Here is a 112,056-nt window from a genome sequence, read left to right on the forward strand (position 1 = left end):
TTCGAAGAAGGGTGTCAGTACACGCTCCGAATGGATCGGCCACGATCGCTGGGTGCGCACCTCTTCCGGCACGAAGTTGAGAATCTTGCTCTTCTTGATGTGCGGCCACTGGTGCGAGCCGGGCACGAACTGGAAGGGACCGCTGTCGGCGGTGATCGTGTCGAGCGCGAACCAGCAGGCGACATAGCGCCCGCGCACCTCGTCCGGATTGAGATAGTCGTCCTGGTGCCAGTCGCGCTGCGTCGTCTTCCAGCCGGTGAGGTTGAGATTCATCACCATCGGCTCGCCGATCAGCTTTTCCAGCTTCTCCATCAGCGCGCCATGGAGGCAGAGATCGCGGATTTCCTTGATCTCCATATAGGGCGTCTCGTCGTCCCAGCCGCCGGTCGACTTCACCTTCTCGCGGACCCGGCAATAGCGGTCGATCACCTCCTCGGGGATGAAGTTCCGGAGGATCAGATAACCGTTCTCGCGCCAGAAGCGCTGGTCCTCATTGAGGGTCGAGACATCGACCGACTTGCGGTCGAGCGGCGGCAGCATGTTGTCGCTGTGCTCGTCCTCGGCGATGTCGGTCCAGCTGATCGCGGTTTTGAACGGGTTCTGCGCGAAGAGGATCAGTTCCTGGTCGTGGTCCGGCCCGCCGGCGAGCAATACGCGCGACGCGCCGAAACCGGCCTTGCGGCAGGCTTCTTCAAGGCTTTTCGGCGAGAAGAACCAGCGCCGGACATTCGCCCCGAGCGGCGGCCAGTCGACGCCCTCGGCCTTGCGGCCTTCCGCGTCGAAATTCGTCGTCGAGATCATCACCATGCCGCCGGGCTTCAGGCGCGCGCGGCAGGCCTTCAGAAAGGCGACCGGGTCTTCGGTGAAGGTGATCACGTCGAAGGCGGTGACGACCTCAAACTCATTCTCCGGCGTTGCGCTGTCTTCGATCTTCTTGGGTTCGATCTCGACCTTCAGGTGTTTCTGACCCCAGGCCGCGATCTCGCGCCAGTTGTCGACACCCTGGGCGCGCCAGCCATTGGCCCGGGCGTGCATGCAGAAATAGCCGGGGCCGCAACCCACATCGAGCAGGGCCCTTCCCCACGGCCCGTCCTTGACGACCCACGGGGCGAGGTCGCGGGCGGCCTCGCTCATCCGCTCGTACTTGAAACGGAGACCGGAGAGGTCGAGCGCCTCCCAGTCGTCCATGTAGGCGTGGGCCGGCAGATTGGTGAAATCGAACGCCGTGCCGGGCTGGCGCTCGGCCAGACCGCAGGCCTGGCACTGCTCGACCGTGATGGTCTGGTTGATGGGAACGGTGACCGGTCCGTAGATCGTCTCGCGGCTGCCGCCGCACACCGGGCACGTCTCCACCTGGGCGATCATCTCAGGCCGCTTCCTTCAGCGCACTCACGAACCTGTCGAAGACGGCGAAGCTGTCCTGCGGGCCGGGGCTGGCTTCCGGGTGGTGCTGCACGGCCCAGACCGGGCGGTCCTTCAGCTTGAAGCCGCAATTCGTACCGTCGAACAGCGAGACATGGGTCTGGACCGCGTCGGCGGGCAGCGTTGCCGCATCGACCGCGAAGCCGTGATTCATCGACACGATTTCCACCTGGCCCGTCTCCAGATTCTTCACAGGATGGTTCGCCCCGTGGTGGCCCTGGACCATCTTCAGCGTTTTTCCGCCGAGCGCCAAGGCCAGCATCTGGTGCCCCAGGCAGATGCCGAGCGTCGGCACGCCGGCATCGATCACACCGCGAATGGTTTCCAGCGAATACTGACCGGTCGCGGCCGGGTCGCCCGGACCGTTGGACACCAGCACGCCGGCCGGCTTCAGCGCCAGCACGTCGGCCGCGCTGGCCGAGCCCGGCACCACGTGAACCCGGGCGCCGGCGGAGACGAGGCGGCGGAGGATGTTGGCCTTCACCCCGTAGTCGAGCACGACGACGAGCGGACCGTCCTTCGGCCCGGCGGTGAAGCCTTGCGACCAGGCCCAGTCGCCCTTGTCCCAGTCGGCCGCGCCGGTCGACGAGACGGCCTTCGCCAGTTCGCGGCCTTCCATCGTCGGCGCGGCGGCGGCCTGCGCCTTCAGCGCGTCGAGGTCGAAATGGCCCTCCGGGTCATGCGCAATCACGCCCATCGGCATGCCTTCGTCGCGAATGCGGCGGGTCAGGGCGCGCGTGTCGACCCCGGTGACCGCGACGATGCCGCGATCGGCCAGCCAGTCGCTGAAACTCTGCTCGGCGCGCCAGTTCGCCGGCGGGGTGATCGGCGCGCGAGAGATCATGCCCACGGCGGCCTTTCGCCCCCGATCGCACGAGGCTTCCTCGTCCTCGATATTCGCGCCGACATTTCCGATATGCGGGAATGTGAAACAGACGATCTGACCGGCATAGGACGGGTCGGCCAGGATTTCCTGGTGGCCCGTCATTGCCGTGTTGAAGCAGACTTCGCCGATGGCCGAACCGGTCTTGCCGGCACCGAAGCCCTGCAGGACCGTGCCGTCGGCAAGAACGATCACCCCGGTCGGACGACCTGCCGGGGCTTGATTTTCTCTGGGGGCCGTCATATCAGCGCGCTCCTTGGAAATCGGACGGGGAGTGACTACATCACCGGTCCGAATTTTGCCGCGACGATAGGCAGGCAAACGGCAGGCGTCAAGAAATGGAACGCGCCGATTATCGCTGGAAAAACAAAGTGTTGATCTGGTGATCTGCTGAACGTCCACACAGGTATCAAAACACATGTCCATTCGTGAACGAATCCAGTCCGAACTGAAGGCCGCCATGAAGGCGAAGGACCCGGTGCGTCTGTCGACGCTCCGCCTCATCGCCGCGGCCATCAAGGACCGGGACATTGCCGCCCGCGCGGAAGATCGCTGCGGTGGCTGCGACCACACCGAGATGATGGCGATCCTGCAGAAGCTCGCCAAACAGCGTGACGAGAGCGCCGACACCTACGAGAAGGCCGGCCGCCTCGACCTCGCCGAGCGCGAGCGGACGGAAGCCGAGATCGTCCGCGAATTCCTGCCCAAACCGATGGACGAAAGCGAAATCGACCAGGCCGCCCGCGGCGTCGTCGACGAGCTGAACGCCTCCGGCCTGAAGGACATGGGCAAGTGCATGGGTGCCCTGAAGGAGCGCTATGCCGGCCGCATGGACTTCGCCAAGGCGGGCGCCAAGGTGAAATCCTTGCTGCAGGAAGTTGCCTGACCGATGGCGCCTTGCCGCGCCGCGGTCTAGTCTGTCCGCATGCGCCTTACTGACGACTTCAAGGATGAAATTCGCGCGCGTATCCGCCTGTCCGACCTGATCGGGCGGACCGTACCGCTGAAGCGTCAGGGCCGCGAATTTGCCGGTCTGTCTCCCTTCAAGAAGGAGAGAACGCCGTCCTTCTTCGTCAACGACGAGAAGCGTTTCTACCATTGCTTCGCCTCCGGCGAGCATGGCGACGCCTTCGACTGGCTGATGAAGATGGAGGGCCTCAACTTCATGGAGGCCGCCGAGCGCCTGGCCGGCGAGGCGGGCATGTCGCTGCCGGCACCCGATCCCATGGCCGCGCAGAAGGCCGAGGAACGCAAATCCCTCATCGAGTGGATGGAGGCCGCGCAGCGCTTCTTCGAAAACGCGCTGCGCTCCCGTGCCGGAACCAATGCGCGCCGCTATCTCGAAGGCCGCGGCATCGGCCCGGACGACTGGAAGCGCTTCGGCATCGGCTATGCCCCCGACAGCCGCTCCGCGCTGAAGGACGAGCTGATCCAGGCCGGCGCCCATGCGCGCGACCTGATCGAGTGCGGCCTGCTGATCAATCCCGAGGATTCCACTCCGGCCTATGACCGCTTCCGCGACCGGGTGATGTTCCCGATCCGCGATCCGCGCGGGCGGCTGGTGGCGTTCGGCGGACGGGCGCTGTCGAAACAGGCGCGGGCGAAATACCTGAACTCGCCCGAGACGCCGATCTTCCACAAGGGCTCGACCCTCTACCGCTATCCCGAAGCCCGCCGCGCGGCCTCCGACCCGACCTCGGGCGCAAAGGGACTGATCGTGGCGGAAGGCTATCTCGATGCGATCGCCTTTGCCCGCGCCGGGATCGAGTATGCCGTCGCACCGCTGGGCACGGCCCTGACCGAGGACCAGCTGACCCTGCTCTGGCGCGCGGGCGGCGAACCGGTGCTCTGCTTTGACGGCGACAGCGCGGGTCGCCGTGCCGCGGCCAACGCCGCCGACCGGGCCCTGCCGATGATCGAGCCGGGCCGTACGCTGCGCTTCGTCTTCCTGCCCGACGGCAAGGACCCGGACGACCTGTTGCGCGAGGAAGGCGCCGCTGCCCTGCGCGCGGCCGCGACCCAGACCCGCTCGCTGGCGCAACTCTTGTGGGACCGCGAGGCCGAACTCGAACCGCTCGACGATCCCGACCGCCGCGCCGCCTTCCGCCGCCGTATTCGCGGGTTGCTGCAGAAAATCGCCAACCCGGATATCCGCGAGGAATACCGGACCGAATTCGACAACCGGATGCAGACCCTGTTCGGCAGTCAGCGCCGCGACCGCCGCGCCGGGGAGTGGCGCCGGAACGGCCCCACGCCCGGCCCGACAGGCGAGTTGAAGCGCAAGATCTCGGGCGACCGCGCGACGCCGACGCTGAAACACCTGTTGCTGGCCGCGATCGAATACCCGGAAATCGCCGAGAACAATGCCGAAACCCTGGCCGCGCTCGAATGCGGTTCGCTTGACTCCTTGCGCAACGCCGTTCTAGACGCCTGCGCTTCCGGAAAACTGTCCGGCGACGGCGGTTTGCGGGCGGCACTGGAGGCAGAAGGGTTCTCGGACATCTTGCGTCGGTTGGAGAGCGACCGGATTCCCATGCGCGCGGCGCTGGGGGGATCCGAGGCGCCTTTGGCACAGCGCGAGACCGCTTGGAATAAGCTGGCGGCTTCCTATATGGATCGGCTGGACAAGAGAACCAAGCGCGAGGAAATCCGTAATCGCCTGGACGAGGAGATCGGCCGGGGCGATTCGGACAATTTGCGCCGACTCGTGGAAGCCTTCCGGAGGACGGGTGAAGGCGACGGGCCGGTTTGAATAACGGGCGGGGGCCGGTTATCGGCATCACATCTGGCGTAGACGCCAAGTGGGATTTGAAGGGCGAATGAGCAAAACCACCGAAGAGGCCACCACGCAGGAGCCGCAGGACGGCCCGATCCTCGATCTCAACGATCAGGGCGTGAAGACCTTCATCAAGACCGCCAAGAAGCGCGGCTACGTGACCCATGAGGAACTCGTCCAGGTCCTGCCGGAGGATGAATTCACCTCCGAGCAGATCGAGGACGTGCTCGCGAAGCTGTCGGAAATGGGCGTGAACGTCATCGATGCCGAAGAGCAGGATGATGACGGCGAGCCGAAGGACGACGCGCCGGCCGGCAAGGGCAAGGCGCGCGCTTCGTCTTCCGATGACGAAGATGAGGAAGAAGAGGACGACGAGGAGGGCGGTTCGCGCTCCCGCGCCGTCTCCGGCAAGGCGTCGACCGCCGTCGCTGGCCAGAATACTCCGGCCTCCGCCGACCGCACCGACGACCCTGTGCGCATGTATCTGCGCGAGATGGGCTCGGTCGAGCTTCTGTCGCGCGAGGGCGAAATCGCCATCGCCAAGCGCATCGAGGCCGGCCGCAACGCGATGATCCGCGGCCTGTGCGAAAGCCCGCTGACCTTCGAAGCCATCATGGTCTGGCGCGACGAGCTGGCCGAGGGCCAGGTCCTGCTGCGCGACATCATCGACCTCGAAGCGACCTTCTCGGGCAAGAACCCGCAGCCGGACTATTCCGAAGGCGGACGCCCGGATCAGCAGCCGGGTGCCCAGAACAAGAAGCCGGGCCAGCGCGCCGCATCGTCCGATGACGACGAAGACGGCGAAGACACCGAGAACGACGAGAACAAGCCGGACGACGAGGACGACGAGGACGAGGGCCAGAACCTCTCCCTGTCGGCCATGGAAGCCGAGCTGCGTGACGGCGTCATGGAAATCCTCGACGCGGTCGCCCGCGACTTCGCGGCCTTCCGCAAGCTGCAGGACAAGCTGGTCGAGGCCCGCCTCGCCGGCAAGGACCTGTCCAAGAAGGACCGGGAGAAGATCGAGGAGCTGCAGTCCGGCATCGTCAACGAGCTGAACTCGCTGCACCTCAACAACGCCCGTATCGAAGCGCTGGTCGACCAGCTTTACGCGATCAACCGCGAACTGATGGCGCTGGAAGGCAAGCTCTTGCGCATGGCCGACGCCCATGGCGTGCCGCGCTCAGGCTTCATGACTGCTTATTTCGGAAACGAAACAAATCCGGACTGGATTGCCGCCCAGAAGGGCAGCTCGAAAGCCTGGGACCGCTTCATCGAACGCGAAGCCAAGGATGCCGAGGCGATCCGCCTGCAGATTGCCGACCTGGCGCAACGCTCCGGCGTGCCGGTCGACGACTTCCGACGTATCGTGAAGACCGTCCAGAAGGGCGAACGCGAGGCGCGCATCGCCAAGAAGGAAATGGTCGAGGCCAATCTCCGCCTCGTTATTTCGATTGCGAAGAAATACACCAATCGCGGCCTGCAATTCCTCGACCTGATCCAGGAAGGCAATATCGGCCTGATGAAGGCGGTCGATAAGTTCGAATATCGCCGCGGCTACAAATTCTCGACCTATGCGACCTGGTGGATCCGCCAGGCCATCACCCGCTCGATCGCCGACCAGGCGCGGACCATCCGCATCCCGGTCCACATGATCGAGACGATCAACAAGATCGTGCGCACCTCCCGCCAGGTCCTCCACGAGATCGGCCGCGAGCCGACCCCGGAGGAGCTCGCCGAAAAGCTCGGCATGCCGCTGGAGAAGGTCCGCAAGGTGATGAAGATCGCCAAGGAACCGATCTCGCTCGAAACCCCGATCGGCGACGAGGAAGACAGCCATCTGGGTGACTTCATCGAGGACAAGAATGCCGTCCTGCCGATCGACGCGGCCATTCACGCCAATCTGCGCGAAACGACGACCCGCGTCCTCGCCTCGCTCACCCCGCGCGAAGAACGTGTGCTGCGCATGCGCTTCGGCATCGGCATGAACACCGACCACACGCTCGAGGAAGTCGGCCAGCAATTCTCGGTGACCCGCGAACGCATCCGCCAGATCGAGGCGAAGGCGCTGCGCAAGCTGAAACACCCGAGCCGGAGCCGGAAGCTGCGGAGCTTCCTGGATAACTGACGTTATGGAATCGAACCGGATTGTAATCTGTTTCGATCCAAATCCGGACGCTGCCTTCGCACTCGATGACCGAGTAAGCGAGGTTTGGCTGGTCTCGTCGGATGCTAACAAAGCTCTGGCTGGAACGCTGCGTGGGCGCGGAGCAAATGTCACGCTGTTTCACCTGGACGAGCCAAGTGTGCGCTCAATAGCTGAAGTGCTTGAGGAGGTGCGCGTTCACCATCCAACGATAGGTGAACGCACTTTCGTTTTCCCGAACGAGAACAAGCATGTTTTTGAAGCTGCCATAGCTTCCTGGAATCTGGAGTAACCCATGACCGACCTGACCATTCGCGCCGCGCGTTCGAAGGATGCAGCGGCGATCGCGCGGCTGTCGAAGGAGCTCAACGAGGTCGTCAACGACTCCACTGAGCACTGCACGCCGGAGAACATCAAGGCGACGCTCTTCTACCACGACACCAGCTTCCACGTGCTCGTCGCCGAGAAGGCAGACGGCGAAGTCATCGGCTATGCCGTCTGGCACGCCTTCTATGACAGCGGTCATGGCGGGGCCGGGGCCTGGCTGGCGGAAGTCTGTGTCGGCAGGCACGGCCGCGGCGCGGGCGCGGGCCGCGCCCTGTTCGAGGCCGTCGTGGAGGACGTGAAGGACAGCCCCGCCACCTTCATGATGTGGACGTCCTCAGAAACCGACGCGGCCGAAGGCCTCTATGAAAGCTCTGGCGGCTATTCCAAGGGCGTGAAGCGCTGGGAACTGAACGGGCTATAAAATTTCCGGGATTCACTTGTCTCGGCTGAAGTGATAGTTTCCTCGCATGGCGAAGAGTTCGAAAATTGGAAGGTCGGCGAGCACGGGTCAGTTCGTTCTCGGACGTGCCGCATTCGCAAAAATCAGCGCGGTTGAAGGCCTGCGTGCGTCCAAGACAATGAATTCCGATTTCAAGAAACTGGATGCCGAGAACGCCACGCCGGAACAACGCCGGAAATATTTGGCCAGCAAGTACGGCAACTAGGCTGAGCCGCGATGTATGACGTCGCGGATACCATCTACTGCTATCCCGGATCCAACGTTCTAAGGAACAAAGCCGGGATTCGCGATGCACGGACCCTCGAAGCGTTCGAATTCGTCATGTCTGCGCAGCGGGCCGAGGAGCCGCTTCCGGCCGGACGGCTTTCCCCGACCCATTACCGCGCCGTTCATGCCCACCTTTTTCAGGACGTATTTGACTGGGCGGGCCAATATCGAACCACACGAATATCGAAGGGCGGAAACGCATTCTGCTTTCCGGAGAATATCCAAGCCGCAATGACCGAATTGTTCGACTTGCTTCGGCGGGAGCGCTATCTGCGATCTTGAACCGGACCAGTTTGCGGTCGCGGGTGCTCATTTTCTCGCGGAGCTCAACGCCATTCACCCCTTTCGCGAGCGGAACGGCCGGGCGCAGAACGCCTTTTTTGCGATGCTTTGCGCGCGTGCCGGACATCCCCTTCACTTGGACCGGCTCGACGAACACGCCTTTCTCGACGCCATGATCCGCAGCTTTCACGGCGACGAACAATCTCTTGCGAGCCAGATCCGGGAAATGATCGACTGACGCCATGCCCCAGACCGTCATCACTGTCGAAACCACCGGCCCCGGCCTTTACGACTTCACCCGCGCCGCAGACGCCTTCGTGCGCGGGGCTGGCGCGGGGGAGGGGCTGCTGACCGTCTTCGTGCGCCACACTTCCTGCTCGCTGGTGATCCAGGAGAATGCCGATCCGGACGTGCGCCGCGATCTCGATGACTTCTTCCGCCGGCTGGTGCCGCCCGCGAACGATCCGTCCATGCGCTGGCTGCGCCACACCACAGAGGGTCCCGACGACATGCCCGCCCACATCAGGGCGGCGCTGACCCAGACCTCGATCGGGATTCCGGTCTCCGGTGGCCGTCTCGCGCTGGGCACCTGGCAGGGCCTCTACCTGTTCGAGCATCGCGACCGGCCCCACACGCGGCAGGTGGTGCTGCATCTCTCCGCATAGAGAAAGAGCGCGGCAGGTTTCCCCGCCGCGCCCCGTCCAGTCCCTCGCGCCTTCGCGGGATCAGTAGCGTTCACAGCCCTCGACCTCGTCGGCGGCGACATTGATGGCGCGTTCGCGCAGCGAATTGCCATCTCCATTGCCTTGCGAACGGATCAGCATGCCGAGCGCGGCACGGCCCAGCCGCTCGCCGGCCCCTTGTTCCTCGCGAACGACGCAGGGCCGGTCTTCCTCATAGGCCGGCTGCACCGCCGGGACGATCAGCGCCGCGGCCATATCCACGGCATCGAAACCGCCCTGCGGGTCTTGCGGCTGGCCGGCATAACCGTCGCCGTTGACGTCGCCGGACGCGACGCGGACGCCGCCCTGGTATTCCGCACGCGCCGGCGTGGCCGCACGGGCAGGCGGACGCGTATCCGCGCCATTCGTCCGGGTCACGCCGCGGGCCCGCGGCGGCGTCTGTGCCGCGATCGTGCCCGACCCGCCATACTGGGTGACCACGTCCTGGATGTCGGGATCGCCGTGATAGAAGATGTGCACCGGCACCTCGATCGCGCGCAGGCCGGCATATTCGCCGGAGATGTTCTGGCTCTCATAGCTGCACCAGCCGACGAGGTTGAGCGCGACCGTCGTCACGAAGACGTCGTCGACACGCAGGAAGTCGGCTTCGCTGCCGGCATTCTGCGCCAGGAAGTGCTCGAGACGGCCTTCAACGAATTCGACCGGATTGAAGCCCCCCAGATTCACGCCGCCATTCCAGCTGTCCGGCAGATTCATCGTCGAACTGATCGAGACGTTTTCCAGCGTGTGCGTGCCGGAAAAGTTCTGGACGGCCGACGGGCTCCACGGCCCGACGGGCAGGATGTCGGCACCGTTCTGGGCGGCCACGACATTGGCGTTGCCGTACATCACGCGGGCGCGCAGCGCGGCGGTGTCGGCGGTGTTGAACGACTTGCACCACACCTGGCCATTCACCTGGATGACCGGGTCGACGGACACCATGCGCAGATCGCGCTGGGCCGGGTCGGTCGAGGCCGACATGTTCCGCACCGAGATATTCACCGCCGGGATGTTATTGGTGATGAGGATGTCGTGGACCGCAAAGGACAGGTCCGTCTGGTCGGCCAGGGCCGGGGTCGAGGCGAGCGCCATCGCGCCCACGAGAAGCAGGTTTCTCATTTTCAGTCTCCGTAAGATTGCGTGTGAGATCAGTCGCGGCGGCGCGGATTGGGCCGGGTGGCGCGGGGGGCTGCGCCTGCCGGGGCGGCCGCGGCGGCGTTCGTGGACTCGCCGTCGATATCGTCGATCTCGATGAAGACAGGGGTTCGCGGCTGCGGGCCATTGCCCTGGGCGCGGACATTCTGGACCGCGGGCAGAAGCAGGCCGGCCTGTGCGTCGTCGTCGGTCGCCCGCATATCCTCCACGACGACCGCGCCGCGACGGCGGGATTGAGCAGTGGTGGCCTGCGCATCACTCGCACGATTGTCGATTTCGTCCGGCTCAACACCCTCATAGGTCTGTTCGACCTCGGTGTAGTTGAGCGAGAGCGTCTCTGACTGGCCGAGCGACGGGGCGGATACGAGCAGAGCCAGCGCTCCGGCGGTGAGAAGGATGGGGTTTGTCGTTTTCATTTCAGTCTCCAGGTTGATGGACCGCGCTGTCCCTCAACATGGCGCGGCGTTGACGCGGCGCCTTCTGACCGTCTTCGCCATTCACGGGGAGATGCACCGACGCACACCGCCGCGCATGCGCAGTTGCGCGCGCCATGCAACTTGGTTGCATTGGGTTGCACGCCGTGACAAAGAATTGTCATGCGGCCCGGTGATTTTGCAGAAAAGCTGAAACTCGTGCTCAAGACACTGGTCCTGAGCCGGACCGGTCTTGCCTCCGCGATCAATGTCGACAAGTCGCTGGTTGGCCGCTGGGCGTCCGGCGCCGTCATCCCCTCGGAGCATAATCTCGCGCACCTGACCCGCTTCGTCGCCGAGCGCATCGACGGCTTCACCATGCTTGACTGGGATCGCGACCTGCCGGAATTCACCTCGGCGCTCGGCGTCTCGGCCGTGGCACAGCCGGCGTCAGCGGCGCCATCGCAATGGATGCCCACTTCCTTGCTCGAGGAAGCAATGCGCGGCGGGCAACGCCGCGGGTCGAGCTATGAGGGCTTCTGGCGAACGACGAGATTCTCCAGCGATCTGCCCGGCCGCTTCCTGCGCGACATCACCATGATCCGCTGCGACGATCAGGGGATCATCCGCTTCCGCGCAGGCGTGGAGCGTGTCCGATATGAGGGCTGGGCCCTGCTGCTGCAGCACCAGCTCTTCTCTGTTGGCTGGGACATCGCGGGCAGCTCGATGATCTTCGGCCTCTATAACGGTGTTGCGCGGAACCGGGCCGAAATCCTCGACGGGATCAGTATCGGGACGCTTCAGGATGCGGGCGGATCACCGGCGGCTTCGGCCTGCGTTCTGGAACGCATCGGCGAACTTTCCGGCGACCGCGATGCCGACTTCGAACGGTTCGAAGCCGAAGTCGATGCGCTGGAGCCCGTCGCCCCCGACGGCGAAGTGTCCGACCGTCTGCGTCTCCACCTCACCAAGACCGTCTCGCCCGATGTGCCTGGCCTGATGCGCATGCTGTTCTCATCGTCGATGGCGCGCGGTCCGCTCGCCGACGGCAGCGGACCCGTCTGATCCTGGCCGCATTCCGGCACTGTTCCATCGGGGCCGGCACGCTACACTGGGGCAACACCGATTCCCGCTTGCCCCGGAGAGGACGCCATGGCTGCACCCGTCGGCTCGAAAGCCAACCCGTCAAAATACGATTGCTATCCCGACCTCGCCGATGACGAGCCCTATTTCGTGATCCGCGCGGACGATCCGCTGGCCAGCGCGCTGGTGGAGTTGCACGCCTATATCGGCGCGGGCCAGGCCGGCGCGGCGCACAACAAGCTGGCGGAGATCATGGAACTGACGCGCGGCAAGGCCCCGCGCCCGTCCGACAGCCCGAAATACCGCGAGACCTTCGCGATCTCCTCGGCGATGGAGCATTGGCGCGCCGCCAAGCGGTAGACGACGCGCTCGGTAATCGGGGGCGGGCTCCCGCTTCGGATTGGCGTCAGCCGTATTTCAGGAGCAGCGACAGCGTCCAGCCGCTGGCGGACGAGACATCGTCGAGCCTCCAGCTGCCCGCCGTTCGTTCCCAGTAGAAGAACAGCGTCTGCTCTTCTCCGAAATTCCGGAACTGCGCCACCACGACGCGGCGATCGCCCGTGCCGGTGACGGGCCGGGTCGTGACCGAGATGTCGCTGATGTCCCAGTCCTGTCCTTCGACCCAGAATCCGAAGTCGAGCCGGCCCATGCCGTCATTGTTCATCATGACCTGCTCGTTCTCGGCGAACAGGGCGATCATACGGTCGGTATAGAAGGGCGCGCCCCATTGCGGCGGTTCGCCATCGGCTTCCATGATGCGGTAGCTGTCGCGGATGAAGGCTTCCGGGTCGCTCACCGTCTGGGCAAAGGAGGCAGGCAACAGGACGAGCCATGCGGCGGCAATGGCAAGAAGACGTGTCATGACGGATCTCACTTCGCTTTCTCGGCGGCCTTGCGGCGGTTGACGCTGCGGCGCCAGCGCGCCAGCAGCCAGATTGCGGGTATCACCAGGATCAGCCAGGGCAGGACGCCCGCGATCAGGCGGATCATCACGGCCAGACCGCCGAGGACGATACCCGCGAAATCGCGAACGGCTTCGCCCACGGGATTGACCGTCGACTGGCTGATCGGCCGGATTTCCGACTGATAGGTCAGGTCCGCGATCGACATCGACACGCGTGCGCGCATCGCGCGCAGCTGCGCGGTCGCGCTTTCGATATCGCCATTGACCCGCGCCAGTTCGCGTTCGACCCGGATCAGCTCCTCGATATTCGCGCCTTGCCGGTCGAGCAGACCGGTGAGCCGCTCGCGCAGCTGGATCTGGGCGTCGAGCCGGGCCTGCGTGTCGAGGATGGGGCGGGTCAGGTCTTCCGCGCTCTGGCTCGACGAGGTGACTTCACCCCCTGCATTCTCCGCGTCGGCTTCCAGCCCGTCCCGGAACGTGGCCAGCCAGCCCGGCTCCGCGCGGATCACCAGACGGGCACTCACCCGGTCGGACCCGGCCTCGGTAACGTTGGAATTGACGATCTGGCACAGCGACGGCCCGGCCGCCTCGCAGGTCTGCTGGTGTTGCTGGACAAGCGGACGTACCGCCTCGGCGGGCGCGCGCAGCCCGTAGGCATAGCGGTAGGCAAGGTAGGTTTCGGGAGCGCTCTGTTCACCGTTGCCAGGATCACCAATCCCCGCCTCGGTCTGGGCCTCCGCATCAATATCCTGAAGCGGTGCCTCAGCGGCGAAACTCGCTCGGTCGACGCGCGATCCGGTAACGACGATTGAATCCTCAGCCGAGAAATAACCGTTATTGCCCCCGTCGTGTTCGGACCCGTCCTCGCAGGCCGAAAGCGCCAGAACGGCCACCGCCGCCAGCATCCAGTTGCGCATGCAAGTCTCCCTGTCCATTTCCCCGCACTTCGACGCTGGCGGGTAATCCCGTCAAGATTGCGGCAGGCGGTCAGGCCCCTTCGCCGCCGTCGTCTCCGGCGGCGAGCCGGGCATAGGCATCGACGAGCGTCGCATAGGGCGGCACCGGCACGGCGATCAGCCCGGCATCACCCGCAAGGAAGGCCGCGCGGATCTCGAAATGCAGGTGCACGGTTGCCGGCGTCCCGCCATGAGCGTTGGAGATACGTCCGAGCCGTTGGCCACGGCTGACCGTATCGCCGGTTTCTACGGTCACCGAGGCCGGGTCGAGATGCAGATAGGTGAAGCGCAGCCCGTCCTCGCTCATCAGGCGGACGGAATAGGTGCCAATCGACGTAACCACGCCGTCCGCCGCCGCGACCGCCCAGTAGGTGTTGCCCTGACAGATTGGCGGGCGCAGGTCCTGGCCCATATGGCTGCCGCCAGCAGGGCAGATCGGCGCACCGGGCCCGCCGTCCTCGCAAAAGGTGTCGCGCCAGGGATAGGTGTAATTCTCCGGCGCGCACTGGTTGCCGCCGGGTCCGTAGAAACCTCCCGCGCTCCAGGCCTGCGAATTGGCGAAGGCCTGCGCTGTCTCGACCGGGAAACGCATTCCGGGCGCGAAATTCGCCGTGTTCCAGAGACCCGTGCCAGAGCCGTCGGCGAGTGTGCCGGGGGCCTCGAAATCCGCGTCGGTTCCCGACGCATCGAGGACGTCCGGGACAAGGAAATAGTGGGATGTGGGGACCGGCACGATTTCGGGCAGGCGATCGGACGGCTGGACCGGAACCGCAAGCTCGGGCTCTGTCGTCTGGACAGGCTCGACCGGTGCAGTCGTTTCAGGCGCTTGCGCGATCTCCAGCACCGGCGGCCAGGGCCCGTTCGGATCCGGCCACCAGATCATCGCAGCGATCCCGGACACAGCAATGACCGCCGCGGTCGAAAGCTCGGCGACCCGGCTCATCAATTCCCGCCCGGCTGTCCGCCCGCGATCAGCAGGCTGCGCGCGAGTTCGCGGGCATAGTTCGCATCGGCGCAGCGCGACGCGCCGGGGTCACCGCACTCGACCGTCACCGAATAGGCGGCACCGTAGCGATTGAAGGCGACGTCCCAGCTGCCTTCGCCCGGGGTGATGATGAAGCCGTCCGCGTCCCGCGCCTCGGCCAGCCGGTCGGCGATCCTGGGATCGGACGGTCCGGCGACGCGCTGGCGCGAGCCGAAGACCTCGATCACGACGCCATCACCCTCGATCGAGGCCGTGTAGAAACCCTGCCGGCCGAAGAGGCGCGCCGTGGCATCCTCGAAATCGACGACGTCGCGATCCGGCAGAAGAATCGGCAGGCTGACCGCGTCGAGCTGTTCCCGCGTGGCATTGACGGGGCGGACCGGGACCGGCCGGGCAACCGGCTCCATCGGGTCTCCGGTCTGCGCGGTCAGATCCGCGCGCGCCGCGTCCCAGTCGATCGGCATCTGCTGGGAAGAGACTTCCAGCATGGTACCTTCACCGGTGCGCATCGCCGCTTCGGACAGGAGGGTGGAGCGGAACCCCGGATCGATGGCTGTCGTGGAGGGGGAGAACAGAGGAGCGGGCGGCGTGGCCGCTTGCGTAACGGCGCTGCACACGCAAGCCAGAACGGCTCCGATGGTCATGGTCGAACGCATGACTCCCCTCCCTGACGCCATCATGCCCGATAATTTGGCGCGGTGTGAGTCACAGTCTCCTGTCAGGGGAATTAAGTCTGCGACAGGGCTGGCCCGCGCAAGGCGGCCTTCTGGAAGCGGACTGGCCCGGCCCCTATATCTGCGCTGCGGTATCCTCTATATCGCAGCGCAGCAAAGACGCGCCGGAGCTCGCCAATGCGACTGACGATGATGAAAGCCAAGCTGCACCGCGCCGCGGTGACCCAGGCGGACCTTCATTACGAAGGGTCGATCTCGATCGACCGCGACCTGCTCGATGCCGTCGGCATCCTGCCGCACGAACAGGTCGATGTGCTGAACATCAACACCGGCGCGCGCTTCACGACCTATGCGATCGAGGCCCCGCGCGGCTCGCGCACCTTCGGCATCAACGGCGCCGCCGCGCGCCTGGCGCAGGTCGGCGACCGGATCATCGTCGTTGCTTATGCCGGGATGGAAGCCGCCGAGGCCGAACGCTGGGTGCCGGATGTGCTGGTGCTCGACGAGCACAATCACCCGGTCGAGGTCGCCGACGCGGCTTGATCCTCGGAAATCTTCGGAAATCCTTGACCTTGCCGAGATAGGCCTATGTCCTGCCGGCACGGGAGAGGTCTTTGCCAGATACGGCTTTTTCAGTTGAACGGTTTGTCTTCACCGAACCGGGCGTTTTCATCGCCCGGCTGCACGGACCGAACCGCTTTGACGTCAGTGCCGCGAACGCGCGAAAGCTATGCGAGCGCTTCGCCGCGGGCGGGCTGAACGCGCTGATCATCGATTATCTTGATTGCACGCTGGGCCACCAGCCGCATGAATACCGCCAGATCGCGGACGTCTTCGCCGCTGGAATGCCGGCGGGCATGACATTCGCCTATGTCTACCGGCCCGAACAGACCGCGCACATCATGGTGATGACGCGGATCCTGAACGCCGCAGGGCTGAAGGTCCGCGGGTTCAACGAGGCGCTGGATGCGGAAAACTGGGTGTTCGCGCAATTGGGGGCAGACCGGTCGACCGCCGGAACCCCGCGCGCGCTTGATCCGCCGCAGGAGGGTTAGCCGGGCCCGGACGGACCCGGCCAGCTCCCGTTTTTCAGTCCTCGATCGCGTAGACGCCGGTGACCGTCACCGACACTTCGATTTGTCCACCTGCGATCGGCGTGGAGGAATCCATCGCCTCGCTCCGGGCAAACATCATCGGCTGCGGCGGCGAATAGTTGCTGCCTTCCGAGAACTCGACCAGCCGGCCGATCTCGACACCGAGCGCATCGGCGTAGAGTGAACGCAGATCGCCAAGTTCGCGCACCGCGCGGCGGCGGGCTTCGGTCATGGCGGCATCGCGATCCTCAAGACCGAAATTCACGCCCTGAAGCTGGTTGGCGCCGGACGAGACCAGCACATCGACCGTCTGACCCAGATTGTCGAGCTCGCTGACCCGCGCGGTGACCGTATTGGTCGCCTGATATCCGGTGATGCGGCGTTCGCTCTCGCGGCCGTTGGAAGAATATCCGCCGGACCAGACCGGGCTGATCTGCAGGCTCGAGGTCTGGATGTCGTCCTCGGCGATGCCGGCCCGGCGCAGCGCGGCGAACACCTGGTTCATCGCGCGGCTGTTGGCCGACAGGGCCTCCGCGGCGGTTTCCGCCTCGGTCACCACGCCGGCGGACACGGTGGCCATGTCCGGCGCCATGCGTACGCTGCCCGTCGCATTCAGGGTCAGGCGGCCTTCCTGCATCCCATGGTGCATGGCGTGCGGGTCCTGCTGCGCGAAGGCCGGCGCGCCGGCAGCGGCGGGAACGAGGAGGGCGGTAGAAAGTAGAAGCGCTCGAAGCATGACGGGTCTCCAGATTTCTGATGGGACAAGTTTGCACCTGATCGCGGTGGCGCGGGAAGGGCAGGGAAAAGCCCTTGCCGTGGCAGAACGGTTCATCCGCGTGTCAGGTTGCGTGGGCAGCGCCGCACACCGCTCTTGGCGAGCCGAGGCGTCGCCTGTATCCATCGCACTTCCTGAAGGGTGGGGCCTGTAGCTCAATTGGTTAGAGCCGGCGGCTCATAACCGCTTGGTTGCAGGTTCGAGTCCTGCCGGGCCCACCATTTTTCGATCCTCACGCTTACAAGGTCACGGTCCTGAAAGTCAGTGACACGCGGCGGGCGCGGTGCTCCCGCGCACCGTTGACGACGTCGGACTGGCGCGGCGGGATTTCGTGCGTCCAGTCATATCGCGCTTCGCGCGCAAGAATCAGCAGCATTAGAGGCTCGAGAATCAACGCCCGGCGCTCGCCTGATTTACGATGCCGGAAAACCATCTCGGCTCGGCCGCCTAGGCTCAACGAGGCGATCGCCGGCCCAAAGCACGGCTCGCAATCGACATGCGCGGAGATGCCTTGCCCGGGAAGATACTCGTTCACGATCACCTGATCCGGTCGCCGATCGAACTCCGCAAGCCCGCCGACCGCTTCCGCAACAGGACCTAGCCAGTCAGGTAGCGGACCGAGCCGCATGTCCGCCGTCACCCGGCGCTCGCGATAGTCATATCGCCAGCCGTAATGCTGGACGCGCCGCTTCAGATCGACCCGCCAGTCCGATGCGTCTGTCTCCGCGAGCAGCCGGTTGGCTTCTTGTTCCGAAACGAAATTGCCTATGATGCGTGCGCCGGGCGGCGAGATCAGACAATCCGACATTCTATCGCCTAACTGGCCTAAATACCCAAGTGCTGCATGACCGGTACTTCGACAAAGCGCTCTCGCTCACGTCGTTGGTGTTGACATGACCATAACCCGCCCAAGCGGACCGATAAAACGGAAGCACGTCCACGGCTTCGCAGCCTGCCCAATCCGCCGCAGCAGGCGGGTCAAACGCTCCGAGATGATGCGGGCTATTTACCAGCGTGACCGCAATCCTCCCCGTCGCCGTCAATCGCGAGGTAGCCGCCCGGAGAAACCGGCGCAACAAAACATGATTGTCCGTACGTCCATGCACTGACCTCCGCGTTCCCGTATTGGGAAACTGAAAGGCGATCAGATCCGCCATTGCTGGCAAGCGACGATCATCCAGGTTTCGGGCGTCGACGCCGTGCAGCACTTTCGCGCCTAGACCGATCAATAACCGGGCATTTGCCCTCCCTGCCGGACAAATACTGCGCTCCGTTTCAAAGGTTGTCGCTACAATATTTGCAGGGCGGCTCTTCGGCGCTCGGGCTAACGCATGCGCAAAGCTGAGATCGCCTTCACCGACAAGGATACACATTCCCTTTCGGCTCATCCCCGCGAAATCGAAGGTGCGCCGCTTTTGTTCGATAAGGACGACAAGGCGCTCGAAGGTGACCGCTGCGTGCTCCGCCGCCTTACTTACGCAATGACCGTCAATGAGTAGCACCGCCATATTCGACCTCGTGTGAGTGCAAACGAAGTCGGCATTTTCAAGTGCAAAGCAGGGGCGGGGATTTCTTTGCTGCAGAGGCGCTCTCTGCGTTTTTGTCACTTGAGATGAGGCTCTTGGTTGAATTTGATTGGGCCGCCTCCTTTTAGTATCGTCTGGAGTGGTGAATACCGATCTCCGCGAACGCCTCATTCAGCGTTTCAGAATTCGAAAATTACCCCCTTAGGCCCACCATTTCCCCGCTCAGCGGAACAGCATCACCGGGATGTGGCAGTCGCGGATCATGGCGGTCGTCGTGCTGCCGATGATCAGGTTGCGGATGCGGGAATGGCCGTAGGCGCCCATCACCAATAGCGAGATCGACTGCTCCGTCACGTATGCGGAGATCGCGGTTTCCGGCTCGCCGGACAGGACCGCCTCGGTCACCTCCTGCCCGCCTGCGCGCAACTCGGCGGCGGCGGTCGCCAGCGCGGAAATGCGGCGCGCATCGCCTGCACCGACCGTGACGAGATGCAGGGGAATACCTTGGAACAGCTGGCCGGCGGCGATGTGGCGGACCGCCTTCATCGCGCTTTCGCCGCCATCGAAGGCGATCAGCGCGCGTTCGACCGGGCGGAAGCTGCGCGACGCGACCATGACCGGCTTGCGGGCGGCGCGCACGATGCGTTCGAGGTTCGAGCCGAGATGCTCGCTCGCGAAATCGGCCGCCTCGCCGCGCTTGCCGATCACGATCAGGTCTGCCTCGGCCTCGACCTGCTGGACGGCGTCCAGAAGATCGCCATTGCGCAGACGCCCCGCGGCCGTCACGCCGCGTTCCGACAGGTGCGCCGCTGCCGCGTCCAGAATGGCACGGCCACGCTCCTTGGCCAGATGCGCGCGTTTGCGGTCGTGCGCGGCCAGTTCTTCGAGCAGGTGCGACTTCGCGCCGAGCCCGAGCGCACCTGACAGATTGGCGGGTGCGATTCCGGTGTCCCGCCGCCCGAGGACGTGAAGCAGTTCGACCCGGCCGCCGACGGCCTGAGCCACCCAGGCGGCGTGGTCGCAGACGCTTTCGCCATAGGCCGAACCGTCGAGAAGGGCGATGATGGTCTTGGTCATGGCAATCCCTCCTAGTGGCCCATCAGGCGTTCGAGCGCGCCCGGCTTGTCGTGAATGCCCAGCCGGTCGACCAGCGTCCGGCTCGCCTCATTCATGCCGATCAGTTTCACCTCGGCATCTTCGCGCCGGAATTTCAGAACCGCCATGTCCACCGCGGCGACGCTCGACAGATCCCAGACATGCGCATCGCTGAGGTCGATCACGACGGTATCGACCGCCTCGCGGAAATCGAAGGCGCGCATGAAGTCCTCGCACGAGGCATAGAAGAGCTGACCTTCAACGCGGTAGGTGCGCATCCGGCCATCGTCCGACAGAGCGCTCGTCACGGTGAAGGCACGCGAGATCCGCCAGGCGAAGAAGAGCCCGCTGAGGAGAACGCCGACCCCGACACCGATCGCCAGATTGTGAGTGAACACGACGCCGATCACGGTCGCGATCATCACCACGCTGGAGCTTTTGGGATGATGGCGCAGATTGCGGATCGAACTCCAGGAGAAGGTCCCGACCGAGACCATGATCATGATCGCAACGAGCGCCGGCATCGGGATCTGCGCGACGAGATCGCCGAGGACGAGGATCATGAAGAGAAGCAGCACGCCCGCCGTCAGACAGGACAGGCGCCCGCGCCCGCCCGATTTCACATTGATCACCGACTGGCCGATCATCGCGCACCCCGCCATGCCGCCAAAGAAGCCGCTGACCGTATTGGCGACGCCCTGGCCGACGCATTCCCGGTTCCGGTCGCTCTTCGTGTCGGTCAGGTCGTCGACGATCTGCGCCGTCATCAGCGATTCCAGGAGACCCACAGCCGCGACCGCCGCCGAATAGGGCAGGATGATCAGGAGCGTGTCGAAATTGAGCGGAATGTCCGGCAGCAGGAACATCGGCAGCGTATCGGGCAGGTCGCCCATGTCGCCGACGGTGCGGATATTGTCCCAACCGAAGCCGATCGCCAGCGCTGTCAGCACGATGATGCAGACGAGCGGTGAGGGGATCGCCTTCGTGATGAAGGGAAAGCCGTAAATGATTGCGAGGCCCGCCGCGACGAGGACATAGGTGAACCAGCTGACATTGGTCAGTTCCGGCAGTTGCGCCAGGAAGATCAGGATCGCCAGCGCATTGACGAAACCGGTGATCACCGAGCGCGAGACGAAGCGCATCAGATCGCCCAGCTTGAGGAAACCGGCAACGATCTGGATCAGCCCGGCCAGCACCGAGGCGGCGAGCAGGTATTGCAGTCCGTGCTCGCGCACCAGCGTGACCATCAGAACCGCCGTCGCCGCCGTCGCCGCGCTGATCATGCCCGGCCGGCCTCCGGCGAAGCTGATCACCACCGCGATGCAAAAGCTGGCATAGAGGCCCACCCGCGGATCGACCCCGGCGATGATCGAAAAGGCGATGGCCTCCGGGATCAATGCCAGCGCGACGACAAGGCCGGCGAGCACGTCGCCGCGCAGATTGCCGAACCATTCGCGGCGGGTGCGGTCGATCAGGGCGGCATCGAGTGTGGGCAGGCGCATGGCAATATCCATCGGGTGCGCTGGTGCGCCACTTTCGGGCGGTCACGGGCGCTTGAGGGCTGACAGGATCAGCGGAGAAAGAGGGCGATTAGCACATATCTCGGACCGGGCAAGGCGCGCAGGCGCGACGGGAAGCTGCTATGCGCGAGCAGGGGTGCGTGGACGGAAGCCGACTTGCTCTTGCCGCCACACGCACTAGCCTTCCCGGCAATCAGATGTCCGGGGAGACCTCCATGAAGACCGTATTCGCTGCTTCCGCCCTTGCCCTGTTCGCGGGTGCCGCTTTCTCTCAGGACGTGCCGCCGTCCGAGGTGCCCGTGATCCGCGACATCGTTGCGGACGTGTCCGCCGACCGGATCGAGGCCGATATCCGCCGGCTCGCCGATTTCGGTACCCGCCACACCCTGTCGGAAACCGAGAGCGACACGCGCGGCATCGGCGCGGCGCGGCGCTGGATCTTCGAGGAGTTCGAACGCATCTCGGCGGACTGCGGCGGCTGTCTTGAAGTCATGTACATCTCCGACACGATTTCCGGCCAGACCCGCATCCCCGAGCCGACCGAGGTCGTGTCCGTCGTCGCGATCCAGCGCGGTACGACGGATCCCGGCCGCTATGTCGCCATGTCCGGCGACATCGACAGCCGCGTCACCGACCCGCTCGACGGCACGTCCGACAGCCCCGGTGCCAATGACAACGCCTCGGGCATGGCCGGCGTGATCGAGGCCGCGCGCGTCCTGTCGCAGCACGAATTCGCGGGTTCGATCATCTATATGGGCCTGTCGGGCGAGGAACAGGGCCTTTTCGGCGGCCAGATCGTCGCAGCGCACGCGATCGAGAATGACTGGCGCATCAAGGCCGTCCTCAACAACGACATGATCGGCAATATCGCCGGGATCGACGGCGTCATCGACAACTCCACCGCCCGCGTCTTCTCCGAAGGCACGCGCGCCGTGGAGACGCCGGAGGAAGCGCGCATCCGCCGCTTCACCGGCGGCGAGGTCGACAGCCCGTCGCGCAATCTCGCCCGCTATATCGACCGCGTCGCGGACGAATACATTCCCAATCTCGATATCATGATGGTCTACCGGCTCGACCGCTTCGGGCGCGGCGGGCATCACCGCCCGTTCAACGATGCGGGCTTCCCGGGCGTGCGCATCATGGAGACGCACGAACACTATGACCGCCAGCACCAGGACCTCCGCAACGAGGGCGGGCGGCACTATGGCGACACGATCGAATACGTCGATTTCGACTATGCCGCGCGCCTCACGGCGCTCAATGCCGCGACGCTCGCCCTGCTGGCCAGCGCGCCGCCCTTCCCGGCGGACGTGACGATCGAGGGCGCGGTCAGCCCGGACACGACCCTGTCCTGGTCTGCCCCCGACGCGGCCCAGGCGGGCAATCTGGCCGGCTACCGCATCTACTGGCGGCTGACCGACGAAAACCAGTGGACGCATTCGCGCTGGGTCGGGAATGTCACCAGCTACACGCTCGAGAATGTCGTCATCGACAACTACTATTTCGGGGTCGCCTCGGTAGCGGAAAACGGCGCGGAAAGCCCCGTCGTCTTCCCGGGGCCGGCCGGCAGTTTCGGCGGCTAGAGCGACCCGAACGCCAGCCAGCCCGTATAGGCGGCGTAGAGGAGGAGGAGGGTAAGGCCCTCCATCCGCCCGATGCGCCGCCCGGTCGCTGCGACAAGAACAAGCAGGGCCGCGGCGCCGAGCATGATCCAGACGTCCGAGCCGAGAATGCTCGCCGGAACCTCGATCGGGCGGATGATCGCGGTCGCGCCGAGAATGCCGAGCGCGTTGAAGATGTTCGACCCGATCACATTGCCAAGTGCGATATCGCCTTGGCGTTTCATCGCGGCGGCCACCGAGGCTGCGAGCTCGGGCAGGGACGTGCCCACGGCAACCACGGTCAGACCAATCACCGCGTCGGAGATGCCGAACCCTTCCGCAATCGAGATCGCGCCATCGACGAGGAGTTTTGCCCCGATCACGACGCCGGCAATACCGCCCGCCAGGAGAAGCAGCGAGACCAGCAACCCGCCCTTCGGCGGGCTCACGCTCTCCGCCTCGGCGGAGTGCAACGCGGCGGCACCATTCTTGGAGCGCCGGTCGAGCCAGTAGCTGAGCCCGATATAGGCAATCAGCCCCGCGAAAAGCAGGCCCCCGGACGTCCGCCCGACCGGCGTCAGAAAGAGGGCGGCGGCCAGCGCGATCTGCGACAGGACGAGGAAGCTTCCATCGCGCGACAGTACGCCCTTTGCGACGACGATAGGCGAGAGCAGGGCGGCCGCGCCAAGAATGAGGAGGATGTTTGCGATGTTCGATCCGACGACATTGCCGACGGCGATGCCAGGGGAGCCGGACAGGGCGGCCTGAACGCTGGTGGTCAGCTCCGGCATGGATGTGCCGAAGCCGACGAGGACGAGTCCGATCAGGAGCGGAGACACGCCCAACCTCGACGCGGTTCCCACCGCGCCACGTACCAGCACGTCACCGCCAATGGCGAGCAGAACCAGCCCGCCGGCGATCAGAAGAAATTCGCTCACGCCGTTTTACCCTTGTCCGATTTCTGGTTGTCGCCCCGGTAGAGGCTCGACTGCTTGTAGTGGCGAAGCCCGTGCTTCGCGAAAACGCTGATCGCGGCGGTCGCCGGAAGGGCCAGAAGAGCGCCGAGGAAGCCGAACAGCGAGCCGCCGATCAGAAGGCCGGCCATGATCCACAAGGGATGCAGCTTCAGCTGGTCGCCGACGAGCCGCGGAGCGAGGAAAACCGTCTCGATCACCTGCGAACTGCCGAAGATGGCAACCACGCCCAGGATCGGCCAGATCGAGTCGAACTGATTGATCGCAACGAGCAGCGCCAGCACGAAGAAGATCAGATTGCCGATCACCGGGATGATCGAAGACAGCCCGGTCAACACGCCGATCGCAATCGAGTAGTTCAGGCCGAGCAGGAACAGGCCCGCGGCGTGGTAGATCATCTGCGACAGGATGACGAGGCTCTGCCCGCGCACCCACCGCGCCAGCTGAAGATTTGTATCCTTGGCAATGTGCCGGACTTCCTGCGCATAAGGGCGCGGCGGCAATTCGGAGAGCGTCTTCGTGACTTCCGGCCAGTCCTTCAGGAAGAAGAACAGGGCCACCGGCGTCAGCAGCACGAGAAGCGCGCCCGACAGGACGCTGCCGATCGACCCGGCGGCCTGCACGCCGAGCGAGCGGAGCGGTCCGCCCTCGGCGGCAAGCGACTGGGCGGAGAATTCAGGCAGGACGATCCCCGTGCCTTCCAGCATGCGCCCCGCAATGGCTGCGACATTGTCGATCAGGGTGGGCAGCCGGTTGAACAACTCGCCGCCCTCGATCAGCAGAATGGGAGTGATCGCAACCAGCGGCGCGAAGATCACGATCAGCGCCAGTAATGTCGAGATCAGCGCAGCCGCCCACCGCGGCACGCTGCGCTGACACATCCATTTCGTCGTCGGCTCGAGGATCACGGCCAGGAGTGCCGCGATCAGAAAGGGCAGCACGACCGCGCCGGCCGCGTTCAGCAGCCAGACGAGGAAGATCACGCCGAGCACGGCGAGGAAGAAGCGGAGATCGAGGGTAAGGCGCATCGATTCTCGCCGGGAAAAGCTGGGGTGTGACCATTGCATTTCTCCCTGATTACGCCAAATGGGACGCCGCAGTTCCGGAGTCCCTCTTGATGAACACCCACGAAAAGGCATCGCGCTACGAAGAGGTCCGCAAGGAGATCGCTTCGGTAATCGCCGGCGAGACCAGCCGGACCGCCCGCTATGCGACGGCGTCCTGCCTGCTGGCGCAGGCGTTTGGCCCGCGCTTCTTCTGGACCGGTTTCTACGAGGTCGATCCGGGCAAGCCCGGCGAGCTTGTTGTTGGCCCTTATCAGGGTACGCTCGGCTGCCTGCGCATTCCTTTCGGCAAGGGCGTCTGCGGCGCTGCGGCGGCGTCCGGGGAGACCCAGCTGGTCGAGGACGTGCATGCCTTTCCCGGTCATATCGCCTGCGACAGCCGCTCGAATTCGGAGATCGTCGTGCCTGTATTCGATGCCGACGGTCAGCTGGCGGCTGTCCTCGACGTCGACTCGACTGAATATGCCGCCTTCGACGAAACCGACCGCGCGGGACTGGAAGCGATTTGCGCCGAGCTTCTGAAGAACTGAAGACGCTGAAGATCGGCGGGCAACCGGTCGAGTACCGGCTCGTCCGCTCACCGCGCCGCCGCACGCTCGCCCTGTCGATCGACGAAACCGGACTGCGCGTACTCGCTCCGGTTTCGGCGCGGGCGGGCTGGATCGACCGCGTGCTCGACGAAAAGTCCGACTGGATCGCGGTAAAGCTCGCCAAGTGGTCGGCGCGCCCGGTCCGGGAATTCGATTTCCGGAACGGCGGAACGCTCCCCTTCCTCGGGCAGGACCTGACCGTGACGGTCGCGCCGCTTCAGCGCGGCGTGCGGACCCGCGTGACGCTGGACGATCGCCAGTTGATTGTGGGGGTCGATCCCGAGGCGCACGGCGTCATCCGGGAGAATGCTGTGCGCAGCGGCTTGAAGCGCTTCTACAAGACGGAGGCCGAACGGCACTTTACGCCTCTGGTTGCGTACCACGCCGAAGCGCTGGGTCGCCCCACCCCGAAAATCGTCGTGCGCGACCAGAAACGCCGCTGGGGCAGTTGCGATACCAAGGGCGTGATCCGCCTCAGCTGGCGGCTGGCCGCCGCGCCGCCCGACCTCATCGACTATGTCTGCGCACACGAAGTCGCGCACCTGGTCGAGATGAACCACTCCCCGGCTTTCTGGGCCGTGGTCGAGGGGCTCATGCCGGACTGGAAGAACCGGCGGAAGGGGATGAAGTCCGTCCCTTCCCTTCCGCTCTGACTCTTACTCCTCGGCGAGCATCCGGTCGAAATAATCCAGGATCAGCTGTGTTCGGTGCGTCTGGCGTTCCGGTGTGCGGATTCCGTGGCGCTGGCCGGGATAGGTCATCAGCTCGAATTGCAGGCTCCGCGACTGCAGCGCATCGATCATCCGCGTCGTATTCGCGAAGATGACGTTGTCGTCGGCCATCCCGTGAATGATCAGCAGCGGCGTCTCGTAATTGTCGATATGGGCAAAGGCCGAGCCCTGCTCATAGCCGTCCGGATTGTCCTCCGGCGTGCCCATGTAGCGCTCGGTGTAATGGGTGTCGTAGAGCGACCAGTCGGTCACCGGCGCACCGGCCACGCCTGCCGCGAACCGCCCCGGCGCCTGCAGCGTCGTCATCAGCGTCATGTAGCCGCCATAGGACCAGCCCCAGATCCCGACCCGATCGGCGTCGACGAAATCGAGTGACTGCAGATAGTCGAGCCCGGCCAGCTGGTCGCGCACTTCGACCTGACCCATCGCGCGGTGGAGCGGCGTCTCGAAGGCATGGCCGCGATTCCAGGAGCCGCGATTGTCGAGGATGAAATAGACATAGCCGGCCTGGGCGAAGATCTGCGGCGTCCCGCCCGCCCAATTGCGGCGAACCTGTTGGACGTGCGGACCGCCATAGACATAGACGATCGCCGGATAGGTCTCGTCCGGATCGAAGCCGGCGGGCAGATACATCATCCAGTGCAGGTCCGTGCCGTCCTCCGCTTCGATCGTGCCGAACTCGGGCGCAATGTGATCGTCAAAATAGGGGAAGTAGGGATGCCCCTCGGCGAGCGCATTCTCCTCCAGCCAGCGGATGCGTTCGCCCGACATGTCGTAGAGCGCGGTCTGCGTCGGCGTGACCGGATCGGAATAACTGCCGATGAAGGCGGAGCCGCCTGAATTCACGGTCGCCGACCACCAGCCTTCGCCCGATGTGATCTGCGTGGGCTCGCCGCCCGACAGCGGCACGGAATAAAGATGACGCTGGGTCGGGTCCTCGGTCCAGCCTTCGAACAAGACCGTACCGGCTTCGAGATCGACCCCGGCAATCTGCTCCACCACCCAGTCGCCCGACGTGACCTGTGCGATCAGTTCGCCGTCATGGCTGAATTGATAGATGTGCCGGAAGCCCGACCGCTCCGAGGTCCAGATCATGTTGCCGTCATCCAGCGGCCGGAGGTCGTTGTTGAGGTTGATCCAGGCGTCGTCCGTCTCGGTCAGGAGCGTCCGCGTTTCGCCTGTCGCCGGATCGGCGGCGAGAAGGTCGAGCACGGTCTGCTGCCGGTTCTGCCGCTGGACGAGGGCTTCGGAGCTGTCGCGCCGCCAGTTGACGCGCGCGAGATAGATGTCGGTGTTTTCGCCGAGGTCGATCTCGGTGGTCTCGCCGCTGTCGAGCGCGATCGTGTGCAGCGTCACGAGCGCATTCGCATCGCCGGCGCGCGGATAGCGCTGTTCGACGACGGTCGCGCCCTCCGCCCCGATTTCCAGACGGGGGATGATTTCCACCGGCGTCTCGTCGACGCGCGCTGCGGCAATGTATTGCTCGTCCGGCGACCACCAGTATCCGGTGTCGCGGTCCATTTCCTCCTGGGCGACGAATTCGGCCATGCCCCACGAGATGACGCCGCCGCCCTCGGTGGTCAGCGCGCGTTCCTCGCCGCTGGCGAGGTCGATCACGTAGAGATTCTGGTCGCGGATGAAGGAAACGAAATTCCCGTTCGGCGAGATCCGGGCATCGGTCTCGAACGCCTCCGTCTCGGTCAGGCGGCGCGCCTCGCCCGATTCCACATCGACGTAGAAAATATCGCCGCCGAGCGGGACGAGGATGGCGTCTCCGGTGGTGTCCCAGTCGTATTCGACGATGCCCGACGCGCTGATCCGCTGGCGTTCGCGGCGCTGGCGCTCGGCTTCGGAAAGCTCGACCTCCTCGGGAACCAGCACATCGCTGTCGACCAGCAGATAGGGATCGCCGCCCGCGACATCGATGGCCCACAGATCGAGGACATTGGCGTCCTCCTCCTTGGCGCGCAGGAAGGTGATGCGCTCGCCGTCGGGTGAAAACCGCAGCGCGCGCGGCGCCGGGCCGTTAAGGCTGGGGCTGCCATAGAGCCGCTCGATCGTCAGCTGTTCCGCCTCCTGCGCAAGCGCGGACGGGGCGAAAAGAAAGGGCAGGGCGATCAGGGCAGCGCGGCGCATCGGCATCTCCGTTTGGCAATTCGGGACGCAAGCTAGGACTCCCGGCGTTGCCAGCCAAGGGCGCACTCCGCTATAGCGCGCGGCAAAGGAATTTCCCGCTGATTTGAAGGACGCCGCCCCATGGCCGCCTACCAGTATGTCTACCACATGGATCGCCTGTCGAAGACCTATCCGGGCGCGTCCAAGCCGGTGTTCGAGAACATTTCCCTGCACTTCCTGCCCGACGCCAAGATCGGCGTCGTCGGCGTGAACGGCGCGGGCAAGTCGACCCTCCTGAAGATCATGGCCGGCATCGACACCGAATTCACCGGCGAGGCCTGGGCGGAGAAGGGCGTGCGCGTCGGCTATTTGCCGCAGGAACCGAAGCTGGATCAGTCCAAGTCCGTCTGGGAAAACGTGATCGAGGGCTCGGCCGACAAGAAGCTGGTCGACGATTTCAACGCCGTCTCGATGAAGCTCGCCGAAGACTATACCGACGAGCTGATGGCGGAGATGACCGAGCTTCAGGAGAAGATCGACGCCCGCGACGCCTGGGACATCGATTCGAAGATCGAAATGGCGATGGACGCGCTGCGCTGCCCGCCGGGTGACGCCGATGTGACCAAGCTGTCGGGCGGTGAAGTCCGCCGCGTGGCGCTGTGCCGCCTGCTTCTGTCGGAGCCGCACATGCTGCTGCTCGACGAGCCGACCAACCACCTCGACGCGGAATCGGTGGAGTGGCTGCAGCACTATCTGGAAGGCTTCCCCGGCGCGATCCTGGTCGTGACCCACGACCGTTACTTCCTCGACTCGATCACCACCTGGACGCTCGAGCTCGATCGAGGCCGCGGCATCCCCTATGAGGGCAATTACTCCTCCTGGCTGGAGCAGAAGCAGAAGCGCCTCGCGCAGGAATCCCGCGAGGAGGGCGCGAAGTCCCGCGCTCTGGCCCGCGAACTCGAATGGATCCGCTCAAGCCCGAAGGCCCGCCAGGCCAAGTCCAAGGCGCGTATCAAGGCCTATGAGGAAATGCGCGACGCCGCCGAGCGTCAGGACATCACCACCGCCGTCATCCGTATTCCGCCGGGCCCGCGCCTCGGCGGCAATGTGGTCAATTTCGAGCATGTGAAGAAGGGCTTCGGCGATCGCCTCCTGATCGACGATCTCGACTTCAAGCTGCCGCCCGGCGGCGTGGTCGGCGTGATCGGTCCGAACGGTGCGGGCAAGACCACGCTGTTCAAGATGATCATTGGCGAGGAGCAGCCCGACGAGGGCAAGATCGAGATCGGCGAGACGGTGAAGCTCGGCTACGTCAACCAGTCGCGCGATGCCCTCGATCCGAAAAAGAACGTCTGGGAGGAAATCTCCGGCGGTCATGACATGATCACGCTGGGTGGCAAGGAAGTCCCGAGCCGGGCCTATGTCGGCGCGTTCAACTTCAAGGGCGGCGACCAGCAGAAGAAAGTCGGCCTGCTTTCCGGCGGTGAGCGCAACCGCGTCCACCTCGCCAAAATGCTGAAGGAGGGCGGCAATCTGCTCCTCCTCGACGAACCGACCAACGACCTCGACGTGGAAACCCTGTCGGCGCTCGAAGCCGCGCTCGAAGACTTCCCCGGCTGCGCGGTGATCATCACCCACGACCGCTTCTTCCTCGATCGGATCGCCACGCACATCCTCGCCTTCGAGGGGGACAGCCATGTCGAATGGTTCGAAGGCAATTTCCACGACTATCTGGAAGACAAGAAGCGCCGCCTCGGTGAGGACTCCATCGTCCCCACCCGCGTGAAATTCCAGAAGTTCAGCCGCTAGACCGGTGGCCCGGACCGGCATCGAACGCGCGCGCCTCGCCAGCTACCGGCGGGGCCGCGCGATCGCGGCGGTCCTCGTCCTGGCTTCACTCCTTCTGACTGGCGTGATCGGCGCACTGGCCCTGGCGAACCCGGATGCGGTGTTCCGCAGCCCGGTCATCGTTTTCGTCTTCCCCGCGCTCATCTGGATCACGCTCAATCCGCGTGCCCACCGTCAATGGTGGGCGGCCCGCCGCGATACGCAGGAGGACGGGGTCGATACGATCACCGGACCAGCGCGGCTGCGCCAGCAGGACCGTCCGGGAATCTTCGCCGGGCCGCGCGACCGCCTCCTAGTCGGTGACCGAGTCTTCGAGATCGACTCCGCCTTCGCCGACTCCCTCGTGCCCGGCCAGACCGTGACCGTGCGCTTTGCCCCGCATTCCGGTGCGCTCCTGTCGATCGTCCAGGATGCCGATGCGGCCGGCGCGCAGTCCGCTATCGTGGCTGCAGATCTGACCCGTCGCGAGCAGGAGCTCCTCGCCCTGATCGCGGAAGGACTGACCGACAAGGAAATCGCCCGGCGGCTGAACCTCTCGCCGTCGACCGTGCGAACCTACAACAGTGCGCTCTACCAGAAGCTTGGCGTGACCAGCCGCACACAGGCGATCCGCATGGCGAAATCCGGCAGCTGACACCTGTCGACTGACACATCGTCAACATCTGTCGATGGCCGGGCCGCCCATCGCCCGCCAGCGTCCTTCCATCGAAACGGAGGGATACATGACCGCAACCGCCACCAAACCCGCCCGCCTCTGGAGCTTCCGCGACGGCATCGTCGTGCTCGCCGCGGCGATGCTCGCCTACACGCTGATGAGTTGGGGCCACATGGCCATCGTCGCCCGCACGGTCGGAATGGAAGCCTATCTCGGGGCGGGCGACCGCCTGCCGGCCTCCATCCTCGTCATCAGCCAGGCGTCCAAGGCCGCCGCACTGCTCGGCGCGCTCTGGCTGTTGGGACTTCTCCCCAAACGCCTCGACTGGTCGGCGGTGGGGCTGAAGCCGGTCAAGCGCGGCTGGCTGATCCTGGGCGGCGTCGCGGGGCTGGGCTTCGTCGTGTCTGGCCTGCTTCTGGTGAAGGCGATGATCGCGCTCGTGCCCGATTGGGCAGGGATGACCCGCTCGCCCTTCGCCTTCGGTGAGGCAAACGGCTGGGCCATGTCCGTCGCCTTCCTCGCACTCACCTTCGCCATCACGCCCTTCGCGGAGGAGGTCTTCTTCCGCGGCTTTCTCTACAAGTGGATGAAGGGCCACCGGCCGGTCTGGCTCGCCGCGCTCGTTTCCTCGGCGATCTTCGGCGCGTCGCACATCATTCCCCCGCAGGCGATCAACGCCTTCGTGCTGTCACTGGTCCTCATCTGGATCTACGAGAAATCCGGCTCGATCTGGCCCGCAGTCCTCGCCCATGCGATCAACAACATCGCCGGAACCCTGCTCTCGGCCCTCGCCGCGCAGGGGTATCTGCCCGCCTTACTCACCGCGCCGGGGTAATGCGAAGGGACCTGATTTTTCCGCACCTGCGAAGGATTACACGTTGAATCGTCTCGCAATTACGATATAAAGATATCTTTATAGGTTTTGCGACACGAGACGCATGGAAGAACTGGTTCGACAGCTGAAGGCCCTGGCCGATCCGTCACGCTTGCGCGTGGCGCACCTCCTGTCGCGCGGCGAGCTGACCGTGTCCGAACTGGTTCACATTCTCGGGCAGAGCCAGCCGCGCGTGTCGCGCCATCTGAAGCTTCTGACCGATGCCAATCTCGCAGAACGCATGCCGGAGGGCGCCTTCGTCTTCTACCGGCTGACCGGGCAGGGGGCGGGCAAGCGTCTCGCCGCCCTCATCAGTGAATTCGTGCCGGACAGCGACCCGTCCTTCCGCCGTGACCTGGAGCGTCTCGAAGCCGTGAAGGCCGCCCGCGCCGCCGAGGCGCAGGCCTATTTCGACCGGGCCTCGTCGGATTGGGAGACGATCCGCTCGCTGCACCTGTCCGAGGACGAGGTCGAGGCAGCCATTCTCGCCGCGGCGGGCCAGGGCCCGTTCGACCTGATCGTCGATGTCGGCGTCGGCACCGGCCGCATGCTCGAAGTCTTCGCCGACCGCGCTGCGCGCGGTGTCGGCGTGGATGTGAACCACGCCATGCTCAATCTCGCCCGGCTCAATCTCGAGAAGGCGGGGATCAAGCATTTCTTCGTGCGCGAAGCCAATGTCACGGCGCTGCCCTTCGCGGACCGCAGCGCCGATCTCGTGACCGTGCACCAGGTGCTGCACTATCTCGATGATCCGGCCAGCGCGATCACCGAATGCGCCCGCGTGCTTAAGCCCGGCGGCATTCTTCTGATCGCCGACTTCGCGCCGCACCAGCTGGAATATCTCCGCAGCGAACATGCCCATCGCCGCCTCGGATTCTCCGACGCGGAAATGGGCGACTGGGTCGACGCCGCCGGACTCGACCTGACGCGGCGTATCGCCCTGCATCCGGAAGAGCCCGCCGGCCGCCTGACGGTGAAGATCTGGGCCGCAACCAAATCCGAGCGCGCTGCCGAACCGGGCACGCGCACCAAGCAACAAAAACAGGAAGAAAACCCGTGAGCGCGAGTTTGAAAACGAATGGGGGGCCGTCCGTTTCTTTCGAGTTCTTCCCGCCGAAGACCGATGAAATGGCCGAGCGCCTGTGGGATTCCGTATCGAAGCTGGAGGCATTCCAGCCCGGCTTCGTTTCCGTGACCTATGGTGCAGGCGGTTCGACCCGCGAGCGAACGCACGCCACCGTCAAGCGCATCGTCGACGAGACGAGCCTGAAGCCGGCCGCGCACCTGACCTGCGTGTGCGCGACGAAGGACGAGATCAACGAGGTGATCCGCGAATACCGCGACGCCGGTGTGAAGCACATCGTCGCACTGCGCGGCGATCCGCCTGAAGGCATCGGTGAGAAGTACGAGCCGCATCCGGGCGGCTATGTGAATGCGGCCGATCTCGCCGCCGGCATTTCGGAAATCGGCGGGTTCGAGATTTCTGTCGGCTGCTATCCGGAAAAGCACCCGGAAAGCCGCGACTTCGCTTACGACATCGACCTGCTGAAGCGTAAGGTCGACCATGGCGCGACCCGGGCCATCACCCAGTTCTTCTTCGAGCCGGACGTCTATTTCCGCTATCTCGACAAGGTCCGCGCCGCCGGGATCGATATCCCGATCGTGCCGGGCATCATGCTGCAGTCGAACTTCAAGGGCCTGTCGCGGATGGCGGGCCTGTGCGGCGCATCCATCCCGGACTGGCTGGCGCATCGCTATGACGGCCTCGACGACGACGCCGAGACCCGTGAACTGCTGACCGCCCAGACCGCCGCGGAACTGGTGCAGAAGCTCTCCGACGGCGGCTGCGAGCATTTCCACTTCTACACGCTGAACCGGGCGAGCCTGACGATGGCGACCTGCCGTCTTCTGGGCCTGAAGCCTGCCATTGCCGAGCCTGCCTGAGGAGGCCCCGATGTCCCGCAAAGACCGTATCGCCGCCATCGAAGCGGCCGCCAAGCAGCGCATCCTGGTCCTCGACGGGGCCATGGGTACGCAGATCCAGAATCTGAAGCCGTCCGAGGAAGACTATCGCGGCGAGCGTTTCGCCGACTGGTCGTCGCCGGTGAAGGGCAATAACGACCTTCTGAACCTGTCCAAGCCCGACGCGATCCGCGAAATCCACGAGCATTATTTCGAGGCCGGCGCGGACATCGTGGAGACGAACACCTTCTCCGCGACGACGATCGCCCAGGCCGACTACAAGATGGAATCCATCGCCTCCGAAATCGCCCGCGAAGGCGCGCGCATCGCACGCGAGGCCGCCGACAACGTGACCGAGGCGACGGGCATCCAGCGTTGCGTTGCCGGCGCGATCGGGCCGACGAACAAGACGCTGTCGCTGTCGCCGGACGTCAACGACCCGGGTTTCCGCGAAGTCGATTTCGACCAGGTCTATGCCGCCTATTACGAGCAGGCCGAGGCGATGGCGCCCTTCGTCGACTTCATGCTGGTCGAGACGATTTTCGACACGCTGAACGCCAAGGCCGCGATCAAGGCGCTGCTCGACCTCGCCGACCGCACCGGAGAGGAAATCCCGATCCTGCTGTCTGGCACGATCACTGACGCATCCGGCCGGACGCTTTCCGGGCAGACCACCGAAGCCTTCTGGAACTCCGTGCGCCATGCCCGGCCGTGGGCGGTGGGTCTCAATTGCGCGCTCGGCGCCGATCAGCTCCGCCGCTATGTCGCGGAAATGTCCCGCGTCGCGGGCACGCGCGTGCTGGCCTATCCCAATGCCGGTCTGCCGAATGCCTTCGGCGAGTACGACGAGACTCCGTCGGAAACCGCCGAACACATCGCGGAATGGGCGGAAAGCGGTCTTCTCAATGTCGTGGGTGGCTGTTGCGGGACGACCCCGAGCCACATCGCCGCCATCGCGAAAGCCGTGAAGGGCAAGGCGCCGCGCGAATACGGCCCGCGCCCGCCCGCCATGCGCCTGTCCGGCCTTGAACCCTTTGCCCTGTCCGCCTGAGGAATACCGTACTGATGTCCGAACAATCCCAAGCCATCTTCGTCAATGTCGGCGAGCGGACGAACGTCACAGGTTCGGCCGTCTTCCGGCGCCTGATCACCGACGGCAATTACAACGAGGCGCTGTCCGTCGCCCGTCAGCAGGTCGAGAACGGCGCGCAGATCATCGACGTCAACATGGACGAGGGCCTTCTGGACTCGAAGGCGGCCATGCGCACCTTCCTGCGCCTGATCGCCGCCGAACCGGATATTGCCCGCGTGCCGATCATGATCGACTCCTCCAAGTGGGAAGTGATCGAGGAAGGTCTGAAGAACGTCCAGGGCAAGGCGATCGTCAACTCGATCAGCCTGAAGGAGGGCGAAGAGCCCTTCCTGGAACAGGCGCGGCTGGTCAGGTCCTATGGCGCCGCCGTCGTCGTCATGGCGTTCGACGAGACCGGTCAGGCCGAGACCGCCGACCGCAAGTTCGACATCTGCAAGCGGGCCTATGACCTGCTGGTCGACACCGTCGGCATCGACCCGAACGACATCATCTTCGACCCGAACATCTTCGCGGTCGCGACCGGCATCGCCGAGCACGACGATTACGGCGTCGCCTTCATCGAGGCGACCCGCCGCATCCGCAAGGAACTCAAGGGCGCGCACGTGTCCGGCGGTGTCTCCAACCTCTCATTCTCCTTCCGGGGAAATGAGGTCGTTCGCCAGGCGATGCACTCCGTCTTCCTCTACCACGCCATCAAGGCGGGGATGGACATGGGCATCGTCAATGCCGGCCAGCTCGACATCTATGACGACATCGAGCCGGAATTGCGCGAGGCCTGCGAGGACGTGATCCTCAACCGCCGCTCCGACGCCGGTGAGCGCCTGCTGGAACTGGCCGAGCGCTATCGCGGCGAAGAAGGCAAGCAGGCGAAGAAGAAGAACACCGAGTGGCGCGAATGGCCGGTGGCCAAGCGCCTCGAGCACTCGCTCGTCCACGGCATCGACGATTATATCGAAGAGGACACCGAGGAAGCGCGCCAGAATTTCGACAAGCCGCTCGAAGTGATCGAAGGCCCGCTGATGGACGGCATGAATGTCGTCGGCGACCTGTTCGGCGACGGCAAGATGTTCCTGCCGCAGGTCGTGAAATCGGCCCGCGTGATGAAGAAGGCCGTCGCCTATCTCCTGCCCTATCTGGAAGAGGAGAAACGCCGCACGGGCATGGAAGGCAAGTCGAACGGAAAGATCGTCATGGCGACGGTCAAGGGCGACGTCCACGACATCGGCAAGAACATTGTTGGCGTCGTGCTGCAGTGTAACGGCTATGACGTGATCGATCTCGGCGTCATGGTTCCCGCCGAGACCATTCTGGACACGGCGAAGAAGGAAGGGGCCGATATCATCGGACTGTCGGGACTGATCACGCCGAGCCTCGACGAGATGGTCACGGTCGCGGCGGAAATGCAGCGTCAGGGATACGATATTCCGCTGCTGATCGGCGGGGCGACGACCAGCCCGGCGCACACCGCGGTGAAGATCGAACCGGCCTACAAGAACAACGCGGCGATCCACGTCAACGACGCCAGCCGCGCCGTCGGCGTGGTCTCGAAACTTCTCTCTGGAACCGCCCGCGACGGCTATGTTGCCGACATCCGCGAGGAATATCAGAAGATCCGCGAACGCCGCGCCAACGCCCAGGCGGCGAAAAACCGCGTCCCGCTCGAGGGTGCGCGCAAGAATGCGATGAAGATCGACTGGGCCGGCTACGAGCCGCCGCAACCGAAGACGCCGGGCGTCACGAAGATCGACGACGTCACGGTGAAGGACCTGATCCCCTATATCGACTGGACGCCCTTCTTCGCGGCCTGGGAGATCAAGGGGCGTTTCCCGCAAATCCTCGATGATCCGAACCGCGGTGAGGCGGCGCGCAGCCTGTTCGAGGATGCGCAGCGCATGCTCGACACGATGGTGCAGGAAGGCTGGCTTCAGCCGCGCGGCGTGGTCGGACTGTGGCCCGCCAATTCCGACGGCGATGACATCACGGTCTGGACGGATGAAAGCCGCACGGAGAAACGCGCGACCTTCTTCGGCCTGCGCCAGCAGGCGGCAAAGGACAATGACCGGCCGCACCTGTCGCAATCGGACTTCGTATCTCCCGAGGGCGCGGACTGGGTCGGCGGTTTTGCCGTCACGGCCGGCGAGAACCTGGACAAGATGAAGGAATTCAAGGCGGACAATGACGACTATTCGGGCATCCTGTTCGCCGCCCTGTCTGACCGTATCGCCGAGGCATTCGCGGAATACCTGCACGAGCGCGTGCGCAGGCAGTATTGGGGCTACTCGCCCGACGAAAGCTTCAAGAGCGAGGAACTGATCGCCGAGGCCTATCGCGGCATCCGACCGGCACCTGGCTACCCCTCCCAGCCCGACCACACCGAGAAGCTGACCCTGTTCGATCTGTTGAATGCGCCGGAAAATGCCGGTGTCACGCTGACCGAGAGCCTCGCCATGATGCCGGCGTCCTCGGTCTCGGGCCTCTATATCGGCCACCCGGACAGCGCGTATTTCGCGGTCGGCCGCATCGCGGAAGACCAGGCGAAGGACTATGCCGAGCGCAAGGGCTGGACGCTGGCCGAGGCCGAAAAGGCGCTGGCGCCGATCCTCGGATACGAACCGAGCGAGAACGACGAGAAAAGCGCGGCCTGACCTTGCGTCAGGCCGGCTTGCCGTCGGCGATGTGTTCAAGCGGTCCGGCGGGAACGATCCCGTTCGGATTGATCATGCCGTGGCTCTCGTAATAGTGCCGCTGGGCGTGTTCGAGATTGAACAATTCGCCGACTCCGTCGACCGCATGCAGCCGCCGCCCGTAGGCAGCGAGGTGTGGATAGTCGATCAGGCGCCGCAGATTGCATTTGAAGTGGCCGTGATAGACCGGGTCGAAGCGCACCAGCGTGGTGTAGAGCCGCCAGTCAGCTTCGGTCAGCCGGTCACCGGTCAGCCATGTCCGGCCGTCTGAGAGCCGTTCTTCAAGCCAGTCGAGCGCGTCGAACAGCTTGCCGACTTCGGCCTCGTAGACGCTCTGTTTCGTCGCGAAGCCGGACTTGTAGACGCCATTGTTCACATCCGAATAAACGCGGTCATTGATCGCGTCGATCTCGTCGCGGAGATCCTCGGGATAGTAGTCGCCTTGCTTCGCGCCGAGCCCGTCGAACGCCGCATTGAACATCCGGATGATGTCTGCGCTTTCGTTCGAAACGATCGTGCCGGTCTGCTTGTCCCACAGGACCGGGACCGTCACCCGGCCGGTATAGTCCGGCTTCGCGGCGGTATAGACCTGGTGCAGGAAGTCGGCGTTGTGGATCGGGTCCGGGATGACGCCGGGACCGTCCATGAACGTCCAGCCATTCTCGCCCATCAGCCAGTGAACCACTGACAGCGAGATCATGTCCTCCAGCCCTTTCAGGCGCCGGAAGACCAGCGTGCGGTGCGCCCAGGGGCAGGCGAGCGAGACATAGAGGTGATAGCGCCCGGCCTCGGCCTTGAAGCTGGTCTGGCCCTTCGGTCCCGGACCGCCATCGGCCGTCACCCAGCCGCGGAAGGCGCTCTCGGAACGCTTGAATTTCCCGCCGGTCGACTTCGTGTCGTACCACTTGTCGGTCCATTGACCGTCAACGAGCATGCCCATCGGCGCGCTCCTTCATGTTTGCTTCTGTCAGAAACGCCCAGCCTGATAGTCCAGCATCGCCTGGCGCACTTCGCCTTCCGTGTTCATGACGAAAGGCCCGCCCCACGCCACAGGTTCCCGGATCGGCCGTCCGGCCAGGAAGAGCGCGGTCGCGCCTTCGGACCCCGCTTCCAGACGGACCGTGTCACCCGTCATCAGGACGCCGAGCTCGCCGACCGAAAGCGTGACGGCCTTTCCGTCGGCATCGCGGAAGTGGAGCGACCCGTCGCGCACGGCGATCATCACCGTCTTGCCCGGATCGACCGGTTCCTCATAGACGCCGCCCGCATCGAGCCGGACATCGGCATAGAAGGGATCGGTCGCGACATCGCGCACCGGGCCTTCGACCCCGGTCGAGGTCTTCCCCGTCACGATCCGCGCCCTTGCGCCGGTCTCGCGCACGTCTTCGGGAATGCGCGCCGGATCGAATTCCTGATAGCGCGCCGGCTCCATCTTCTTCTCGCGCGGCAGGTTGATCCACAGCTGGAAGCCGGACATCAGCCCGTCTTCCTGCTCCGGCATTTCGGAGTGTTCGATGCCGCCCGCTGCGGTCATCCACTGCACGCCGCCCGGTTCGATCACGCCTTCATGACCCTTGTTGTCCTTGTGGCGCAGACGCCCGGCGAACATGTAGGTCACGGTCTCGAACCCGCGATGGGGATGCGGCGGGAAGCCGGCGATGTAGTCGCCCGGATTGTCCGAGTGGAAATGGTCGAGCATCAGGAAGGGGTCGAGCATTTGAAGCTCGCGGTGACCGAGCAGGCGGCGGATTTTCACGCCGGCACCATCGGATGTCGCAACGCCTTTCGTCTTGAAGGCAAGGGTCCGGATCTGGCTCATGGCAATCTCCTTTGACCGCTATCTAGTGTGCCGCGTCCGCCGGAGCGACCCCGGCATTCGGACACTTGTTCTTTCCGATCGGGAGACAATCGGGTTTCGGCTGACGCCGCTTGCGCTTGCCGGTAGTGTGTCCGGAAATTCGACTCGGGGAGGGTTCAATCATGCGTCCGGTTTTCGTTTCTGCCATCGCCTCCGTATTCCTGATGGCCTGCGGCAATTCAGCCGCCACCGATCCGGCTGAGGCCGAAGCGGCCGACGCCGCGTCGACCGATCAACACGCAGACGGCGAGGCAGACGCCGCGGCGGTTGATCAACACGCCGCCGATGAAACCGGTGCGTCCGAACAGGGCGCCGCGAACAGTCAGGTCTTCGCCGCCGAGACCGAACTGTTCGGCTACTATCTGCCCGATACGGACGTCGGCATTGGCGATATCCGCCTAGACCACATCGCAATCGGTATGGATTGGGAATTCGAGGAATTCTTCGCTGGCCAACCCGAAAACTATCAGCCGTTCGTCATGGCGTTTGATGACGTCTCCAGCCCGACCGGCATCGGCGAACTGGGCAATACCTATTACGAAGTCAGCTATGCGGTTTTTCCGGAAAACTTTCTAATCACCGACGAGGCGCTGACCTTCTCCGGGACGCATGAAGTGATCGGCGCCTATTCATTCGAGGGGACGTTCAACGCGCAGCAGGTCGAAGCTTTCCACGAGGGCTTACCCGCGGAGGGCGCGCTGACCGGAACGCTTCGGATCGGCGACGACGTCTTCGAGAATGTCAGCTTCCAGGGCTGGTTGGGCGACTGACGGTTTGGCCTCCGCGAAGAAACAGCCGCTGCTGATTGGCTGGCGCGAATGGGTGCGCCTGCCCGATCTGACCGATCTGCCGATCAAGGCGAAGATCGATACCGGCGCGCGGACATCCGCGATCCATGCCTGGAAGATCCAGCGCTTTTCCGAAGCCGGCGCGCCCTGGGTGCGGTTCGAACTGCACCCGGTCCAGAAGGACAACCGCACCCGGATCGCCTGCGTCATGCCGATCTTCGACGAACGCGAAGTGCGGTCCTCGAACGGAGAGACGGCGGTACGCCTCGTCGTGAAGACGAAGTTGAAAATGGACGGGCGTATCTGGCCGATCGAGTTGACTTTGGCGCGCCGGGACCAGATGGGTTTCCGCATGCTGATCGGCCGGACGGCGCTGAAACGCCGTGTCCTGATCGACCCCGCTGCCTCCTTCCTGACGGGGCGCGAGCCCGGTCCGGTTTAGCTTCCGCCTTGCTTGCCCCATACTGACCACGCGCCGAACAGGAATTGACGCCCATGCGCCTTCTCATGCTGGCCCGAAACGCCTCGCTCTACTCGCACCGGCGGCTTGTGGAGGCGGCCGAGGCACGCGGCCACGAGATCGATGTCCTCGATACGCTGCGCATCTACATGAACATCACCTCGCTGCGTCCCGAGGCCCGGCACAATGGCCGCTCGCTCGAAGGCTATGACGCGGTCATCCCGCGAATCGGCGCGTCGATCACCAGCTACGGCACCGCAGTCGTGCGCCAGTTCGAGATGATGGGCGTGTGGTCGCTGAACGAGTCCGTCGCCATCGGCCGTTCGCGCGACAAGCTTCGCTCGCTTCAGCTCCTGTCGCGCGCCGGGATCGGCCTTCCGGTGACGGCTTTCGCCCATGAAACGCGCATGACCGACGACGTGCTCGATATCGTGGGCGGCGAACCGGTCGTCATCAAGCTGCTTGAAGGCACGCAGGGCGTCGGCGTGGTTCTGGCGGAAACCCGCCGCTCCGCGAAATCGGTGATCGAGGCCTTCCGCGGCGCCAAGGTCGATATTCTCGTCCAGGAATTCATCAAGGAGGCGGGCGGTTCCGACATCCGGATGATTGTCGTCGGCGGCAAGGTGATCGCGGCGATGAAGCGCCAGGGCGGGGAAGGCGATTTCCGCTCCAACCTGCACCGCGGCGGTTCGGCGGCGAAGGTACGCATCACACCGGAGGAACGCTCGACCGCGCTGCGCGCTGCCAAGGTGATGGGGCTGAATGTCGCCGGGGTTGATATCCTGCGGTCCAATCACGGACCGGTGGTGATGGAGGTGAATTCCTCCCCGGGGCTTGAAGGCATCGAGGAGACCACCGGATTCGACGTCGCCGACGCGATCATCGACTTCGTCGAAAAGAACGCCAGCCCCGGAAAGACGAAGACCAAGGGCAAGGGATGAGCGTCTTCGAGATGGCCGGGCACGCCGTGCCGTCCGGCGAGCGTGCCATCGTCGACATCCCGGTCTCGGTGCTGTCCGACCACACGCCGATGGCGCTCTCCTGCCAGGTCATTCACGGGAAGCGCCCCGGTCCCGCCGCGTTCGTTTCCGGCGCGATCCATGGCGACGAGATCATCGGTGTCGAGATCGTCCGCCGCCTGCTGCGCACGCCGCAGCTGAAATCGCTTCGAGGCACGCTGATCTGCGTGCCGATCGTCAACACGTTCGGATTCATCAACCACACGCGCTACCTGCCGGACCGGCGCGACCTGAACCGGTCCTTCCCGGGGGCGGCGACGGGCTCGCTCGCGGCCCGGCTGGCGCGGCTCTTCGTCGATGAGATCGTGTCGCGCTGCGAGGTCGGGATCGACCTGCATTCCGCCGCCGAGCACCGGGTGAACCTGCCCCAGATCCGGATCGATGCCGGCTCGAAGCGCGTGCAGGAACTGGCGCAGGCCTTCTGCGCCCCGGTCATCGTCCAGTCGAAGCTGCGCGACGGCTCGCTGCGCATGGCGGCCCGCGAGATGGGCAAGGACGTGCTCGTCTACGAGGCCGGCGAGGCGCTGCGCTTCGACGAACAGGCCATACGCCTCGGTGTGAAGGGCATTCTCCGCGTCCTGCACCAACTCGGCATGATCGCCAGCGACAAGGGTCTGTCGTCGAAAATCCGCCCCGTCCTGTCCAGGCATTCGCACTGGGAGCGCGCGCCGATGGGCGGTGTGCTGCGCGCCTACAAGGCTGCCGGGGCGCTGGTGGAAAAGGGCGATGTGATCGCCGCCATCGCCGATCCGCTGGGATCTCGCGAGGAAGTCGTGAAGGCGAATTTCTCGGGCCTCGTCATCGGCCGGACCATGCTGCCCATCGTCAATGAGGGCGATGCGCTCTTCCATATCGCGGAGATTTCCCGCGTCCCGAAGGTCGATCCCCTGGTCCGCATCGGCGAGGAGACCGAAGGCGACCCGCTGTTCGACGAGGACGAAATCCTCTGATCACGATCACAGCCCCTCAGGATGAGGGAAATCATCGCCGTTGAAAAACAGTGCGGGGCCGCCTGCATGGCAGACGGCCCCGCGAATGCGGTGCCCCGGACCGGAGGGACTGGGAAGGGGGTCCGAAAGCTCCGGATCCTGCCTCTTATTCGGGCATGATCACTTCATTGATGACGTGGATGACGCCATTGGATGCATCGACGTCAGCCATGATGACAGTTGCGCCATCGACCATGACGTTGTCGCCGGTCGCATCGATATCGACCGTGTCACCCTGGACCGTTTCCACGGACAGCGCCTGGCCGCCCAGATCGCCCGCCATGTATTCACCCGCGACCACGTGATAGGTCAGGATCGCGACCAGCTGGTCCCGGTTTTCCGGCTGCAGCAGGCTTTCCACCGTGCCTTCCGGCAGGGCGGCGAAGGCTTCGTCGGTCGGGGCGAACACCGTGAACGGACCATCGCCGCGCAGCGTTTCTTCGAGACCCGCGGCCTGAACGGCAGCCACCAGCGTGTTGAACGAACCGGCGCTCACCGCAGTGTCGACGATGTCGGCCTGCATGGCGTGATGATCGGACGAGGCGTGGTGGTCGACCTTGGCCTGTCCGTCGGCAAAAGCCGGGGCAGCGAGAAGGGCCAGGGCGGCGGTCGCAGTAAAGAGAGTACGCATTGTGCTTGCGCTCCTTCGGATTGCTTCGTGGGGGGAGGAAAGGCGCCGCCCGTGTAGGGGCCGGGCGGCGCCAGTCTTCAAGAGGGATGTCTTGCGCAAGACATGGGGAGATACGCGCCCGATCCGCCATCGGATCGGAACATTGCGAAAGTTTAATCTGCCGGGCCGAATCCGCCCCCGCCGGGAGTCTCGATCACGATCGCGTCGCCAGGCCGTACCGCCACGCTGAACAGGGCGGGCAGAACTACCTCGCTCCCGTCGGACCGGATCAGCCGTTGGGAGCCTGCGAGCGCCTCGCCGCCGCCGGACAGACCGGCCGGATGTTCATTCCGGCGCGAGGACAGTAGCGCGGCCTCCATCGCTTCAAGGAAAATCAGCTTCCGGCTGGATCCGTCACCGCCCCGCCATTTTCCGTCGCCACCCGAGTTCGGGCGCACCCGGTGCCAGGCGAGCCGCACCGGAAATCGCGCCTCCAGCACTTCCGGGTCGGTCATGCGCGAATTCGTCATGTGGGTGTGGATCGCGCTGGTCCCGGCAAAGCCGTGTCCTTCGTGGTCCAACCCTGCTCCGGCACCGCCGCAGATCGTCTCGTAATACTGGTAGCGCGCATTGCCGAAGGTGAAGTTGTTCATAGTGCCTTGGGCGCTGGCCATCCGGCCTGCTGCGGCGAACAGGGCATCGACGACCAGCTGGCTGGTCTCGACATTGCCGGCCACGACGGCGGCGGGAGGCTTCGGATCGAGCAGGCTGCGTTCCGGGATCACGATCTCCAGCGGTTTCAGACACCCCTCGTTCAGCGGGATCGCGTCGCCGACGAGGCAGCGGAAGATGTAAAGCACGGCGGCCCGCGCGACGCTCGACGGCGCGTTGAAATTGCTGTCGCGCTGGGCGCTGGTGCCCGTGAAGTCGACCCTGGCGGTGCGAGCGTCCCGGTCGACGGTGATCCGGACCCGGATTTCCGCCCCGTCTTCCAGACGCGAGACCGCCTCGCCATCCTCCAGCGCGTCGATCACCCGGCGAACGGCGCGCTCGGCATTGTCCTGCACATGGCCCATATAGGCCCGCACCACGTCGAGCCCGTGATCGCCGACCATCCGTTTCAGTTCCGCCGCGCCTTTCGCGCAGGCGGCCAGTTGCGCCTTCATGTCGGCGACATTCTGATCCGGATTGCGGGCCGGGAAGGGGCCGCCGGTGAGGACGGCGCGTACATCCGCGTCGAGGAAACGCCCTGCTTCCATCACCTTGAGGTTCCGGAACAGCACGCCTTCCTCGTCGATCGTCTTCGAGAAGGGCGGCATGGACCCCGGGGCGATTCCGCCGACATCGGCATGGTGGCCCCTTGCCGCGACCCAGAACAGGCGTTCGCCCGACATTTCGTCGAACACCGGCACGACCAGCGTGATGTCGGGCAGGTGAGTGCCGCCGTCATAGGGCGCATTCACCGCCACCGCATCACCGGGACCGAGGTCCGGGTGCGCCTCGGCGGCGGCCTTCACGCTGGCCGACATCGAACCAAGATGCACCGGCATGTGCGGGGCGTTGGCGACCAGCCCGCCCCCGGCATCGAAGACGGCGCAGGAAAAGTCGAGCCGCTCCTTGATGTTTACCGAGTGGGCCGTGCGCTCGAGCGCCGTGCCCATCTGTTCCGCGACGGCCATGAAGCGCTTGTTGAAGAGTTCCAGACGCACCGGATCGAGCGCGGTGGATCCGGCTTCCTTCACGGTGCGGCCGTCCCGTGTCAGCACCAGCATGCCATCGGCCTTGCGCTGCGCGGTCCAGCCGGCTTCCACCACGATGGTGGAATTGGGCTCGACGATCAGCGCCGGCCCGGTGAAGCGCGCATCCGGACCGAAATCCTCCAGCGCCACAACCGGCGTTTCCCGCCATCCACCGCCGGAAAAGACCTGCGTCATGCGGCGCGGCTTCGGATCGCCGGACATGTCAGGCAGATCGATCGACCAGCCGCCGGCACCCGGCGGGTCGGCTTCGGCCTCCGCTGCGACACTCTCGATCACCAGAGCGGCATCGCCCGGCGTAAAACCGAACAGCTGGCTGTGTGCCCGCTCGAAATCCGCGCGCATCGCTTCGATGCCGCTGAATGCGACGGGCAGGGCGGTGTCCGACCCCGCCACCTTGATCCGGGCTTCCAGACGTGAGCGGATCGCCTTCGCCGCCGCGCCCTGCCGGATGAGGGCGTCGCGTGCGCCGTCGGCCAGTGCTTCGGCTCGTTCACGCGCCGCGCCGAGCCCGGTATCGAAGGGCAGGCCGGAGGCCGCTTCACGCGTCTCACGCAGCTCGGCGAGCCCGATTCCGAGCGCTGACAGCAGCCCGGCGAAGGGATGGACCAACACGGTCGTCATGCCGAGCGCCTCGGCGACCTTGCAGGCATGCTGACCGCCCGCCCCTCCGAAGGACGACAGGGCATAGCCCGCCGGATCGACGCCCTGACCGATCGAGATCTGCTTGATTGCCTGCGCCATGTTTTCAACCGCGACCGCGAGGAAACCTTCTGCTGCCGCCTCCGGCCCGTCCGCGCCCATCGCATCGGCGAGTTCGGCAAGAGCGGCTCGGCTGGCGTCCGCGTCCAGCTTCCCGTCGCCGGATTGCCCGAAAACCTGAGGGAACTCATCCGGCTGGATCCGGCCAAGCACGATATTCGCGTCCGTCACCGCGGCAGGCCCGTCGCGGCCATAGCCCGCCGGTCCCGGCATGGCGCCGGCGCTGTCGGGCCCGACACGGGCGCGCTCGCCGTCGAAGTACAGGACCGAACCGCCGCCCGCCGCAACGGTATGCACCGCCATCATCGGCGCGCGCAGGCGGTGACCGGCGATGCGCGCTTCGGTCACCCGCTCATAGTGGACGCCGTCAAAGCGCGACACATCAGTCGAGGTGCCGCCCATGTCGAAGCCGATCACCTTCGGGAAACCGGCCGATGCGGCGGTCTTCGCCATCCCGACCACGCCGCCGGCCGGGCCTGACAGCACCGCGTCTCGCGCCGCAAATGTGTCCGCCGAGGTCAGTCCGCCGGACGACTGCATGAAGTAGAGCGGCGCGCCATCAAGCCGTTCTGCGACCCGTCCGGCATAGTCCTTCAGGACCGGTGTAAGATAGGCATCGAGGACGGTGGTCGAGGCGCGGGGCACGATCTTCACCAGCGGGCTCGCTTCGCTCGACAGGATGATCGTGTCGAACCCGGCCTCCCTCGCCAGTTCACCGAGGCGTTTTTCGTGCGCCGGATTGGCATAGGCGTGAAGGCAGGCGATCGCCGCGGTGCGACATCCTGCTGCCCGTGCGGCTTTCAGTCCCGATAGGGCTGCTGCTTCGTCCAAACGGGTCACGACGGAGCCGTCGGCGGCGAGGCGCTCGCTGACCTCCAGCACATGGTGATGAAGCGGTTCGGGCCGGTCGATCTTCATCGCGAAGATGTCGGGCCGCGTCTGGTCGCCGATCACGAGGAGGTCGGCGAAGCCTTCGGTCACGACGAAGAGCGTCGGTGCGCCCTTGCGCTCGAGCAGCGCATTGGTTGCGACCGTCGTGCCCATCTTTACCGCAGCGATCATTTCGGCGGGGATGGCCTCATTACTTTTCAGACCCAGAAACCGGCGTACGCCTTCGGACGCAGCATCGGGATAGTCCGGGCATTCCGACAGCAGCTTCATCGCGCGAACGCGGCCGCCCGGTTCGCGTGCCAGCACGTCGGTAAACGTGCCGCCGCGGTCGATCCAGAATTCCCACCTGCCGTTCACGACTCGCGCCCGCCCGATTCCCGCGTTACATGCGGGCCGGAGACTAGACCCATGTCCCTCTGGCGCAAGCTGACCCAATTCATCGCCGGGCGGTCCGACCCCTTCGATTGCGAGATCGAGGAATGCGGGCCGGGCCGGCGCGTGGACCATGCCGATTTCGCCATGGCGCTGATCGGTCTCGGCGCAAAAATGGCCAAGGCCGACGGGGTCGTCACCACCGACGAGATCGACGCCTTCCGCCGGGTGTTCCGTGCTCCGAAGGAAGGTGAGGAGGCGATTGCGCGCCTGTTCAATCTCGCCAAGGAAACCACGCTCGGCTTCGAAGGCTATGCGCAGCGGCTCGCGCGCCGTTTCCGCGCCCACCCGGCCGTGCTGGAAGACGTGCTCGACGGCTTGTTCCACATTGCGAAGGCAGACGGCCGGGTGACGCCGGCGGAGCTGACCTTCCTCGAAACCGTGGCCGACATCTTCGGTTTCTCGGAGCGGGAATACCGCCGGATCCGCATGGGTCATGTCGGCCTGCCGGAAGACGACCCCTGGCTGATTCTGGGAATCGATCCCGATATCGACGAGGCCGGATTGAAACGTGCCTATCGCCGCATCGCGGCGCAGAATCACCCCGACGCGCTCGTCGCGCGCGGCGCACCACCGGAAATGCAGCGCCTCGCCGATGAGAAAATGGCCATGATCAACGCCGCTTACGCTCAAATTCGCGCGATCCGGACACGGGAATCGCGGCCCGGTGATTGACGCGGCGCATTCTGGCCCCAAAATTGATGTCAGGATGCGGGGGCAAGAACTGGAGTAGCCGCATGACCGACGCGACGAATTCATCCGAACGGATTGCCCAGGGGGCCGGACGCTTCGTCCGCGCGCTCGCTGCGGGCGTGATCGCGATCGCCTTCATCGGTCTTGTCCTCTTCCTCGCCGCGGTCCTGACCGCCGCGGCGATCGCCGCGATCGGTGTTGCACTGCTCGCTGGCGGGGCCTGGTGGCTGTGGACCAAGATCCGCGGACCGCGCAACCGGGGCGGAGACGACAATGGCGACCCGACCCTGCTGGTCGCGCGCCGGGGTCCGAATGGCTGGACCGTCGAAGGCACCGGCCGCTTCTAGATCAAATCATTTGCCTGACAGCGCCGTTCCGGGCTAACGCCCGGACCCATGACGCTGCGCGACGCTCTCGGCCTTGTGGCCATGTGCCTGATCTGGGGCTTCAATTTCGTCGTCGCGAAATTCTCGATCGCGGGCATCCCGGCCTGGGTGCCGGGATTCGAGGGTAGCCCGCCCATCTTCTTCGCCTTCCTGCGTTTCCTGCTGCTGGCGATGGTACTCGCGCCTTTCCTGCGGCCCATGCCGAAGGATTGGCCGCGCCTCCTCGGCGTGGCGGCGTGCATGGGCGGCGTCCAGTACGCGCTCATCTTCATCGGACTTCAGTCCGCAACCCCATCCGGAATGGCGATCACGCTGCAGCTCGGCGTGCCGTTTGCGACCCTCCTGTCGGTGGTCTGGCTGGGTGAGAGGCTCGGGCCGCTGCGTGTGGTCGGCACGATCGCGGCCTTCACGGGCGTGGCGCTGGTCAGCGCCGACCCCGCCAATCTGACGATATCGCTCGGCCTTCTGTTCGGTATCGGGGCGGCAGCCGTATCGGCGGTCGGCATGATCCTCGTGAAGAAGATCGACATGAAACCCTTCCGCCTGCAGGCCTGGATCGGGGTCTTGTCGATTGGCCCCTTGCTGGTCCTGTCGCTCCTGCTCGAGCGCGGCCAGATCGCGGCGGTGATGAGCGGTGGCTTCCTGTTCGTGCTGGCGCTGATCTACACGGTGGGCCTCGTCAACATGTTCGGCCACGGCGTTTTCTACCACCTCATCCAGCGCTACGAGACGAATTTGATCGCACCGCTGACGCTGATGGCACCGCTCTCGGGTGTCGCATTCGGTATCCTGGTAGCGGGCGACCCGCTCGGCTGGCGGCTGGCCGTCGGCGGGGCGATTGCGCTGGCCGGCGTCGCCCTGGTCGCGGCGCGGCCGAACAAGACCTTGCCCAAGGCCCCGCTGGCGCGCGAAGAAGCATTATGACCATCACCGACCTGCCGTCGCCGAACTTCAACGACCGCAAATCGCCGATCCGCTTCGTCGTGCTGCACTATACCGGCATGGAAACGGGGCAGGTGGCAATCGACCGCCTGCGCGATCCCGACGCCGGGGTCAGCGCGCACTACGTCGTCGAAGAAGACGGAAACGTCCTGCGTCTGGTGCCGGAAGACCAACGCGCCTGGCATGCCGGCGTTGGCGAATGGTGCAGCGAGACGGACATGAATTCCGCCTCGATCGGGATCGAGATCGTCAATGGCGGCCATGATTTCGGCCTCCCCGATTACCCGGACGCCCAGATCGCCGTGGTGATCGAACTCGTTCAGGACATCCTCAAGCGCCACGACCTCGACCCGTCCGCGGTGATCGGCCATTCCGACCTCGCCCCGGGACGCAAACAGGACCCGGGTGAGAGATTTCCCTGGCGGAAACTGGCGGATGTCGGCGCCGCCATCTGGCCGTCCCTGATCGACAAACCCTCCGATGACGTCGAGGGCGATCTGTCGAAGATCGGCTACGGGCTCGATGCGGGCCGGTCAGCCGTGATCGAGGCTTTCCAGCGCCGCTTCCGGCCCTCCGCCGTGACCGGTGAGGCGGATGACGAAACACGGCGGCTGATGCGCGCCGTGGCGGCGATCTCCAGCTGAGACGTCACTCCCGCGCAGGCGGGAGTCCAGATTTCCCTTTGCGCTGGATTCCGGCCTTCGCCGGAACGATGCGTGGCATTGTCGATTGGCTCTGTCCCGGCCTTATCTGTCCCCGCGAAGGCGGGGATGCCGGGACCTGTCCAACTTGAGGGTTAACCGGAAGCGTGGACGGGCCTCGGAATATATCCGGGGCGGGGGGCAGGTAATCTCCTGGGATCCCTGCGAAGGCAGGGATCCAGTCTGGTTTCCTGCCTGCGCAGGAAACCCGGTGCGTTGGAAGCAAACATCTCCCCACCCCGCTCCCGTCTTGCTTTCGCAAGCCGCTCGCGTCCCTCCCCTTCAAGGGGAGGGGACACGTACTTCCCCCCTCGTACATCTTTGACGCTCCCCGGTTTCGCGAAGCGAAGACCGGGGTCCAAAGCGTCTGTCCCGTCAGACTCCAGCCTCCATCGGAACCATACGAGATGAGCGGTCACTCCCGCGAAGGCGGGAGTCCAGGTGTTCTTTGGTTCTGGATTCCGGTCTTCGCGGGAGTGATGCGGCGCTAATGCGAAATGCGTTCGACCCGGGCGGGCCGCCGCATCACTTCGCCATCGGCATTGCAGAACATTTCGATGCGAACACGTTCACCCACTCGAGGGGGTGGTCCCGAAAGCCGCAGGTCGAATATGCGGCCTTGCGCGTCACGCGCGGTTTGGCGGTAGTGAAATTGGACCGGCCCACGTTCGCCGCGAACCTGCGTGATGGAGTCGGAGGTCACAACCACGGCTTCAGTCACGCCGCACGGTCGCAGCTCTGCCTCGAAATTGCTGATCCAAAGTGCCCGCAGGACGGGAAACAGGAGAAGGAGGAGAGAGAAGGCCACGGCAAGCAAGACTGCCAGACGCCTGCGAACTGTCATTCGCGCCTCCCTCATGCCTGAACCGTCACTGTCCATTATCTTACCTCAAAATCTCCGCCTCTCTCCCGGAACCCGCGCCCGTCCAATCCCCCTTCAAAATCCATAAACTTCAAACTATAAAGTAATTCATACGCAGGGAGGCATTGATGCAGATCATTCATGACATCTGGGGTGCGGCGCACACGGCGGCGGCGCTCGTCGCGCTGATCACGGGCGCCTTCGTGCTGATGCGGCCGAAGGCGGACGCGCAGCACAAGTTGACCGGGTACACATACTTCGCGGCCTTCTGGGTGCTCATCCTGGCCGGCCTGCCGATGGCCGATGACGGCATCACCGCCTTTCACTGGCTCTCGCTCATCAGTGCCGCGACACTGATTGCCGGTCTGTGGATGATCCTCGCCTCGAAGCGGGCGAAGACCGCGACGGGACGAGCGCAGCTTGTCTTCGGCCACTACAAATTCATGGCGTGGTCCTATGTCGGACTGGTCGCGGCGGGCGTCTCCCAGCTCTCGACCCGTTTCGCCGTGGCTTATGGCGGCATGTCGACTTTCTGGTGGGCGGTGGTGCTGGCGAGCCTCGCCGTGGCCCTGGTCGGGGCGGTCTGGATCGACCGCGAGGATCGCGGCGTGATCCGGCGTTATGCCCGCGCGCTTGACGCGAAGCCCTCCTGAGCCGACATAGGCGGCTGGTCAGGCGGCCGGGCGGCTGCTCCCGCAAGATCCGAAAGGACGCGGGGGAGGAAAGTCCGGGCTCCGCAAGGGCAGGGTGCCAGGTAACGCCTGGCGGGGGCGACCCCAGGGATAGCGCCACAGAGAACAGACCGCCGGCCGTTCGCGGCAGGCAAGGGTGAAACGGTGCGGTAAGAGCGCACCGCCCCGACCGTAAGGAAGGGGGCATGGCAAGCCCCACCCGGAGCAAGACCGAATAGGAATGGATGCCGGTTCGTCCGGCACGCCCGCCCTTGGGTGCCATTCGGGTAGGTCGCGTCAGGCACGCCGCGAGGCGTGTCGCAGAGGAATGGCCGCCGCGTTGTTTCCATCCCGGAAACAGCGGCACAGAACCCGGCTTACAGGCCGCCTGACCCCTCTAACCTCCCGGTTTTTCACGAAGCCGCTTCAATCTGTTCTTTATATGTTCTTTTCGCGCGGTCGCTACAGCGGCTGCGAATACTGTCCTGACCCTAGAAAAAGCAGGGCCCGAGACGTATTCCGCGTTGTTTCCCACGAAATCCCATGTTATCCCATCATTAACCACGAGGGCGGCTCCGTGGCGAGGGGAGATCCAGGGTGTTTCTGTCGACGACGACCAACGGAATCGATGCGAAGGGGCGCCTGTCCGTCCCCGCCGATTTCCGCGCGATCGTCCGCAACGGACCCTTCGACGGCATCTATGTCTGGCCGTCCTTCGACGGCGACTATCTGGAAGGTGGCGGGCAATCCTTGATGGATCGCTACCTTCAGATGATCGAAAGCATGGACCCCTACGACGACGCCCGGGTCGCTCTGGAGCGCGCCATCTTCGGCTCCGCCCGTCCGCTCTCCTTCGATGCCAATGGCCGCATCACCCTGCCGAAGCCGTTTGCCGAGCATGCCGGCCTTTCGGACAAGGCGACATTCGTCGGTCTCGGCGCCCGCTTCGAGATCTGGAACCCGGACGTCTACGCCGCGCACGAGGTCGAGGCGCGCAAGTTTGCCCGCGAGAACAAGCGCGCGATGAAGCTGCCGCCCTCGCGGCCGGTGGGGGCGTAGATGAGCCACGCTCCGGTCATGCTGAACGAAGTGATCGCCGCGCTGCAGCCGCGCGACGGCGCGCTCTATATCGACGGCACCTTCGGGGCGGGCGGCTATACCCGCGCCATCCTCGGCGAAGCGGACTGCCGCGTTCTGGGTATCGACCGCGACCCCAACGTCGCGCCGATGGCCGAGCAGGTGAAGGCGCTTTTCCCGGGTCGCTTCGTTCTGGTCCGTGCGCCCTTCTCGGCAATGGACGAGGTGATCGCCGTCAATGGCGGCGAGACGGTCGATGGCATCGTCCTCGATATCGGTGTCTCCTCGATGCAGATCGATCAGGCCGAGCGCGGTTTTTCGTTTGCGAAGGAAGGGCCGCTCGACATGCGCATGTCGGGCGAGGGGCCGAGCGCGGCGGACGCCGTCATGCTCCTGCCCGAGGCCGATCTCGCCGCCATCTTCTGGCATTATGGCGAGGAGAAGAAATCGCGCCGTGTCGCGTCCGCCATCGTGCGGGCGCGCGCCGAGGAAAAGATCGCCACCACCGAGCGCTTGGCCGAGATCGTCGCCAAGGCGGTCGGCGGCAAGCCGGGCCGTATCCATCCGGCCACGCGGACCTTCCAGGCGCTGCGCATCTATATCAATGACGAGCTGGGCGAACTGGCCCGCGCGCTGCACGCTGCCGAGAAGATCCTCGCGCCGGCCGGGCGTCTGGTCGTGGTGACCTTCCACTCACTCGAAGACCGCATCGTCAAAAGCTTCCTGCGCGAGCGCTCCGGCCTGTCGGGCGGTGGCGGTTCGCGGCACATGCCGGAAGCCGAACCGGTCGCCGAGCCGTCCTTCCGACTGCTTCAGCGCAAGGCGCAGGAAGCCGGTGAAGCGGAAACCTCCGAAAACCCCCGCGCGCGCTCCGCGAAGCTGCGTGCGGCCATCCGCACCGATGCGCCGGTCTGGCCGGCCTCGGACGATCTTCTGCCCCCCGCACCGCCGCTGTCCCGTCTGGAGGCCGCCCTATGATCCGTGCGCTCAATCTCCTGGCCTTCGTGGTCGCCGCGGCACTCGCCGTCGCGCTCTACATCGCCAAGACGGAAGCCCAGGGGGCCCAGGAACGTCTCGCTGATCTGCAGCAGCAGCTCTCCGAAGAGCGCCGCCAGATCAATGTGCTGCAGGTCGAAGTCGCGCATCTGGAAGACCCGGAGCGCCTGCGCACGTTGGCGCGTCGCTATCTCGGCTTCGAGCCGCTCGACCCGTCGCGCGAAGTTGCGATGAGCGATCTGCCACTGCTGATCGAACAGGGGCGTGACCCCTATTCCGACGATCTGCTCGCCTCCGATGACGGATCGGGCGCGGAGGTGGTTCCTGCCGGAGGGCGTCCATGAAAAGCTTCTGGCCCTTTGCCCGCCGCCGCGTGACGGCGGAAACCCAGTCAGCCGGCCTGCCGCCGGTCATTGAAGCCGCGCCCTCCGATATGGCGCGGTTTTTGACGCTTGAGGACGAGGAAACCACGGCGCTGGAAGGTGCGCGCCGCCGCCTCACCATGATCGGCGTCGCGCTGGGTTTCGCCTTCACCATTCTCGGCGGGCGCGCCATCATGCTGGCCGTTGCGGGTGATGCTGGTCCGGCCGAGCAGATCGTTGCGGCGGACGGACCGCGCGGCGATCTCGTCGACCGCAATGGCAATGTGCTCGCGACGACGCTGGAAACCTGGTCGCTGTTTGCCGATCCGACCCAGGTCTGGGACGCGGCCGAAACCGCCGAAGCGCTCGCCACTGTCCTTCCCGATCTCGATGTCGAGCAGGTCACGCGCGATCTTTCCACGCGTCGCCGCTTCGTCTGGATCCAACGCAATTTGACCCCGCGCCAGCGCCAGGCCGTGTTTTCGCTCGGCATGCCGGGGCTCGACTTCCGCACAGAGCCGCGCCGCGTCTATCCGCGCGGGCGTCTCGCCTCGCATGTCGTCGGCTTCTCCGACCGCGATCTGAACGGTATTGCCGGGGCAGAGCGGGCCTTTGACGGCGCGCTGGAGGCCGGAGACGGTCGCCCGGTCGCGCTCTCCATCGACATGGGCGTTCAGTATCACGTCGACGAAGTGCTGCGCGCCTCGATGCAGGAATTCCGTGCGCTGGCTGCCGTTGGCGTGGTGATGGACGTGCAGACGGGTGAAGTGCTCTCCATGGTGTCGCTTCCCGATTATGACGCCAACCGGCCTGCCGAAGCGCGGTCAGACGATCGCCTCAATCGCGCCACGCAGGCCGTCTACGAGATGGGCTCGACCTTCAAGGCCTTTACCGTTGCGCTGGGGCTGGAAACCGGCATCGCCCGGCCCGGTGAGACCTTCGATGCGTCGAATCCACTCCGGATCGGTGGTCACACCATCCATGACTTCCACGCCCAGAACCGGGAGTTGACGCTGTCGGAGATCTTCACTCACTCGTCGAATATCGGCTCGTCGCTGATCGCGCTTGAAGCGGGACCGGAAGCGCAGCGCGACCTGCTGCAGCGCCTTCGTCTGCTCGAAGCCGCGCCGATCGAACTGGCCGAGACCGCTTCGCCCCTGCTGCCGCGCCAGTGGGGTCCGACCGAAACCGCAACGATCTCCTACGGCCACGGCCTCGCCGTCAGCCCGCTGTCCGTTGCGGCGGCGTTTGCCGCGATTGCCAATGGCGGTGTCTATGTTCAGCCGACCCTGCAGCCGGTCCGCCCGGGCGAAACGGTTGCCGGCGAACAGGTGCTCGACCCGGATGTCGCGCAGCACGTGCTTGACCTGATGCGCGAAGTCGTCGCGGACGGGACGGGGCGGCGCGCAGAAGTTCCCGGCTACCGCGTGGCGGGCAAGACCGGCACGGCGGAAAAGCCGGACCGGGGCGGCTACAGCCGCAACCGGCTGATCTCGTCCTTCTCGGCTGTCTTCCCGTATGACGACCCGCAATATGTCGTGCTCGTGATGCTCGACGAGCCTCACGGCAATGCCTCGACCTATGGCTATGCGACGGCGGGTTATACCGCCGCGCCGGCCGCGGGTGCCATCATCGAACGGATCGCGCCAATCCTGGGCGTCGAGCGCATCGACGATCCGCTGGAGCGCGCCGCGCTCGTGCGGGCCGCGCTCTCGCCCGACCCCGACATGCCCGAGGCGAGGATCCAGCATTGAAACTCGCCGACCTCATCGATGCGGGATTCTTGCCCCCCGGCGCGGCGGGCATCGACGTTCGCGGCCTCGCGCTCGACAACCGGGCGGTGAAGCCCGGCGATGTGTTCGCGGCACTGCCGGGCGTGAAGACGCATGGCTGGCAGTTTGCCGAAAAGGCGGTTGAAGCCGGGGCGGTCGCAGTTCTGACCGAGACGGGCAAGTCCGGCCTGTCCGTACCAGTGATCGCGGTCGATGATCCCGCGCTTGTGCTGGCGCACGCTGCCGCACGTCTCTACCCGCGTCAGCCCGAAACCGTCGCGGCGGTAACCGGTACGAATGGCAAGTCCTCCACGGTCGACTTTCTGCGTCAGATGTGGACACGCGCCGGGATTGACGGCGCCAGCCTCGGCACGCTGGGCGTGGCGCGCGGGGATGGCCGGGTCGAGACCGGCTACACCACGCCGGACGCGATCGCGCTCCACAAAGCGCTCGACGAATTGGCCGGGCAGGGCGTGACCCATCTGGCGATGGAAGCATCGAGCCACGGTCTGAAGCAGCGGCGCATGCACGGCGTTCGCGTTTCGCTGACCGGCTTCACCAATCTGACCCAGGATCATCTCGACTATCATCCGGATTTTGCCGATTACTTCGCAAGCAAACGAATGCTCTTCACGCAGCTGGCGCAACCGGGGTCTCCGGCCATCATCAACGTCGATTCCGAGTGGGGCGAGAAATTTGTCGAGGCCGCGCAGGCTGCGAAACTCGACGTGATCACCGTCGGCTGGCGTGGCCGCGACTGGCAGATCCGCGAGATCACCCCGCGCCCGGCGAGTCAGCAGATCATCCTGTCCGTCGGCGGCAGGACCCACCGGGTCGAGCTGCCCCTCGTCGGTGAGTTCCAGACCGCGAATGCCGTGGGTGCGGCCGCGCTGGCGGCCTATTCGGGTGTTGATACCAAGGCCGCGATCGAGGCGATCAACCACCTGGCCGGTGTGCCGGGCCGATTGGAAGAGGCCGCACGTACGAGGGACGGCGCGCCGATCCTTGTCGACTACGCGCACACGCCCGATGGCCTCGACAAGCTGCTCCGCGCGGCGCGTCCGCATACAAAGGGACGGATCATTCTCGTGTTTGGTTGCGGCGGTGACCGCGATCCGACCAAGCGCGACAAGATGGGCGCCATCGCCGTACAGCTTGCCGACGAAGTCATCGTCACCGACGACAATCCGCGATCCGAGGACGCTGCGGCCATCCGCCAGGCGATCCTGCGCGGCGCGCAAGGCGCGACCGAGATCGGCGACCGTGCCGAGGCCATTCGTGCCGGGGTCGCGATGCTGCGGCCGGGAGACGCTCTGGTCCTCGCCGGCAAGGGGCATGAAACCGGTCAGAAGGTTGGCGACATTGTCCATCCCTTTGACGATCGCGAAGAGGCGCGCAAGGCCATCGCCGAACGGGAGGGCGGACAATGACCGAACCCTTGTGGACCGCCCGAGAGGCGCTCGCCGCGACAGGCGGGCTGCTGACCGATTCCAAGGACTGGGTCGCGGAAGGCGTGTCGATCGATACGCGCACACTGAAACCCAACGACCTTTTCGTCGTTCTGAAGGACCAGCGCGATGGCCATGACTTCGTGCCGGACGCCATGGCGCGCGGCGCGGTCGCGGCATTGGTCGAGCGCGGCGATTGCGGGCCGGGCCCCCACCTGCTGGTCCCGGATTCACTGGACGGCCTGCGGGCCCTGGCACGCGCCTCCCGTGAGCGATCAAAGGCGATCCGCGTCGCGGTTACCGGCAGTGTCGGGAAGACCTCGGTCAAGGAAGCGCTCGCGGCCGTCTTTCGCGCGGCCGGCAAGGCGCACTGGTCTGAGAAGTCCTATAATAATCACTGGGGCGTGCCGCTCACGCTCGCGCGCATGCCGCGCGGCACCGAGCGCGCCGTCTTTGAAATGGGCATGAACCATGCCGGCGAGATCCGCGAACTGACGACTTTGGTCCGCCCTCATGTCGCGCTGATCACCCGGATCGGTCCGGCGCATCTCGAAAATCTCGGCTCGATGGAAGCGATTGCCGACGCGAAGTCCGAGATTTTCGAAGGGCTTCTGCCGGACGGTGTGGCCATCTATCCGGCGGACGATCCCTTCGGGGCGCGCCTCGCTTCGCATGCGAAGGAAACGGCGGCGGGTTTCCTGCTCGATTTCGGGCTCACACCCGGCGCGGCGATTTCGGTGACCGGTTTCGAGAGCGGCCCGAGCGGATCGAATGGTCAGGTTTCGGTGCTTGGCAAGACGGTGCCGTTTGCGCTGCGCGCCGTCGGCGATCACTGGGCCTGGAATGCCGCAGCGATCTTCGCGGCCGGAATCGCCTCGGGGATCGACGCCGAACAGGTCGCCGACGCGCTGGCTGCGGTCGAGCCGGAGGCGGGCCGGGGCCGGGCGGCGAAGATCGCCCTCCCGGACGGGGAATTCACCCTGCTGGATGACAGCTACAACGCCAACCCGGTGTCGATGCGTGCCGGCCTGTCCGTGCTCGCCGCGACCGTGCCGGAACGCGGCGGAAAGCGGATCGCAGTCCTGGGCGAAATGCTGGAACTGGGCCCTGACGCGCCGAAACTCCATGCCGATCTGGCGGACGCGGTAAAAGCGGCGGGGGTGAACACGGTCGTCCTGTGCGGCGGGCTGATGAAGCACCTGCAGGACGCCTTGCCCGCCGGGATCGAAACGATCTATGCGCTCGACGCCGAAGCCGGGATCGGCGCGCTGGCCGAGCAACTGGGCGACGGGGATGTCGTCTTCATCAAGGGATCGAATGCGTCGGGCGTCCACCGGATCGCCCGTGCGCTGACCGAAGGCCGCGCCTTCGGTGGGGGGAAGGACCGCTAGACCATGCTTTACTGGCTGCTCGCACCGCTCGGCGAGGACATCACCCTTCTCAACCTGTTCAACTACATCACCTTCCGGACCGGCGGCGCGATGATGACCGCGCTCGCCTTCGTCTTCATCTTCGGCTCGCCCTTCATCCGCTGGCTGCGCAAGAAGCAGCGCGAGGGCCAGCCGATCCGCGAAGACGGCCCGGAGCGCCACATCATCGAGAAGGCCGGAACGCCGACCATGGGCGGCTTCCTGATCCTGACCGGCATGCTGCTCGCGACGCTGTTGTGGGGCGATTTGTCGAACCCCTATCTGTGGGTCGTGATTTTCGTCACGGCCGGTTACGGCGCGATCGGCTTCGTCGACGACTACCGCAAGGTCACGAAGCGTTCTTCGGCCGGATTGCCCGGCTCCGCCAAGCTGGTGTTGCAATTCCTCATCGCCGGGGCGGCCGTCTTCTGGATGACGCAACTCCTCTCGAACGCACCGGACGTTCCGGAAGGGTTCGCGACCTCGATCGCCATGCCCTTCTTCAAGGACGTGCTGATCCCGCTGGGCCCGCTCTTCCTGGTGTTCGGCACGCTGGTGATCGCCGGGGCGTCGAACGCGGTGAACCTGACCGACGGGCTCGATGGCCTGGCCATCGTGCCGGTGATGATCGCCGCGGCCAGTTTCGGCTTCATCGCCTACATCGTCGGCAACTTCGTCTTCGCGAACTATCTGCAGCTGAATTTCACGCCCGGCACGGGCGAGCTGGCCGTCTTCTGCGGCGCACTGCTCGGCGCATCGCTCGGCTTCCTCTGGTACAACGCCCCGCCAGCCATGGTCTTCATGGGTGATACCGGTTCGCTCTCGCTGGGCGGTGCCATCGGAACGATCGCCGTCGCGGTGAAGCACGAGATCGTGCTGGCGATCATCGGCGGCCTGTTCGTGCTCGAAGCCGTGTCAGTCATGGTGCAGATCGCCAGCTTCAAGCTGTTCGGCAAGCGCGTCTTCAAGATGGCTCCGATCCACCACCATTTCGAGAAGATGGGCTGGCAGGAGCCGACCATCGTGATCCGCTTCTGGATCATCGCCGTCATTCTCGCCCTCATCGGCCTGTCCACTCTGAAGCTGAGGTAGCCCATTCATGATCCCGGTTCGCGAATTCGAGGGGCGCAGCGTCGCCGTCTTCGGGCTCGGCCGTACCGGGATTGCGGCTGCGAAGGCGCTCGCCGCGGGCGGAGCGAATGTGCTCGCCTGGGATGATAATGCCGACACGCGGGAGAATGCGAAAAAGGCCGGGATCGAGCTCGAAGACCTCGGCCGCCGCGACTGGGGCGACATTGCCGCTCTTGTCCTGTCCCCTGGCGTGCCGCTGACCCATCCCGCGCCGCACCGCATGGTCGAGTTCGCACGTACGGTCGGGGCGGAAGTGATCGGCGACATGGAATTATTCGCCCGCACGATCAACGCGCTGTCCGAGGCCGATCGACCGCAAATCGTGGGCATTACCGGCACCAACGGCAAGTCCACCACGACGGCGCTGATCGGCCATATCCTCAAGAAGGCGGGCCGCGAGGCGCATGTCGGCGGCAATATCGGCGACGCGGTCCTGGGCCTGCCCGCACCACGCCCGGGCTCGGTCTATGTGCTGGAGCTGTCCAGCTATCAGCTCGATCTGGTGTCCAGCCTCAAGCTCGACGTTTCGGTCTTCCTCAATCTCACGCCCGATCATATCGACCGGCATGGCGGCATGGCCGGATACCTCGCCGCCAAGAAGCGCATCTTCCTCAATCAGAATGCGACCGGCACCGCCGTGATCGGTGTCGATGATGATTACACGCGCGGGGTCTGCTCCGGCCTGATGTCGGGCGGACCGATGACCGTCGTGCCGGTCTCGTCCGGCCGGGCCCTGTCAAAGGGCATGTATGCGCTGGGCGGCAAGATCTATGACGCCACCAATGGCCATACCGAAACCGTTGCCGATCTGGCGCAGGCCAAGGCACTGCCCGGCCGTCACAATGCCCAGAATGCCGCCGCGGCTTTCGCCGCCGTCCGCGCGCTCGGTGTCGATGCCCGGACCGCGGCGCAGGCGATGAAGTCCTTCCCCGGACTGCCCCACCGCGCCGAGCGTGTGGGGGAGCGAGACGGTATCCTCTTCGTCAACGACTCCAAGGCGACGAATGCCGACAGCGCCGCCCAGGCCCTCGGCTGCTGGGACACGATCTACTGGATCGCTGGCGGGCAGCAGAAGGAAGGCGGCATCGAGCCGCTCCGGGCCTTCTTCCCGCGCATCGCCAAGGCCTATCTGATCGGCGAGGCCCAGGACGCCTTCGCCAGGACGCTCGGAAACGAGGTTGCCTACGAGAAGGCCGGGACGCTCGAAAACGCCCTCGATCTCGCCCTTCGGGATGCCTCGGAAGGCGGACGGAAAAATCCGGTCATTCTTCTTTCACCTGCCTGCGCCAGCTTCGACCAGTTCAAGAGCTACGAGCATCGCGGCGACGTCTTCCGCGCGCTCGTGAAGAACCGGCTGAACGGGCCGGAGCGGGGGGCGGCATGATCGCGGCACGGGCGCGGGAATTGAATGACTGGTGGCGCGGGCTCGACCGGACACTGCTCTTCGTCGTCTTCGCGCTGATCTGCGTCGGACTGGTCCTGTCGCTTGCGGCGAGCCCGGCGGCGGCGGAACGTATCGCCCGTGCGGCGGGCCGCGACCCGTCGCAGGCGAACCAGTTCATCTTCCTCTACAAGCAGATCTTCTTCGCCGGGGCGAGCGTTCTGACACTACTTTTTGTGTCGAGCCTTTCGCCCAAGGGCGCGCGGCGGCTCGCCGGCCTGGTGCTGGTCGGGTCATTCGGCCTGATGCTGCTCACGCTTTTCGTCGGGTATGAGGTCAACGGCGCGGCGCGCTGGCTGCGTTTCGGTCCCTTCTCGATCCAGCCCTCGGAATTCCTGAAGCCTTCGCTCATCGTGGTCGCGGCCTGGCTGTTCGCGGAATCCCGGCGCGGAGCACCGATCCCGGGCCATCTCGTGGCTTTCGGTCTCTACCTGTTCGCCGTCGCCCTGCTGATCGCGCAGCCGGACTTCGGCCAGACGGTTCTGCTCACACTGTGTTTTGGCGGCGTCTTCTTCGCCGCGGGCCTCAGCTGGCGCTGGGTCGCCGCCCTCTCGGCCATGGCGGTAGCGGGTGCGGTCGCGGCCTATGTCTTCCTGCCGCACGTGGCGTCGCGCATCGAGCGCTTCATCAACCCGGAGTCCGGCGACACCTACCAGATCGACCGGGCAATGGAGGCGATTGCGCGCGGCGGCATAGCCGGCGCCGGGCCGGGCGAGGGCGAGGTGAAACGCTTTCTGCCTGACGCCCACACCGACTTCATCTTCGCGGTAGCTGCCGAGGAATTCGGCCTCTTTGCCTCGCTCGCCATCATCGGCCTTTTCGCCATTCTGGTCGCGCGTGCCTGGACCAATGCCATGCGCCTGACCGACCACTTCGCCCAGTTGGCCGTGGCCGGCCTCGCGCTGCAATTCGGTCTGCAGGCCATCGTCAACATCGCGGTCAATCTCAGCCTGATTCCGCCCAAGGGCATGACGCTGCCCTTCGTGTCCTATGGCGGTTCGTCCATGGTTGCGTTGGCGCTGGGTGCCGGTTTCATGCTCGCCTTCACCCGCCGCAGACCGGGCGCCTACGCGCTGAGGTTCGCCCGATGAGCGGCCGCCGGCTGCTTCTGGCGGCGGGCGGAACGGGCGGTCACATCTTTCCCGCCCGTGCGCTGGCCGACGAGATGATCGCGCGCGGCTGGACCGTGCGCCTGATCACCGACGCACGCGGTCTGAAACACACCGAAGGTTTCCCGGCCGAAACGGTCGACCAGATCCGCGCCGCCAGCCCGTCGACGAAAAATCCCGTCAAACTGGCCAAGGCCGTGCTCGACCTGATGGCGGGCATCGGCCAGGCGAAAAAGATCGTCCGGAACTGGAAACCTGACGTTGTCGCGGGCTTCGGGGGCTATCCGGCCTTTCCGGCCCTGTGGGCGGCGCGGGCGGAGAAAATCCCCTTCGCGATCCATGAACAGAATGCGGTGCTCGGCCGTGTGAACCGCGTCTTCGCGAAGAAAGCCGGGGTGGTCGCCAGCGGCTTTGCCCGGCTGGACCGCGCACCGCGAAACACCAGGCGCCTGATCACCGGCAATCCGCTGCGCGCCCCGATCCTCGCCGCCCGCGAAGCGGGTTATCCGGCGCTCGACGGGGAGGGATCGATCCGCCTCCTCGTCCTCGGCGGCAGTCTCGGCGCGCGCCTGCTTTCGGAGACTGTGCCGCAGGCCGTGGCCGATCTCCCGGAATGGCTACGATCGCGCCTTGAAGTTGCCCAACAGACCCGGGAAGAATCCCTTCCCATGGCACGGGAAATCTATCAGCAGGCAGGCGTGACGGCGGAATGCGCCCCCTTCTTCTCCGATGTCGGGGACCGGCTGGCTGCGGCGCATTTCGTGATCGCCCGTGCGGGGGCGTCGAGCGTGTCGGAGATCGCCGCCACCGGGCGTCCGGCCCTGTTCGTGCCGCTCGCCATCGCGACCGACGATCACCAGACGGCGAATGCCGCCGATCTGGTCGAGGCCGGAGCGGCGGACAGCGTGCCGGAAACGGAATTCACACCCGCCGCGCTGGCATCGCTGCTTGAAGTGCGGCTGGCGAACATCGAAGACCTCAAGCAGCGCGCCGGGCGGGCGCGGGCGCTCGGCAAGCCCGACGCCGCCGGCCTGTTCGCCGACGCGCTGGAATCGATTGCGAAGGAAACATCCCAGTGAAGAAATCCGCGGCCCTGCCCCTGCGTGTCGGCCCCATCCATTTCGTCGGCATTGGCGGCATTGGCATGTCGGGCATCGCCGAAGTGATGCTCAATCTTGGCTATGACGTGCAGGGCTCCGACATCAAGGCGAACCCGAATGTGGAGCGTCTGCGGGAACGCGGTGCGCGCGTTTCGATCGGCCACAAGGCGGAGAATATCGAAGGGGCGGGCGCCATCGTGGTGTCGACCGCGATCAAGCGCGACAATCCCGAACTGGCCGCAGCGCGCGAGCGCAAGATCCCGGTCGTCCGACGCGCGGAAATGCTCGCCGAACTGATGCGCCTCAAATACTCGGTCGCCATCGCCGGCACGCACGGCAAGACCACAACGACGTCCATGGTCGCCGCGCTGCTCGACGCCGCCGATCTCGACCCGACGGTGATCAATGGCGGCATCATTTCCGCCTACGGATCGAATGCGAAAATGGGCGAGGGCGACTGGATGGTCGTCGAGGCCGACGAGAGCGATGGCAGCTTCCTGAAGCTTCGCGCCACGGCCGGTATCGTGACCAACATCGATCCCGAGCACATGGAGCACTATTCCAACTTCGACGCGATCCGCGCCGCCTTCCGGCAATTCGTCGAAGGCCTGCCCTTCTACGGCTTTGCCGTTCTGTGCACGGACCATCCGGAGGTGCAGTCGCTCGCCAGCCGAATAGAGGACCGCAAGGTCATCACTTACGGCTTCAACCCGCAGGCCGATGTGCGCGGCGAGAACCTGCGCCCGGAGACCGGCGGCACGATGTTCGACATCGTCTTCCGCAACGGCACGACCGAGATCTGGAAGGATTTCTTCCTGCCCATGGTCGGCCAGCACAATGTCCAGAACGCGATCTCTGCGCTCGCCGTCGCGCGCCAGCTCGGCGCGAGCGAGGACAGCGCGCGCAAGGCGCTCGCCGGGTTTGGCGGCGTGAAGCGCCGCTTCACGCGGACCGGCGAATGGAAGGGCGCGACCATCATCGACGATTACGGTCACCACCCGGTCGAAATCGCCGCCGTCCTGAAAGCCGCCCGCCAGGCCACCAAGGGCAGGGTGATCGCGGTGATGCAGCCGCACCGATACACCCGCCTGCACGACCTGTTCGAGGATTTCTCGACCTGTTTCAACGACGCCGACAGCGTGCTGGTCGCGGATGTCTACGAGGCGGGCGAAAGCCCGATCGAGGGCGCGGACCGCGACCACCTCGTCGCCAGCCTGCGTTCCCATGGTCACCGCGATGCGTCGGGCGTGACGCGCGAAACCGTCGCCGAAGCGGTGTCGAAGCGCGCGGGCGAGGGCGACCTCGTTGTCTGCCTCGGCGCGGGCGACATCACCGCCTGGGCCTATGCCCTGCCGGAAGAACTGAAGGCGTTCGGTTAGTGTTCCTGGATTCACTCATTCTGTTCTTTCTCCCCCCGCTTGCGGGGGGAGTGCCCCGGATGAAGTCCGGGGCGAGGGGGGGATTTCCCCCCTCCGTCAGCTTCGCTGGCACCTCCCCCGTGAACGGGGGAGGAAAGAGGGCGTGTATATGAGTTGGCCGTCCCTCATCAGCCGCCTGCCGCAGGTGCGCGGCAAATATGTCGAGAACGCCCCGCTGGCCGATGTGACCTGGCTGCGCGTCGGTGGTCCGGCGCAAGTGCTCTACCTGCCGGCCGACGAAGCCGATCTCGCGCGCTTCCTGGCCGAAACCCCCGAGGATATTCCCGTCACCGTTCTCGGGGCTGGGTCGAACATGCTGGTGCGCGATGGCGGCGTGCCGGGCGTAACGGTGCGCCTGACCGCGCCGTTTGGCCGGGTGACGACCGAGGACGGCGCGCGCGTCCGCGCCGGGGCCGCTGCGCTCGACAAGAAGGTCGCCCAGACCGCCGCGAAGGCGGGCATTGGCGGGCTCGAATTCTTCACCGGCGTGCCGGGCCTGATCGGCGGCGCGCTGCGGATGAATGCCGGCTGTTACGACCGCGAAACGAAGGACGTGCTGATCGAGGCCGCCGCGCTGGATCGTATGGGGCGCCGCATCGTCGTGAAGGCGGATGAGCTTGGCTACGCCTATCGTCACAGCGACGCGCCGGAGGATTGGATCTTCGTCGAGGCGCTGTTTCAGGGTGAGCCGGACGACGCCGATACCGTAACGGCCCGCATGGACGAGATCACCGCCCGCCGGGAATCGACCCAGCCCATCAGGGAAAAGACCTCCGGCTCGACCTTCCGCAATCCCGATCCGCCCGGCACGCCGGACCAGCGCAAGGCGTGGAAGCTGATCGACGAAGCCGGCTGGCGCGGCAAGCGCATTGGCGGCGCGCGCTTCTCCGAAATGCACGCCAACTTCCTGATCAATGACGGGACGGCGACCGCCGCAGACCTTGAAGCCGTGGTCGAGGGCGCACGCGCCGACATTCGCGCCGCGACCGGCATCGACCTCGAATGGGAGGTCAAGCGCATCGGGGTGGAGACTGACGCGTGAATGCGCTCTTTGTCTGTTCGGCGAACAAGCTTCGCAGTCCGACGGCAGAGCATGTGTTCGCGAAGTGGGACGGGATCGAGACGGACTCCGCCGGACTGTCCGATGACGCCAGCGTTCCGCTCTCGCCGGAACAGATCGAGTGGGCCGACGTCATCTTCGTGATGGAGAAGACGCATCGGAACCGCTTGTCGAAGAAGTTTCGCCGTTATCTCGACGGCAAGCGGGTGATCTGTCTCGGTATCCCCGACGACTATGAATTCATGGACCCCGAGCTGATCCGCCTGCTCGAGGCCCGGGCCGGAAAATTTCTGAGGTAGGCACATGACCAAGCGCATCGCGGTTCTCCTGGGCGGCATGTCCGCCGAACGTCCGGTCTCGCTCGTTTCGGGCAAGGCCTGCGCCGACGCGCTGCGCCGCAAGGGCTGGGACGTGGTCGAGATCGACCCGACCCGCGAGCTCGCCCGCCAGCTGGCGGAAGCCGCGCCGGACGTCGTGTTCAACGCGTTGCATGGCGAGTGGGGCGAGGACGGCAAGGTCCAGGGCATCCTCGAGCATTTCGGCGCGCCCTACACCCATTCCGGCGTGCTCGCCTCGGCGCTCGCGATGGACAAGCAACGCGCCAAGGCGGTGTTCGAACGCTTCGGTGTTCCGTGTCCGGAAGGCAGGCTGGTCGACCGCTTCGAAGCCGCCAAGGAACATGCGATGAAGCCGCCCTATGTGGCGAAGCCGAATGCACAAGGCTCCTCGGTCGGCGTGTTCATCGTGCTGGAGGGCGCGAACCGTCCGCCGGCCGACCTCGGCGCGACGGATTGGGAACTCGGCAGCGAAATCCTGATCGAGCAATTCATCCCCGGCCGCGAACTGACCGTCGCCGTTCAGGGCGACAAGGCGCTGGGTGTCACGGAAATCATTCCGCGGACGGCGTTTTACGATTTCGAGGCCAAGTACGCGGCCGGTGGTTCGCGCCACGTCATCCCCGCCGAAATTCCCGATGCCATCGCCGACGAGGCCAAGCGCCTCTCCCTGCTGGCGCATGAGGCCCTCGGCTGCCGCGGGGTCACGCGCAGTGATTTCCGCTGGGATGAACAGGGCGATGGCCAGTTGTGGTTACTCGAAATTAACACCCAGCCGGGCATGACTCCCACCTCTCTCGCCCCGGAACAGGCGGCGTGGAACGGGATCGAATTTGACGATTTCGTTCAGTGGATGGCGGAGGATGCGACATGTCCCAGGTGAGACGTGCGGGGTCGGCCCGAAAGGGAGCCCGCCGCACGACGAGCCGGAAGACAATCGCCGCGGGGTCCGCTCCGCGGCGTTTGCGTAACTGGGCCGAGGCCCAGGTTCGCGGCGCGCGTTACAGCGCGGTCAATGCCGCACGCCTGGGTGCCGGTCTTGCCATCTTCGCCTTCGCGGCCTTTGCCCTCTTCATCATTTTGACCGGCCAGCTGTCGTCGATCACCGGCGGTATCGCGACGGCGACGCAGAACCGGCTGGCTTCGCTGGGGTTCGAAATCCGGAATGTCGACGTGACCGGTGTCGAGGAAGGCCGGGTCGCGGCCGTCGCCGAAGCAACCGGAGCGATGCATGGCCAGCCCGCCTTTGCGTTCGACCCTGCCGTCGCGCGCGAACAGGTCGTCGCGATCTCCTGGGTTCGCGATGCACAGGTCGCCCGGCTCTGGCCGGACCGGATCGCCGTGGTCGTCGAGCCGCGCACACCTTTCGCCCTGTGGCAGATGAATGGCCGCTTCCATCTGATCGACCGGGACGGGGTCGTCCTGGAAGAAGTCGCGGCCGGGTCGCACCCCGAATTGCCGCTCATCGTCGATGCCGGCGCCCCGGAAGCCGCCGCTGAAATCCTGGATGTGCTGGCGCATTATCCGGAAATCGCCCGGCGCACCGTCGCCGTGGTCCGGGTGGGATCGCGCCGCTGGAATCTGCGCCTCGATACCGGGGCGGACGTGAAATTGCCCGAGGAGGAGGCCGGAGCCGCGCTCGCCCTGCTCGCCGCGATGCAATCGGAACGCGGCGTGCTGCGTCTTGATGCGGAAGTCATCGATCTGCGCCAGCCGGGCGAAATGATCGTCCGCGCACTGCCCGAGCGCATGGGCGGGGAGCGCGACGCATGAGTGTGCTCTGGCCTTTCGGATCGGACCGCAAAGCGGCCCAGTCGCCGCAACGCCCCGCCATCTGCGCGGCGCTTGATCTCGGCTCGTCCAAGATCGCCTGCTTCATCTCCAAAACCGAAGAGACGGCCACCGGTCCGCGCCCGCGTGTGATCGGTGTCGGGCATTTGCCCGCGCGCGGTATGCGTGGCGGCGCGATCGTCGATCTCGACATCGCCCGCGACACGATAAGGGAAGCGGTCCAGCGCGCCGAGAAGATGGCCGGCCATGCCGTGTCCATGGCGACCGTCACCCTGACCGCCGGTCAGATCCGCTCCGCCCGTATCCGCGCCGAGGCCTCGCTCTCGGGCCGCGAGGTCGGTGACCGCGACCTGAAACGCCTGCTTGATGCGGCGATTGCGGAGGCCGACGCGCCGGACCGCGTCATCCTGCACGCCTTCCCGATCGGCTGGACGGTCGATGAAAGCCGCGGCGTGCGCGATCCGCGCGGCATGTATGGCCGCAAGCTCGGTGTGACGGTTCATGTCATTACCGCGGCGGCCGGCCCGCTGCGCAATCTGCTGCATTGCATCCAGGCCTGCCATCTCGACCTCAAGGGCGTGGTGGTCACGCCCTATGCCTCCGGCCTCGCGGCTTTGACCGATGACGAGATCGAACTCGGCGCGACGCTGATCGACATGGGTGCGGGCACGACCAGCGCCGCCGTGTTCGACAATGGCGCTTTGATCCATGTCGACACCGTTCCGATCGGCGGTGCGCATGTCACCAATGACGTGGCGCGTGGCCTGTCGACACCGCTTGTCGCCGCCGAGCGCATCAAGATCCTTTACGGTTCCGCGCTCGACAGTCCGGACGACGACCGGGAGATGATCGAGGTGCCGCCGCTGGAAGGTGCGAGCGACCGCATGGGGTCGGCGCCGCGTTCGCTGCTCAACGCGATCATCCGTCCGCGCCTCGACGAGACGTTCGAGATGATCCGTGACCGTCTGAAGGAGGCGGGTGCGCATGGTCCGCGCGACCATCAACTGATCCTGACCGGCGGGGCCGCCCAGCTCCCTGGCGCGGAAGAAGTCGCCAGCCGCGTCTTCGGCCGGCGTGCACGACTGTCCCGGCCGCATGGCGTTGCAGGTCTCGGCGATGCCGTGTCCGGTCCGGCCTTTGCCGCGGCCTCCGGCATCATCCTGCGAGAAACCCGCGGTGCGGCGGAAGCGATTGCGGGGCCGCCGCGTGTGGCGGGATCGGTTCGCGTGACGCGTCCGGCACCGGCTGAGTCCGGACCGCGCGCCATTCTGCGCTGGTTCGCCGAGTCCTTCTGACCGCAGCGATTTTCGCAGAGAATCCTGTGGATTTAACTCGCGATTAAGCCGCGAGGCCAAGATTAACGTCGAGAATCGCTGTTAACCTTTAGGCTTCGTGTACGGAGCGCCCATATGGCCCTGAACCTGTCGGTACCCGAATCAACTGAACTTCGCCCCCGCATCCTCGTCTTTGGCGTGGGCGGAGCCGGCGGAAACGCGGTCAACAACATGATCGACGCCTCGCTTGAGGGCGTCGATTTTGCTGTCGCCAATACCGACGCGCAGGCGCTGACGCGCTCGAAAGCGCAGCGGAAGATCCAGCTGGGGGCTTCGATCACCGAAGGTCTCGGCGCGGGCGCCCGGCCGGAAATCGGCGAGCAGGCGGCCGAGGACTCCCTGCCGGAGATCATGGAACAGCTGGCAGGCGCCCACATGGTGTTCATCACCGCGGGCATGGGCGGCGGCACCGGAACGGGCGCGGCCCCGGTCGTGGCGCGTGCTGCGCGCGAGCAGGGCATTCTGACCGTCGGCGTGATCACCAAGCCTTTCCACTTCGAAGGGTCGCGCCGGATGAAGATCGCCGAGAGCGGCATCGAGGCGCTCCAGGGCAATGTCGACACGCTGATCATCATCCCGAATCAGAACCTGTTCCGCATCGCGACGGAAAAGACGACCTTCGCCGAGGCCTTCGGCATGGCCGATCAGGTCCTGCATTCAGGCGTTCGCGGTATTACCGATCTGATGGTGATGCCCGGCCTGATCAATCTCGACTTCGCCGACGTCCGCGCCGTGATGAGCGAGATGGGCAAGGCGATGATGGGAACGGGAGAGGCGTCCGGCGAGAAGCGCGCCATCGAGGCCGCGCACGCCGCCATCGCCAATCCGCTGCTCGACGATGTGTCGATGAAGGGCGCCACGGGCGTGCTCATCAACATCACTGGCGGCTATGACATGACGCTGTATGAAGTCGACGAGGCGGCGAACGAGATCCGCTCCGAAGTCGACCCGGAAGCCAACATCATCGTCGGCTCCACTTTTGACGAGAACATGGAAGGCATGATGCGCGTTTCGGTCGTCGCGACCGGTATCGACGCCGAGGCCGAGGTCCAGGACCCGCGTCAGATCCGTCGACCGATCCAGACCGAAGCCCGCGCGCCCGTGCGCCAGCCGGTTCGTGAGCCGCTGGTCCGCCGCGCCCATGACGACCGCCCGGCCGCGCCGATCCAGCAGCCGGAGCGCCCGGCCGAGCATATCGTGGCACCGGAAGCGATTTCCGAATCGATCGAAGCGCATCACGAACCGATCGAGGCCGAAACCGAGATCGAGGACGCCCACGATCCCTTCGTGGCTGACGAGCGTCCCCAGGTCATCCGCGACCAGGAACGTATCGCTGCCGAAGCCCGCACCTTCACACCGGCCCCGCCGCGCGCGCGCGAACCCGAGCCGGAATCGCAGCCCGAGGAAAAGGGCGGCTTCTCCCTGTTCGGCCGCCGCAAGCGCCCGATGGCTCCGGTTCCCAAGACCGCGCCGACCCGGGCCGAGGACGTGACGCATCGTCCTGCTTCCGGCGACCTGTTCGGAGAAAGCGGCGACGAAGGTGATCTGGAGATTCCGGCCTTCCTGCGTCGTCAGGCTAATTAACTGAAAACGCAAGACATTTGGCGTAACAAAGCGCAACAAAGCTTTAATTGCGGGATGACAGCACACCGTTAGGGTGCCTCAATCCGGGAGTAGGACTTCCGGACCTTTTGGGGCTTCCTGGCGGTGTGTTGCGTATGAACCGGCAAACTCTGGCATCTGCGGCGGTGTGTTCCGGAATTGGTCTCCATTCCGGCGAGCGCGTGCGCCTGGTTCTGAAACCGGCCGCGCCGGGCACCGGCATCGTGTTCGAACGCACCGATCTCGACACCGCGGACAACCGCGTCGAGGCCAAGGCCACCAATGTCACCACCGTTCGTCTCGGCACGACGATCGCCAATGAGGCCGGCGTTTCGGTCGCGACCGTCGAACACCTGATGGCGGCGCTCGCCGCGCTCGGGGTCGATGATGCGCTGATCGAGATCGACGGCCCGGAAGTGCCGATCGTTGACGGATCGTCCGCGCCCTTCGTCGATCTGATCTCGCAGGTTGGCCTCAAGGCGTCGGCGATGCCGCGCCGCGCCATCCGCGTACTGAAAGCCGTTTCCGCCGAATTCCAGGGCCGCACCGCGACCTTCATGCCGTCGCTGCGACCGGTCATCGATGTCGAGATCGACTTCCCGCACCCGTCGGTAGGTCGCCAGCGCTATGCCTTTGATATTTCCGCCGAGACCTTTACCGGTGAGGTCGCCTCCGCACGCACCTTCGGGTTCAAGCGCGATGTCGAGGCACTCCGCGCCGCTGGTCTGGCCCGTGGCGGCTCGATGGACAACGCTGTCGTCCTCGATGAGAGCGGTGTGCTGAACGAGGAAGGCCTGCGTTTCGCCGACGAATTCGCCCGTCACAAGGCGCTTGATGCGCTTGGCGATCTGGCCCTGGCCGGCGCGCCGATCCTCGGCCGTTACCAGGCGAGTCAGCCCGGCCATGCGTTGAACAATGTCGCCGTTCGCGCGCTTCTGGCCGACGAAACGGCGTGGAAGATGGTCACGCTTTCCGAGGCGCTTGCGCCCCAGGCTGCCGCTGCGCGTTCCTGAACGCAGGCAAACGCTTTCGCGTCGCGATTCCATACGCTACAACGCTGACCCGGACGCGGCGCCGCCGCATCTCTGAGATTCGCGCAAATCCTTCAAGAGGAAGCGTTTATGAAGTTCGCGACGCGTCTTGTCCTCATCGCCCTAATTCCGCTTGTCGTGGTGTCCTGCCAGCGTGATCGCCCGCGAGCGACCGCCTATGTCGAACGTCCGGCGGAAGGCATCTATGGCGAAGCCGTGTCCCTGATGGAGCGCCGCCGCTACACCGAAGCGGCCGAGCAGTTCGACGAGGTCGAGCGTCAGCACCCGTATTCGGAATGGGCCCGCCGCGCCATGCTGATGGCGGCCTATGCCAATTATCAGGCCAACAATTACGATTCGGCGATCTCCGACGCAGAGCGCTTCCTGTCGCTTCATCCGGGCAGCCGCAGCGCGCCCTACGCCTACTACCTGATCGCGATCTGTCATTTCGAACAGATCCGCGACGTCGGCCGGGACCAGGGCACGACCCAGACGGCGCTGACGGCGCTTGAACAGGTGGTTCGCCGCTATCCGACGAGCCGCTACGCCCAGGATGCGCGTCTGAAGATCGACATGACCCGCGACCACCTGGCGGGCAAGGAAATGGATGTCGGCCGCTACTATCTGCGCCGCGGCTATCATCTCTCCGCGATCAACCGCTTCCGTAATGTTATCGAGAACTACCAGACGACCAGCCATGTGCCGGAAGCCCTGCACCGCCTGGTCGAGGCCTATGTCGCCCTCGGTGTTGACGACGAAGCGACCCAGGTCGCGGCCGTGCTCGGTTACAACTTCCCGGGCAGCGAGTGGTATGAAGACACCTATCGCCTGATGACGCGCGAAGGCATCGCGATCCCGAACACGGATCTGCGCGAGGAAAATCCCTCCTATCTGCGCCGGGCGCTCGATCGCATCTTCGGTTAGGGCGGGGGCGGCGCTTCGCGCATGCTGCTCTCCCTCTCCATCCGCGATGTGGTGCTGATCGACCGGCTGGAAGCGATCTTCCGGCCGGGCCTGTGTGCCCTGACCGGTGAAACCGGGGCGGGCAAATCCATCCTTCTAGAAGCCCTGGGCCTCGCCGCCGGTGAGCGCGCGGATCGCGGTCTCGTGCGCTCCGGCAGCGAGGAGGCGCGCGTCACCGCCACCTTCGACCTGCCCGACGACCATCCTGCCCGCGCCGAACTCGACGAGGCCGGCATCACGGTTGAACCGGGCGAGCCCGTGATCCTGCGCCGCCGCCTGACAACGGATGGGCGCAGTCAGGCCTGGGTCAACGACCAGCCCGCCAGCGTCGGCCTTCTGAAAACACTCGGCGAAGCTTTGGTCGAAGTGCACGGCCAGCATGATGGCCGCGGCCTGATGGATCCGAAAACCCATCGCGGCCTGCTCGACAGCTTTGCCCGAAACGACGCGGAACGCTTGGCCGTCCGCGAGGCGTGGAAATCGCTCAGTGAGGCGCGCGACCGGGTTGCCTCGCTCGAGGAAGCGCAGCGCAACGCCAATTCCGAGGAGGAATGGCTGCGCGCCGCGCTGGAGGAACTCGACGATCTTTCGCCGGTGGCGGGGGAAGAGCCCGCGCTCGCCGAAGAACGCAAATTCCTGCAGCACGCCGAGAATGCGCTCGGCGAATTGCAGGCTGCCGCCGAGGCGCTTCAGGCTGACGGCGGCCTATCGGAACGCCTCGGCTCTGCGCTGCGCACGCTCGAGCGGGTTTCCGAACAGATCGGGCAGGGCGAGGAAGGCGCGGCCGGTGAAGCGCGGACCGCGCTGACCCGCGCCACCGGCGCGCTCGACCGCGCGCTGATCGAATTCGCCGAGGCCGAGGATGCGCTGGCCGATGCGGCCGGCACGTTCGAGGTTGAACCCGGCCGTCTGAACAAGGTCGAGGAGCGCTTGTTCGCGCTGCGTGCCGCCGCCCGCAAGCACAATGTCGCCATCGACGCGCTCGTCCCGCTGAAGGCCGATCTTGCCGACCGGCTCGATGCGATCGAGAACGCCGAAGGCCGGCTCGACGAAGCGCGGAAGGCGCTGAGCGCGGCACAGGCCGCCTATGACCGCGCGGCCTCAGCCCTGACGAAATCACGCGAAAAGGCGGGCGACGCCCTCGCCAAGGCGATCATGGCGGAATTGCCGCCCCTGAAGCTCGACAAGGCCCGCGTGCGCGTGGCGGTCGAGACGGCAGACGATTTCGCCGGACCGAATGGCCGCGACCGCGTCCAGTTCGAGATTGCGACCAATCCCGGCGCGCCCTTCGGCGCGCTCGACCGCATCGCCTCGGGCGGCGAACTGTCCCGCTTTGCGCTGGCGATCAAGGTCTGTCTCTCGGTCGATGAGGACGGTCTCGTCCTGATCTTCGACGAAGTCGACCAGGGTGTCGGCGGGGCCGTGGCCGACGCCGTTGGCAAGCGGCTGTCGGCCCTAGCCAAGACCGGCCAGACGCTGGTTGTCACCCACTCGCCGCAGGTGGCCGCCCGCGCCGATCATCACTGGAAGATCGAGAAGATCGACGATGGCAAGGGCGGGGTGCGCACGACGCTGACCGAGCTCTCCGGCAGTGAGCGCCGCGAGGAAGTCGCCCGCATGCTGTCGGGCGAGAACGTCACCGACGCCGCTCGGGCTCAGGCGGAGCAGCTGATGGGCCTCGCCTCCTAGTCTTCCCAGTCGTCCGCCATGAGGACGGCATAGAGCCGGATTCCATCCCACAGATGTCCGACCCGGAGATTTTCGTCCGGCGCGTGCTGGGCATTGTCCGGATTGACCATCGGCACGATGGCGAAGGGCACATCGAGGACGTCAACGATTGGCGCGAGCGGCAGGCTGCCGCCGAGAATGGGCACCACCCGGACCGGCCGGTCGCTGGTCGATGCCACGAGATCCGTCAACCGGATCACATCGGGATGCTCTGCCTGCGTCACCGCCGCAGGATAGCCGGAGGTCGACCAGTGGATTTCCGCGATCCTCGGGTGGGCCAGACGTTCGTCCGCAGTCGGCGGGCGGTCGAGGATGAGATACCCCTGCGATTCAACATGCGCCGTGACCTGTTCCCGAATCCGGGGAATGGTTTGCCCCGGCACCATGCGAAAACCGATGGCGGCCGTGGCCGAGGCCGGAATGGCGTTGCGCGTGGCGTCGCCGACCCCGCCCGAACTGAGGCCGAGAACATTCAGCGCGGGCACCATGACCGCCTCGCCATAGGAGGCGCCCGGCCCCCATTCGACCCCTGCAATCCCCGGCTCGGAGACAAGGCCGTCCTCGTCGTAGGCACCGCTTTCGGTCAGAGCGAGAGCCGCGTCGGACGGAGCGGGAACGCCATCGTAGAATCCGTTGATCAGTACCCGGCCATCTGGAGCCCGCATCGAGGCGATCAAATGCGCCAGCCGCGCACCGGGATTGGGCGCGACATTGCCGTAATGCCCGCTGTGCAGATCACGCGACGCACCATGCACGGTCAGCTGCATCGACGTGACGCCGCGTACCCCCAGCACGATGCGGGGGTCGCCGCGCGGATCGACCGGGCCGTCGGCAAGCACCCAGAAATCCGCCGTGAGAAGGCCGCGATGCGCTTCGAGCATCGTGTGCATGTTCGGTGAACCGGCTTCCTCTTCGCCTTCGAAGAAGAATTTTATGTTCACGCCGAGCGGAATGTTCGCCGCCCTGAGCGCATCGATCGCGGTCAGCAGCGCCACGATCGGCGATTTGTCATCGCTCGCGGAGCGGGCGTAGATCCGCCAGTCAGGATCGACGGTGTCGTTCCCTTGCCAGTCGACCGGCTCGCCGCCTGCATCAATGCGTCCACTCAGCATCACGGGTTCGAACGGCGGATAGGTCCAGTTCTCTGGCAGGGCGGGCTGGCCGTCATAGTGGGCGTAGAACATCACGGTGCGCGTCGCGCCCGGCGTCAGGATTTCTCCGTAGACGGCGGGCAGGGAGTCGCCCGCTTCCAGAATCCGGGCTTCGGCACCGCGTGCTTCGAGCAGCGCGACGATATGTTCCGCATTGACGAGGATATCGTCGCGGTCGGCCGCGTTGTTCGGCAGCGCAAGAAAATCGAATACCTCTTCAAGAATCTGTTGCTCGTGGGCCTGCCGATAGGTGTCGGCCGCCGCCATCGCCGCGTCCTGAGCCTCGGACGTCGAGACCGAGAACACGACGAAAAGCACGGCAATCAGAGTTGGACGCATCGGCGAATTCCTCCATCTTCGCGGGGTGCGGCAACCGGGTTGCCTGACCCGATACCCGGGCGCAATCGCTGCGCCTTCACAATCGCGAGACCACGATGAGTGCGCTGAAAGACGTCGAACAGCTGACCCGGCCCGAAGCGGACACCGAGCACCAGCGGCTCGTCAAGGAAATCCGCGCGCACGACAAGGCGTATTACGAAAAGGACTCGCCGAAGATTTCCGACGCAGCCTATGACGCGCTGCGTGAGCGGCTCGAGGCGCTGGAGGCGCGCTTTCCTGATCTTGTCACCGCCGACAGCCCGACCCAGACGGTTGGGGCGTCGCCGTCCGGCAAGTTCGGCGAGATCCGCCATGCGCGCCCGATGCTGTCGCTCGGCAATGCTTTCACCGACGAGGACGTGTCGGATTTCCTCGCCCGCGTTCGCCGTTTCCTCGGCCTGACGGAGGACGAGGAACTTTCCGTCACCGCAGAACCCAAGATCGACGGCCTGTCGGCCAGCCTGCGCTACGAGAACGGCAAGCTCGTCACCGGCGCGACGCGCGGCGATGGCGAGACCGGCGAAGACGTCACCGCCAATCTGCGCACCATCGCCGAAATCCCGCAAACCCTGACCGGCGATGTGCCGGACGTGCTCGAAGTGCGCGGCGAGGTCTATATGAGCCACGCCGACTTCGCGGCGCTCAACGCGGGCCAACGCGAGGCGGGCAAGCCGGAATACAAGAACCCCCGCAATGCCGCTGCCGGGTCTCTGCGCCAGATCGATCCGTCGATCACGGCGAAGCGTCCGCTGCGCTTCTTTGCCTACGCCTGGGGCGAGGTGTCCGAGCCCTTGGCCGACACGCAATTCGATGCGGTCCAGCGGCTGAAATCGGCGGGCTTCGTCACAAATGACGACATGATCCGCTCGTCCAGCCACGATGGCCTGCTCGACTATTACCGAAAGCTGGAAACCCGCCGCGCCGATCTTGGCTATGACATTGACGGCGTCGTCTACAAGGTCGACCGCCTCGACTGGCAGGAGCGGCTGGGACAGGTCGCCCGCGCGCCGCGCTGGGCCATCGCGCACAAATTCTCGCCGGAGAAGGCGAGCACGAAACTCAACGCCATCGAGATCCAGGTTGGCCGCACCGGCGCGCTGACCCCTGTGGCGAAGCTGGAACCCGTGACGGTCGGCGGCGTCGTCGTTTCGAATGCGACGCTGCACAACGAGGACGAGATCAGGCGCAAGGATGTCCGCGTCGGCGACACGGTGGTGATCCAGCGCGCCGGTGATGTCATCCCGCAGATCGTCGCGGTGGTGAAGGACAAGCGCCCGACGGATGCGCAGCCCTTCGTCTTCCCCACCGCCTGTCCGGTCTGTGGCAGCGATGCGGTCCGCGAGCATGACGAGAAGACCGGAGAGGCCGATGCGGTCCGCCGCTGTACCGGTGGTCTGATCTGCGCGGCGCAGGCGCGAGAGCGCCTCATCCACTTCGTCTCCCGCAAGGCGTTCGACATCGACGGGCTGGGCGCGAAGCAGATCGAGCTCTTCTTCGAGAAGGGCCTGGTGCGTGAGCCGGCCGACATCTTCACGCTGAAGAAGCGCAACGAGGCCGGGGAGATCACCCCGCCGCTGCAGGAATGGGAAGGCTTTGGCGAAACCTCTATCGCCAACCTCTTCGCCTCGATCGACCAGCGCCGCTCCATCGGCGCGGAGCGCTTCGTCAACGCGCTCGGCATCCGCCATATCGGCGAGACCAATTCCCGCGTCTTTGCCCGCGCCTTTGGCGACTTCGCCTCGTTACGCGCGACGGCGGAAAAGGCCGTCACCGAAGAAGCCGCACGCGCCGAACTGTTGAACATCGACGGGGTCGGACCGGCCGCGGTCGAGGCGCTGACGCAGTTCGTCGGCGAGGAACACAATCGCGACGTGCTCGACCATTTGCTCGCGGAAGTGACGGTCGAGGACGCCGCCGCCGTCGCCGCGGACTCGCCGGTCTCGGGCAAGACGGTCGTCTTCACCGGCACGCTGGAAAAGATGACCCGCGACGAGGCCAAGGCGAAGGCCCAGTCGCTCGGCGCCAAGGTCTCCGGCTCGGTTTCGGCGAAGACGGATTATCTCGTCGCCGGGCCGGGCGCGGGTTCGAAACTGAAGAAGGCCCAGGAGGCCGGCGTCACCGTTCTCACCGAGGACGAGTGGCTTTCGATGATCGGTCAGTGACGTCATTCCCGCGAAGGCGGGAATCCAGAAAGACGGTGAATCTGGACTCCCGCCTGCGCGGGAGTGACGGTGTGGGACCTAATCCCCCACCCGCCGGTAAATCCCGTCGATCCGGAGCGCGCCTTCATGCTCGCGCAGATAGGCGGAAAAGGCGGCTTCCAGCGTTTCCAGATCGTCGATCTTGCACGCCCCTTCCTCGTCGATGTCGAGGCCGGCGGCGTCGCGGCCCGCCTCGCTGAGGTCGCTGCAGGCCGGGATGTGATAGGCGATCACGCTGCCCGCATAAACGAACAGAAGCCCGTAGCTGTAGATCGCCTCGCCATCCCGGTCCGGCACTTCGGCGACATAGACAGTCCCGCCGAGCGAGCGCAGACGCACGCCCTGATGCGGAAAGTTTTCCATGTTCGCCCGGTAGCGCCGGTCGCGGTGATAGCGAATCTCGCCTTCCCAGGTCGGCGGCGCCCATTCTTCCTGCGTCACCGGATCGACCGGGGCATGGGTGTAGCGCCCCGGCTCGATACCCCGGTCCGCCCATCGCCGCGAGATCAGCGGCTCATCGGCATAGAAACAGCCTGCGGCAAAGGCCGCGACCGCCACGATCAACGCGAATTTGACGAGCCTCAGCGCGCGATCGGCGCGGTCGCCGCCTCCAGCCACGCCTTCACCTCACCCTCGACGAGCGGGGCGATCTTGGCCCGGACGTCGGCGTGATAGGCGTTGAGCCAGTCGAGCTCCCGGTCGGTCATGATCGACGTGTCGACGAGATCGCGGTGGATCGGCGCCAGCGTCAGGTTTTCAAAGCCCATCATCGACCGTTCGCCGCCCGGAATCGGGTCGGGACCGGTCACGAAGATCAAATTCTCGATCCGGATGCCATAGGCGTTCGGCTTGTAGTAGCCGGGCTCGTTCGACACGATCATGCCGGGCTTCAACGGTTCGTCGGAAGCGGCCTTGGCGATGCGCTGCGGCCCTTCGTGGACGCCGAGGAAGCTGCCGACGCCGTGGCCAGTGCCGTGGTCATAGTCGAGCCCCGCCTGCCACAGCGGCAGACGCGCCAGCGTATCGAGCTGACCGCCCGTCGTGCCCTTGGGGAAGCGCGCCAGCGACAGCGCGATATGGCCTTTCAGCACCAGGGTGAACCGCTCGCGCATTTCCGCATTCGGATCGCCGATCGGCACGGTGCGGGTCACGTCGGTCGTACCGTCGGGATACTGACCGCCCGAGTCCACGAGATAGAGCGTGCCGCGTTCCAGCTTGCGGTTCGACGCCGTGGAGACCCGGTAGTGGGGCAGGGCACCGTTCGGACCGGCGCCGGAGATCGTGTCGAAGGACAGATCCTTGACCTGTCCGGACGCGGTGCGGAATTGCTCCAGCTTCACCGCCGCTTCGATCTCGTCGATCTCGCCCGACTGGGCGTCGGTGTCGAGCCAGTGCAGGAAGCGGGTCAGGGCCGTGCCGTCGCGGATATGGGCCTGCTTGGCGCCGCTCAGCTCGGTGTCGTTCTTGATCGCCTTGGGCAGCAGGACCGGGTCGCGCCGGCGCACGATCTTCGCACCGCCCTCGGTCAGCTGGTCGAACACCCAGGCCGAAGCCAGACCCGGATCGACGCTGACCGTATGGCCTCTGAGGGCATGCAGCCCGTCGGCGAATTCGTGCTCCGGACGCAGCGCGACCTCGTTGCCGAGATGCGCGCGCACCTCGTCGGTCACCTTCTCCGGGTTCACGAACAGCGTCGCCGTGCCGTCGGACTTGATCAGCGCGGCCCCGAGCGCCAGCGGGCTGCGACGCACATCGCCGCCGCGAATGTTGAACAGCCAGGCGATAGAGGGCGGCGCCGTGATCGCGGCAAACTCCGCCCCGTCCTCGGCGATTGCCTCGCCGACCCGCTTGCGCTTGTCGGCATGGGTTTCCCCGGCGAACTCCATCGGCTGGACACTCAGCTTCGCGCTCGGCGCGGCCGGACGGTTTTCCCAGGCCCGGTCGATCGGGTTCGTGTCGACCGGCACCAGTTCCGCGCCGGCCTTCTCGGCGGCGCGTTTGAAGCGGTCGAGCGTGTCCGGGCTGTGCAGCTTCGGATCATAGCCGATCACGCTGCCGGCCTTCGCGTGCTTCGCCAGCCAGACATAAGGCGGCGTCTCGCTGACATCCTCGATCTGGAAGATTTTCGGATCGACCTGCTCGCGGACCTGCACCGTGTAGCGGCCGTCGGTGAAGACGCAGGCCTCGTCCTTCAGGACAATCGCCGAACCGGCCGAGCCGGTGAAACCGGTGGCCCAGGCCAGGCGCTCGGCGCAATCGGGCAGGTATTCGTTGTTGTACTCGTCCTCGTGCGGAATCAGGAAACCGTCCAGACCGGCGGTTTCGAGCGCGGCGCGCAGGAGGGGCAGGTGGGCGCGACCGTCTTCCGGTCCGCCCTTCACGTCGAAGGATTGGGGGCTGTAATGGGTCATGAGCGGCAAGCTAGTCCTGCGCCGTGCCGCTTTCAACGCGTGTCCGCAACGGGTGCGAAAAATCGCAAACCTGTCATGCGATCGCGTCACTAGCGAACAGGGTCAACAAGGGATTAATCCGCACCAACACAGCGAGGTTCTCCCCATGTCTCCGATCGAAGAATATTTCCGCCTCAATGGCGGTGACGCCTTCAACCACCATCTCGACCGGTCGCGCCAGCGCGCCGGCATCCGCCGCCGCCCCGGCACGGTCGATGTGAATGCCTTCCTGGAAGCCGCCGGCCTGAAAGGCCGCCGCCGCTAATACCCCACCCAACCCTCCCCTGAGAGGGGAGGGAGAGAAACGCCATGCCCATTCCCTCCCCTTGAGGGGAGGGCCAGGGTGGGGTGAATTCCTAGGGGGCCTTCCGCACGACCAGCGTGGCCCAGCCGTCGAGCGGCTCGCGCGCCTCGACGGTGACGCCCTTGTCCTCATAGGCCTTGCAGACCTGGTCCTCCTGCTCGACGAGCAGGCCGGACAGGATGGCGATACCGCCGGGATTGAGGGCGTTGACGATCTCGGCAGCCAGCAGCACCAGCGGCTCGGCCAGGATGTTGGCGAAGATCAGGTCGAACTTCGCCCCGACCAGCTTCACATGGTCGAAGCCTTCTGCCGTGATCGCCTCGATCTCCGGCGTGCCGTTCTTCTGGGCATTGCGGGCGGTTTCGGCGGTTGAATCCGGATCGATGTCGCTGGCGAGAATGCTGGCCTTCGGCAGCACTTTTGCGGCTGCGATGGCCAGCGCCCCGGTTCCGGTCCCGAGATCGAGGACACTCGCCGGGTTGAACCCTTCGTCCAGAAGCGAATCGAAAGCGATCAGACAGCCCTTCGTCGTGCCGTGATGCCCGGTGCCGAAGGCGGGACCGGCCTCGATCTCGACCGCGACCGTGTCGGCGGGCGGTTCGTCATGACTGCCGTAAAGCGCGAACCGTCCGGCCAGGACCGGCGGCAGCCCCCTTTGCGACAGCGCCACCCAGTCCTCCTCCGGCAGGATGATGACCCGGGCCTCATAGCCGTCCTTCAAACCGGTGGCTTCGCGAACGGAGTCTTCGTCGGGCGCGCTATCGAACAGCAATTCCAGAATGCCGGTCGGCTCGCTGTCCTCGTCGAAGATCGACCAGCTGAGCAGATTGGAAAGCTCGACTACATCGAGCCGTTCAGCAGCGCGATAGAGCGGCTCGCTCGGGCCGGTGAAGCTCAGTTTCCAGATCGTGCTCATCGGCGGGCATCCTGCTTTGGCATGGCGTTGATCCCGTCTTCTGCGATCATTCCGCGCCCGGTGCAAACGCAAACGGGCACCCGAATGGGGTGCCCGCCGCGTCAAACCAGGGAAGTGCCGGGGCTTATTCTTCGGTTTCCGTTTCGGTTTCGACCGGCAGTTCGAAACTCGTGCAGCGCTGAACGCTGACATCGGTCGTGTCCATGATCGACAGCGAACCGTCGTCCTGCAGGGCGAGCGTCATCGTGCGCTCGCCGGTGGAGGCGTTGTCGGCCGAGCGGCAATCGCCCGTCACTTCGATCTGGCCGGCGCCTTCCTCGATATTCGTGATCGAGCAGACTTCGCCTTCCGGCGTCGTCACCGAGCTGGCGGAAATCGCCCAGGTCTGCGCATTGGCGCATTGCGCTTCGGTGCCCCAGACACCGGCGTAGTCGAGGCCGAAATTGGCGCGGTCCGACCCGTAGATGTCATCACCTACGGGCGTATCGCTCTCCATCAATTCCTCTTCGACCGCACCTTCATTGAAGACTTCATCGCCTTCGAGTTCGTCGCGGAGCGAATCCATCGACTGGGCCCCGCCCGGAGAGGTCACTTCGCGGTTCTCGGTTTCCGGAATGCTTTCGTCCCGGACGTCCTGCGCGAGCGTGGTTTCATCGGTGTCAGTCTCGTCCATCGCGACATCGTCGCCCGGCGAACAGGCGGCACTCACAAGGGCGAAACCGGAAACGGCAAGCATGAAAGAGCGGGTCATTCGTGTCTCCATGACAGCGTGTTGCGGGAGAAACGCTGCGCCTGCCGGGCCGGTTCCCACAAGAGCTTGCGTGAAAGCGCCATCCGGGGAGTTCGCCAAGCTTACCGGTTGATTACAAACGGAGAGTCGGCCGAAAAAAGAGTCAGCCGCGCAGGGCCGCGGCCGCCGGGCTGGCCTTCGCGACCCGGTCCAGCCACGCCATGCCGCGCGCGATATCGCCGCCGCGAACCTGCCGCGTCTCTTCCATCAAAGCCTTGCGCATCTCCGGCGTGAAGCTTTGCCCCGCCGCCTTCGAATACTGGGACATCAGTGGCCCGGTTGCCGCGGCGTCGACCGCCGCGTCGCTCGCGCCGAGCTGGAGATGCTCGGCGATCCGCCCCAGCTCTTCGACCGGCCGGTCGAGGAAGACGTCGAAATCGACATCGATCACGCGGTCCTTGGTGTCCGCGGAGGTCAGCACGTCGTGTTCGACCTGCCGCTCGACCAGCCAGGCCAGCGCGGCGTGTTCACCCGGCGTCATTGCATGGACGGGCTGCGTCAGGTCGCCGAAATACCGCTGGAATCTCTTCATGCGTTCTATGGAGAAGCCCAGGAGTTCCCGGATCGGATTCTGCCGCGCCAGCAAGGCGGTGATAAAAGCTTCCGGCTGCATGGTCAGCGAGATGGCCCGGCTCGTGGCGTGCGTGCGCAGAATGTCCGGCACGGCCCGTCCCGCATGGCTGGTCGCCTTCACCACGCCGGTCGTCTCAGGCCGGAAGACACGCGACCAGACGGTCACCAGCGAGTCGCGCAGGACCGCATAATCGCTGTCCGAGATCACGCTGTGCTTCTGGCCAACATCGTCCTGCAACTCCGCCAGCGTGATCAGCGGCCAGGGCTCGCGCACGCCGAGTGTCGTGCCGGTGGCATCGAGCAGGCGCGAGATCAGCGTCGAGCCGGTATGGCTGAGATGCAGGATGAAATGCACGGGTTTCGCGGGCGCGGTTCGCGCCTGCGCATACTCCGTCACCCGGAACAGCGGAATGTTCGCGCCGAGCGTATCGAGCGTGACGATGTCCTTGTTCATGAAGCGCGCAGCGTTATACGCGGCCTCGTCCATGACCATCACCGACGCCGTCGCCTGGATCGGCTCGATCCGGTAGAGATAGAGGTCCGGATCGGTGGCGAAATTCGGAAACAGCCGCCCGACGGCTTCCTCTCCCGGATTGAGCTGGGTCACGGCAAATCCCTCACGAAACTGTCAATCACCTTTTTCTCCCCGGCCTTGTCGAAGGCGACGGTCAGCTTCGCGCCATCGGCGCGCCTCACCGTGCCGTAGCCGAACTTGTCGTGGAAGACCCGGTCGCCCGCTCGCCATTTCGAGGACGCATCCGCGCTGTCGATCAGCTTCGCCTTGCCCTCGATCACCGGCGCCGAGCCCTTGCGGCCTTCGCTCGTCGCGGCCTGGTAGCGCCGCCAGCCGGGCGAGGAATAGGACGACGCCATTGGATTGGCCGGCTCGGCCATGCCTTCAAAGCCCGGCCCGGAATCGTAGTAGCCGGTTTCCGATGACGCTTCGGCGTGATCGGCGGGCAATTCGTCGACGAAGCGCGAGGGCAGGACGGACTGCCAGCGCCCGAAAATCATCCGGTTGGCGGTGAAGGTGATCACCGCGCGTTCCCGCGCCCGCGTGATGCCGACATAGGCGAGGCGGCGTTCCTCCTCGAGCGAGGCCGTGCCGCCTTCGTCGAGCGCCCGTTGCGAGGGGAAGACCGTCTCTTCCCAGCCGGGCAGGAAGACCAGCGGGAATTCGAGACCCTTCGCGGCGTGCAGCGTCATCAGCGACACCTCGTCGCCATCGCTCGCCGTGTCGAGATCGCTGACCAGCGCGACGTGCTCGAGATAGGCTTCGAGACTGTCATATTCGCCCATCGCGCGGACGAGTTCCTTGAGGTTGTCGAGCCGGCCGGCGGCCTGGGGCGTCTTGTCCTCGCGCCACATCGAGGTGTAGCCGCTCTCGTCGAGCACGATCTCGGCCAGTTCGTCATGGCGCATCGTTTCGGCCATCTGCGCCCACCGGTCGAGATCGCGCAGGAAGACCTTGAGGCCTGTGCGCGCCGGGCCGCGGATCTCGTCGGTCTCGACCAGCATCCTTGCCGCTTCGGCCATCGATATTCCGGCGCTGCGCGCCACCTGCGCCAGTTTCTGAACGCTGGTCTCGCCGACACCGCGCTTGGGCACATTCACGATCCGCTCTAAGGCGAGATCGTCGTCGGGCGAGCGAACGAGGCGGAAATAGGCATGGGCATCGCGGATTTCCGCGCGCTCGAAGAAGCGGGGACCGCCGACCACCTTGTAGGGCAGGCCGAGCGTCAGGAAGCGGTCTTCGAACGCCCGCATCTGCCACGACGCGCGGACCAGAACCGCGATGTCGGAATGCTTGCGCCCGTCCTTGACCCAGCGCTCGATCTCGTCGCCGACATAGCGGGCCTCGGCTTCGCCGTCCCAGATGCCCTTGACCTGCACCTTCTCGCCGGGATCGTCCTCGGTCCACAGCGTCTTGCCGAGGCGTGCGCGGTTCGCCGCGATCAGCCCCGCCGCCGCACCGAGAATATGGCCCGTCGAGCGGTAATTGCGCTCCAGCCGGATCACCGTCGCGCCGGGGAAATCCTTCTCGAACTTCAGGATGTTGTCGACTTCAGCCCCGCGCCAGCCATAGATCGACTGGTCGTCATCCCCCACGCAGCAGATATTGTGCGACCCCTGCGCGAGCAGGCGCAGCCACAGATACTGCGCGACATTGGTGTCCTGGTACTCGTCGACCAGCAGGTAGCGGAACTTGCGGTGATATTCCCGCAGCACGTCCGGGTGGTTCTGGAAGATCGTCAGATTGTGCAGCAGGAGGTCGCCGAAATCGGCGGCGTTCAGAACCTGCAGGCGCGCCTGATAGATTTCGTAGAGCTTCTGGCCCGCGCCTTCGGCAAAGGCCCATTTCTGGTCCTCCGGCAGGCGGTCGGGCGTCCAACCCCGATTCTTCCAGCTGTCGATCAGCGAGCCGAGGAAGCGCGGCGTCCAGCGCTTCTCGTCGATCCCTTCGGCCTGGATGATCTGCTTCATCAGGCGCAGCTGGTCGTCGGTGTCGAGAATGGTGTAGCTCGATTTCAGCTCCACCAGTTCGGCATGCCGCCGCAGGATCTGCGCCGCGATCGAGTGGAAGGTGCCGAGCCAGGGCAGGCCCTCGACGCCTTGGCCGATCAGCCGCCCGACCCGCTCCTTCATTTCCCGCGCGGCCTTGTTGGTGAAGGTCACCGACAGGATTTCCCACGGCCGCGCCCGTCCGGTCGCAAGGATGTGGGCGAGGCGGGTGGTCAGCACGCGCGTCTTGCCCGTGCCCGCCCCGGCGAGCACCAGCACCGGACCGTCGAGCGCCTCGACCGCCGCGCGCTGCTCCGGGTTCAGCCCGTCAAGATAGGGCGCCTGCCCGGCCGGCGCGGCAGGCCGCGCCTGCTGGGAAAGGGGAATGGAATTCATGTGTCGGGTTTAGGCTGATTGCGCGCTGAGTCCAGAGCGGAACATAACCGGCACACGCTAGGCTGTCTGCCCGGCGGAGGTTGCGGGGTGCAGTGATTGCGTCTTCGGGAGATTTGCCGAGGTGACGCCATTCCCCTCGCCCCCATTTGGGGGAGAGGGGCAGGGGTGAGGGGGTAAACGCCAGACCGCGGTTCCGGAGCAGAACCCCTCATCCGCCCTTCGGGCACCTTCTCCCCTTAAAAAGGGAGAAGGGAAAGTGGATAACCCCTCATCCTGAGGTGCCCCGAAGGGGCCTCGAAGGGCGAGGACAAATTGCCGCTACAAATGCTCTTCCTCGTGCGTCGCTTCGAGCGCGCGGGCATAGGCGGCATGGGCGTCGGCGCGGGACAGCCAGCCGACGACCGGCTGGTTGTCGGCCCGTGAGCGCACCGGCGCACCATCAAGACTTTCCGCTGACAGAAGACCGATGGCCCGGCCGAGATAATCGTCGTCATAGAGGCTGGGCGCGCCGCTGGCCGTGTCCATGTCGGCGGCGTCGCCTTCGAAGGGGGCCATGATGTCGCGTACCCGGATCGTCTGCAGCAGCACGCGCGACTGTCCGCGCGACAGGTCATAGCCATGGCGGAGAATCTGTTTCTGGAAGATCGACCCGCCGGTCGCCGCCTGGGTCAGCACGGTGGCGATAGACACCGCGACCAGCACAGCGACCGAGGCTTCGTAATTCGCCGTCAGTTCGAACACGATCAGCGTCGTCGACAAGGGCGCGCCGAGCGCCGCACCGGCCACCGCGCCCATGCCGACAACGGCGTAGAAGGGAACGCCGCCCGTCTCGCCGCCGGTCGCGAGACCGATCACCGCCCCGAAGGCCGCGCCCAGCATCGCGCCGAGATAAAGCGCGGGCGAGAACACGCCCCCACCAAACCGGAAGCCGAGCGTCACCCCCGTCGCGATCAGCTTCATCACGATCAGGCCGATGAGGAACAGGACGGCATATTGCCCGCCGAGCGCGTTGGAGGTCGCCTCGTATCCGACGCCGAGAATTTCTGGCATGGGCAGGGCGAGCAGCCCGATCCCGATCCCGCCAATCGGCGGCAAAGCCCATAAGGGGATGCGCCAGCGCTCCGCCTGCTGCGCGACAAGGCGGGGGGCGTGAACGCTCGACTGCACGAAGGCGATGGCAAGCCCGGCGGCAGCCAGGCTCAAGAGGAAGACGCCGGGCAGATCCCAGGCGCTCGCTGCCCCCATGGCCGGCACGGTGAAGGCCGGCGTCGCCCCCAGATGGATGCGCGAAACCACCGCCCCGGCGACGCTCGCGATGGCGACGGGTGCGATCGACCGGAGCGCGTAATGTCCCAGCACGACCTCGAAGGCGAAGAGCGCCCCGGCAATCGGCGCATTGAAGCTGGCGGCCACGGCCGCCGCTGCGCCGCAGGCGAGCAGCGTGCGCACAGCGCGCGCGGGAATGCCCAGCGACCGTGCGCCGAAACTGGCGAGCGCGCCGCCGAGATGCACCGCCGGGCCTTCCCGGCCCGCCGACCCGCCCGAACCGAGGGAAATCGCCGAGATCAAGGCCGACAACAGCCCGGTCTTGAGGATCACCCGGCCCGACCGCACCGCCCGCGCCTCGACCACGTCGGCGACGGCATGGGCGCGGGTTTCGGTCAGCCAGTTGTAGCGCTGGCCGAGGAAAAGAAGGACAGCGACGATGATGCCGCCGATCACGGGGCCGACGAAGACCCGCCAGCCGGGCAGGGCGTCGACCCCGCTCGCCAGCGCGTCGTGATGCGCGCCGAAGACGACGATCGAGACGGCATGAATGGCAAGGATGAAGCCGAGCGCGGCATAGCCCGACACGATGCCGGTCAGAAGGCCGAGCAGCCACATCGCGGGGGATCGCCCCTGCCGCCACTGCTCCCGCAGCCAGCCCCAGCCGCGCCGCGACCCCGTCACGGCGGCGCGAGCGGCGGCGCGGGCGCGCAGAGCCAGCTTTGGCTGGCTGGAAGGCGGGGGCGTGTCCATGCGTCGTTAGAGCGCCGCTAACGTTGCAAGGTCAAGGGGATGGGCAACGAGCTCGTTTCCCTCCCCTCAAGGGGGAGGGCAATACGTCGGATGCTAGGCCCGCCCGTCGAGACGCCGCGCCTTGCGCAGGTCCGGGAACATCCTGGCCCACAGCGCCGCGACCAGAACCGTGCCCGCGCCGCCGGCGATCACCGTCGCCTTGGCGCCGATGAAGGCGGCCATCACGCCGGCGCGGAACTCCCCAAGTTCGTTCGACGCGCCGATGAAGACCATGTTCACGGCATTCACCCGGCCGCGCACCCGGTCGGGTGTCCACAACTGTATCAGCGTCTCGCGGATATAGACGCTGACCATGTCCGCTGCGCCGAGTGCGGCGAGCGCGATGATCGACAGCCAGGCATAGGGCGAGGCGCCGAAGACCATGGTGAAGGCGCCGAAGACCGCCACGAAGAAGAACATCCACAGCCCCGCATGGTCGCGGATATTGTGCGTGGCCAGCCAGATCGCGACGGCGATGGCCCCCACGCCCGGCGCGGCGCGCAAGAGGCCGAGCCCCTCTTCGCCGACCTGCAATATGTCGCGGGCGAAGACCGGCAGCAGCGCCGTTGCTCCGCCCAGCAGGACTGCGAACAGGTCGAGCGAGATCGCGCCGAAGACGATCTTTTCCTTCCAGATGTATTTGAAGCCCGCGAGGAGAAGATCGAGGCTCGGCGCTTCGGCCTCGGTCCGCTGGTCCGGCTTGGGGATCAGGAAGACGAGCCCGGCGGCGACGACAAGCAGCGTCGCCGACGTGCCATAGGCAATGAGCGGCGAGACACCGTAGAGCAGGCCGCCCGCCACCGGCCCGAGCACGGTCGCGAGTTGCCAGGCCGAGGAATTGAGCGCGATCGCTTTGGATAACAGGGTGGGGGGCACGATGTTGGGGAGCAGCGCCTGCGTCGCCGGTCCGAAAAAGGCGCGTGCCGTGCCGAAGCCGGCGAGCAGCAGGAAGACCACCCAGATCGTCTGACTGCCCGAAGCGGTGAACACGAAGAATCCCGACGAGATTGTGGCCATGCCGACGAGGCAGATCGCCATGATGCCCCGCCGCGAAAACCGGTCCGCGACCGCGCCGGTGACGAGCACCAGCAGAAGCGCCGGCAGGAATTGCGACAGGCCGATCAGCCCGAGATGCAGCGGGTTGCGCGTCAGGTCGTAGACCTGCCATCCGAGCGCAACGATCTGGATCTGCGCCGCGAACACGGTGGCCGCGCGCGCCAGCCAGTAGATCAGATAGGGGCGGTGCCGGAAGGCGGCGAAATGCCCGCCGGTGTCCTCGGCTGCGCGCTCATTCATCGGCGGAAAATCCCCTCGCTGGAACGAAGGGATAGTCCGCCGGGGATGGGGCGTCTACGCCGCCGTCAGCGCTGCGGGTTGACCCGCCGCGGCGGGGTCTCTTCCGTGGTCCGCGCCGGGCGCGATGTCCGGGCAGGCGGCCCGCCGTCCGTACCGGTGGCCGAAGTCGTCGTGCGGGCACGGTTCGGAACCGGCGCCGCGACGTCTCCGACCGCGTTCACGACGCCCGCACCGTCGGTGATGTCCGGATCGCCCTGATAGAAGATGGCCACGGTCACCGTCTGCTGGCGCACGCCGGGATACCAGCGCCCGTCATACTGGCACCAGGCCGTCATGCTGACCGGGACCTCGACCTCGAACACGTCGTCCTGACGCAGGAAGTCGGCGGCGCTGCCGGCTCCATTTGAAACGAAGTCCGCAAGATGGTCCTCGACCGTCTTCACCGGGTTGAAGAAGAGCGTCACGAGCGCCTCGGAATCCCAGCTATCGGGCAGGTCCATCACCGCGTCGATGTCGAAATTCTCACCCGTGCGCGCGCCATTGTATTCGACCGCGTCGCTTTCGCCCCAGATGCCGATGGGCATAAGCTCATAGCCGTTGCCATTGTTGTGCGGCGCGGTGATGCCGAACAGCACCTGCGCCCGCCTGGCGCGGGATTCGCCTTGCGTGTTCGCCGAATAGGAATTGCAGAAGAACTGGCCGCGGACTGTCACCACCGGGTCGTTCGATACCATGCGAAGCACCCGGTCCGCGGGATCGGGACTGTTGGCGGTGTTGCGCACGGTCACCTGCACCTGCGGTGTCATATGACTGATCAGGACCGACTCGATGCCGGGCGTGAAATGGGTTTCGTCTGCCAGCGCGAACCCGGCGGTCAGCAAAGTGCCGGCAATCGCGGTCGATATCATTCGGTTCATGGCGGACCTCCCCGTTTCGAAACACGGCCCGCGCAAACTCGTGCCGGACAGCTGAACGTGAATTGAACGCACTTCGAGCCGCCCGCCGCAAGACAATAAAAAAATCCTGCCCTTGCGGTCCCGCCCCTGTCTCCCCCGCTCCCGGTGCGCTAGCCTTCGGGCGAACAGGGGAGGACATCATGATCCGCTATCTCGCCGCCGCCATCCTGTCTGCAGGCTTCGCCGCCAGCGCCGACGCGCAGCAGTACGACAGCGCCTATACCCGCATCGACGACGATTGCGTCCTCGTCGAGCACGTTGACGAACCCGTCTGGGACACGATCTGCGACGGCTTCGGCGGCTGGACGGTGGAGATCGTCGCGGGAGAGCACGGTGCTGCGGAAGCCTATCGCGCCCCGGACGGGGCGCGCTCCGACTACATCAACCCGCCCATGCGCGGCCTGTTCGGCGGCTATGGCGAGGTGATCGAGTGGCGGCTTTCGGGCGGCGTGCCCTTTGCGACCATCCACCGCTACATCAACGACACGCCGGCCATGATGGACCCGGACAATGCGGGGGAGTGGCACACCCTGGTTGTGACAGCGTTGCGCCCGGGCACCGACATCGTCGCCTGCGCAGCCGCCTATATCGACGCCTCCAGCCTGGCCAATGCCAATGAGATTGCGCGTCAGGCGGCGGATCAACTCGCGATCGACTGGCAGTGCGGTGTGGAAGAGCCGCAGATGTTCACCGCCGACAGCGAATACGACGTCATGACGATCGCGGCGCAGCGCCGTCCGGGGCACTAGGTCCCGGACTGAACCCGTTTCAGCGCCCAGACCCGGCAGGCCGAGGCGAGGTTGAGTTCATCTCCCGCCTCGATCCGGGCCTCGTCGATCCGGCCGATCAGCGCGGCGAGCGACAGCCGCTTTTCCTCCGCGGCCCGGTCGAGCACATCCCAGAACTCCGCCTCGAGCGCGAGGCTGGTGCGGTGACCGGCGAGGGAGAGAGAGCGTTTGACGAGCATGGATTTCGCTTCGCGGGGCAGGGGCGGCGAGCCTATCCTGCCGTGAAACGGAGGGCGAGCCATGCGATCATTTGCCGACATCCACGCCATGGCCGTGGGCCATCACGGCGAGGACGGCGTCGCCGCCCGCATGCCTGAGGCCACGCCCACAGCGGCGCTGAAAGCCCGGCCCGACGACCGCTGGCTGGCGGAAATGACCAAGGCGGTCTTTCAGTCCGGATTTTCCTGGAAGGTCATCGAGGCGAAATGGCCGGGCTTCGAAACCGCCTTCGAAGGCTTCAACCCGCACCGCGTCGCCATGTTCTCCGACGACGATGTCGCCCGCCTCCTGAGGGACAAGGGCATCGTGCGCAACGGCGCGAAGATCATGGCGACCATCGCGAACGCGCAATTCGTCCTCGAAATCGCCGACGAGTATGGCTCGTTCGGCGTTTTTCTGGCCGGCTGGCCGCCGTCCGATCAGGCGGGCCTGCTTGACGTGCTCGGCAAGCGTGGTTCGCGCCTCTCGGGCTCGACGGCGCAATTTTTCCTGCGCTTCACCGGCTGGGATGCGTGGATTACCTCTGGCGATGTGGTGACCGCGCTGATCCGTGAAGGCGTGATCGACAAACCGCCCACCTCGAAGACGGCGCTGAAGAAGGTGCAGAACGCGTTCAATGCCTGGACCACCGAGTCCGGCAAGACGCAGGCCGAAGTCAGCCGTACACTGGCGTTGAGTGTCGGGCCGAAGGCCTGACTATTTCTCCCGCTTGTGCCCGTCGATATGGGCGTCGGCCTTCGCCTTCTCGGCTTTGGCTTTCAGCCTTTCCGCCTTGGTGCGGCCAAACGCGGCGCGGTTCGCCTCCGCCGCCTTTTCCTTCTCGGCGCGGGCCCTCGCCTTGCGTGCGGCGCGGAGATTGATGGGTTTGGTGGTCATGCGTTCACCTTGAAAAGACCCCTCACCCTTGCCCTCTCCCTGCAGGGAGAGGGAATTGGGCTCGACGTTTCTTCCCCTCTCCCTTGAGGGAGAGGGTGGCGCGAAGCGCCGGGTGAGGGGGTCATTTCGGCTCGATCATCTCCGCCGGCACCACCGCCGCGTCGAACTCCTCCGCGGTGACGAAGCCCAGCTTCACCGCTTCCTCGCGCAGCGTGGTGCCGTTCTGGTGCGCCGTCTTGGCAACCTTGGTGGCGTTGTCATAGCCGATCTTCGGCGCCAGCGCCGTGACCAGCATGAGCGAGCGCTCCATCAGATCGGTGATGCGGTCTTCGTTCGCCACGATGCCGTCGACGCAATTGTCGGTGAAGCTGACGCAGGCATCGGCCATGATGCGGATCGACTGCAGCATGTTGTAGGCCATCACCGGCTTGAACACGTTCAGCTCGAAATGGCCTTGAGCGCCGCCGACCGTGATCGCGACGTGATTGCCCATCACCTGGGCGCAGACCATCGTCATCGCCTCGCACTGGGTCGGGTTCACCTTGCCCGGCATGATCGACGAGCCCGGCTCGTTTTCCGGCAGCGAGATCTCGCCGATGCCGCAACGCGGACCCGAGCCGAGCAGGCGGATGTCGTTGGCGATCTTGTTCAGCGAGGCGGCCAGCGTGTTCAGCGCGCCGTGCGCGTAGACATAGGCGTCATGTGCGGCGAGCGCCTCGAACTTGTTCTCGGCGGTGCGGAAGGGCAGGCCGGTGTATTCGGCCACGTCGGCGGCGAAGGCCTTGTCGAAGCCCGGCTTGGCGTTGATGCCGGTGCCGACCGCCGTGCCGCCCTGCGCCAGCGCGAAGAGCTGTTCGAGGCCCTGCTTCACCCGCATGATGCCGAGATCGAGCTGGGCGACATAGCCGGAAAACTCCTGTCCCAGGGTCAGCGGCGTCGCATCCTGAAGGTGGGTGCGGCCGATCTTGATAATGTCGCCGAAGGATTTGGCCTTGGCGTCGAGCGCATCGCGCAGCTTGGTCAGCGCCGGGATCAGCCGGTGATGGATTTCCTCCGCCGCGGAGATGTGCATCGCCGTCGGGAAAGTGTCGTTCGACGACTGTGACATGTTCACATGATCGTTCGGGTGGACCGGGTCCTTCGACCCGATCGTGCCGCCGAGGATCTGGATCGCGCGGTTCGAGATCACCTCATTGGTATTCATGTTCGATTGGGTGCCCGACCCGGTCTGCCAGACCGACAGCGGGAAATGGTCGTTCCACTTGCCCTCGGCGACCTCGGTCGCGGCCTGTTCGATCGCGTCCGCGAGTTTCGCATCCAGCTTGCCATCGGCCTTGTTCACCCGCGCCGCGGAGCGTTTGATGATGCCGAGCGCGCGCACCAGCGGCTTCGGCATGGTTTCCTCGCCGATCGCAAAGTTGATCAGCGACCGCGCCGACTGCGCGCCATACATCTTGTCGGCGGGCACTTCGAGCGGGCCGAAGGAATCGGTTTCGGTACGGGTGTCGCGCATCGGGCGAGTCTCCTTGCGGGGCCGGTTGTGTTCGCGGAACATGGGCGAGCGAACGATTCGAACGGACGTGTAGCACCGGGGCGGCATGGATCAAGACATCGCCCTTCAGTGGACCGGAAGAGGGAAGGTTCAGGCAGCCATGGCAGGCGACAGTCTCCATCTGCGGGTTGATGCGCTGACGTCGCAGACGCGGCGCTTCAAGGTGCTGATCGGGGAATTCTTCCGCACCGAGTTCAAGCGCGCCCGACCGAAATGGGGCCCCTATGAGGTCACCATCATCATCGAACGTACGCCGAACTCGCCTGTTCACGATGTCGACAACGTCGCCAAGGCCGTGCTCGACGCGCTGACCGGCGTGGTATTCCACGACGACAGCCAGGTCGAACGCCTGCTGGTCGAAAAGGTCGAGGGCGAACGCCCGCGCGTACGGGTGAAGGCCCGGCCGATGCCGCGGAACGAAGCCGAGTTCGAAGCGGCCTGATCCTGGCCGGAGAGGGCAGGGCATATGAGGACGTTGCTATTCCTGCCCGGCCTGTCGCGCTTTGCCGATCTCGGCCTGCTCAGCCTGCGCCTCCTGACCGGAGGCTTCCTCGTCTACGGCGTTTGGGACAATGTGATCAGCGCCGAACGCATGGCCGAGTTCGAAGCCTTCGTCGCGGCGAACGGATTTGTCATGCCGGGCCTGATGGCACCGCTCTCCGTCTATGCCCAGCTGATTTGCGGCGTCTGTTTCATGCTCGGCTTCCTGACCCGCTGGGCCGGCATCGTGATGGCGTTCCACTTCATCGTCGCCGTGGCGATGGTGCATTTCGACCAAGATTTCCGCGGCTGGTGGCCCGCCATCGTGCTTGTCGCGATCAGCGTGCACTTCGCGCTGGCCGGCGCCGGGCGCTATTCGCTGGACGGGCTTTTCGTCTCGAAAGCCTAGCCGCCCGCTTCGCGCCGCGCCTTGTCTTCCTTGACCTGCGAGTAGGGACGATGCGTACAGGTGGCCGTGGCGTGGGTCGTGACGCTGCCATCCGGCGCGTAGAGTCGGCCTTCGGTGTAGAAGATCCGCTTGCCGCGCTTCAACACCTGACCGCGCGCCCGGACCGGGCCGGGCAGGACGGGGGCAAGGAAGCTGGTCTTCATCTCCAGCGTCGGCACCACGCCGTCGAACCCCGTCATCATGATCGCGGAGAGCGACATCGCCTCATCCAGCATCGCGGTGACATAGCCGCCCTGGACCGCGCCCCACGGGCTGCACAATTCCTTGCCCGGATTGAAACTGCACTCGAACCACATCTCGTCCATCGACAAATCGACGAAGGCGAAGCCGAGCATCGCCGTATGGCCCGGTGCGAGGTCTTCCCGCGCGAAGAAGGCGCGAATCTGCGCCTCGTCCCACGGCGGTTTCGGGAAGCTCATTTCTTGCGGAAGCTGTCGAGGCTGACGACTTCGGCGGATTCGCCATTGCCGTTCGACTTGGGTTTGGCCGGCTTCAGTTCGACCGGTTCGGCGGCAGGGGCCGCGTCAGCGGCCTCTCCGGCGGCTTCCTCTTCACCCTCGATCGGTTCGAATTGAAGGTGGAAGCCGACCGACGGGTCGTGGAAGCGGTGTACGGCCGAATAAGGCACCTTCATGTATTTCGGCACCTTGTTGAATTTCAGCGTGACCTCGAAGAAATCCTCGGCCGGATTGAGGTCCCAGAACTGGTGTTCCAGAACGATCGTCATCTCTTCCGGGTACCGTTCGAGCAGGGACGGATCGAGATCAACGCCCGGCGCGGTCGTCTTGAAGGTGATGTAGAAATGGTGCGCACCCGGCAGTCCCCCCGGACCACCGGCTCGCAATAGCGCCTGTCTGATCACGCCGCGCAGCGCTTCCTGCGCGAGAAGATCATAGCGCATGAGGTCTTTTGCCACGTATACACCCCCCGTGACCTCGGCTTGCTTAAGCCTAGTCTCTCCCCGGAACGGGTCAACGAGTTCACGCGTTCACGACTGCTTTTGGCTGCGCGAGTGTAACATTTGATAGAATGAGCGACAGAACGCAAGCACACGTCGAGTTCACTCCGCCGATGCCGCCGCGTCAGTCCGGCCCTCTGGGTCTGGTCCCGCTGGCCAGGGTGATGCGCCGCAATCCGGTGGAATCCCTGGCGCATGTGAATTTCGAACTGACGCGGATTTCCGGCCCTTTCCTCGGCGTGACTATCCACACCCTGTCGGGGCCGGAGGAGATCAAGGCGATCATGCTCGACGATGTCGAGGCCTGGCGGAAATCCCCGGTGACGCAGCGCATTCTGCGGTCCGCCCTCGGCGACGCCATCCTGACCGCCCATGGCGACAGCTGGAAACGCCAGCGCAAGGCGATGACCCCGGCCTTCATGAAGACCCGCATACTGGCGCTGTCCGAGGCCATGGACCGGGCCGGGCAGGGACTGGTCGAGACCTTCTCGGCCGTCAAAGGACCGCTCGACGTGTCCGGGCCTTTGAATGTCGCCACCCTGTCGGTGATCGAGGCGGCACTCTTTCCCGATCCGGGCCCCGATTTTGACCGGGCCGCCGTGCGCGCCGCCATCGACGTCGTGATCGGCTCGATCGGCGAGGTTCGCTTTTCCGATCTCTTTCCGCTGCCCGAATGGGTCGCGCGCCCAATGGGGCCGAAAGCCTTCGGCGCGATGACCACTCTGCGCCGCGCAGTGGAGGCGCAGATCGCCCGACGCCGGGAACTGGGCCTTGAAGACGACATGACCAGCCTTCTCATGGCCGACACGTCGATGACCGACCACGATGTGCGCGACAATCTGTTGAGCCTTGTCGTCGCAGGTCATGAAACAACGGCGATCACACTCGCCTGGGCGCTCTACCTCCTCTCGAAATACCCTGCTGTTCAGGCCCGCGTCGCCGGGGAAGCGCGTGCCGCCATGGCCGCGGAGGCCGATCCTGCGGCGCGGCTGGCGCTATTGCCCTTCACACGCCAGGTCGTCGAGGAAACGCTGCGCCTCTATCCGCCCGCGCCGATGCTAAGCCGGCGGGCGATACGGCCCAGCCGCATCGCCGAGCGCGAGACCGGCAAGGGCGATCTGGCCATCGCGGCCTTCTACGCCCTGCATCGCCATCATCGCTATTGGGACAATCCAGACGGTTTCGACCCGGACCGTTTTGCGCCGGACCGGCGGCCGAGCGACCCGTGGGTTTTCCGCCCCTTCGGCGGCGGGCCGCGCGCCTGTATCGGCAACGCCTTCGCGCTGAACGAAGCGATCCTGGTTCTGGCGCGGGTGGAGTCGGAGCTGGAGGTCCGCGACGCGGGAGACGTGCCCGAACCGGTGATGACGATCACCCTCAGGCCGAAGGATGGCCTGCGGCTCGAATTCGTGAAGCGGGACTGAAAATGAAGTGGCGGGCTTCTGTTGCCAGGCGCCCGCCGAACCCCGCCACGGTTTGCTAGAACCGGGGACTTAGATCGAAGTCATCGCGCCGCATTACGCAGCGAGAGCGACCTCTTCAGCATAGTTGTCATTCGCAACTACAATAATGGGCATTTAACGGTACCCATGCGGACGAAAGCTACGTCTTTAGCCGTCTGTCGATCCTGATCGGCCCCATGCCGGCGGCGGGAATGATCGCCGCGAAGGGATTGGTGGAGCCGCCGGGAATTGCACCCGGGTCCAGTCCGGTTATTACACGCGCGTTTATCGTCATAGCTGGCAAGCCAGCACACCCAATATAGGGGTTGACCGGGTTGATTTAAAGTGACCGTCGCGGCGCAGCCGTCACAGCGTGCCCAGAAAGATCATGCCGAGTCCCACCACGATCGCCGCAAACGCGTAGGCCGGCAGAAGGGCGGCCGTCCGCAATCCCGCTCCGATCCAGCTCGATCCGTAGAATCCACGATCAAAAAGCAGAAGGCCGGTCACAAAGGCCAGCAGCAATATGGCTGCCACAGTCAACGCGACAACCATCGGCATCGGTATCAGCACGCTCGCGATCAGGCCGGCCGCGAAGGGCAGAAGGATTGCGGCATGGAAGTAGAGCGCGTGAACCGCGTGTTCGATCATCCGGCGGCGCGGATGCAGTATCGCGCAGAACAGCCCGAACAGCACCACCATCAGGATGAAGCCCTGGCTGGCGGCGGCGGACGAGCGTTGCTCGAGGACTTCCGGCTCGTTCATTGCGATCCGGGCGACTTCGCGCCACCCGCCCCCGCCGGCTTCCTCGAGTTGGCGAAGCAGGTCGGCCTGGACTTCGGGCGGGATCTGTGGCGGCGCTTCCTGACGCGGCGGCTGGAACATGGTCACGCGAACGCCAGCGTCTGTCGGACCATCCGCTGTCAGGTCGACGGCGATGATTCTGATGTCAGATACGGTCATCGCGGCGAAAAAGAGCAGGCTGACGATCAGGTAGAGCCGGACCGGCGGCGTGAAACTTTGCCGCTTGCCGTCCATATAGTTCCGCGCCACGCCTCCGGGGCGCGTGAAGAGCTGGCGGTAGGTCGACAGCAAGCGCCCATCCCAGGACACGATGCCGTCAATCGTATCGGTGACGAGCGACCAGACCGGACGCTTGATATCCGCCCGCGCCTGCCCGCATTGCGCGCAGAATTCACCGCCGAGCGGCGTCCCGCAATTGGCGCAGCTGTCTGACATCGCCGTGGTCATCCCGCCCCTGAAATCCAGCTGCCCGTTCTGTCCGGTCATAGCGCGATCGCGATGCTCTGGCGACGCGGCGAGATTTCGATTGGAAAGATTTTCGACCGGAGTCAGATTTCGCCGGACGTTTTACACAAATTCATCCTGGGGAGGGATCCATGAAAAAGGCACTTGCCGAATTTATCGGCACGTTGACCCTTGTCCTGTTCGGCTGCGGCGCAGCCGTTTTGGCGGGAGAGCAGGTCGGTCAGCTGGGAATTGCTTTTGCCTTCGGCCTTGCCATCGTGGCGATGGCCTATGGCATCGGCCCGGTTTCCGGCTGCCATGTCAATCCGGCGGTCAGCTTCGGCGCCTTCATCGCCGGCCGCATGCCGCTGAACGAGATGCTGGTCTACTGGGCGGCGCAGATCGCTGGCGCGATCGCGGGTGCCGGCCTGCTTCTGTTAATCGCCAGCGGCACCGACGGCTATTCGCTCGCGTCCGACGGCCTGGGACAGAATGGCTGGGGCGCCGGCTATCTCGGCGAATACACGCTGGTCGCGGCTCTGGTCTTCGAATTCGTGATGACCTGCCTCTTCGTCCTGGTGATCCTCGGCGTGACCGGGGGCGGGAACAGCGCCTTTGCCGGGCTCGCCATCGGCCTGACGCTCGTCGTGATCCACATCGTCGGCATCCAGGTGACCGGCGTGTCGGTCAATCCGGCGCGCTCGATCGGACCGGCCCTGTTCGCAGGCGGTACTGCGATCGCACAGCTTTGGCTGTTCATTGCCGCGCCGTTGGCGGGCGCCGCACTCGCGGGCATCCTGTTCCGGGCGAAATTGCTTGGCCAGGACTGACGTTCGCTGACGCCAGACATTGCGGGGCGGCCGCGTCGCGGCCGCCCCGATCCTTTGTGGCCGCAGCGCGTTCCGCGCTACTGCGCCGTCGTCATCTCCGGCACGCCGGTGAAGGGCGTGATGCCGAATTCGGGATAGATTTCCGTCGGGAAATAGACGCGGCCGTCGGCCACCACCATCGCGATCGTCTTGATCTCGCGCAGGTCCGCGGTCGGGTCGCCCGGCACCAGGAAGAAGTCGGCCAGCTTGCCGGGCTCGATCGAACCCAGCTCGTCGCCATGGCCGAGATAATCGGCCATGCCCTGACCGGCCCAGGCGAGAATTTCGCCCGGCGTCATGCCGACAAGCTGATAGAGCTCGAGTTCGCGGTGATAGGTGAAGGACCCGCCCATGTCGGTGCCGGGAACGAGGAAGATGCCGCGCTCGTGCATCATCCGCGCGGTCTCGATGATCTGATCGAAGGCCCCGCGATAATTCGCGTCATCCTCCGGCGTGGCGATATCGGCCCAGGCGCTGCGGGCGCTGCGCTGCTGATCGACCGGCATGTGGTCAATATAGTCGACCGTGCCGGGCGACAACTCGCCATTGCGCGACAGCAAAAGGGCTTCGTGGATGGCGAGCGTCGGATCGTGCGCGACACCGCGTTCAGCCATCGCGTCCAGCGTCGACTGGACCGGTTCGCTCTGCAGGTCGAGCGCGGGCAGGCGGCGCAGTGCGGTCAGGCGCAGCAGCGTCCGCGTGTCCTCGCCGGGTTCCAGCACCCAGCCCAGCATGATCTGGTTGATATGGGTCAGTTCGTCATAGCCCGCCGCGATCATGGCGTCGGCATTGGTGAAGGCGGGAACGTGACCGGCAACGCGAAGGCCGGCGGCATGCGCCGCCTCGATCATCGCCGGCACAAAGGCCGGGTTCATGCTGTTGTAGATCTTGATCTGGAAATACTCGCCGGTCTCGGCATAGGCTGCGACGGCGGCGACGGCCTGCTCCTCGGTCTCGACGAGGCTGCCATTGTTGGAGCTGAACGGGCTCCGGCCCTCGATGAAGCCGCTGCGTGTCACGCGCGGTCCGGCGATTTCGCCGGACTCGATCCGCCCGATAAGGGCCGACAACACCTCGTCATTATTGCCCATGTCGCGGACGCTGGTGACGCCCGCCGCGATATTGAGGATAGCGCCCTGTTCGCCCAGATGGGCGTGCATGTCGGTGAAGCCCGGGATCAGCGAACCGCCATCGCCGTCGATCACGGTTTCGCCAGGGGCAGGGGCGGCGTCCGCCGCTTCGATCGCCGTGATGCGATTGCCCTCGAACACGACGGAAACCGGCGCGCCGAGCGCTTCGGTCGCCGGGTTGAACACGCGGACATTCCGGATCCGGACCGGACCGTCATACGTGTGCGCGACGCGGGCGGTGATGTCGGCAAAACGGCTGGCGCCATATTGCGCGGCCAGGCCGCGCAGGCGTTCGTCTTCGCCCTCATATCCCGCTTCGATCACCGAGAAGCCCGGCGTGATCAGCGCCACGAAGGCGCGGTCATCCATCAGGAAATAGGTCGGATTGAGGCTGATGCCGGACAGTGCATAGACGACGGCATCGCGGCTGGTCTCGCCGTTCGAAACCGTGACCCGGTCGATCTCGGTCAGGTTCAGACTGCCGCCGGGCAGGGCGGGCAGCGTCGCGTTTTCGGCGTCCATCAGGGCGCGTGCCGCGATCGCCAGCCAATAGGGGCTGGTGTCGTTCGGCACGTAGAAGGCGGGTTCCGCCGGGATGACCTGATTGCTGCCGGTGGAGTCGGTCCAGCTGGCTTCGCTGTCGATCAGCTCGAAGCTCTCATCGACCGGGTTTCCGAACGTTGTCGCGCCTTCGATCGTCCAGCGAGACGGCAGGCCGGCTTCGTCGAGACCGATATCTTCGGCCAGCGTCGGGCCGCGGCCATTGTTCCGGTATTCGTAATCGACCGTATAGCCGTCATCGGTGTGCGTGACGGTCATGCCGCCGATCTCGACGCCGCCGACCAATACCGTGAACTGGCTGGCCTCGGGCGCCGAGGCTTCTACAGCCGGCGGGGGCGCTTCAGCCACTTCGGTGTCGGTATTGGAGGCAGGCTGCTGGCCGCACGCCGCCAGACCCAGGACCAGTAAACCCGCCAAAACACTCGCTGCGGACCGATGCATGTCACTTCCCCTCGCTGCCGAACGCCTCGCGACCCTCCTAGCACCGTTTCGGGCAGGAGTCCGCCTTCGCGAACGGCAGCAGGGGGATCGGCATGATCAGCCCATCGTGAAGACGTTCAGCTTGTTACCGTCCGGGTCGCGGAAATAGCCGGCATAGAAGCCGCTGTCGCCGCGCGGTCCGGCTGCGCCTTCATCCTTGGCACCGAGGCTGATCGCAAGATTGTAGACCTTGTCGACCTGCTCCTTCGAGTCGGCCTGGAAGGCCGCCATGACGCCATTGCCGACCGTTGCGGCCTGGCCGTCGAAGGGTTTCGTCGCGGCGATGCCGCAGCCGCCGCCGGGCTTGCCCCAGGCGATGAAGGTGTCGAATTCCATCATCCGGCCGACGCCGAATTCGGCGCAGATCTTGTCATAGAATTCCGCAGAGCGCTCAAGGTCGTTGGTGCCGACCGTCACATATCCAAGCATTGATGTTCCCCAAATGTTCTGATTTTGGGAAGCTATCCGAAACCGGGCGGGGCGCAAGCGAAAACCGATCAACTCGGCGTGATTTCCGCTCGCGCCCCATGCCGGCGCATCAGTGCTCCGTCATGAGGACGTCACTATTCCTGTTCCTGGAACCGTGTGACCAGGAAGATCAGCACCACCGGCACGGCGTGCCCGGTCAGGCCGACCGTCCACCAGATCATCGCCCATTTCATCACGAACGCCCCCATGCCGACGCTGATCGCCGTGAAGATGATCATGCCCAGCACATAGCTGACGAGGTGGATGAGGAAGGAGAGGAGAATGCCGGAGCGCATCTTCTCGTTCTTGGTCCGCACGCGGGCCGTGGCTTCCTCTTCCGGGTCGATGCACAGCGCCATCGCGTCGACATTGAAGGCTGCGGCCAGCGCCATGAGCGTGTCTTTCGAAGCCGGTTCGCCAGTCTCGATCCGCTGCACGGTGCGGATGCCCACGCCGGCCAGTTCGGCGAGATGTTCCTGTGACCAGTGCCGCTCTTCGCGCCAGCGTTTGATCTTTTTCGCGTCCGTCTTGAAAGCCATCTTTGTCTCCTTGGGCTTGGGTTGTAGTCAGACCCGGTCCAAAGGCCAAAAACGACGGCGTCCGGCCACGCCGCGGGTACGCCAGTGACACGCCAGCACCCCGCCACGAAACCGCCAGCACCTGTGGCGGCGGGGCTTTGCTACAATCACCTGTGGATTGTCCGCGCCGCGTTAAAGCATCGCGCAAACGAATCGGTCAGGATGCGAACGGAAGGGAGAGCGCCATGGCCGACGCAGCACTGATCGCGGAAAGCTGGAACCGGAACCAGCCGGTATCGCAGATCGAAACGGCCTATCTCGAACTCCTTGAGGACATCCTCGAAAACGGCGAACGTCAGGACGACCGAACCGGCGTCGGTACGCTGTCGGTCTTCGGCCGCCAGATGCGCTGCGATCTGTCGGAGGGCTTCCCCCTCCTGACCACCAAGAAGGTCCACTTCAAGTCGATCGCCATCGAACTCCTCTGGTTCCTGCGCGGCGAGACCAATGTCCGCTGGCTGCAGGAGCGCGGCGTGACGATCTGGGATGAATGGGCCGACGAGTCCGGCGATCTGGGCCCGGTCTATGGCAAGCAGTGGCGCCGTTGGCAGGGGCCGGACGGCACCGAGATCGACCAGCTCTCCGGCATTCTCGACCAGATCCGCACCAACCCGTCCTCGCGCCGCCTGATCGTGTCGGGCTGGAATCCGGCGGACGTGCCGAACATGGCGCTGCCGCCCTGCCACACTCTCTACCAGTTCAACGTCTCGAAGGGCCGGCTGTCCTGTCAGCTCTATCAGCGCTCGGCGGACATGTTCCTCGGCGTGCCCTTCAACATCGCCTCCTATGCGCTGCTGACCTGCATGGTCGCGCAGGTGACCGGGCTGGAGCCGGGTGATTTCGTCCACACTTTCGGCGATGCGCACATCTATACCAACCACATGGACCAGGTCCGCGAACAGCTGTCGCGCACCCCGCGCGCCTTGCCGCGCCTCAATCTGAACCCCGAGCGCACCGACCTTTTCGGCTTCGAATACGAGGACCTCACGCTCGAAGGCTATGATCCGCATCCGGCGATCCGCGCGCCGGTCGCGGTGTGAGCGCCGAAGACGCGGAGGAAGACGCGCCGCCGCCGCTCTCCCAGCATGAACTCGACCGGCTCTGGGAACTCGCCCTGCACGAGGAGCGGGTCCTCAACGAGCGCTCCGGCTATTTCCTGATCGCCCACGCCATGCTGCTCGTCTTCGCCGTGACCGCGATCGAGAACCTCAATCCCGCGGCCGTGCTCGCCACGATCATCATCGGCGCGGTGATGAGCCTGTTCTGGTTCCTGGTGAACCGGCGCCAGCAGGACGAGATGAAGACCGCCGTCATGCTCGTGCGCGACCAATTGCCCGGCTATACGGCCTATGTGAAGGCGCGGTCGAACTCAGGCCTCCGCAAATTCGGCCCCGCCGTTTTCATTTACGGCATCCCGATCGCGGTGACCTTCATCTGGGTGGTGTTCGCCGCCGAACGGCTCTTCGTATGGCTGAACCTGTGATCGCCCTCCTTGTCGCACGCGCCCGCAACGGCGTGATCGGCCGCGACAGGGATCTGCCCTGGCGGCTGAAGTCCGACATGGCCTTCTTCAAGGCGACCACGATGGGCAAGCCGGTCGTGATGGGCCGCAAGACTTGGGACAGCCTGCCGCGCAAGCCCTTGCCGGGCCGGCTCAATATCGTGGTCACACGCCAGCCGGGCTATGCCGCAGACGGCGCAGAAGTTTTCGCCTCGCTCGCAACGGCGCTGGATCGTGCCCGCGCGCAGGCGAAGGCGGACGGGGTGGCGGAAGTCTGCGTCATCGGCGGCGCGCAGATCTATAACGAGACCCTCCCGGTCGCTGATCGTCTCTATCTGACTGAAGTCGCGGCCGAACCGGACGGTGATGCATATTTCCCCGATCCCGACCCGGCCGTCTGGCGCGAGATCAGCGCCGAACACCGCGAGGCGGGTGAGGGCGATGACCACGCCTACACCATTCGTGTGCTGGAGCGCCGTTAGGGGGGACGCGACCCTTGCCCCGTCCCGCTTGAACCGCTACGCCCAAGACCAACATATCCGGCAGGATAATTTTTTGATCCTTGGGAGGGAATTCACCCGCATGCCATGGAATGACAATTCAGGCGGTGGCGGCAGCGGCGGTCCCTGGGGCAGTGGCTCCGGCGGCGGCGGCAACCGCAACAACAATCCCTGGGGCCGGCCTGGCGGCCAGGGCAATGGAGGGGGCGGCAACAATCAGCAGCCGCCCGATCTCGATGAACTCGTCGAACGCATGCAGGCCTCGATCGCCCGCATGTTCGGCGGCGGCAAGGGCCGCCGTTCGGGCGGCGGCTCCGGCGGCGGCGGCGGCGGCAAGGGCGGCGGTCTCGCCGGAACGCTCATTGTCGCAGGCATTGTCGGTTTCGCCATCATCATCTGGCCGGGCCGTTCGGTTTACACGGTGGAGCCGGAAGAGGCTGGCGTGGTCCTGCGCTTCGGCAATTTCGTCCGCACCACCGAGCCGGGCCTGCACTTCAAACTGCCCTGGCCGGTCGAGACGGTTGAACTGGCGCAGGTCACCGAGGTCTTCACCGAGGAAATCGGCACCACGCGCGGCGAGAGCGAGATGCTCACCCGCGACGAGAACATCGTCGATATCGATTTCACCGTTCAGTGGCGCGTTGATCTTTCGAACCCCGAAGGTATCCGCAACTTCGTCTTCAACGTGCGTGACCAGCGGGGCACCGTCCGTGCCGTCGGCGAGAGCGCGATGCGTGAAGTCGTTGGCACCAGCGATCTTCAACTGATCATCACGACTGCCCGCGCCGAAGTGTCTCAGCGGGCGCGCGAGCTGATGCAGTCGACCCTCGATGAATACGACGCAGGCATTCAGATTCTGCAGGTCAACCTGCAGAGCGCCCAGCCGCCCGAGGCCGTGATCGACGCCTTCCGCGACGTCGATGCCGCGGCGCAGGATGCCGAGGCCGCGCGTCTGAACGCGACGGCATACGCCAACCGGGTCATCCCGGAAGCGCGGGGTGAGGCAGCACGCCTCGTCCAGGCGGCGGAAGCCTATCGCGACTCCCGCGTTGCCGAAGCCCAGGGTGAGGCCGAGCGCTTCGTGGCCGTCTATCAGGAATATGCCGCTGCGCCGGAAGTCACCCGCCGCCGCATGTTCCTCGAAACGATGGAAGTCGTGGTCGGCCGGTCCGAACTCATCATTATCGACCAGGATGGCGGTGCGGTGCCCTATCTTCCGCTCGACCAGCTTGGCCGTCAGCGTGGAGGGGGCAACCAGTGACCCGTACGCTCAGCATTATCGGCATCATCATCGTGGTCGCCGCGGCGGTCATCCTGTCGATGTCCGTCTACACGGTGAGCGAGCGCCAGAGCGCGCTCGTCATCCAGCTCGGTGATCCCGTGGCCGTGGTCAATGCTCGCGGCGGCGAGGAGGGGCTGCATTTCAAGACGCCCTTCATCTCCGACGTCGTGCATTTCGACCGCCGGAACATCGAGTTCAACATGGAGCCGGAGGAAATCCTCGCGGCTGACCAGGAACGCCTCGTCGTCGACGCCTTCCTGCGTTACCGCATCGTCGATCCGCTGCGCTTCTACCAGACCGTCCGCAACGAGATGGGCGCCCGCGCGCGTCTGCTCTCGATCATGGACGACTCGCTGCGCGGCGTGATCGCCTCGATCCCGTCCTCGGACGTGATTTCCGGCCGCCGGTCGGAGCTGATGGACCGGGTGCAGACGGCGGTCGAGGTCCAGGTCCGGACCCAGGATTTGGGAATCGAGGTCATCGACGTCCGCATCCTGCGCGCCGATCTGCCGCAGCAGATCACCGAACGCGTTTTCGAACGCATGCGTTCGGAACGTCAGCAGGAAGCGGCCCGCATCCGCGCCGAGGGTGAACAGGCTGCCGTGGAAATCCGCGCCAATGCGGACCGCCAGTCGACCATCATCGTCGCCGAGGCGCGCGCCGCTGCCGAACGGCTCCGGGGTGAAGGCGACGCCTTGCGCAACGCCATCTATGCGGAGGCCTATGGCCGCGATCCGGAATTCTTCGCCTTCTATCGCACCATGCAGTCCTACGAGACGGCGCTGCGCGAAGGCACGCCGATCGTGGTTCCGCCCGACAGCGAGTTCTTCGACTACTTCCGGAGCCAGTCGGGCCGCGACTAGCGTGCTCGAGGCGCTTGCCATCGGTGTCGGCGTGGCTCTCTGTCTGGAGGGCCTCGCCTACGCCCTGGCACCGGGCTTCATGAAACGCATGATGATGCAGATGCAGGTGACGCCGGATCAGACACTCCGTCTGGCCGGCGTCACGGCTTTGGGGCTGGGCGTCATGCTCGTGGCGCTATTGCGCTGATGTCATTTCGCTGACGTTTCCGTCACACGTGCAATCTTCGCCTTGGGTCCGGGCCGCGAAACGGCCTATAGACGTGTTCACAAGCGTTAACGCCCATCGGAGTGTCCGCGTATGCGTCTTCTGTCCGCCATTTTCGCCGTCCTGATCGTCGCCGCGCCTGCGACCGCGCAGCGTTTCCCGACGGAGGGTTTCGCCGACCTCGCCGAGGAATTGTCCCCGGCGGTGGTGAACATCTCGGCGGCGCAGCGCATCGGCGCGGAAGATTCCGGCCTGCCGGACTTCCCGGAAGGCTCCCCGCTCGAACGCTTCAACGAATTGTTCGGCGACGCGCCGCGCATCGCGAACTCGCTCGGATCGGGTTTCATCATCGATCCCGAAGGTATTGTCGTGACCAATAATCACGTCATCGACGAGGCCGACGAGGTGGAAGTCACGCTCTCCGATGGCCGGACCTTTCCGGCAGATTTCATCGGCCGCGACCCGGCCACTGACCTTGCGGTCCTGCGCATCCAGTCGAGCGAACCTTTTCCCTATGTCGAGTTCGGCAATTCGGACAATGCGCGCGTCGGAGACTGGGTGATCGCGATCGGCAACCCGTTCGGCCTCGGTGGCTCGCTGACCGCCGGCGTGATCTCCGCGCGCGGGCGGGAGATCGGTGGCCGCTACGACGACTACATCCAGACCGATGTCGCGATCAATCGCGGCAATTCCGGCGGTCCGCTGTTCAATCTCGATGGCGATGTCGTTGCGGTGAACACCGCGATCTACTCGCCGACAGGCGCCAGTGTCGGCATCAGCTTCTCCATCCCGTCCAACCTTGCCCGGCACATCGTCGACCAGCTGCTGGAATACGGCGAGACCCGCCGCGGCTGGCTGGGCGTGTCGGTCCAGCCGGTAACGTCCGGTATGGCCCCGGCGCTGGGTCTGACCGCGCCCCGCGGCGCGATCATCTCCCGCGTCGAGGACGGCGGACCCGCCGCCGAAGCCGGAATCGAGACGGGCGATCTGATCCTGCGCTTTGATGGCCGCGAAGTCCCGGACAGCCGTTCGCTGCCGCGCATGGTGGCGGAAACCGATGTCGGCCGTGAAGTCGTCATCGCCCTGCGCCGCCGCGGCGAGAACATGACACTGCGCGCGACCGTCGAGCGCCTGGTCGAGGCGGGCGCGCCTGCCGCGCCGACCCGCCGGGCCTCGCCCGCACCGCAGCAGACATCGGAGACCATTCTCGGCCTGACGCTCGCCCCGCTCGACGACGCGTCGCGCCGGCGCTACCGCGTGCACCCAGATGCCAGTGGCGTGCTGGTCACGGCGGTCGATCCCGAAAGTGACGCGGCCGGCAAGGTCCGTCCCGGTGACGTGATCGAGGAGGTGGCGTGGAGCCCGGTCGCCTCGATCACCGAGATTCGCAATGTGGTCGATGCCGCGTCCGGCTCGGGTGAGATCCTGCTCGTCCTGAACCGCAACGGCCAGTTCGTCCTGCAATCCGTCCGGCCGTGAGCCACGCGCCGGTCTGGCTGATCGCCGGCCCGACCGCTTCGGGCAAGACCGCGCTCGCGATCCACGCCGCCCGCCGCCTCGGGGGTGAGGTGGTGAATGCGGACTCGATGCAGATCTACGCCGACATTCCGGTCCTGTCGGCGGCCCCTTCGGCTGCCGACCAGGCCGGTATTCCCCATCACCTCTTCGGCGTTCTCGATGCATCCGAGCGCGCCTCGGTCGGGTGGTGGGCCCGCGCGGCCATGTCGGCGATCGAGGAGATCCGGTCTCGCGGAAACACGCCGGTCGTCGCGGGCGGAACCGGTCTCTATTTCAACGCCCTGACCGAGGGGCTCGCCGAAGTGCCGGAGATTCCCGCCGAAGCGGCGGAGGCTGCCGGCGCAATTGCCGTACAGGGCGCCGCAGCCCTCCGCGCTGAAGCGGAAAGGCACGACCCCGAAGGTGCGTCGCGCGTCCTCGGCGATGACGTCCAGCGCCTGCGCCGCATCGTCGAGGTGGGCCTCGCCACCGGGCGGCCCCTGTCCTCCTTCCACGGCGATACCGTGCCGCTCCTGACGGCAGGTGGGTGGCGCGGCGTGGTGATCGAACCGGACCGCGAGGCGCTCTATGCCCGCATCAACGCGCGCTTCGACCACATGCTGACCTCCGGTGCGATCGAGGAAATCGAGGCTCTGGCGAAACGCGGCCTCGATCCGGAGCTGCCGGCCATGAAGGCGCTCGGCGTACCCCAGCTGATCGCCTTACGAAATGGTGAGATGACGCGGGCCGAGGCGGAGGAGTACGCCAAGCGGGAGAGCCGCCGCTACGCCAAGCGCCAATTCACCTGGTTTCGCAATCGGTGTGCGGACTGGCCTCGCATGGACTCGCTCGATCCGGCCACGGCGCGGGCGCAGTTCGATGCCCTTCTCGAGGGAGAGACACCATGATCCGCACCACCGTTACCGCCATCGCCCTGGCCTGTGCCGTGACGGCTTCGGCCTTCGCGCAGGGCGACCAATCCGCCATTGACGGCGCGATGCAGGCCGACCGGGAATTTGCCGCCTATGCCCGTGAGCACGGTCTTGCCGCGGCCTTCAGCCACTATGCGGCTGACGATGCCCGCATCCTCCGCCCCGGATCGGACGACATTGTTGGCCCCGAGGCGATCTTCAGCGGCTACCCCGATGGCGGCGATCTGGTGCTGCATTGGTGGCCGCGCGGCGGTTATGGCTCGGAGGACGGAAGGTTCGCCGTGACTTATGGCAGCTGGGAAATCTATCCTGAGGGCAATTTGGACGCTGATCCGGCCGGCACCGGCGATTATGTTTCGGCCTGGCGGTTGACCGATGAAGGCTGGCGGTTTGTGCTGGATACCGGAAACTCCGATCCCGCCCCGCAACCCGCCGAGACCGAATGACCCGAACCGATCCGCTGGCCCCTCTGAGGCCGCGAAAACTTGCGATTGTCGGCTATGGCAATCACGGACGCTCGCACGCGCTGAACCTGCGGGACTCCGGAATTGAAAACCTCCGCATCGGCCTGCGCGAAGGTTCGCCCTCACGCGCCAAGGCCGAGGCGGAGGGCTTCACCGTCGGCACGGTCGCCGAAGTGGCGGCCTGGGCCGATGCCGTCTCGATCCTCGCCGCCGACGAGGCACACGCGGAAATCTGGGAGAATGACATCGCGCCGAACCGGCCGCACGGTCAGGCGCTGATGTTCTGCCACGGCTATTCGATCCGCTACGGCCTGCTTGATCCCGCACCCGATGCCGACATCATCCTCGCCGCGGCGAAGGGGCCGGGCGGGGCCGTCCGGACCGAATACGAAAAGGGCAGGGGCCTGATCGGATACTGGGCCGTCCATCGCGATGCGAGCGGCACTGCGAAGGACCTCGCCATTGCCTATCTCGAGGCGATCGGTTGCGGCCGCGTCGGAATCTTCGAAACCACGTTCGAGGAAGAGGCCGTCTCCGACCTGTTCGGTGAGCAGGCCGTCCTGGTCGGCGGTCTTGTGGCGCTGGCCAAAGCCTCGTTCAAGCGTCTGACCGCCGCCGGGGTCAGCCCGCGCATGGCCTATATCGATTGCGTCCACGAGATGAAGTATCTCGCCGACCTGATCCACGACCGCGGTATCGAAGGCATGTATGCCGCCATCTCCGACACCGCCGAATTCGGGGCGCGCCTGTGCGAGTCCGATCTCGCCGACGCGCTGGGAGAGGATTTCGACCGCCTGATGGACAATATCCGCTCTGGCCGCTTCGCTGAGGAATGGAATGGCGAGCATCGCGCGGGCGCGCCGCGGATGAAGTCCTGGCGCGCGGCAGACAAGGACGAGCCGGTCGACATCGCGGGCCGGGAGTTGCGCGCGCGTCTCAAGGGCGGCGCCGGTTGAGATAAAGCCCGTGCCACTTTGCTGCGATTGCGCTATGCCTCGCCTTGGAAGGGGTGCTCCAGCAGCCAAGGGATAGTAGCGGTATGGGATTCAAGCCGGTCAAGGTTCGCCCCTATGGCGAGGCCAAAGCGGTTGTCGCGCAATTGTTCGAGGAAGCCGGCGGCGTACCCGCCGTGATGGAATTGCTCGAATTGTCGCGCACCCGCGTCTACGCGCTCGCCGACCCCGATTCGACGAACGAGATTTCCTACGCCCGTGTGGCGAAGCTGACCGAGGCCACCGGTGCCACGGCGGCGGCGAAGGATCTCGCCTTTCTGGCTGGCGGCATCTTCATGCCGCTCGAAGCCGCCGAGGACGACAACTGGCTGGCATTGGCCGGCGATGCGAGCCGCAAGCACGCGCGCAACATCGCTGCGCTGATGGATTCGCTCAGTGAAACCGAACGCTCGCCGGGTGTGATCGACCAGGGAGAGGCCCGCGAGATTCTCGAGGTTCTCGATCAGCAGCTCGCCGTTCTGGCGCGCCAGCGTGCGAAGCTCGCCCGCATTGCCGCGGGCGACGATGGCGACGAGGCATGAGGTTTGCGTTGCGTTCCTGATCCGGGGAGCGTGCAAGGTCAGGCATGAACCGCATTCTGCAATTCATCACTCACATGGACGCCCGCGCGGCCCGCGCGGCGATGGTTTCCGTCGCGCTGCTCGTGGTGGTCGGACTGGTCTTCGTGTTCGGCAAGGTCTTCTTCGATGCCGGACCGGACGATCTCGGTGCGGTTTTCGAAGCGGCCGCAACCCACTGGTACGCGCTGCCCCTGACCATCCTGGTCTATGTGATCCTGTCCTTCGTGGGCGCGCCGCAATTCGTGCTGATGGCCGCAACCGTGCTGGCCTTCGGCCCGATCTACGGCTTCGCCTATGCTTGGGTTTCGACCCTTGTCTCCGCGAGCATCAATTTCTGGCTCGGACGCTTTTTCGGAGCGGACCTGCTGAACCGGTTCGGCGGCGACTGGATGAACCGCGCGTCGGACTTCGTTGGCCGCAACGGCCTGTGGGCCAGTGCGCTGGTGCGTATCGTGCCGTCCGGGCCCTTCATCGTCGTCAACATGGCCTTCGGCGTGTCGAAAGTGCCTTACTGGGCGTTCCTGATTGGTACGGCGATCGGCATCACGCCGAAAATCCTGGTCGTC

110 protein-coding genes, 1 tRNA gene and 2 other RNA genes (2 of these 113 cut by a window edge) are annotated in these 112,056 nt (G+C 65.4%); 72 read left to right on the top strand and 41 right to left on the bottom strand.

The genetic code is table 11. The features are described 5' to 3' along the window. Positions 1-1,365: the 5' portion of a phytanoyl-CoA dioxygenase family protein gene (locus L5876_RS00580; RefSeq protein ID WP_236954147.1), read on the bottom strand. The gene continues 261 nt to the left of window position 1, outside the view; only the first 1,365 of its 1,626 coding nucleotides appear in the window; it begins with the start codon at positions 1,363-1,365; its stop codon lies beyond the left edge, outside the window. Between the two features lies 1 nt (position 1,366). After that, positions 1,367-2,548: a glutamine-hydrolyzing carbamoyl-phosphate synthase small subunit gene (carA, locus tag L5876_RS00585; RefSeq protein ID WP_236954148.1), complete on the bottom strand. Its 1,182-nt coding sequence runs from the start codon at positions 2,546-2,548 to the stop codon at positions 1,367-1,369. 175 nt (positions 2,549-2,723) lie between these two features. Between carA and L5876_RS00590 the strand changes: the two genes are divergently transcribed. The 7 genes from L5876_RS00590 to L5876_RS00620 all read left to right on the top strand — a co-directional run bounded on the left by L5876_RS00590 (position 2,724) and on the right by L5876_RS00620 (position 9,228). Beyond that, entirely contained in the window at positions 2,724-3,191 is a 468-nt protein-coding gene (locus L5876_RS00590) for a GatB/YqeY domain-containing protein (protein WP_039713014.1), read from the top strand. Between the two features lie 39 nt (positions 3,192-3,230). Then, complete coding sequence (gene dnaG, locus L5876_RS00595) at positions 3,231-5,057, top strand: DNA primase (protein WP_236954149.1); 1,827 nt, start codon at positions 3,231-3,233, stop codon at positions 5,055-5,057. 67 nt (positions 5,058-5,124) lie between these two features. Beyond that, positions 5,125-7,209: an RNA polymerase sigma factor RpoD gene (rpoD, locus tag L5876_RS00600; protein WP_236954150.1), complete on the top strand. Its 2,085-nt coding sequence runs from the start codon at positions 5,125-5,127 to the stop codon at positions 7,207-7,209. 313 nt (positions 7,210-7,522) lie between these two features. Beyond that, a complete protein-coding gene (locus L5876_RS00605; RefSeq protein ID WP_236954151.1) occupies positions 7,523-7,975 on the top strand; it encodes a GNAT family N-acetyltransferase in 453 nt (150 codons plus the stop codon). A gap of 46 nt (positions 7,976-8,021) precedes the next feature. Further along, the gene (locus tag L5876_RS00610; protein ID WP_236954152.1) at positions 8,022-8,219 is read left to right on the top strand and encodes a hypothetical protein; all 198 of its coding nucleotides are present in this window, start codon (positions 8,022-8,024) and stop codon (positions 8,217-8,219) included. Positions 8,220-8,335: 116 nt separating this feature from the next. Next, a complete protein-coding gene (locus L5876_RS14845; protein WP_369281001.1) occupies positions 8,336-8,563 on the top strand; it encodes a Fic family protein in 228 nt (75 codons plus the stop codon). 242 nt (positions 8,564-8,805) lie between these two features. After that, a complete protein-coding gene (locus L5876_RS00620; protein WP_236954154.1) occupies positions 8,806-9,228 on the top strand; it encodes a secondary thiamine-phosphate synthase enzyme YjbQ in 423 nt (140 codons plus the stop codon). 60 nt (positions 9,229-9,288) lie between these two features. Here the strand turns inward: L5876_RS00620 and L5876_RS00625 are convergent, their stop codons facing one another. Both L5876_RS00625 and L5876_RS00630 read right to left on the bottom strand, forming a co-directional pair. Next, positions 9,289-10,404, bottom strand: a complete 1,116-nt coding sequence (locus L5876_RS00625) for a hypothetical protein (RefSeq protein ID WP_236954155.1) — start codon at positions 10,402-10,404, stop codon at positions 9,289-9,291. A gap of 29 nt (positions 10,405-10,433) precedes the next feature. After that, positions 10,434-10,856 carry a hypothetical protein gene (locus L5876_RS00630; protein WP_236954156.1) on the bottom strand — a complete coding sequence of 141 codons (423 nt, stop codon included), beginning with the start codon at positions 10,854-10,856 and terminating at the stop codon, positions 10,434-10,436. Between the two features lie 180 nt (positions 10,857-11,036). On the opposite strand from L5876_RS00630, the gene L5876_RS00635 reads away from it, so the two are divergent. Then, a complete protein-coding gene (locus L5876_RS00635; RefSeq protein WP_236954157.1) occupies positions 11,037-11,918 on the top strand; it encodes a hypothetical protein in 882 nt (293 codons plus the stop codon). Between the two features lie 87 nt (positions 11,919-12,005). Further along, the gene (locus tag L5876_RS00640) at positions 12,006-12,296 is read left to right on the top strand and encodes an aspartate decarboxylase (protein WP_236954158.1); all 291 of its coding nucleotides are present in this window, start codon (positions 12,006-12,008) and stop codon (positions 12,294-12,296) included. A 46-nt stretch (positions 12,297-12,342) separates the two neighbouring features. Here L5876_RS00640 and L5876_RS00645 read toward each other — a convergent pair whose 3' ends face one another. The 4 genes from L5876_RS00645 to L5876_RS00660 all read right to left on the bottom strand — a co-directional run bounded on the left by L5876_RS00645 (position 12,343) and on the right by L5876_RS00660 (position 15,437). Further along, positions 12,343-12,798 carry a hypothetical protein gene (locus L5876_RS00645; RefSeq protein ID WP_236954159.1) on the bottom strand — a complete coding sequence of 152 codons (456 nt, stop codon included), beginning with the start codon at positions 12,796-12,798 and terminating at the stop codon, positions 12,343-12,345. Positions 12,799-12,806: 8 nt separating this feature from the next. Further along, positions 12,807-13,757, bottom strand: a complete 951-nt coding sequence (locus tag L5876_RS00650; RefSeq protein ID WP_236954160.1) for a DUF4349 domain-containing protein — start codon at positions 13,755-13,757, stop codon at positions 12,807-12,809. 70 nt (positions 13,758-13,827) lie between these two features. Further along, on the bottom strand, positions 13,828-14,739 hold the full coding sequence (locus L5876_RS00655; protein WP_236954161.1) for a M23 family metallopeptidase: 912 nt from the start codon (positions 14,737-14,739) through the stop codon (positions 13,828-13,830). Continuing rightward, positions 14,739-15,437, bottom strand: coding sequence for a hypothetical protein (locus tag L5876_RS00660; RefSeq protein ID WP_236954162.1), 699 nt, complete (start codon positions 15,435-15,437; stop codon positions 14,739-14,741). The genes L5876_RS00655 and L5876_RS00660 overlap by 1 nt, the downstream gene beginning before the upstream one ends. 195 nt (positions 15,438-15,632) lie before the next feature. On the opposite strand from L5876_RS00660, the gene panD reads away from it, so the two are divergent. Both panD and L5876_RS00670 read left to right on the top strand, forming a co-directional pair. Next, positions 15,633-15,998, top strand: a complete 366-nt coding sequence (gene panD, locus L5876_RS00665; RefSeq protein WP_236954163.1) for an aspartate 1-decarboxylase — start codon at positions 15,633-15,635, stop codon at positions 15,996-15,998. 71 nt (positions 15,999-16,069) lie between these two features. Further along, positions 16,070-16,510, top strand: a complete 441-nt coding sequence (locus tag L5876_RS00670) for a hypothetical protein (protein ID WP_236954164.1) — start codon at positions 16,070-16,072, stop codon at positions 16,508-16,510. 34 nt (positions 16,511-16,544) lie between these two features. On the opposite strand, the gene L5876_RS00675 is transcribed toward L5876_RS00670, so the two are convergent. Further along, positions 16,545-17,285: an SIMPL domain-containing protein gene (locus tag L5876_RS00675; RefSeq protein ID WP_236954165.1), complete on the bottom strand. Its 741-nt coding sequence runs from the start codon at positions 17,283-17,285 to the stop codon at positions 16,545-16,547. A 183-nt stretch (positions 17,286-17,468) separates the two neighbouring features. Between L5876_RS00675 and L5876_RS00680 the strand changes: the two genes are divergently transcribed. Then, positions 17,469-17,545 (top strand) — tRNA-Ile (locus L5876_RS00680). 17 nt (positions 17,546-17,562) lie between these two features. Here L5876_RS00680 and L5876_RS00685 read toward each other — a convergent pair. From L5876_RS00685 to L5876_RS00700, 4 genes are all read right to left on the bottom strand, one after another. Beyond that, a complete protein-coding gene (locus tag L5876_RS00685; protein WP_236954166.1) occupies positions 17,563-18,132 on the bottom strand; it encodes an alpha-ketoglutarate-dependent dioxygenase AlkB in 570 nt (189 codons plus the stop codon). A 1-nt stretch (position 18,133) separates the two neighbouring features. Further along, positions 18,134-18,832 carry a Rossmann-like fold-containing protein gene (locus L5876_RS00690; protein ID WP_236954167.1) on the bottom strand — a complete coding sequence of 233 codons (699 nt, stop codon included), beginning with the start codon at positions 18,830-18,832 and terminating at the stop codon, positions 18,134-18,136. Positions 18,833-19,072: 240 nt separating this feature from the next. Then, positions 19,073-19,927: a universal stress protein gene (locus L5876_RS00695; protein ID WP_236954168.1), complete on the bottom strand. Its 855-nt coding sequence runs from the start codon at positions 19,925-19,927 to the stop codon at positions 19,073-19,075. An 11-nt stretch (positions 19,928-19,938) separates the two neighbouring features. Then, positions 19,939-21,447, bottom strand: coding sequence for a SulP family inorganic anion transporter (locus L5876_RS00700; RefSeq protein WP_236954169.1), 1,509 nt, complete (start codon positions 21,445-21,447; stop codon positions 19,939-19,941). Between the two features lie 233 nt (positions 21,448-21,680). On the opposite strand from L5876_RS00700, the gene L5876_RS00705 reads away from it, so the two are divergent. After that, complete coding sequence (locus tag L5876_RS00705) at positions 21,681-23,048, top strand: M28 family metallopeptidase (RefSeq protein WP_236954170.1); 1,368 nt, start codon at positions 21,681-21,683, stop codon at positions 23,046-23,048. On the opposite strand, the gene L5876_RS00710 is transcribed toward L5876_RS00705, so the two are convergent. Together L5876_RS00710 and L5876_RS00715 are read right to left on the bottom strand one after the other, a co-directional pair. After that, complete coding sequence (locus tag L5876_RS00710) at positions 23,045-24,004, bottom strand: calcium/sodium antiporter (protein WP_236954171.1); 960 nt, start codon at positions 24,002-24,004, stop codon at positions 23,045-23,047. The genes L5876_RS00705 and L5876_RS00710 overlap by 4 nt on opposite strands. Further along, positions 24,001-25,068, bottom strand: a complete 1,068-nt coding sequence (locus tag L5876_RS00715; RefSeq protein ID WP_236954172.1) for an AI-2E family transporter — start codon at positions 25,066-25,068, stop codon at positions 24,001-24,003. The genes L5876_RS00710 and L5876_RS00715 overlap by 4 nt, the downstream gene beginning before the upstream one ends. An 89-nt stretch (positions 25,069-25,157) precedes the next feature. On the opposite strand from L5876_RS00715, the gene L5876_RS00720 reads away from it, so the two are divergent. Together L5876_RS00720 and L5876_RS00725 are read left to right on the top strand one after the other, a co-directional pair. After that, complete coding sequence (locus L5876_RS00720; RefSeq protein ID WP_236954173.1) at positions 25,158-25,634, top strand: GAF domain-containing protein; 477 nt, start codon at positions 25,158-25,160, stop codon at positions 25,632-25,634. Next, the gene (locus tag L5876_RS00725; protein ID WP_236954174.1) at positions 25,610-26,347 is read left to right on the top strand and encodes a M48 family metallopeptidase; all 738 of its coding nucleotides are present in this window, start codon (positions 25,610-25,612) and stop codon (positions 26,345-26,347) included. The genes L5876_RS00720 and L5876_RS00725 overlap by 25 nt, the downstream gene beginning before the upstream one ends. Before the next feature lie 3 nt (positions 26,348-26,350). Here L5876_RS00725 and L5876_RS00730 read toward each other — a convergent pair whose 3' ends face one another. Further along, positions 26,351-28,561, bottom strand: coding sequence for a DPP IV N-terminal domain-containing protein (locus L5876_RS00730; protein WP_236954175.1), 2,211 nt, complete (start codon positions 28,559-28,561; stop codon positions 26,351-26,353). 120 nt (positions 28,562-28,681) lie between these two features. On the opposite strand from L5876_RS00730, the gene ettA reads away from it, so the two are divergent. The 7 genes from ettA (at position 28,682) to metH (ending at position 37,617) form a co-directional block, all read left to right on the top strand. Beyond that, positions 28,682-30,349 (top strand): energy-dependent translational throttle protein EttA, encoded by a 1,668-nt coding sequence (gene ettA / locus L5876_RS00735; RefSeq protein WP_236954176.1) that lies wholly within the window; start codon positions 28,682-28,684, stop codon positions 30,347-30,349. Between the two features lie 4 nt (positions 30,350-30,353). Next, positions 30,354-31,022: a response regulator transcription factor gene (locus L5876_RS14795; protein WP_236954177.1), complete on the top strand. Its 669-nt coding sequence runs from the start codon at positions 30,354-30,356 to the stop codon at positions 31,020-31,022. A gap of 88 nt (positions 31,023-31,110) precedes the next feature. Then, entirely contained in the window at positions 31,111-31,878 is a 768-nt protein-coding gene (locus L5876_RS00745; RefSeq protein WP_236954178.1) for a CPBP family intramembrane glutamic endopeptidase, read from the top strand. Between the two features lie 103 nt (positions 31,879-31,981). Then, the gene (locus tag L5876_RS00750) at positions 31,982-32,977 is read left to right on the top strand and encodes a metalloregulator ArsR/SmtB family transcription factor (protein WP_236954179.1); all 996 of its coding nucleotides are present in this window, start codon (positions 31,982-31,984) and stop codon (positions 32,975-32,977) included. Then, complete coding sequence (gene metF / locus L5876_RS00755; RefSeq protein WP_336886681.1) at positions 32,974-33,861, top strand: methylenetetrahydrofolate reductase [NAD(P)H]; 888 nt, start codon at positions 32,974-32,976, stop codon at positions 33,859-33,861. The genes L5876_RS00750 and metF overlap by 4 nt, the downstream gene beginning before the upstream one ends. Before the next feature lie 10 nt (positions 33,862-33,871). Beyond that, positions 33,872-34,930, top strand: coding sequence for a homocysteine S-methyltransferase family protein (locus tag L5876_RS00760; RefSeq protein WP_236954181.1), 1,059 nt, complete (start codon positions 33,872-33,874; stop codon positions 34,928-34,930). A 14-nt stretch (positions 34,931-34,944) separates the two neighbouring features. Continuing rightward, a complete protein-coding gene (gene metH / locus L5876_RS00765; protein WP_236954182.1) occupies positions 34,945-37,617 on the top strand; it encodes a methionine synthase in 2,673 nt (890 codons plus the stop codon). Between the two features lie 7 nt (positions 37,618-37,624). Here metH and L5876_RS00770 read toward each other — a convergent pair whose 3' ends face one another. Both L5876_RS00770 and L5876_RS00775 read right to left on the bottom strand, forming a co-directional pair. Beyond that, on the bottom strand, positions 37,625-38,596 hold the full coding sequence (locus tag L5876_RS00770; RefSeq protein ID WP_236954183.1) for a glutathione S-transferase family protein: 972 nt from the start codon (positions 38,594-38,596) through the stop codon (positions 37,625-37,627). Positions 38,597-38,623: 27 nt separating this feature from the next. Beyond that, on the bottom strand, positions 38,624-39,475 hold the full coding sequence (locus L5876_RS00775; RefSeq protein ID WP_236954184.1) for a pirin family protein: 852 nt from the start codon (positions 39,473-39,475) through the stop codon (positions 38,624-38,626). A 161-nt stretch (positions 39,476-39,636) separates the two neighbouring features. Between L5876_RS00775 and L5876_RS00780 the strand changes: the two genes are divergently transcribed. Genes L5876_RS00780 through L5876_RS00795 form a run of 4 tightly spaced genes read left to right on the top strand, consistent with a single transcriptional unit; the run spans position 39,637 to position 42,731 of the window. Next, complete coding sequence (locus L5876_RS00780; protein ID WP_236954185.1) at positions 39,637-40,284, top strand: hypothetical protein; 648 nt, start codon at positions 39,637-39,639, stop codon at positions 40,282-40,284. Positions 40,285-40,288: 4 nt separating this feature from the next. Further along, positions 40,289-40,744 (top strand): ATP-dependent zinc protease, encoded by a 456-nt coding sequence (locus L5876_RS00785; RefSeq protein ID WP_236954186.1) that lies wholly within the window; start codon positions 40,289-40,291, stop codon positions 40,742-40,744. A gap of 53 nt (positions 40,745-40,797) precedes the next feature. Continuing rightward, the gene (gene rimK / locus L5876_RS00790; RefSeq protein WP_236954187.1) at positions 40,798-41,703 is read left to right on the top strand and encodes a 30S ribosomal protein S6--L-glutamate ligase; all 906 of its coding nucleotides are present in this window, start codon (positions 40,798-40,800) and stop codon (positions 41,701-41,703) included. Continuing rightward, on the top strand, positions 41,700-42,731 hold the full coding sequence (locus L5876_RS00795; protein ID WP_236954188.1) for a succinylglutamate desuccinylase/aspartoacylase family protein: 1,032 nt from the start codon (positions 41,700-41,702) through the stop codon (positions 42,729-42,731). The genes rimK and L5876_RS00795 overlap by 4 nt, the downstream gene beginning before the upstream one ends. 145 nt (positions 42,732-42,876) lie before the next feature. Here the strand turns inward: L5876_RS00795 and L5876_RS00800 are convergent, their stop codons facing one another. Beyond that, positions 42,877-43,401 carry a fasciclin domain-containing protein gene (locus tag L5876_RS00800; RefSeq protein ID WP_236954189.1) on the bottom strand — a complete coding sequence of 175 codons (525 nt, stop codon included), beginning with the start codon at positions 43,399-43,401 and terminating at the stop codon, positions 42,877-42,879. A 152-nt stretch (positions 43,402-43,553) separates the two neighbouring features. Further along, entirely contained in the window at positions 43,554-47,147 is a 3,594-nt protein-coding gene (locus L5876_RS00805; RefSeq protein WP_236954190.1) for a hydantoinase B/oxoprolinase family protein, read from the bottom strand. Positions 47,148-47,198: 51 nt separating this feature from the next. On the opposite strand from L5876_RS00805, the gene L5876_RS00810 reads away from it, so the two are divergent. From L5876_RS00810 to L5876_RS00825, 4 genes are all read left to right on the top strand, one after another. After that, positions 47,199-47,897 (top strand): molecular chaperone DjiA, encoded by a 699-nt coding sequence (locus tag L5876_RS00810; RefSeq protein ID WP_236954191.1) that lies wholly within the window; start codon positions 47,199-47,201, stop codon positions 47,895-47,897. A gap of 62 nt (positions 47,898-47,959) precedes the next feature. Then, positions 47,960-48,262: a hypothetical protein gene (locus L5876_RS00815; protein WP_236954192.1), complete on the top strand. Its 303-nt coding sequence runs from the start codon at positions 47,960-47,962 to the stop codon at positions 48,260-48,262. A gap of 48 nt (positions 48,263-48,310) precedes the next feature. Beyond that, entirely contained in the window at positions 48,311-49,225 is a 915-nt protein-coding gene (locus L5876_RS00820; RefSeq protein WP_236954193.1) for a DMT family transporter, read from the top strand. Continuing rightward, positions 49,222-49,887: an N-acetylmuramoyl-L-alanine amidase gene (locus tag L5876_RS00825; protein ID WP_236954194.1), complete on the top strand. Its 666-nt coding sequence runs from the start codon at positions 49,222-49,224 to the stop codon at positions 49,885-49,887. Before L5876_RS00820 ends, L5876_RS00825 begins: the two co-directional genes overlap by 4 nt. 544 nt (positions 49,888-50,431) lie before the next feature. Here L5876_RS00825 and L5876_RS00830 read toward each other — a convergent pair. Continuing rightward, positions 50,432-50,788, bottom strand: a complete 357-nt coding sequence (locus L5876_RS00830; RefSeq protein ID WP_236954195.1) for a hypothetical protein — start codon at positions 50,786-50,788, stop codon at positions 50,432-50,434. A gap of 146 nt (positions 50,789-50,934) precedes the next feature. On the opposite strand from L5876_RS00830, the gene L5876_RS00835 reads away from it, so the two are divergent. The 22 genes from L5876_RS00835 to recN all read left to right on the top strand — a co-directional run bounded on the left by L5876_RS00835 (position 50,935) and on the right by recN (position 74,545). Beyond that, positions 50,935-51,459, top strand: coding sequence for a DUF2306 domain-containing protein (locus tag L5876_RS00835; RefSeq protein WP_236954196.1), 525 nt, complete (start codon positions 50,935-50,937; stop codon positions 51,457-51,459). Between the two features lie 18 nt (positions 51,460-51,477). Further along, positions 51,478-51,873, top strand: an RNA gene (gene rnpB, locus L5876_RS00840) — RNase P RNA component class A. Between the two features lie 201 nt (positions 51,874-52,074). Beyond that, complete coding sequence (locus L5876_RS00845) at positions 52,075-52,536, top strand: division/cell wall cluster transcriptional repressor MraZ (RefSeq protein ID WP_236954197.1); 462 nt, start codon at positions 52,075-52,077, stop codon at positions 52,534-52,536. Next, the gene (rsmH, locus tag L5876_RS00850) at positions 52,537-53,532 is read left to right on the top strand and encodes a 16S rRNA (cytosine(1402)-N(4))-methyltransferase RsmH (RefSeq protein WP_236954198.1); all 996 of its coding nucleotides are present in this window, start codon (positions 52,537-52,539) and stop codon (positions 53,530-53,532) included. Then, the gene (gene ftsL, locus L5876_RS00855) at positions 53,529-53,894 is read left to right on the top strand and encodes a cell division protein FtsL (protein WP_236954199.1); all 366 of its coding nucleotides are present in this window, start codon (positions 53,529-53,531) and stop codon (positions 53,892-53,894) included. Before rsmH ends, ftsL begins: the two co-directional genes overlap by 4 nt. Continuing rightward, on the top strand, positions 53,891-55,666 hold the full coding sequence (locus tag L5876_RS00860) for a penicillin-binding protein 2 (RefSeq protein ID WP_236954200.1): 1,776 nt from the start codon (positions 53,891-53,893) through the stop codon (positions 55,664-55,666). Before ftsL ends, L5876_RS00860 begins: the two co-directional genes overlap by 4 nt. Further along, positions 55,663-57,114, top strand: coding sequence for a UDP-N-acetylmuramoyl-L-alanyl-D-glutamate--2,6-diaminopimelate ligase (locus L5876_RS00865; protein ID WP_236954201.1), 1,452 nt, complete (start codon positions 55,663-55,665; stop codon positions 57,112-57,114). Before L5876_RS00860 ends, L5876_RS00865 begins: the two co-directional genes overlap by 4 nt. Then, a complete protein-coding gene (gene murF, locus L5876_RS00870; RefSeq protein ID WP_236954202.1) occupies positions 57,111-58,523 on the top strand; it encodes a UDP-N-acetylmuramoyl-tripeptide--D-alanyl-D-alanine ligase in 1,413 nt (470 codons plus the stop codon). Before L5876_RS00865 ends, murF begins: the two co-directional genes overlap by 4 nt. A 3-nt stretch (positions 58,524-58,526) precedes the next feature. After that, on the top strand, positions 58,527-59,633 hold the full coding sequence (gene mraY / locus L5876_RS00875) for a phospho-N-acetylmuramoyl-pentapeptide-transferase (protein WP_236954203.1): 1,107 nt from the start codon (positions 58,527-58,529) through the stop codon (positions 59,631-59,633). Between the two features lie 7 nt (positions 59,634-59,640). Further along, complete coding sequence (gene murD, locus L5876_RS00880) at positions 59,641-61,056, top strand: UDP-N-acetylmuramoyl-L-alanine--D-glutamate ligase (protein WP_236954204.1); 1,416 nt, start codon at positions 59,641-59,643, stop codon at positions 61,054-61,056. Beyond that, positions 61,053-62,204 (top strand): putative lipid II flippase FtsW, encoded by a 1,152-nt coding sequence (gene ftsW / locus L5876_RS00885; protein ID WP_236954205.1) that lies wholly within the window; start codon positions 61,053-61,055, stop codon positions 62,202-62,204. Before murD ends, ftsW begins: the two co-directional genes overlap by 4 nt. Continuing rightward, on the top strand, positions 62,201-63,301 hold the full coding sequence (murG, locus tag L5876_RS00890) for an undecaprenyldiphospho-muramoylpentapeptide beta-N-acetylglucosaminyltransferase (protein ID WP_236954206.1): 1,101 nt from the start codon (positions 62,201-62,203) through the stop codon (positions 63,299-63,301). The genes ftsW and murG overlap by 4 nt, the downstream gene beginning before the upstream one ends. Next, complete coding sequence (murC, locus tag L5876_RS00895; RefSeq protein ID WP_236954207.1) at positions 63,298-64,701, top strand: UDP-N-acetylmuramate--L-alanine ligase; 1,404 nt, start codon at positions 63,298-63,300, stop codon at positions 64,699-64,701. The genes murG and murC overlap by 4 nt, the downstream gene beginning before the upstream one ends. Positions 64,702-64,849: 148 nt before the next feature. Beyond that, positions 64,850-65,782, top strand: coding sequence for a UDP-N-acetylmuramate dehydrogenase (murB, locus tag L5876_RS00900; protein ID WP_236954208.1), 933 nt, complete (start codon positions 64,850-64,852; stop codon positions 65,780-65,782). After that, positions 65,779-66,099, top strand: coding sequence for a low molecular weight protein tyrosine phosphatase family protein (locus L5876_RS00905; protein WP_236954209.1), 321 nt, complete (start codon positions 65,779-65,781; stop codon positions 66,097-66,099). The genes murB and L5876_RS00905 overlap by 4 nt, the downstream gene beginning before the upstream one ends. Before the next feature lie 4 nt (positions 66,100-66,103). Beyond that, positions 66,104-67,018, top strand: coding sequence for a D-alanine--D-alanine ligase (locus L5876_RS00910; RefSeq protein ID WP_236954210.1), 915 nt, complete (start codon positions 66,104-66,106; stop codon positions 67,016-67,018). Then, positions 67,006-67,908 carry a cell division protein FtsQ/DivIB gene (locus tag L5876_RS00915; RefSeq protein ID WP_236954211.1) on the top strand — a complete coding sequence of 301 codons (903 nt, stop codon included), beginning with the start codon at positions 67,006-67,008 and terminating at the stop codon, positions 67,906-67,908. Before L5876_RS00910 ends, L5876_RS00915 begins: the two co-directional genes overlap by 13 nt. Beyond that, positions 67,905-69,221, top strand: coding sequence for a cell division protein FtsA (gene ftsA, locus L5876_RS00920; protein WP_236954212.1), 1,317 nt, complete (start codon positions 67,905-67,907; stop codon positions 69,219-69,221). The genes L5876_RS00915 and ftsA overlap by 4 nt, the downstream gene beginning before the upstream one ends. A gap of 114 nt (positions 69,222-69,335) precedes the next feature. Continuing rightward, positions 69,336-70,844 carry a cell division protein FtsZ gene (gene ftsZ / locus L5876_RS00925; RefSeq protein ID WP_236954213.1) on the top strand — a complete coding sequence of 503 codons (1,509 nt, stop codon included), beginning with the start codon at positions 69,336-69,338 and terminating at the stop codon, positions 70,842-70,844. A gap of 134 nt (positions 70,845-70,978) precedes the next feature. Continuing rightward, the gene (gene lpxC / locus L5876_RS00930; RefSeq protein ID WP_236954214.1) at positions 70,979-71,875 is read left to right on the top strand and encodes a UDP-3-O-acyl-N-acetylglucosamine deacetylase; all 897 of its coding nucleotides are present in this window, start codon (positions 70,979-70,981) and stop codon (positions 71,873-71,875) included. A 108-nt stretch (positions 71,876-71,983) separates the two neighbouring features. After that, positions 71,984-72,817, top strand: a complete 834-nt coding sequence (locus L5876_RS00935; protein WP_236954215.1) for an outer membrane protein assembly factor BamD — start codon at positions 71,984-71,986, stop codon at positions 72,815-72,817. Between the two features lie 21 nt (positions 72,818-72,838). After that, positions 72,839-74,545 carry a DNA repair protein RecN gene (gene recN, locus L5876_RS00940; RefSeq protein WP_236954216.1) on the top strand — a complete coding sequence of 569 codons (1,707 nt, stop codon included), beginning with the start codon at positions 72,839-72,841 and terminating at the stop codon, positions 74,543-74,545. Here the strand turns inward: recN and L5876_RS00945 are convergent. Beyond that, positions 74,542-76,074 (bottom strand): M20/M25/M40 family metallo-hydrolase, encoded by a 1,533-nt coding sequence (locus L5876_RS00945; protein ID WP_236954217.1) that lies wholly within the window; start codon positions 76,072-76,074, stop codon positions 74,542-74,544. The two genes, recN and L5876_RS00945, sit on opposite strands and share 4 nt — an antisense overlap. Positions 76,075-76,169: 95 nt before the next feature. On the opposite strand from L5876_RS00945, the gene ligA reads away from it, so the two are divergent. Then, positions 76,170-78,275 (top strand): NAD-dependent DNA ligase LigA, encoded by a 2,106-nt coding sequence (gene ligA, locus L5876_RS00950; protein ID WP_236954218.1) that lies wholly within the window; start codon positions 76,170-76,172, stop codon positions 78,273-78,275. 78 nt (positions 78,276-78,353) lie between these two features. Here ligA and L5876_RS00955 read toward each other — a convergent pair whose 3' ends face one another. After that, on the bottom strand, positions 78,354-78,932 hold the full coding sequence (locus L5876_RS00955; RefSeq protein WP_236954219.1) for a hypothetical protein: 579 nt from the start codon (positions 78,930-78,932) through the stop codon (positions 78,354-78,356). Continuing rightward, on the bottom strand, positions 78,896-80,725 hold the full coding sequence (locus L5876_RS00960; RefSeq protein ID WP_236954220.1) for an aminopeptidase P family protein: 1,830 nt from the start codon (positions 80,723-80,725) through the stop codon (positions 78,896-78,898). Before L5876_RS00960 ends, L5876_RS00955 begins: the two co-directional genes overlap by 37 nt. Before the next feature lie 145 nt (positions 80,726-80,870). On the opposite strand from L5876_RS00960, the gene L5876_RS00965 reads away from it, so the two are divergent. Further along, complete coding sequence (locus L5876_RS00965) at positions 80,871-81,029, top strand: hypothetical protein (RefSeq protein ID WP_236954221.1); 159 nt, start codon at positions 80,871-80,873, stop codon at positions 81,027-81,029. A 91-nt stretch (positions 81,030-81,120) separates the two neighbouring features. Here L5876_RS00965 and L5876_RS00970 read toward each other — a convergent pair whose 3' ends face one another. The 7 genes from L5876_RS00970 to L5876_RS01000 form a co-directional block, all read right to left on the bottom strand. Continuing rightward, complete coding sequence (locus L5876_RS00970) at positions 81,121-81,984, bottom strand: 50S ribosomal protein L11 methyltransferase (protein WP_236954222.1); 864 nt, start codon at positions 81,982-81,984, stop codon at positions 81,121-81,123. A gap of 124 nt (positions 81,985-82,108) precedes the next feature. Further along, positions 82,109-82,735: a hypothetical protein gene (locus L5876_RS00975; protein WP_236954223.1), complete on the bottom strand. Its 627-nt coding sequence runs from the start codon at positions 82,733-82,735 to the stop codon at positions 82,109-82,111. Positions 82,736-82,877: 142 nt separating this feature from the next. Continuing rightward, entirely contained in the window at positions 82,878-83,954 is a 1,077-nt protein-coding gene (locus L5876_RS00980) for a hypothetical protein (protein ID WP_236954224.1), read from the bottom strand. Further along, positions 83,951-86,245 carry an ATP-dependent helicase gene (locus L5876_RS00985; RefSeq protein WP_236954225.1) on the bottom strand — a complete coding sequence of 765 codons (2,295 nt, stop codon included), beginning with the start codon at positions 86,243-86,245 and terminating at the stop codon, positions 83,951-83,953. Before L5876_RS00985 ends, L5876_RS00980 begins: the two co-directional genes overlap by 4 nt. A gap of 318 nt (positions 86,246-86,563) precedes the next feature. Further along, positions 86,564-88,264, bottom strand: coding sequence for a chloride channel protein (locus tag L5876_RS00990; RefSeq protein ID WP_236954226.1), 1,701 nt, complete (start codon positions 88,262-88,264; stop codon positions 86,564-86,566). A 93-nt stretch (positions 88,265-88,357) separates the two neighbouring features. Next, positions 88,358-89,599, bottom strand: a complete 1,242-nt coding sequence (locus tag L5876_RS00995; protein ID WP_236954227.1) for an MFS transporter — start codon at positions 89,597-89,599, stop codon at positions 88,358-88,360. Positions 89,600-89,664: 65 nt separating this feature from the next. After that, positions 89,665-90,516 carry a hypothetical protein gene (locus L5876_RS01000; protein ID WP_236954228.1) on the bottom strand — a complete coding sequence of 284 codons (852 nt, stop codon included), beginning with the start codon at positions 90,514-90,516 and terminating at the stop codon, positions 89,665-89,667. 179 nt (positions 90,517-90,695) lie between these two features. Here L5876_RS01000 and L5876_RS01005 point away from each other — a divergent pair, with 179 nt between their 5' ends. Then, positions 90,696-91,304: a hypothetical protein gene (locus tag L5876_RS01005; protein WP_236954229.1), complete on the top strand. Its 609-nt coding sequence runs from the start codon at positions 90,696-90,698 to the stop codon at positions 91,302-91,304. Here the strand turns inward: L5876_RS01005 and L5876_RS01010 are convergent. Beyond that, positions 91,301-91,522: a ribbon-helix-helix domain-containing protein gene (locus tag L5876_RS01010; RefSeq protein ID WP_236954230.1), complete on the bottom strand. Its 222-nt coding sequence runs from the start codon at positions 91,520-91,522 to the stop codon at positions 91,301-91,303. The genes L5876_RS01005 and L5876_RS01010 overlap by 4 nt on opposite strands. A gap of 61 nt (positions 91,523-91,583) precedes the next feature. On the opposite strand from L5876_RS01010, the gene L5876_RS01015 reads away from it, so the two are divergent. After that, a complete protein-coding gene (locus tag L5876_RS01015) occupies positions 91,584-92,258 on the top strand; it encodes a DNA-3-methyladenine glycosylase I (RefSeq protein WP_236954231.1) in 675 nt (224 codons plus the stop codon). Here the strand turns inward: L5876_RS01015 and L5876_RS01020 are convergent, their stop codons facing one another. Next, on the bottom strand, positions 92,259-92,438 hold the full coding sequence (locus L5876_RS01020; RefSeq protein WP_236954232.1) for a DUF4169 family protein: 180 nt from the start codon (positions 92,436-92,438) through the stop codon (positions 92,259-92,261). 121 nt (positions 92,439-92,559) lie between these two features. After that, positions 92,560-93,951 carry a class II fumarate hydratase gene (gene fumC, locus L5876_RS01025; RefSeq protein ID WP_236954233.1) on the bottom strand — a complete coding sequence of 464 codons (1,392 nt, stop codon included), beginning with the start codon at positions 93,949-93,951 and terminating at the stop codon, positions 92,560-92,562. Positions 93,952-94,090: 139 nt separating this feature from the next. Between fumC and L5876_RS01030 the strand changes: the two genes are divergently transcribed. Both L5876_RS01030 and L5876_RS01035 read left to right on the top strand, forming a co-directional pair. After that, entirely contained in the window at positions 94,091-94,432 is a 342-nt protein-coding gene (locus L5876_RS01030) for a RusA family crossover junction endodeoxyribonuclease (RefSeq protein ID WP_236954234.1), read from the top strand. A gap of 24 nt (positions 94,433-94,456) precedes the next feature. Then, positions 94,457-94,879 carry a DoxX family protein gene (locus L5876_RS01035; protein ID WP_236954235.1) on the top strand — a complete coding sequence of 141 codons (423 nt, stop codon included), beginning with the start codon at positions 94,457-94,459 and terminating at the stop codon, positions 94,877-94,879. Here L5876_RS01035 and L5876_RS01040 read toward each other — a convergent pair. Both L5876_RS01040 and L5876_RS01045 read right to left on the bottom strand, forming a co-directional pair. After that, positions 94,876-95,358 carry a PaaI family thioesterase gene (locus tag L5876_RS01040; protein ID WP_236954236.1) on the bottom strand — a complete coding sequence of 161 codons (483 nt, stop codon included), beginning with the start codon at positions 95,356-95,358 and terminating at the stop codon, positions 94,876-94,878. The genes L5876_RS01035 and L5876_RS01040 overlap by 4 nt on opposite strands. Continuing rightward, positions 95,355-95,840: an SspB family protein gene (locus L5876_RS01045; RefSeq protein WP_272906809.1), complete on the bottom strand. Its 486-nt coding sequence runs from the start codon at positions 95,838-95,840 to the stop codon at positions 95,355-95,357. Before L5876_RS01045 ends, L5876_RS01040 begins: the two co-directional genes overlap by 4 nt. Positions 95,841-95,968: 128 nt before the next feature. Here L5876_RS01045 and L5876_RS01050 point away from each other — a divergent pair, with 128 nt between their 5' ends. Then, the gene (locus tag L5876_RS01050; RefSeq protein WP_236954238.1) at positions 95,969-97,321 is read left to right on the top strand and encodes a cytochrome P450; all 1,353 of its coding nucleotides are present in this window, start codon (positions 95,969-95,971) and stop codon (positions 97,319-97,321) included. 6 nt (positions 97,322-97,327) lie between these two features. On the opposite strand, the gene ssrA is transcribed toward L5876_RS01050, so the two are convergent. Continuing rightward, positions 97,328-97,688: a transfer-messenger RNA gene (gene ssrA / locus L5876_RS01055) on the bottom strand. A gap of 17 nt (positions 97,689-97,705) precedes the next feature. Continuing rightward, the gene (locus tag L5876_RS01060) at positions 97,706-98,578 is read right to left on the bottom strand and encodes a DUF3667 domain-containing protein (protein ID WP_236954239.1); all 873 of its coding nucleotides are present in this window, start codon (positions 98,576-98,578) and stop codon (positions 97,706-97,708) included. A 161-nt stretch (positions 98,579-98,739) separates the two neighbouring features. Here L5876_RS01060 and L5876_RS01065 point away from each other — a divergent pair, with 161 nt between their 5' ends. Next, a complete protein-coding gene (locus L5876_RS01065) occupies positions 98,740-99,417 on the top strand; it encodes an aquaporin (RefSeq protein WP_236954240.1) in 678 nt (225 codons plus the stop codon). A gap of 77 nt (positions 99,418-99,494) precedes the next feature. On the opposite strand, the gene L5876_RS01070 is transcribed toward L5876_RS01065, so the two are convergent. The 3 genes from L5876_RS01070 to L5876_RS01080 form a co-directional block, all read right to left on the bottom strand. Continuing rightward, a complete protein-coding gene (locus L5876_RS01070) occupies positions 99,495-101,588 on the bottom strand; it encodes an amidohydrolase family protein (RefSeq protein ID WP_236954241.1) in 2,094 nt (697 codons plus the stop codon). Between the two features lie 96 nt (positions 101,589-101,684). After that, the gene (locus L5876_RS01075) at positions 101,685-102,056 is read right to left on the bottom strand and encodes a VOC family protein (RefSeq protein ID WP_236954242.1); all 372 of its coding nucleotides are present in this window, start codon (positions 102,054-102,056) and stop codon (positions 101,685-101,687) included. Positions 102,057-102,190: 134 nt separating this feature from the next. After that, positions 102,191-102,634, bottom strand: a complete 444-nt coding sequence (locus tag L5876_RS01080) for a helix-turn-helix domain-containing protein (RefSeq protein ID WP_236954243.1) — start codon at positions 102,632-102,634, stop codon at positions 102,191-102,193. A 224-nt stretch (positions 102,635-102,858) separates the two neighbouring features. On the opposite strand from L5876_RS01080, the gene L5876_RS01085 reads away from it, so the two are divergent. The 12 genes from L5876_RS01085 to L5876_RS01140 all read left to right on the top strand — a co-directional run. Continuing rightward, the gene (locus L5876_RS01085; protein ID WP_236954244.1) at positions 102,859-103,713 is read left to right on the top strand and encodes a thymidylate synthase; all 855 of its coding nucleotides are present in this window, start codon (positions 102,859-102,861) and stop codon (positions 103,711-103,713) included. Beyond that, positions 103,710-104,156, top strand: a complete 447-nt coding sequence (locus tag L5876_RS01090; protein WP_236954245.1) for a hypothetical protein — start codon at positions 103,710-103,712, stop codon at positions 104,154-104,156. Before L5876_RS01085 ends, L5876_RS01090 begins: the two co-directional genes overlap by 4 nt. After that, on the top strand, positions 104,141-104,656 hold the full coding sequence (locus L5876_RS01095; RefSeq protein WP_236954246.1) for a dihydrofolate reductase: 516 nt from the start codon (positions 104,141-104,143) through the stop codon (positions 104,654-104,656). Before L5876_RS01090 ends, L5876_RS01095 begins: the two co-directional genes overlap by 16 nt. Positions 104,657-104,756: 100 nt before the next feature. Further along, positions 104,757-105,935, top strand: coding sequence for an FtsH protease activity modulator HflK (hflK, locus tag L5876_RS01100; RefSeq protein WP_236954247.1), 1,179 nt, complete (start codon positions 104,757-104,759; stop codon positions 105,933-105,935). Next, a complete protein-coding gene (gene hflC / locus L5876_RS01105; RefSeq protein WP_236954248.1) occupies positions 105,932-106,819 on the top strand; it encodes a protease modulator HflC in 888 nt (295 codons plus the stop codon). Before hflK ends, hflC begins: the two co-directional genes overlap by 4 nt. Before the next feature lies 1 nt (position 106,820). Beyond that, complete coding sequence (locus tag L5876_RS01110) at positions 106,821-107,006, top strand: DUF2065 domain-containing protein (RefSeq protein ID WP_236954249.1); 186 nt, start codon at positions 106,821-106,823, stop codon at positions 107,004-107,006. Positions 107,007-107,117: 111 nt separating this feature from the next. Next, positions 107,118-108,503 (top strand): Do family serine endopeptidase, encoded by a 1,386-nt coding sequence (locus L5876_RS01115; RefSeq protein ID WP_236954250.1) that lies wholly within the window; start codon positions 107,118-107,120, stop codon positions 108,501-108,503. Then, the gene (miaA, locus tag L5876_RS01120; RefSeq protein ID WP_236954251.1) at positions 108,500-109,429 is read left to right on the top strand and encodes a tRNA (adenosine(37)-N6)-dimethylallyltransferase MiaA; all 930 of its coding nucleotides are present in this window, start codon (positions 108,500-108,502) and stop codon (positions 109,427-109,429) included. Before L5876_RS01115 ends, miaA begins: the two co-directional genes overlap by 4 nt. Then, positions 109,426-109,899: a hypothetical protein gene (locus L5876_RS01125; RefSeq protein ID WP_236954252.1), complete on the top strand. Its 474-nt coding sequence runs from the start codon at positions 109,426-109,428 to the stop codon at positions 109,897-109,899. The genes miaA and L5876_RS01125 overlap by 4 nt, the downstream gene beginning before the upstream one ends. Beyond that, the gene (ilvC, locus tag L5876_RS01130) at positions 109,896-110,873 is read left to right on the top strand and encodes a ketol-acid reductoisomerase (RefSeq protein ID WP_236954253.1); all 978 of its coding nucleotides are present in this window, start codon (positions 109,896-109,898) and stop codon (positions 110,871-110,873) included. The genes L5876_RS01125 and ilvC overlap by 4 nt, the downstream gene beginning before the upstream one ends. 83 nt (positions 110,874-110,956) lie before the next feature. Then, on the top strand, positions 110,957-111,451 hold the full coding sequence (locus L5876_RS01135; RefSeq protein WP_236954254.1) for a hypothetical protein: 495 nt from the start codon (positions 110,957-110,959) through the stop codon (positions 111,449-111,451). A gap of 44 nt (positions 111,452-111,495) precedes the next feature. Continuing rightward, positions 111,496-112,056, top strand: the 5' portion of a protein-coding gene (locus tag L5876_RS01140; RefSeq protein WP_236954255.1) for a TVP38/TMEM64 family protein. Its footprint extends 153 nt past the window's final position; the window shows 561 of its 714 coding nt (coding positions 1-561); its start codon is at positions 111,496-111,498; its stop codon lies off the right edge, out of view.

Origin of the sequence: Hyphobacterium sp. SN044 (genome assembly GCF_021864465.1) — a bacterium.
GTDB lineage: Bacteria > Pseudomonadota > Alphaproteobacteria > Caulobacterales > Maricaulaceae > Hyphobacterium.

What these genes read in the sequence shown, in the direction of transcription:
- carA (WP_236954148.1), bottom strand. Translation starts at nt 2,548, where the DNA reads ATGACGGCCCCCAGAGAAAATCAAGCCCCGGCAGGTCGTCCGACCGGG.
- L5876_RS00590 (WP_039713014.1), top strand. Translation starts at nt 2,724, where the DNA reads ATGTCCATTCGTGAACGAATCCAGTCCGAACTGAAGGCCGCCATGAAG.
- dnaG (WP_236954149.1), top strand. Translation starts at nt 3,231, where the DNA reads ATGCGCCTTACTGACGACTTCAAGGATGAAATTCGCGCGCGTATCCGC.
- rpoD (WP_236954150.1), top strand. Translation starts at nt 5,125, where the DNA reads ATGAGCAAAACCACCGAAGAGGCCACCACGCAGGAGCCGCAGGACGGC.
- L5876_RS00605 (WP_236954151.1), top strand. Translation starts at nt 7,523, where the DNA reads ATGACCGACCTGACCATTCGCGCCGCGCGTTCGAAGGATGCAGCGGCG.
- L5876_RS00610 (WP_236954152.1), top strand. Translation starts at nt 8,022, where the DNA reads ATGGCGAAGAGTTCGAAAATTGGAAGGTCGGCGAGCACGGGTCAGTTC.
- L5876_RS14845 (WP_369281001.1), top strand. Translation starts at nt 8,336, where the DNA reads ATGTCTGCGCAGCGGGCCGAGGAGCCGCTTCCGGCCGGACGGCTTTCC.
- L5876_RS00620 (WP_236954154.1), top strand. Translation starts at nt 8,806, where the DNA reads ATGCCCCAGACCGTCATCACTGTCGAAACCACCGGCCCCGGCCTTTAC.
- L5876_RS00625 (WP_236954155.1), bottom strand. Translation starts at nt 10,404, where the DNA reads ATGAGAAACCTGCTTCTCGTGGGCGCGATGGCGCTCGCCTCGACCCCG.
- L5876_RS00630 (WP_236954156.1), bottom strand. Translation starts at nt 10,856, where the DNA reads ATGAAAACGACAAACCCCATCCTTCTCACCGCCGGAGCGCTGGCTCTG.
- L5876_RS00635 (WP_236954157.1), top strand. Translation starts at nt 11,037, where the DNA reads ATGCGGCCCGGTGATTTTGCAGAAAAGCTGAAACTCGTGCTCAAGACA.
- L5876_RS00640 (WP_236954158.1), top strand. Translation starts at nt 12,006, where the DNA reads ATGGCTGCACCCGTCGGCTCGAAAGCCAACCCGTCAAAATACGATTGC.
- L5876_RS00645 (WP_236954159.1), bottom strand. Translation starts at nt 12,798, where the DNA reads ATGACACGTCTTCTTGCCATTGCCGCCGCATGGCTCGTCCTGTTGCCT.
- L5876_RS00650 (WP_236954160.1), bottom strand. Translation starts at nt 13,757, where the DNA reads ATGCGCAACTGGATGCTGGCGGCGGTGGCCGTTCTGGCGCTTTCGGCC.
- L5876_RS00655 (WP_236954161.1), bottom strand. Translation starts at nt 14,739, where the DNA reads ATGAGCCGGGTCGCCGAGCTTTCGACCGCGGCGGTCATTGCTGTGTCC.
- L5876_RS00660 (WP_236954162.1), bottom strand. Translation starts at nt 15,437, where the DNA reads ATGCGTTCGACCATGACCATCGGAGCCGTTCTGGCTTGCGTGTGCAGC.
- panD (WP_236954163.1), top strand. Translation starts at nt 15,633, where the DNA reads ATGCGACTGACGATGATGAAAGCCAAGCTGCACCGCGCCGCGGTGACC.
- L5876_RS00675 (WP_236954165.1), bottom strand. Translation starts at nt 17,285, where the DNA reads ATGCTTCGAGCGCTTCTACTTTCTACCGCCCTCCTCGTTCCCGCCGCT.
- L5876_RS00685 (WP_236954166.1), bottom strand. Translation starts at nt 18,132, where the DNA reads ATGTCGGATTGTCTGATCTCGCCGCCCGGCGCACGCATCATAGGCAAT.
- L5876_RS00690 (WP_236954167.1), bottom strand. Translation starts at nt 18,832, where the DNA reads ATGGCGGTGCTACTCATTGACGGTCATTGCGTAAGTAAGGCGGCGGAG.
- L5876_RS00695 (WP_236954168.1), bottom strand. Translation starts at nt 19,927, where the DNA reads ATGACCAAGACCATCATCGCCCTTCTCGACGGTTCGGCCTATGGCGAA.
- L5876_RS00700 (WP_236954169.1), bottom strand. Translation starts at nt 21,447, where the DNA reads ATGCGCCTGCCCACACTCGATGCCGCCCTGATCGACCGCACCCGCCGC.
- L5876_RS00705 (WP_236954170.1), top strand. Translation starts at nt 21,681, where the DNA reads ATGAAGACCGTATTCGCTGCTTCCGCCCTTGCCCTGTTCGCGGGTGCC.
- L5876_RS00715 (WP_236954172.1), bottom strand. Translation starts at nt 25,068, where the DNA reads ATGCGCCTTACCCTCGATCTCCGCTTCTTCCTCGCCGTGCTCGGCGTG.
- L5876_RS00720 (WP_236954173.1), top strand. Translation starts at nt 25,158, where the DNA reads ATGAACACCCACGAAAAGGCATCGCGCTACGAAGAGGTCCGCAAGGAG.
- L5876_RS00730 (WP_236954175.1), bottom strand. Translation starts at nt 28,561, where the DNA reads ATGCGCCGCGCTGCCCTGATCGCCCTGCCCTTTCTTTTCGCCCCGTCC.
- ettA (WP_236954176.1), top strand. Translation starts at nt 28,682, where the DNA reads ATGGCCGCCTACCAGTATGTCTACCACATGGATCGCCTGTCGAAGACC.
- L5876_RS00745 (WP_236954178.1), top strand. Translation starts at nt 31,111, where the DNA reads ATGACCGCAACCGCCACCAAACCCGCCCGCCTCTGGAGCTTCCGCGAC.
- L5876_RS00750 (WP_236954179.1), top strand. Translation starts at nt 31,982, where the DNA reads ATGGAAGAACTGGTTCGACAGCTGAAGGCCCTGGCCGATCCGTCACGC.
- L5876_RS00760 (WP_236954181.1), top strand. Translation starts at nt 33,872, where the DNA reads ATGTCCCGCAAAGACCGTATCGCCGCCATCGAAGCGGCCGCCAAGCAG.
- metH (WP_236954182.1), top strand. Translation starts at nt 34,945, where the DNA reads ATGTCCGAACAATCCCAAGCCATCTTCGTCAATGTCGGCGAGCGGACG.
- L5876_RS00770 (WP_236954183.1), bottom strand. Translation starts at nt 38,596, where the DNA reads ATGGGCATGCTCGTTGACGGTCAATGGACCGACAAGTGGTACGACACG.
- L5876_RS00775 (WP_236954184.1), bottom strand. Translation starts at nt 39,475, where the DNA reads ATGAGCCAGATCCGGACCCTTGCCTTCAAGACGAAAGGCGTTGCGACA.
- L5876_RS00780 (WP_236954185.1), top strand. Translation starts at nt 39,637, where the DNA reads ATGCGTCCGGTTTTCGTTTCTGCCATCGCCTCCGTATTCCTGATGGCC.
- rimK (WP_236954187.1), top strand. Translation starts at nt 40,798, where the DNA reads ATGCGCCTTCTCATGCTGGCCCGAAACGCCTCGCTCTACTCGCACCGG.
- L5876_RS00795 (WP_236954188.1), top strand. Translation starts at nt 41,700, where the DNA reads ATGAGCGTCTTCGAGATGGCCGGGCACGCCGTGCCGTCCGGCGAGCGT.
- L5876_RS00800 (WP_236954189.1), bottom strand. Translation starts at nt 43,401, where the DNA reads ATGCGTACTCTCTTTACTGCGACCGCCGCCCTGGCCCTTCTCGCTGCC.
- L5876_RS00810 (WP_236954191.1), top strand. Translation starts at nt 47,199, where the DNA reads ATGTCCCTCTGGCGCAAGCTGACCCAATTCATCGCCGGGCGGTCCGAC.
- L5876_RS00815 (WP_236954192.1), top strand. Translation starts at nt 47,960, where the DNA reads ATGACCGACGCGACGAATTCATCCGAACGGATTGCCCAGGGGGCCGGA.
- L5876_RS00820 (WP_236954193.1), top strand. Translation starts at nt 48,311, where the DNA reads ATGACGCTGCGCGACGCTCTCGGCCTTGTGGCCATGTGCCTGATCTGG.
- L5876_RS00825 (WP_236954194.1), top strand. Translation starts at nt 49,222, where the DNA reads ATGACCATCACCGACCTGCCGTCGCCGAACTTCAACGACCGCAAATCG.
- L5876_RS00830 (WP_236954195.1), bottom strand. Translation starts at nt 50,788, where the DNA reads ATGACAGTTCGCAGGCGTCTGGCAGTCTTGCTTGCCGTGGCCTTCTCT.
- L5876_RS00835 (WP_236954196.1), top strand. Translation starts at nt 50,935, where the DNA reads ATGCAGATCATTCATGACATCTGGGGTGCGGCGCACACGGCGGCGGCG.
- rsmH (WP_236954198.1), top strand. Translation starts at nt 52,537, where the DNA reads ATGAGCCACGCTCCGGTCATGCTGAACGAAGTGATCGCCGCGCTGCAG.
- ftsL (WP_236954199.1), top strand. Translation starts at nt 53,529, where the DNA reads ATGATCCGTGCGCTCAATCTCCTGGCCTTCGTGGTCGCCGCGGCACTC.
- L5876_RS00860 (WP_236954200.1), top strand. Translation starts at nt 53,891, where the DNA reads ATGAAAAGCTTCTGGCCCTTTGCCCGCCGCCGCGTGACGGCGGAAACC.
- murF (WP_236954202.1), top strand. Translation starts at nt 57,111, where the DNA reads ATGACCGAACCCTTGTGGACCGCCCGAGAGGCGCTCGCCGCGACAGGC.
- mraY (WP_236954203.1), top strand. Translation starts at nt 58,527, where the DNA reads ATGCTTTACTGGCTGCTCGCACCGCTCGGCGAGGACATCACCCTTCTC.
- murD (WP_236954204.1), top strand. Translation starts at nt 59,641, where the DNA reads ATGATCCCGGTTCGCGAATTCGAGGGGCGCAGCGTCGCCGTCTTCGGG.
- ftsW (WP_236954205.1), top strand. Translation starts at nt 61,053, where the DNA reads ATGATCGCGGCACGGGCGCGGGAATTGAATGACTGGTGGCGCGGGCTC.
- murG (WP_236954206.1), top strand. Translation starts at nt 62,201, where the DNA reads ATGAGCGGCCGCCGGCTGCTTCTGGCGGCGGGCGGAACGGGCGGTCAC.
- murB (WP_236954208.1), top strand. Translation starts at nt 64,850, where the DNA reads ATGAGTTGGCCGTCCCTCATCAGCCGCCTGCCGCAGGTGCGCGGCAAA.
- L5876_RS00910 (WP_236954210.1), top strand. Translation starts at nt 66,104, where the DNA reads ATGACCAAGCGCATCGCGGTTCTCCTGGGCGGCATGTCCGCCGAACGT.
- L5876_RS00915 (WP_236954211.1), top strand. Translation starts at nt 67,006, where the DNA reads ATGTCCCAGGTGAGACGTGCGGGGTCGGCCCGAAAGGGAGCCCGCCGC.
- ftsA (WP_236954212.1), top strand. Translation starts at nt 67,905, where the DNA reads ATGAGTGTGCTCTGGCCTTTCGGATCGGACCGCAAAGCGGCCCAGTCG.
- ftsZ (WP_236954213.1), top strand. Translation starts at nt 69,336, where the DNA reads ATGGCCCTGAACCTGTCGGTACCCGAATCAACTGAACTTCGCCCCCGC.
- lpxC (WP_236954214.1), top strand. Translation starts at nt 70,979, where the DNA reads ATGAACCGGCAAACTCTGGCATCTGCGGCGGTGTGTTCCGGAATTGGT.
- L5876_RS00935 (WP_236954215.1), top strand. Translation starts at nt 71,984, where the DNA reads ATGAAGTTCGCGACGCGTCTTGTCCTCATCGCCCTAATTCCGCTTGTC.
- recN (WP_236954216.1), top strand. Translation starts at nt 72,839, where the DNA reads ATGCTGCTCTCCCTCTCCATCCGCGATGTGGTGCTGATCGACCGGCTG.
- L5876_RS00945 (WP_236954217.1), bottom strand. Translation starts at nt 76,074, where the DNA reads ATGCGTCCAACTCTGATTGCCGTGCTTTTCGTCGTGTTCTCGGTCTCG.
- ligA (WP_236954218.1), top strand. Translation starts at nt 76,170, where the DNA reads ATGAGTGCGCTGAAAGACGTCGAACAGCTGACCCGGCCCGAAGCGGAC.
- L5876_RS00960 (WP_236954220.1), bottom strand. Translation starts at nt 80,725, where the DNA reads ATGACCCATTACAGCCCCCAATCCTTCGACGTGAAGGGCGGACCGGAA.
- L5876_RS00965 (WP_236954221.1), top strand. Translation starts at nt 80,871, where the DNA reads ATGTCTCCGATCGAAGAATATTTCCGCCTCAATGGCGGTGACGCCTTC.
- L5876_RS00970 (WP_236954222.1), bottom strand. Translation starts at nt 81,984, where the DNA reads ATGAGCACGATCTGGAAACTGAGCTTCACCGGCCCGAGCGAGCCGCTC.
- L5876_RS00975 (WP_236954223.1), bottom strand. Translation starts at nt 82,735, where the DNA reads ATGACCCGCTCTTTCATGCTTGCCGTTTCCGGTTTCGCCCTTGTGAGT.
- L5876_RS00985 (WP_236954225.1), bottom strand. Translation starts at nt 86,245, where the DNA reads ATGAATTCCATTCCCCTTTCCCAGCAGGCGCGGCCTGCCGCGCCGGCC.
- L5876_RS00990 (WP_236954226.1), bottom strand. Translation starts at nt 88,264, where the DNA reads ATGGACACGCCCCCGCCTTCCAGCCAGCCAAAGCTGGCTCTGCGCGCC.
- L5876_RS00995 (WP_236954227.1), bottom strand. Translation starts at nt 89,599, where the DNA reads ATGAATGAGCGCGCAGCCGAGGACACCGGCGGGCATTTCGCCGCCTTC.
- L5876_RS01000 (WP_236954228.1), bottom strand. Translation starts at nt 90,516, where the DNA reads ATGAACCGAATGATATCGACCGCGATTGCCGGCACTTTGCTGACCGCC.
- L5876_RS01005 (WP_236954229.1), top strand. Translation starts at nt 90,696, where the DNA reads ATGATCCGCTATCTCGCCGCCGCCATCCTGTCTGCAGGCTTCGCCGCC.
- L5876_RS01010 (WP_236954230.1), bottom strand. Translation starts at nt 91,522, where the DNA reads ATGCTCGTCAAACGCTCTCTCTCCCTCGCCGGTCACCGCACCAGCCTC.
- L5876_RS01015 (WP_236954231.1), top strand. Translation starts at nt 91,584, where the DNA reads ATGCGATCATTTGCCGACATCCACGCCATGGCCGTGGGCCATCACGGC.
- L5876_RS01020 (WP_236954232.1), bottom strand. Translation starts at nt 92,438, where the DNA reads ATGACCACCAAACCCATCAATCTCCGCGCCGCACGCAAGGCGAGGGCC.
- fumC (WP_236954233.1), bottom strand. Translation starts at nt 93,951, where the DNA reads ATGCGCGACACCCGTACCGAAACCGATTCCTTCGGCCCGCTCGAAGTG.
- L5876_RS01030 (WP_236954234.1), top strand. Translation starts at nt 94,091, where the DNA reads ATGGCAGGCGACAGTCTCCATCTGCGGGTTGATGCGCTGACGTCGCAG.
- L5876_RS01035 (WP_236954235.1), top strand. Translation starts at nt 94,457, where the DNA reads ATGAGGACGTTGCTATTCCTGCCCGGCCTGTCGCGCTTTGCCGATCTC.
- L5876_RS01040 (WP_236954236.1), bottom strand. Translation starts at nt 95,358, where the DNA reads ATGAGCTTCCCGAAACCGCCGTGGGACGAGGCGCAGATTCGCGCCTTC.
- L5876_RS01045 (WP_272906809.1), bottom strand. Translation starts at nt 95,840, where the DNA reads ATGCGCTATGATCTTCTCGCGCAGGAAGCGCTGCGCGGCGTGATCAGA.
- L5876_RS01050 (WP_236954238.1), top strand. Translation starts at nt 95,969, where the DNA reads ATGAGCGACAGAACGCAAGCACACGTCGAGTTCACTCCGCCGATGCCG.
- L5876_RS01060 (WP_236954239.1), bottom strand. Translation starts at nt 98,578, where the DNA reads ATGTCAGACAGCTGCGCCAATTGCGGGACGCCGCTCGGCGGTGAATTC.
- L5876_RS01065 (WP_236954240.1), top strand. Translation starts at nt 98,740, where the DNA reads ATGAAAAAGGCACTTGCCGAATTTATCGGCACGTTGACCCTTGTCCTG.
- L5876_RS01070 (WP_236954241.1), bottom strand. Translation starts at nt 101,588, where the DNA reads ATGCATCGGTCCGCAGCGAGTGTTTTGGCGGGTTTACTGGTCCTGGGT.
- L5876_RS01075 (WP_236954242.1), bottom strand. Translation starts at nt 102,056, where the DNA reads ATGCTTGGATATGTGACGGTCGGCACCAACGACCTTGAGCGCTCTGCG.
- L5876_RS01080 (WP_236954243.1), bottom strand. Translation starts at nt 102,634, where the DNA reads ATGGCTTTCAAGACGGACGCGAAAAAGATCAAACGCTGGCGCGAAGAG.
- L5876_RS01085 (WP_236954244.1), top strand. Translation starts at nt 102,859, where the DNA reads ATGGCCGACGCAGCACTGATCGCGGAAAGCTGGAACCGGAACCAGCCG.
- L5876_RS01095 (WP_236954246.1), top strand. Translation starts at nt 104,141, where the DNA reads ATGGCTGAACCTGTGATCGCCCTCCTTGTCGCACGCGCCCGCAACGGC.
- hflK (WP_236954247.1), top strand. Translation starts at nt 104,757, where the DNA reads ATGCCATGGAATGACAATTCAGGCGGTGGCGGCAGCGGCGGTCCCTGG.
- L5876_RS01115 (WP_236954250.1), top strand. Translation starts at nt 107,118, where the DNA reads ATGCGTCTTCTGTCCGCCATTTTCGCCGTCCTGATCGTCGCCGCGCCT.
- L5876_RS01125 (WP_236954252.1), top strand. Translation starts at nt 109,426, where the DNA reads ATGATCCGCACCACCGTTACCGCCATCGCCCTGGCCTGTGCCGTGACG.
- ilvC (WP_236954253.1), top strand. Translation starts at nt 109,896, where the DNA reads ATGACCCGAACCGATCCGCTGGCCCCTCTGAGGCCGCGAAAACTTGCG.
- L5876_RS01135 (WP_236954254.1), top strand. Translation starts at nt 110,957, where the DNA reads ATGGGATTCAAGCCGGTCAAGGTTCGCCCCTATGGCGAGGCCAAAGCG.